Consider the following 112,022-nt stretch of genomic DNA (forward strand, 5'->3'; position numbering starts at 1 on the left):
CCGATTGCCCGTCTGCATCGTGCCCTGGCGCAGTTCATGATCAACCTGCACGTCACCGAGCATGGCTACGAAGAAGCCTACACGCCTTACCTGGTCCAGGCCCCGGCCCTGCAAGGCACCGGCCAGTTGCCGAAGTTCGAGGAAGATCTGTTCAAGATCAGCCGCGACGGCGAGGCCGACCTTTACCTGATCCCGACCGCCGAAGTGTCGCTGACCAACATCGTCGCTGGTGAGATCGTCGACGCCAAGCAACTGCCGATCAAGTTCGTTGCCCACACGCCGTGCTTCCGCAGTGAAGCCGGGGCGTCGGGCCGTGACACCCGTGGCATGATCCGCCAGCACCAGTTCGACAAAGTCGAGATGGTGCAGGTCGTCGAGCCTTCGAAGTCCATGGAGGCGCTGGAAAGCCTGACCGCCAACGCGGAGAAGGTCCTGCAACTGCTGGAGCTGCCGTATCGCACCCTGGCGCTGTGTACCGGTGACATGGGCTTCAGTGCGGTCAAGACCTACGACCTGGAAGTCTGGATCCCGAGCCAGGACAAGTACCGCGAGATTTCCTCGTGCTCCAACTGCGGCGACTTCCAGGCCCGCCGCATGCAAGCGCGTTTCCGCAACCCGGAAACCGGCAAGCCGGAACTGGTCCACACCCTCAATGGCTCCGGCCTGGCGGTGGGTCGCACCCTGGTGGCCGTGCTGGAAAACTACCAGCAGGCTGACGGTTCGATCCGCGTGCCTGAAGTGTTGAAGCCCTACATGGGCGGCATCGAGGTCATCGGCTAAATGGACTATTTGCCACTGTTCCACAACCTGCGCGGCAGCCGCGTGCTGGTGGTCGGCGGCGGGGAGATTGCCTTGCGCAAGTCCCGCCTGCTGGCCGATGCCGGCGCGTTACTGCGGGTGGTCGCACCGGACATCGAACCGCAGTTGCGGGAACTGGTCAGTGGCAGCGGCGGTGAATGCATCTTGCGTGGTTACGTTGAAGCGGACCTGGACGGCTGCGCTTTGGTCATCGCCGCCACCGACGACGAACCGCTCAATGCCCAGGTTTCGGCAGACGCTCATAAGCGTTGCGTACCGGTCAACGTGGTGGACGCGCCGGCCCTGTGCAGCGTGATCTTCCCAGCGATTGTCGACCGCTCACCCCTGGTGATCGCGGTGTCCAGCGGCGGCGACGCGCCGGTGCTGGCGCGCCTGATCCGGGCCAAGCTGGAAACCTGGATTCCGTCGACCTACGGGCAACTGGCCGGGCTGGCGGCGCGTTTTCGCAGCCAGGTCAAAGGCTTGTTTCCCGATGTGCAGCAACGTCGGGCGTTCTGGGAAGACGTTTTCCAGGGTCCCATCGCCGACCGTCAGTTGGCCGGGCAGGGTGCCGAAGCCGAGCGCCTGTTGCGGGAAAAGATCAATGGCCAGGCGCCTAACGCGTCGGGAGAAGTCTATCTGGTGGGGGCGGGGCCGGGTGATCCGGACCTGCTGACCTTCCGTGCCTTGCGCTTGATGCAGCAGGCCGACGTGGTGCTGTATGACCGCTTGGTGGCGCCGGCAATCCTGGAGCTGTGCCGGCGCGACGCCGAGCGCATCTACGTCGGCAAGCGCCGCTCCGAACACGCCGTGCCCCAGGAGCAGATCAACCAGCAATTGGTGGACCTGGCCCTACAGGGCAAGCGCGTGGTGCGGTTGAAGGGCGGTGATCCGTTCATTTTCGGTCGTGGTGGTGAAGAGATTGAAGAACTGGCGGCCCACGGCATCCCGTTCCAGGTGGTTCCGGGCATCACCGCCGCCAGTGGCTGTGCGGCGTACGCCGGGATCCCACTGACCCATCGTGACTACGCTCAGTCGGTGCGGTTCATCACCGGCCATCTCAAGGACGGCACCAGCGACTTGCCGTGGGCTGACCTGGTGTCCCCGGGCCAGACGCTGGTGTTCTACATGGGTTTGGTCGGCTTGCCGATGATCTGCAACGAGCTGATCAAGCACGGCCGTGCGGCGGATACGCCAGCGGCGTTGATCCAGCAGGGCACGACGTCCAACCAGCGGGTCTTTACTGGCACTTTGGCGGACTTGCCACGGCTGGTGGCCGAGCACGAAGTGCATGCGCCGACCCTGGTGATCGTTGGGGAAGTGGTGCAGCTGCGCGAGAAACTGGCGTGGTTTGAAGGGGCTCAGGGGCAGGTCTGAAGACCGAGTTTGCCCCAATCGCGAGCAAGCTCGCTCTCACAGTGGACCCTGTTTGAATACAGTCCTGTGTGGGAGCGAGCTTGCTCGCGATGAGGCCCTCAAATACAGCGAAAACTCAGGATCAATCCCTAGTCCTACGCCAAATCCCTTTCCCACTCAACCGTTGCCGATCATGGGCCCCGGTGAAATCCTGCTTCGGCCCCTTGGGCACGATCCCATTGGGGTTGATGGTCTTGTGGCTGCCGTAGTAATGGCCCTGGATGTGGGTGAAATCCACCGTCTCGGCAATGCCTGGCCACTGGTACAACTCCCGCAGCCAGTTCGACAGGTTTGGATAATCGGCGATGCGCCGCAGGTTGCATTTGAAGTGGCCGAAGTACACCGCGTCGAAGCGGATGAGCGTGGTGAACAGGCGGATATCGGCCTCGGTCAGGTATTCGCCAGCCAGGTAGCGGCGGGTTGCCAGTAACGCCTCCAGCCAATCCAGTTCGGCAAATAGCCGGTCGAAGGCTTCTTCATACGCCGCTTGGGTCGTGGCGAATCCGGCACGATAGACGCCGTTGTTCACCGCCGGGTAGATCCGCTCGTTCAAGGCGTCGATCTCGTGGCGCAAGGGCTCGGGATACAGGTCCAGGTCGTTGCCGGTCAAGCCGTCGAAGGCGCTGTTGAACATGCGGATGATTTCCGCCGATTCGTTGTTGACGATGCGCTGTTGGCGTTTGTCCCACAGCGCCGGCACGGTGACGCGGCCGGTGTAGTGCGCTGTGTCGGCGGTGTAGCGCTGGTGCAGGAAGCTCAAGTTGTCGAGTTTGTCGCCAGTGGAGCCGTGGGCCCTGTCGAAGGTCCAGCCGTTTTCCAGCATCAGGTAGCTGACCACCGAGACGTCGATCAGGTCTTCCAGGCCCTTGAGCTTGCGCAAGATCAACGTGCGGTGCGCCCAGGGACAGGCCAGGGAGACATACAAATGGTAGCGCCCGGCCTCGGCGGCAAAGCCGCTCTCACCGGAAGGGCCCGCGCTGCCGTCGGCGGTCACCCAGTGACGGCGTTGCGCCTGTTCGCGCTGGAAGGTGCCGTCCTTGCTTTCATACCACTGATCCTGCCAGCGGCCTTCGACTAACAAACCCATCTCGATCTCCTTGCCAATAAACGTTGGAGACGAGTCTATTCCGATAGGTTCGAACTAAAAGCGCAAAGGTTGCGGGCTAATGATCGATTAAATCGAACGATCCCGGGCATCCCAATACTGCCGGGCTTTGTCGAACGCTTCTTCGCGAGCCAGGCCCAGGCCGCGCAAGGCCAGGGCCATGGTCGCGATCAGCGCCAGTTGCGGGTAGCTGTCTTCGACGTCACCGCGCCAGATCGCCTTCAAGTGCTCGGGATCGAGGTTTTCCGGTTTGACGTGGCGCTGCTCGGCCAGTCGCGGCCATTCTTCGTCCCAACTGGCGCCACCCGTTGTGCCGTACAAATGGCTGTCGGCGTCCGGGTTGATCTCGATCTCGCCGCCGTCACCCTTGATGACGATGGCGGTATCACCGAGCAAGCCGCTGGCATCGCGATGCACCGCCTGATAGCCCGGGTGGAAGATGCTTTGCAAGCCGCAACGGGCGGCCAACGGGTTGAGGATGCGTGCCAAGGAGTGGATCGGCGAGCGCAGGCCCAGGGTATTGCGCAGGTCGATCATCCGCTGCATTTGCGGCGCCCAGTCCACCAGCGGCATGAAGGCCAGGCCGCCGTTGTCCAGCGCACTGCCGACCTGTTGCCAATCCCGGCACAGCGGGATCTGCAACAAGCCCAGCAATTGTTCGGTGTAGAGCCGACCTGCCGTGTGAGCGCCACCGCCGTGCATGAAAATCCGCACGCCGTTCTGCCCAAGGCACTTGGCCGCCAGCAGGTACCACGGCAAATGACGCTTCTTGCCGGCATAGGTCGGCCAGTCGAGGTCCACCGTCAGCGCCGGGACCACCAGGCGTTCACGCAGGGCCTCGGTGAAACCGGCCATCTCCTCGGCACTTTCTTCCTTGTGTCGCAGCAGCATCAGGAAGGCGCCCAGTTGGGTGTCCTCGACCTTTTCGTCGAGCACCAGGCCCATGGCTTCGCGGGCTTCTTCGCGGGTCAGGTTGCGGGCGCCGCGCTTGCCTTTGCCAAGGATGCGCACGAACTGGGCGAACGGGTGTTCGGCCGGGGTCTCAAGGGTCAGCGAAGGAAAGTCGGTCATAAGCAATTCGTCGGTTTGGGCAGGCCCGCCAGCTTGGCGGCGAGTTTGGCGGGAGTGCCTTTGAACAATCGGTTCAGGTGCAGGCTGTTGCCTTTGTCCGCGCCCAGTTTCAGTGCCGTGTACTTGATCAGCGGCCGGGTTGCGGGGGAGAGCTGGAATTGGTCATAGAAGCCGCGCAGCAGTTCGAGGATCTCCCAGTGTTCGGGGCCCAGCTCGATGTCTTCGGCGGTTGCCAGGGCCGTGGCGACCTCGGCCGACCAGTCGTCAAGGTCGGCCAGGTAGCCGTCCTTGTCCAGCGCGATGGCGCGGTCGCCCACGTTCAGCGTCTTCATAACCAGGTGTTGACCTTGTCGTGCTCGATCGACAGCTCGACGAAACCTGAGTAGTTGATGGCTTCGGCCCAGTCTGGCGTATCCAGGGCGCGGGCCTGGAGGTCTTCGGCGAGCACGAACAGGTTTACGCCAGCGGCCTGCAGCACTTCAAACGGTGGGCTGCCCGGTTGCAACGCGTACGTCGCGTCACCGCACAGCAGCAGCGCATCCTGATTGCCCAATAGCCGCAGGCAACTGGCGAGGCGGTTATCGCCGAAGGGCGAATGAGACAACACATGCAAAGTCGACATCAGAGGGTGATCACCTGGTCGTAACGGTCAATGAGCGCGGCGATTTGCGGTCCGGTCAGTGTTTTCACCTCGCCCAGCGCCAGGGTGTCAGTGGCGATACCACGTTCGGCGGCGCTGTCGGCGCAGAGGAACAGGTCCTCGACGCCGAACATCGGCAACGCCTGCAGGTTGGCACTCAGGTCCTTTTGCTGGACAGCCTTGGCGTTTTGGCCGGCCGTGAGCTGGAACACCCCGTCGTCGAGAAACAGCAGGCCGATGGGCAGGTCGAACGCACCGCCGGCCAGGACGATGTCCAGCGCTTCACGGGCGCCGGGGCCGGACCATGGGGCCTGGCGGCTGATGAGCAATAAAGACTTGGCCATCACGCGCCTCCAAAACAGATCAAGCGGTCGGCGTCCTGGATCGCATCGTGCAACTGGCCCAGCCCGGACAAGGCCCAGGGCGCTTCGACACTGGCCGCCGAACGCTGGTAGCGCTGGGCTTCTTCTTCGTTCAATACCCCACGGCGCAATGCCGCCGCGATGCAGACCACGCCGTCGAGCCGGTTGTCGCTGACAAACGCGCTCCACTGCTGGGGCAGGTCCTGCTCGTCCTGGGGCGTGACGACACTGGCGCAGGCGTTATAGACGCCGTCCTGATAGAAAAACAACCGCACGATCTCATGCCCGCCCGCCAGCGCCGCCTGGGCAAACAGCAAGGCACGGCGCGAGGAGGGCGCATGGGCGGCGGAAAATAGCGCGATGGCGAACTTCATGACAGACCCGATCAGCAAAACTGCGGCCATGATAATGCTTTATGGGCGGTGGGGCGATTGGCAGGGAAGGGGGCGAGACCTGTTTGGTTCAAGGGCATTTAAAGAATGCTCCTGCTCGATTGCGTTGTAGGAGCTGCCGAGCGAAGCGAGGCTGCGATCTTTCCGAATGCAATTGAGTCTCAAGCGAAAGATCAAAAGATCGCAGCCTCGCTTCGCTCGACAGCTCCTACAGGCCACAGGGAAAGTGCTCAGCTTTGGCTTTTGAGGCCGTGCAGCTCGCAATACTCCGCCCAGTCCATCCCCGCCATCTCCGCCACTTCCTTGTGCACTTCCAGGCGCTGGGCCTGGTAGTCCTGGGGCGAGGCGGCGGTCAGTTGCAGGGTCAGTTCCCAGGCAAACAGGCCCAGGCGCTCGGCCTCGGCTTCGAAGGCTTCATGCAACCGCTCGGCGCGGTACTGCGCGGCGGTCTCGCCCTTGGCCTGGGCCAGCAGCGGGTTGAGGTGGTCCAACTCGACGCGCAGCTCGGGGCGTTCATCGAGAAATTTTTCCAGGGCTCGTTCGTGTTGCTGTTCGGTTGCCGCCATGGTCACTCCTTGGGGGATGCAGACTGCTTCTTGCTGGCCTTGGCCGCAGCCGCCAGGCATTCGAGGGCGAACTGTTCGGTGTAGGTCATCTGGATCGGCGTGGTTTCGCCCTTGACGGTGCGTTCGCCGTCGAGGATGTAGCGAATCCGCTTGTCGGTGACGCCGATGCGCTTGGCGATCCAGGACGGTGTCTGGCCGATCTGGCTGATCAGTTTGTCGGCGTATTCGGCGGTGGGTTTGTAGAATTCGGCGTTGGGGGTCATGGGGCGTTCCGCGTGGCTGGTGGCAATGGCGCGACAGGGTGCGCGAATCGCAGGCCGATGTCCCGTGTAAATTTCAGTAAAGCAGCACGAAGGCCTGGGCCGCAGTGCTACAGTCCGTTTTTTTTCTTGATGAGTGAACGCAATGCGAATGTTGACCGTGGCCCTGGCCGCAACCTTGCTGGCCGGCTGCGCGGGTTCGGCGATGAACGAGGCCCGGACCCAGGCCCCTTACAAGACCCTGACCTCGGACAAACCCGAGCAGGTCGTGGCCCAGTGCGTGCAGTTTTCCTGGCAGGACGAAGCGGTGTTCGGTGTCGATGCTGGCGCCTACCTGCAACCGGGCAAGAAGGGTGGCTCGACGGTCTACACCCGCTCTGCCGAAGTGTTTGTCGATTTGCATGCCGGTGCCACGGGCACCGAGTTGAGTTATTACGCCAAGCATGACGACTTCGTGGCCAAGCGCCGGTTGGCGGCGCTAGCGACCTGTCTTTGAGCCGATAGACCGAGGTGCCTGCCATCGCGAGCAGGCTCGCTCCCACACAGGTCCGGCGCGGCCGAAAAAGGGTCAACCACCGCAAGTCCCCTGTGGGAGCGAGCTTGCTCGCGATGGCGGTGGGGCAGGCGACAGAAATGTTCACTGTTAAATGGCTATCGCGAGCAAGCTCCCACACAGGTCCGGCGTGGCCGAAAAAGGGTCAACCACCGCAAGTCCCCTGTGGGAGCGAGCTTGCTCGCGATGGCGGTGGGGCAGGCGACAGAAATGTTCACTGTTAGATGACTATCGCGAGCAAGCTCCCACACAGATCCGGCGTGGCCGAAAAAGGGTCAACCACCGCAAGTCCCCTGTGGGAGCGAGCTTGCTCGCGATGGCGGTGGGGCAGGCGACAGAAATGTTGACTATTAGATGACTATCGCGAGCAAGCTCCCACACAGATCCGGCGTGGCCGAAAAAGGGTCAACCACCGCAAGTCCCCTGTGGGAGCGAGCTTGCTCGCGATGGCGGTGGGGCAGGCGACAGAAATGTTGACTGTTAGATGGCTATCGCGAGCAAGCTCGCTCCCACGGGGGGTGGGGTTTAGTCAGCCGGAGCCAGGCGCTTCTGGAAGAAGAAGTGCTGGTGGCCTGGTGGGTAGTCGTCGATCTGGCCGATTTCCGTGAAGCCGTGTTTCCTATAGAACGCCGGCGCCTGGAAGTCGAAGGTGTCCAGCCAGATGCCCACGCAGTTTTTCTCCCGGGCCAGCTCTTCGGCCATCCTTACCAACGTCGAGCCTGTGCCTTGGCCCCGGGCCTGTTCCGGCACTACCAGCAGCTCGATGTAAAACCAGCGGAAAAATACGCGCCCGTAGAGCCCGCCGACTATTTCGTTGCTGTGTTCATCGCGCACCAGCCACGCCACCAGTTCAGGCACCGTTCCGCCGGTCTTGGCCGTGTTATAGGCCCGTAGCGGAGCGAGAATGGCCTGGCGTTCTTCGTCGGTGGGCGTGTCCGTGCGTTCGATTCGCAGTGTCATCGGCGATGTCCTTATTCAGTAAAAAATCAACCGCACGAGCCTATCGCAAAGGGGACGTTGCCGTAACCCAGCCGACGGCTGACAGGCGCATTCCGCAAACCGGGCCATACTGCCTAATGCTCTTGAAGCGATCCCCGATCCTTAGAACAAGAAGAGACCGACTCATGAAGTTCGAATCCTTAGCCCGGACCCTCATCGCTACGTCATTGACCCTCGGATGTTTATCGGCGTACGCCGCCTCCCAGGCGCCAGTGGCTGCCGAGAACGGTATGGTGGTCACCGCCCAGCACCTGGCGACTCATGTGGGTGTTGACGTGCTCAAGAATGGCGGCAACGCCGTGGATGCGGCGGTGGCGGTGGGATACGCCCTGGCGGTGGTGTATCCGGCGGCGGGTAATCTGGGCGGCGGGGGGTTCATGACCCTGCAAATGGCGGACGGCCGCAAGACATTCCTGGATTTTCGCGAAAAAGCCCCCCTGGCCGCCACCGCCAACATGTACCTGGACAAGGACGGCAACGTCGTTCCCGACCTCAGCACCCGCGGACACCTGGCGGTGGGCGTACCCGGCACCGTGTCCGGCATGGAATTGGCGCTGGCCAAGTACGGCAGCAAGCCCCGGGCGGAACTGATCGCCCCGGCCATCGAGTTCGCCGAGCAAGGCTTCACCCTGGAGCAGGGCGATGTCGATTTGCTGGAAACCGCCACCGATGTGTTCAAGAAGGACATGCGCGACTCTGGGGCGATCTTCCTGCACAACGGCGAGCCCATGCAGGTCGGCCAGAAACTGGTACAAAAAGACCTCGCCAAGACCCTGCGGGAAATCTCCGCCAAGGGCGCCGACGGCTTCTACAAAGGCTGGGTCGCCGATGCCCTGGTCACCTCCAGCCAGGCCAACAAAGGCATCATCACCCAGGCCGACCTGGACAAGTACAAGACCCGCGAGCTGGCCCCGGTGGAGTGCGACTACCGCGGCTACCACATCATCTCGGCGCCGCCGCCCAGTTCCGGCGGGGTGGTGCTGTGCCAGATCATGAACATCCTCGATGGCTATCCGATGAAGGACCTGGGGTTCCATTCGGCCCAGGGCATGCACTACCAGATCGAAGCCATGCGCCACGCCTACGTGGACCGCAACAGCTATCTGGGTGACCCGGACTTCGTGAAGAATCCCATCGACCATCTGCTGGATAAAAACTACGCCGCCAAACTGCGCGCCGCCATTGAGCCGCAAAAGGCCGGCGACTCGCAGAAGATCAAGCCCGGCGTGGCGCCCCATGAGGGCAGCAACACCACCCATTACTCCATCGTCGACCAGTGGGGCAACGCCGTTTCGGTCACCTACACCCTCAACGACTGGTTCGGTGCCGGCGTCATGGCGAGCAAGACTGGGGTGATACTCAACGACGAGATGGACGACTTCACCGCCAAGGTCGGCGTGCCCAACATGTATGGCCTGGTGCAGGGCGAGGCCAACGCCATCGCGCCGGGCAAGGCGCCGCTGTCATCCATGAGCCCGACCATCGTCACCAAGGACGGCAAGACGGTCATGGTGGTGGGCACCCCGGGCGGCAGCCGGATCATCACCGCGACGTTGCTGACGATCCTTAATGTGATCGACTACGGCATGAACCTCCAGGAGGCTGTTGATGCGCCGCGTTTCCACCAGCAGTGGATGCCGGAGCAAACCAACCTGGAGACCTTTGCGGCCAGCCCGGATACCCAGAAGCTGCTGGAGAGCTGGGGGCACAAGTTTGCCGGCCCGCAGGACCCCAACCACATTGCCGCGATCCTGGTCGGTGCGCCGTCATTGGGTGGCAAACCGGTCGGCAAGAACCGCTTCTATGGTGCCAACGACCCCCGTCGCAACACGGGGTTGTCGCTGGGTTATTAATCCGCTGTTGGCGCTGGCGAAGGCTGCGATCTTTCGGGCCGGCGATCGTAGCCTCGCTTCGCTCGACAGCGCCTGCATGGCTTAAGCGTCCAATACCGTTGCGAAGAGGAAAATATGAACACCGCATTGCTGATCATCGATGTCCAGGATGCGCTGTGCTCAGGCGAAGAGGAGTGCTTCGACAGCCAACGCATCATCCGGACCATCAACAACCTGGCGGCCAAAACCCGGGCCCTGGGCTTGACGGTGATCCTGATCCAGCACGAAGAGTTGGAAGGTTCGCTGACGTATGGTTCTGCCGCTTGGCAACTGGCCGACGACCTGTTGACCGCTGCCGATGACCTGCGGGTGCGCAAGACCACCCCCGATGCCTTCTACCAGACCGACCTGCAACCGTTGTTGCAGGCCCGTGGGATCGACCGCCTGGTGATCTGCGGGCTGCAAACCGACTGTTGCGTCAACGCCACCGTGCGCCAGGCCCATGCTCTGGGGTACGACGTGGTTTTGGCGGCCGATGCCCACTCCACGGTGGACAACGGCAGCATGGCGGCCGAGCAGATCATCGCCAATCACAACAATCGGCTGGGGCGGCTGAGCAGTGCGGTATCGCGGATCGACGTGGTGCCGGCTGCTGACATCCGCCTCTGACCCGAAACCCATGAAACGTCACGTCAGTCCTGTGGCGAGGGGAATATCTATGGTGAGAAGAATTACCTGTGGCGAGGGGATAAATCCCCTCGCCACAGGTAAATGCCCTCACTATGAATGAACACCCTCACTACGAATAAATCCGCTCACTAGAGGGAAAAAACGGGTGACGACAACGGACCCTCTGATCGCCACGGCAGCGCGAGCATTGGCAGCGGGGGATCCCGTGGCGGCGCTCAATCGCGTCGCGCTGCGCACCGATGCCCCGGCCCTCGCGCTTCGTGGCATTGCCATGGCGCAGTTGGGGGATCTGGCCAAGGCCAGTGCGCTGATGCGTCGGGCGGGTGCGGCCTTCGGGCCCAGGGAGGCCATGGCGCGAGCGCGCTGTGTGATCGCCGAAGGCGAGATCGCCCTGGCGTCCCGTGACCTGGCGTGGCCGATGAGGCGCCTCGACGCCGCGCGGGCGGTGCTCGAGACCCACGGCGATCGGGCCAACGTAGGACATGCCCGCACGATTGAAATCCGCCGCCTGTTGTTGATCGGTCGACTCGAGGAGGCCGAGCGCAAACTTGTCGAATTGGACCTTGCCTGCTTGCCCCTTGCATCACGGGCGGCTTGCGAATTAGTGGTCGCGGGGATCGCCATGCGGCGGTTGCAAACGCAGGTCGCTCGCGCTGCGCTCGAACGGGCCGGGCAAGCCGCACGGCAGGCGGGAATCGGTGCGCTGACCGCCGAGATTGAAAACGCCTGGCGATTGCTGCGCACCCCCGCGGCGCGCCTGATCGCCCGAGGCGAGGAACACTTGCTTGTGCTGGAAGAGGTGCAAGCCCTGTTGGCCGGGACGGCGTTGGTGGTGGACGCGTGCCGCCATGGGGTCAGTGGCGCTGGGGTCCAGGTCAACCTTGCCCGGCGCCCGGTGTTGTTCGCCCTGGCACGAGGACTGGCGCAAGTCTGGCCCGGCGATGTGTCGAGGGAAACGCTCATGGTCCAGGCCTTTGGGTTGAAACTCACCGATGATTCCCACCGCGCCCGGCTGCGGGTCGAGATGGGCCGGTTGCGGGCCATGCTTCGCCCCTTGGCGGAGGTGAAGGCCACCCCGCGCGGTTTTACCTTGATGCCGCGGCATGCCGACGAGGTCGTGGTGCTGGCGCGAGCCGTCGAGGAGCCCTACGGGGCGGTGCTGGCGCTGTTGGCCGACGGCGAAGCCTGGTCCAGCTCGGCCCTGGCGCTGGCTTTGGACATCAGTCAGCGCAGCGTACAGCGCGCCTTGGAAACGCTGGCCGCCGCCGGTAAGGCGCAGTCCTTCGGGCGCACCAGGGCCCGGCGCTGGATGGCGCCACCCATGCCTGGATTCGCGACGGTATTGTTACTCACGGCGCTGCCATCCGATGGCTAGGATGCACTCGAACCCCACCGATGAGGCGAGTGAGATGAAACGTTCAGAAGCACAGATACTGCGTGAATACGGCCCGTTCCCGGGCGTCGATTGCGTGCACGGCGTGAGCCATGACGGTGAGCGCGTCTGGTTCGCGTCAGGCGACAAGCTGCACGCACTCGATCCCGCCAGCGGCCAGGCTGTGCAATCGTTCGATGTCCCGGCGAATGCGGGCACGGCGTTCGACGGCGAGCATCTTTTCCAGATCGCTGGCGACAGCATCCGCAAGATCGATCCGCGCACCGGCCAGGTCCTGGCGACGATTCCAGCCCCCAACAGCGGTGACGATTCAGGCCTGGCGTGGGCCGAAGGATCGCTCTGGGTCGGTCAGTACAAGGCGCGCAAGATCCTGCAGATCGACCCCGTCGACGGAAGTGTCTTGCGCACCATCGAGTCCAACCGCTTCGTCACGGGCGTGACCTGGGTCGATGGAGAACTTTGGCATGGCACTTGGGAGGATGACGAGAGTGACCTGCGACGTATCGATTCGCAGACGGGGCAAGTGCTGGAAAGCGTGACGATGCCGCCGGGCATAGGGGTGTCGGGGCTGGAGTCCGATGGCGCGGACCAGTTTTTCTGTGGTGGCGGTGGCAGTGGCAAGGTGAGAGCGGTGCGTCGGCCGGCGTGAGCACTGGTCGAACTCCGCTTCTGAGCCACTGCTGTTGTGGCGAGGGGGTAAATCCCCTCGCCACGGATCACGGTGCGCCTAGCACCATTGTCCAGTACACCCCCGCATCGCTGCGCGAATCGCTGGCCGAAGCTGCGCCCATTTGAGTGAACATCGGGTTCATCAGGTTAGCGCAGTGCCCAGGGCTGGCCAGCCAGTCTTGCATGGCTTGGCTTGGCGAACGTTGGCCGGCGGCGATGTTCTCGCCCAATTTACGTCCTTGAAAGCCGGCGCTCTTGGCCCGATCGGAGGTGGAGCGACCGTCCGGGTCGCGATGGGCAAAATAATTGTCGCGGGCCATCGACCGGCTGTGGCCTTGGGCGGCGGTTCCCAACGCGGCGTTCCAGCTCAGGGGCCGAGCCGCCGCGAAGCGCTGGCGCCCGCACATCCGCGACTTGGCCCTGGCGGCGTTGACTTGGGCCAGCAGTGCCTTGTCCGCCGCACCTTCATCGCCCATCCGCGTGCCGCCCATGGGCTGCGCCAGCACCACGCGCCATTCATCGCCGACTCGATTGACGCCGATGTCGGCGTACTGGTTGTCCAGCAGCGCTGCGCAATGTTCATCGGCCAGCGTGTCAAAAGCTTCTTCGGCGTCCCGCGCGTCGGTCAGGCGGATGCTGCGCACGGCCCGGGCTTGATAGCCGGCGTCTTTCAAGGTATCCCGCAGGCCACCGCGAAAGCCGATCGGCAAGCCCAGGCTCGAACGCAGCACCAGTGGCTGGGTGGCCCGCACCGTGCGCCATTCACAGCGGCGCGATTGGCTACGGAAGTCGTTGATGGCCTCCACCAGTTGCCTTTCGCCGCGGGCATGGGCAGGGCTGGCGAACAAGGGAAACAGGGCAAGCAGGCACAGCGAAACGAAACGGCAAGAGCGAACAGGGTGGCGCATGGGGCGAACGGCTCAAGAAGGGGAGTTGCCATGGCGCCAGGCTTGGCGCCGATCAGCTGGAAAGTCCGTCGCTGCAGGTCAACGAGGTTTTCACGGCTGGGCTAGGACTGTGGGTTTGGAAACAAGTTTCAGGAAGGCGAAGACTATCTGTGGGCTGGCACAACACTCTTGTGGCGAGGGGATTTAGCGAAACGTCGCCACAAGAGTGGTCAATCAGTTCAATTCGCCGTTTCAGCCACAGGCGCCTTGACCCGTTCAACCTTGCGATAGGTCAGCAACACGATCCCGGCCACCACAATCGCGCCGCCCATGACCTGGCCCGGGTTGAGCATCTGGTCCAGCACCAGCCAGCCAATCAGCAGCGTGGCCAGCGGTTCGATGTTCATCACCGGGGCGTTGCGTGGCATGTCCAGGCGGGGCACGGAAATGAACAGCACGATGAAGCCGGTGCCATAGAGCACCACCAGGGTCGCCAGGGCAAGCCAGCCGGTGCTGCTGGCCGGCAGGTCGAAACCGCCGGGGAGGGCGCCGGTCAGGCCGGCGAGGTTGACGCTGCTAAAGACGATGAAAATCGTCAGCAGGCTGCGTACCGAGCCGCGCACTTGGGACAACTTGTGATCGGTGATCCACAGTGCACAGGCAAAGACGCATGCGGCGCAGAAGGCCAGGCCCACCCCAAGTAGCCATTGCGGGCCGACGTCCTGCCCGGACGATAACCGTGCCGGCACTTCCAGCACGAATACCAGGCCCACCAGGATCATGCCCATCAACGCGGCAGTACGCGCCGTCGGGCGGGGGCCGCCCAGCGCCCAGGTCAGCAAGGCCAGCAAGATCGGAAACACGTTGCCCACCAATAGCGCCAACGCTACCGGCACCCGCGCCACGGCGGAGTACAGGCACAGGCTTTGGGCGCCGATCAACAGCCCCAGGGTCAATTGCCAGCGCCACGCACCGGACGGCAGGCGCAGGCTCTGTCGCTGCCAGAGCACCATCGCAGCCAACACCAGCAGCGTCCCGCCCGAGCGCAGCAGGATCGCCAGTAGCACGCCGGCACCGTCATCGAATGCGGCCCGTGCGGCGACATGGTTGCCAGCGAAGGCGCAGCCCATGCACAGCAGGACGAGCACCGCGAGGTGGCGGGGTAACGGCGTGGGGTTGTCAGGTGCAGCGATGGGGCGAGTCATGGCAGGGGTCTCGAAGGGCTGCCAAGGCAAAAGGCCCCGGATCAGCTATTTTTAGTTATAGGTTGTCGTACAACATAAAGGTTTTTACCCCATAGGGTGGCAAGAGACAAGGTCCGTAGCCCGCACGGCTTGTTATACCGGCGGGGCGACCTTGCAAGACTGCGCACATTGCCCAGCGCTTTGCTGTACAACAGCCTGGCCGCTGTGTGGTTTACAGCATTGCCCTTCTAGCGGAACCACTCATGCGCCTGGCTGATTTCATTCTCGACAATATCGAGCCGATTCTTCAGGCGTGGGAAGACTTCGCCAAAACCATCACTCCCGCCTCCATTGGCATGGATTCCGTGGCCCTGCGCGACCATGCCGAGCAAATGCTGCGCACCATCGCCGCTGACCTGCGCACCTCGCAAACGCGCAAGGAACAGATTGCCAAATCCCACGGGGAGGCGCCGGTGACGGATGCCGAAACCGCTGCTGAAACCCATGCGGTCATCCGCCAGTCTTCGGGTTTTACCGTGGAGCAAATGGTTTCCGAATACCGGGCCCTGCGCACCAGCGTGCTGCTGCTCTGGATGCCGCATACCCAGCTGGATCACAAACAGGTCATGGATGATCTGATTCGATTCAACGAGGCCATGGACCAGGCCTTGGCCGAGTCCGTCGTCAGTTACTCGGGGGCAGTGGATGCGTCGCGCAACATCTTTCTCGGGATTCTCGGGCATGACTTGCGCAGCCCCTTGGGCGCGATCCTGCTGAGTTCCGAAGTGCTGCTGCGGGCGGGGGACCTGCCCGCCAAAGCCACCAAGATCACTTCGCGCATCTACACCAGCGTCAAGCGGGCCAACAAAATCGTCGGCGATCTGCTGGATTTCACCCGTACCCAACTCGGCTCGGGCATTCCAGTGCAGCGCTTCAACGGCGATCTGGTGGCCGCCTGTGAAGGCATGGTGGAGGAGGCGCGGGCCTATCACCCGGAAAGCGAAATCCTCTTTGAAACGACTGGGGCCCTGGAGGTTTTTTTTGATCCGGCGCGCATGGAGCAGGTATTCGCCAACCTGATCGGCAATGCCGTCCAGCATGGCGCCGCAGGCAAGCCGGTGACCGTTTCGTTGAGCGTTGAAAAAGACATGGCCGTGGTCGCGATCAACAACCAGGGCACGCCTATCGAGAAAGGTGCCATTGCCAGTATTTTCAACCCGATGATCCGGCACCTGCGTAGCGGTGAGCAGTACGGCTCCACGGCCGGGCTCGGACTGGGCCTGCACATCGCCCTGGCAATCGTATCGGCCCACAAGGGCACCATCGAGGTCCATTCGACGGCGCGAGTCGGCACGACCTTTACCGTTCGTATACCGCTGCATCCGGACTGATCGATTGTCCGGACGAGTGGGTTTGTACACTTGTACGATGTCTTATCACGGAGTAAAACTGTCGTCCCGTCCAATAATAATTAACGGAGACGCACGATGGATGCTTCGCAATCTGCAACCGCCGCCAATCAGGGCCGCCGGGTTTTCCTGAAACAGTCGCTGGTGGTCTCGGCCGCCGCCGCCGCCCTTGGCAACCTGCCGGGGCTCGCCCAGGCCGAGCCCTTGAGCCAGCGTTACCCGGACCCGCTGATCAATATCCTTGACCCCAGCTTCATGGACTTGCGCCTCTTCAACGCCAGCGTGGAGAAACTCGCCACCGGCCTGCGTTGGGCGGAAGGACCGGTGTGGGTCGGTGACGGTCGTTACCTGCTGGTCAGTGACATTCCCAACAACCGCATCGTGCGCTGGGATGAAATTACCGGTGGCCTGTCGGTGTACCGCGAGAATGCCAATTTCTCCAATGGCATGTGCCGCGATCGCCAGGGCCGGCTGCTGGTGTGCGAAGGCTCCACCACTTCCAGCGAGGGCCGGCGCATCACCCGCACCGAGCACAACGGCAGCATCACGGTGCTGGCGGACAGTTTTGAGGGCAAGCCTTTCAACTCGCCCAATGACATCGTTTGCAAGCGCGACGGTTCGGTCTGGTTCACCGACCCACCGTTCCAGACCGGCAACAACTATGAGGGGCACAAAGTCACGCCTGTCCAGCCCCATGCGGTGTATCGAATCGACGGCGAAACCGGCAAGGTCAGCCGGGTGATCGACGACCTGGCGGGGCCGAACGGGCTGTGTTTTTCTCCGGACGAGAAAACCCTCTATGTGGTCGAAGGCCGCGCCAAGCCCAACCGCTTGATCTGGGCAATCGCGGTCAAGGACGACGGCACGCTAGGCGAGCGGCGCAAGCACATTGAAGGCCTGGATTACGCGGCGATCGACGGGATCAAATGCGATGAAAGCGGCAACCTGTGGTGCGGGTGGGGCGGCAATGGCGACCCCAAGGCCGACCTGGAAAAGCTCGACGGCGTGCGGGTGTTCAACCCCGAAGGCAAGGCCATCGGGCACATCTCCCTGCCGGAGCGCTGCCCCAACATCTGCTTCGGCGGCCGGGAAGGCAATCGGTTGTTCATGGCTGGCAGCCACTCGCTGTATTCGCTGTTCGTGAATACCCGAGGGGCGACGTTTGCCTGAGTGAACGGTTCTGCTGTGGTGAGGAGTTGTTCCTGCTGGGCTCTGTAGGAGCTGGCGAAGCCTGCGATCTTTTGATCTTGATCTTTCACTTGAGATTCAAGTGTCTGGGGAAAGATCGCAGCCTCGTTGCACTCGACAGCTCCTACACAGCTCCTACAGGGCGCGCCAGCGGGAGCAATCGCTGGCCACGGATGTTCTGTGTTTTCTGATGGGGTCAGGACTGTCCGCAACCCCACAGCTCCACCGTCGGTTGACGTGATGTCGGTGGCCCCAGCCAATGGCTCATCGGCTGGCAACCGCCATCGAAACACAATTGATAGTCGCCGGCCTGCGGCGTACGGCCCAGTTTCAGCAGCTGCAGGGGCGGCATCTGGCGTTGATAGTGCCAACTGCCATTCTCCAGCCGGGCGTTATCGGGAATCTCCATGCCTGCACCATTGCCCTTGACCCTGGCCTCGCCCAGGACCAGGCCCTGTTCGCTGACGCGATAGTCTTCCTCCCAGCGGATTTTCTCGACGGTGTGGTTCCACGCCAGGGTGAAATCGGCAACGGCAAGCTGGGCCCAGACCACGCCGGACAGGCCCAGGCACAGCCCAATCATGCCAGGGCCCGCCCGGCCCGTCGCGAGCGCCAGACATGTTGGAAGATCAGCAGCCCACCTAACACGAAGCCGATCTCATCGGTCAGGGGCAGTGCAACCACCAGCAACGCGCCGGCGGCAAAGCACAGCAGGCGTTCCCAAACCGGCATTTTCCGTTGCAGGTAACCGGTGGATGCCATCCCCCAGAGCCCGACAGCCAGCAACGTCTTGATCAGCATGTACGCCGTCATCCATAGGTTGTCGCCCTGGAGCATCAGCGCCGGGTTATAGACGGTCATGAACGGGATGATGAAGCCGGCGAGGGCAATGCGCACCGCCCAGAAGCTGATCTTCAGGCCACTTTCCCGGGCAATGGGCGCGGCGGCGAAACAGGCCAGCGCCACTGGAGGCGTAAGGTCGGCCAGAATGCCGAAATAGAACACGAACATGTGCGACACGATCAGCGGCACGCCCAGTTCCAGCAGGGCCGGGGCGGCGATCGAGCTGGTGATGATGTAGTTGGGAATGGTCGGGATGCCCATGCCCAGCACCAGGCAGGTGAGCATGGTGAGGATCAGCGACAGCAGCAGGTTGTCCCTGCCGATGGCGAGGATGTAGCCGGCAAAAGTGGAAGCCACGCCGGTCAACGAAACCACCGCGATGATGCTGCCCACCAAGGCGCAGGCGATCCCCACTGGAACGGCATGACGCGCGCCATCTACCAACGCATGCAGGCAGATGACGAGGGTTTCCCGTGTGCCTTGCATGAACCAGCAGGCCACCACCAACACCCCGACCACGGCAAAGACGACTCCGATGCCCAACCGGAAAAACCCCACGCAGAGCAGCCCCAAGGCGATCCAGAAGGCACAGCGCAACGCGTAGCTCGAGACCTTGAGAATGATCGCCGAACCAAGAATCACGATGGCCGTCAACGCCAGGCCGACCATGCCGGAAAACAGCGGTGTACGCCCGGAGAACAGCAGGTAGACCAACACCCCAAGGGGGATCAGCAGATACCAGCTTTGCTTGACCGCGCCCCAGGCGCTGGGGCATTGGTCCTTGGGCAGGCCCTTGAGATCGGAGCGCTTGGCCTCCAGGTGAACCATCCAGAACACTGAGGCGAAGTACAGGCAGGCGGGGATCAGCGCCGCCTTGGCGATTTCAACGAACGGCACATTGATGGTTTCGGCCATGATGAAGGCCACGGCGCCCATCACCGGCGGCATGATCTGGCTGCCCATGCTGGAGGTGGCTTCCACACCGCCGGCAAACGCCGCCTTGTAGCCGAAGCGCTTCATCAGCGGGATAGTGAATTGCCCGGTGGTGACCACGTTGGCGATGCCCGAGCCGGTGATGGTGCCCATCAACGCCGATGACACCACCGACACCTTGGCCGGCCCACCCAGCTTGTGGCCGAACAGGCCCATGGCGAAGTCGGTGAACAGCTTGATCATGCCGGCCTTTTCCAGGAAGGCGCCGAACAGGATGAACAGGAAGATATACGTGGCCGACACGTAGGTTGGCGTGCCGTACAGCCCTTCGGTGCCGAACGACAGTTGGTTGATGATTTGATCGACGCCATAACCGCGATGGGCCAGGTCGCCGGGCAAATATTCACCGAACAGGCCATAGGCCAGGAACAGGCCGCAAATGATTGGCAGGGCGATGCCCATCACCCGCCGCGCGGCTTCGAAGACCAGCACGATCAGGACCACACCGACGATCATGTCGGCGGTGGTCAGGTCGCCAGAACGCTGGATCAGGTCGGCTTCGAAGACCCATTGATAAAGGGCCGTCGCCACGGCCCCCAGGCTCAATACCCAAGCCAACGGTTGCAAGGGGCGTTGCTTGCCATAGGCCGGGTAGCTGAGAAACACCACCCACAGCAGGAAGCCGACATGCACCGCCCGCAGCACGATGCTGGAGACCGGAGAAAACGCGGCGGTGACGATCTGAAACACGGAAAACAGCAAGGCCACGTAGAACAATGTCTTGGGCCAGTTTCGCGGGTCCGTGGCGATGCCGTGCTGGTCTTCACTCATGAGGTGCCTGCCTTCTGTTCACATTCAAGGGGTGCAAATACGAGGTCAACGACGTCGAGCGCTGTTGACCTGCATCGGGCTACAGCGCCCCCACTTCCTTGTAGTAGCGCTCAGCACCGGGGTGGAGCGCGATCGGCAGGTTCTTCGCAGCGTTTTTCAGGTTGATGTCCTTGGCTGCGGCATGGGAGGTGCCCAGGCGAGTGAGGTTCTCGAACAGCAACTTGGTCATTTGGTAGGCGACCTCATCCGGGACATCCTCGCGGGTGACCAGGATGTTGGTGATGGCCACGGTCGGTACGGCTTCGGTTTGGCCGTCGTAGGTATTGGCCGGAATCATTGCTCCCTGGTACGCCGGGTTGCCGATTTTCTCCACCACATCGGTGGGGACCGATACGTAGTTCAGCGCCATGGTCGAGGCCAGGTCACGAATGGCTGCCATTCCAAGCCCCGAGGATTGAAGCGTGGCGTCCAGTTGGCGGTTCTTGATCAAGTCCACCGATTCGGCGAATGGCAGGTACTGGACCTTCATGTCCTGGTAGGTCAGCCCCGCAGCCTTGAAGATCGCCCGGGCATTGAGTTCGGTGCCCGATTTCGCCGCGCCAACGGAAACGGTCTTGCCCTTGAGGTCCGCCAGGGTCTTGATGCCGGACTCCTGGCTGGCGACGATCTGGATGTAGTTGGGGTAGGCGCCGGCGATGGCGCGCAGCTTGGTCAATGGTGCCTTGAAGCCAGCGTCTTCCACGCCGTTCTTGGCGTCCGCCACCGAATCGCCCAAGGCCAGGGCCAGCTCCCCGCGTCCGGCTTGCAACAGATTCAGGTTTTCCACCGAGGCCTTGGTGGCCTGCACCGACGTCTTGGCGTCCTGGATGCCGGTGCTGTAGATCTGTGAAAGCCCGACCCCGATAGGGTAATAAACCCCGCTGGTGCCCCCGGTCAGGATATTGATGTACACCGGGGCTGCCTGGGCTGCGGTCGTCACTGCCAGGGCGGCTGCGGCGGCCAGGAGGGTGAAGCGCTTGTTGACTCGCATGGGAACTCTCCGTCTTGTTATGGCTTTATGCAGAGTTCTTCCACTGTAGTCGAAACATGGGTGATGGCGAGTAAAGCCGTGGTCAGGAGGTTTTGTGGCGAGGGGATAAATCCCCTCGCCACAGGTGCCTTGTTATGCCAGGGGAGCGGTACTGCCACGCACCGTCAGCTCGAACGGCAACACCACATGCCGTTCGGCAATCGGCTGCTTCTCGATCACGGCGATCAGCATCTCCACCGCTTTTTGCCCAAATATTTCGGCAGGCTGGGAAATGGTGGTTAGGGGCGGGTCGCAGTAGGCGGCGAACGGGATGTCGTCAAACCCCACCAGGGAAATATCCTCCGGCACTCGCAGGCCCATTTGCTTGATGCGCCTGAGCGCACCGATGGCCATCTCGTCGTTTTCACAAAACAGCGCGCTGGGGCGGTCGGCCCGTTCCAGCATCGCGCCAGCGCCGTCATCGCCGGCCTTCAAGGTGAAGTCGCCATGACAGATCAGGCTGGGGTCGACGGCGATGCCGGCCTGGTGCAGGGCATCCTGATAGCCAGCTACACGGTCGAGGGTCAGGGGACTGCTGCGCGGTCCCTTGATGATGCCGATGCGGCGGTGGCCGAGGCCGATCAGGTGCTCGGTCATGGCTTTGGCGGCGGCCCGGTTGTCGAGGCTGATGGTCGGGTAGGGCGCATGCTTGACCACTTCGCAGGCGTTGACCAGCGGCAGGCTTTCGGCACCTGTGGGCATCGATTCGAAAGGATCGCTGGCGCGCAGCTGGATCACCCCGTCGGCCTGGTGGGCGTAGACCAGGGCGGCGAATTCCCGCTCGATCTGCGCCCGGCCCTGGGTGTCGCACAGCAGCAATCGATAGCCCGCTGCCTGCGCAGCCTGCTGCGCCCCACTGATGACCCGGGCGAAAAACGTGTTGGCGATGGTTGGCACCAGGATCACCAGGTTGCCGGTGCGGCGGGAGCGAAATTGCACCGCCATCAGGTTGGGCCGATAGCCGGCCTGTTCCACCGCCGCGTTGACCTTGTCCCGCGTCTGGGGGAGCACCCGTTCGGGCGATTTCAGCGTTCTGGACACCGTGGCCACCGAAACACCGGCCAGCCGGGCCACTTCACGAATGTTGGACAAAATCACCTCGGGGGGGCAGGGGCTACGGTGGGGGAGCTTACCGCAGGTTGAGCGCCTCACACATGTTCATGCGTGACCTCATGGGGTTTGACACGCAGGCAAACTGAGCCTAGATTTCCGCCATGATGTAACCGGTTACATCACCATCCAGACAGGAAGGCAATCGCGATGAATCCTGTAGCACCGAAAATAAGAATGGGCTTCGTCGGCGGTGGAGAGGGCGCTTTCATCGGCCAGGCCCACCGTCAGGCCGCGGGCCTGGACGGCGGTTACGAACTGGTGTGCGGCGCGTTCAGCCGCGACCCTCACAACACTCGGCAGACCGGGGCGGCCCTGGGCCTGGCTGCGTCCCGTTGCTACCACGACTGGCAGCACATGCTCGACACCGAAGCGCTGCTGCCGCTTGATCAGCGCATGGAACTGCTGGTGATCGTCACGCCCAATCACCTCCATGCACCCATTGCCAGCCAGGCCTTGAAAGCCGGTTTCCACGTGTTCAGCGAGAAACCCGCCGCGCTGGACCTCAACGAGTTGCTGGCCCTCAGGGACGTGCTGCAAGGCAGCCGTTGCCTCTACGGCCTGGCCCACACCTACCTGGGCTATCCCATGGTATGGCAGGCCCGGGAGATGGTGCGCTCGGGCGTGATCGGCCAGGTGCGCAAAGTGCTGGTCGAGTACCCCCAAGGCTGGCTCAGCCAGGATGTCGCGGCCCAAGGCAACAAACAGGCCGAGTGGCGCGACGACCCCTTGCAGTCCGGCCTGGGCGGTTGCATCGGCGATATTGGCACCCATGCGTTTTCCCTGGCCGAGTTCGTCGCGGACCAACCCATCCAGCAGCTATGCGCCGCATTGGGCACGCATGTCCCGGGGCGGCAATTGGATGATGACGTTGCGATGCTGTTCAAGATGGCGGGCGGCGCCAGTGGTGCGTTGATCGCAAGCCAGGTCTGCACCGGCGAAGAGAACCCGTTGAAGATTCGCGTCTACGGCGACAAGGGCGCTTTGGAGTGGCGCCAGGAAGAACCGGCGAGCCTGATCCATCGCGCCTTTGACCAGCCCCTGCGCATTTTGCGTAGCGGTGTCGGCCAGCCGTGGCTGTGCGCGGCGGCCACCCGGCGCATGCGCCTGCCGGCCGGGCATCCCGAGGGCTACCTGGAAGCCATGGCCAACCTCTACGGCGATTTCGCCCACGCCATTCGCAGCCATGGCGAAGGCCCTGACGCCCCAGGCGTTCCTGGCATCGAGACCGGCTTGCGGGGCATGGCGTTCATCGAGGCCGCCATCCTCAACCACCGTGGCGACGCGAAATGGACCACCGTGCAAACCGGAGCATCCCTATTGTGAATACCCCCGACCAAACACCGAGCGGCCTGCGCGGCCCAGGCATTTTCCTGGCGCAGTTCATGTCCGCCGAAGCCCCGTTCGACACCTTGGCCAACATCGCCCGGTGGGCTGCTTCACAAGGCTACAAAGCCATTCAACTGCCGACATCGGGCACCCAATACATCGACTTGGCCCGGGCCGCCGAGAGCCAGGATTATTGCGATGAACTCAAGGCCACCTGTGCCCAGGCTGGCGTTGAGATCAGCGAGTTATCGACGCACCTGCAAGGCCAGTTGGTGGCGGTGCACCCGGCGTTCGACGCGCTGTTCGACGACTTCGCCCCAGCCCATCTGCGCGGCCAGCCCCAGGCGCGGACCGAGTGGGCGATCGAGCAACTCAAGCTGGCTGCCCGCGCCAGCCAGCGGTTGGGGCTCAAGGCCCATGCGACGTTTTCCGGCGCGCTGCTGTGGCCGTATCTCTACCCCTGGCCCCAGCGCCCGGCGGGCCTGGTGGAGCAAGGTTTCGCCGAACTGGCCCGACGCTGGTTGCCGATTCTCGACTGCTTCGACGCGGCCGGCGTGGACCTGTGCTACGAAATCCACCCCGGTGAAGACCTCCACGACGGCGCCTCGTTCGAGCGCTTCCTGCAGGCGGTCGATCACCACCCACGGGCGGCGATCCTCTACGACCCCAGCCATTTGCTGCTGCAACAGATGGACTACCTGGGTTTCATCGACCGCTACCACGCGCGCATCCGCATGTTCCACGTCAAGGACGCCGAGTTCCGTCCCGATGCCCGCTCCGGTGTGTACGGCGGCTACCAGGGCTGGGTCGATCGCCCCGGGCGGTTCCGCTCGCTGGGGGATGGGCAGATCGATTTCAAATCGATCTTCAGCAAGCTGACCCAATACGATTTCAGCGGTTGGGCGGTTCTGGAATGGGAATGTTGCTTGAAGGATTCGCAACAGGGCGCCGCAGAAGGGGCGGCGTTCATCCAGCGACACATGATCAGCAAGACCGGCAAGGCGTTCGACGATTTCGCCAGCGTGACGGCGGATGAGGTTTCCAATCGGCGGTTGCTGGGGTTGTTGAGGTAACCGGCCCAACCCAAAACGCTGTGGCGAGCAAACCCATTGTGGGAGCAAGGCTCGCCCGCGATGAACGAAAACGCGGTTCAACGGTTAGACCGTGGCGCGGCCATCGCGGGCAAGCCTTGCTCCCACAGTGGAGGTCAATCCCTTTGCCACAAAAGCGATGCGTTTTTTCTTTTTCACAAGAACAACAATAAAACGGTGACTGTCATGACCACGATGAACGCACGCCTGAGCGTGATGATGTTCCTGCAGTTCTTTATCTGGGGTGGCTGGTTCGTCACCCTCGGCACTTTTCTGTCCAGCACCCTGGGCGCCAGTGGCGGGCAGATCGGCATGGCGTTTTCCACGCAGTCGTGGGGCGCGATCATTGCGCCGTTCGTCATCGGCCTGATCGCTGACCGCTACTTCAACGCCGAACGCATCCTCGCGGTGCTGCACCTGCTCGGCGCGGTGTTGCTGTATCAGCTGTATTCGGCGGCGGATTTCAGCGTGTTCTACCCGTATGTGCTGGTGTACATGGTGGTCTATATGCCGACGCTGGCCCTGGTCAATTCCGTGGCGTTCCGGCAGATGCGCGATCCGGCGCTGGAGTTCTCGCGCATCCGGGTGTGGGGCACCGTTGGCTGGATCGTCGCCGGCGTGGTGATCAGCTTCGTATTCGCCTGGGATTCGCGTGAAGCGATCTCGGCAGGCGGCTTGCGCAATACGTTCCTGATGGCGGCCGTTGCTTCCCTGGTGCTGGGGCTCTACAGCTTCACGCTGCCGGCCACGGCGCCGCTCAAGGAACAGGCGAGCGCGGGTGGCGTCAAGCAATTGCTGGGGCTGGACGCGTTGGGGCTGTTGAATGATCGCAGCTACCTGGTGTTCTTCATCGCCTCGATCCTGATTTGCATTCCCTTGGCCTTTTATTACCAGAATGCCAACCCGTTCCTGGCCGAAACCGGCATGACCAACCCGACCGCGAAGATGGCCATCGGGCAAGTCTCGGAAGTGTTGTTCATGCTGCTGTTGCCGCTGTTCATCCAGCGCTTCGGCATCAAGCTGGCGCTGCTGGTGGGCATGTTGGCGTGGGCGCTGCGCTACCTGTTGTTCGCCTACGGCAATAACGGTGACCTGGCGTTCATGCTGTTCACCGGTATTGCCCTGCACGGCATCTGCTACGACTTCTTTTTTGTCTCGGGGCAGATCTACACCGACGCCAAGGCACCGGAGCGCTTTCGCAGTTCGGCCCAGGGCCTGATTACTCTGGCGACCTATGGTGTGGGGATGCTGATTGGCTTCTGGGTGGCGGGGCAGGTGACCGATCGCTTTGTCGTGGCTGGCGGTCATGACTGGCAGAGCATCTGGCTGTTCCCGGCCGGTTTCGCGCTGCTGGTGTTCGTCTGCTTCCTGTTTACCTTCCGCGGCCAGCAGGCGCTCGCCGCGCCGTCAAAGGCCTGAAGCAGGGCTGGGCGTCAGTCATTTGTGGCTGACGTCCAGTTTGGTGTAGGTCACTTTCCCGCCTTCGTTGGAATAGCCGACGTTGTCCAGGGTGTAGACGCCGGCCTTGAAATAGAAGTTGTAGCCATACCAGGACGGGTCCAGTTTCACTGGCTTGCCAAGGTTATTGATCAGCACCGTCAGGCTGCCCTGTTTGTCCATCTGCAAGGAGTAGGTGAAGACCTTGTTCAGTGGCATGTTTGGCACGCTGAAGATCACCGGGCTCTTCAGGTCCTTGGGTTTGACTCGATACTCCACGTCAATGTTGCCGGTGCCCTTGGCGTAGCGGTACACCAGCTTCAACAAAGGCGCGGGGGCGTCCTTGGCGTGGATCTGTGCCACCACCACACGACCCTCGGAAGGCACCTGGTTCACTGACAGCGTGCCCTTGAGGCTGTTGACGCCACTGTTGTAACGCCAGTTGCGCAACTGGCCGTCTTTCGAGGTTTCCCGTAGCTCAGAACGGGGGTATTCGCTTTTGCCCGTGTGAGAACCTGTCACCGGTGCCCAGAACACGATTTTGTCGCCCGTGTTGGTGAAGTACGGGTTGCGCAGCGTTGGAACGGCCTTGGTCGCAACGGTCAGGGCCGGGGTTTGTATAGGCAGGGTGAGGTTCCAGACAGTCAGGTCGATCATGGTTGTTAGCTCTGGCTGGCTGATGCTCGTAGGCGTTCAGCCGGGGTATGCGAGGGCCGTCCATGGCGCTGTTTTCAGCTTATCGACGGGGGAGGGTTCTGCTGGAGGCGCATCTGACGGATGGCTCTGCTTTGAGCCTCGCAGCCGGTTTCGCTGGCTGCGCAGGATAATGTCAATTTGACGCTGATCGGTTAGAGTACGCGCCGCCCGAGAGATGGATCCCGGGCGTTTTCTCATGGAGTATTCAATGAATCACATCAGCAAAGTTGTCGCCTGCGCACTGTTTGGCCTGGCCCTGGCGGGTTGCACCGGCACCCCGATGAAAACCCAGCAATACGACAGCAGCCAATACACCGTTGTCGGCCACAGCGAAGCAAAAGCCACCGGCCTGCTGCTGTTTGGCGTTATCCCGATTCGCCAGAACAACCGTTTCGTGCGTGCCCAGGACGCAGCGATCAAGGCCAAGGGCGGCGACGCCATGATCAACACCCAAGTCCAGGAAAACTGGTTCTGGGCCTGGGTCCTGACCGGCTACACCACCTCGGTGTCCGGTGATGTGGTTAAGCTGAAAAGCGTTCAGTAAACGTGCTTTAAGGTAGGTGAGCCAATCTGTTTTGAAGGCGTTCACCTGTGGCGAGGGAGCTTGCTCCCGCTGGGGCGCGTAGCGGCCCCGTTTTTTGCGGTCGCTGCGCAACCGAGCGGGAGCAAGCTCCCTCGCCACAAAAGCACATCCCCACGTCCCTATCTATCAACGTCCGCCCACCACCATATGACTGAACGGCTCTACATACGCCTGCAACGTCACCAGCCCGCCCACCAGAATCGCCAGCACCACCGAGTGGAAGAACACGTAGCGCAGAATTTCCCCTTCATGGCCGTACCAACGGGTGGCGGTGGAGGCGACCACGATCGACTGGGCATCGACCATCTTGCCCATGACCCCGCCGGAACTGTTGGCCGCAGCCATCAATACCGGGCTTAGGCCCAACTGCTCGGATGTGACTCGTTGCAAGCCGCCAAACAACACGTTGGACGCGGTGTCCGAGCCGGTCAGCGCGACACCGAGCCAGCCCAGCAGGGTGCCGAACATGGGGTAGAAAATGCCCGTGGCAGCAAAAGCCAGGCCCATCGTTGCGTCCAGGCCTGAATATCGCGTGAGAAATCCCAGGGCCAACATCGCCACGATGGTGATCAGCGAGTAGCGCACCACCCAGAGCGTTCGCAGGTACTGGTGCAGCAGTTGCGGGACGGAATAGCCCATCAGCAAGCCACCGAGAACTGCCGCCAGGAAGATGCCGCTGCCGGTGGCGGTGAACCAGTTGAATTTGTAGATCGCTTCCTCGGTTTTAGGCTGGGGCACCACGGGCGGGACTTTTTCGATCTGCTGGTGGAGGGTGCCGAACGTCACCAGGGGCGAGAAGATCGGGTTGGCCTCGCGCATCGGCTTGCCTTGTGGGTCGAGCTTGGCCGATTGGGTCTGCGGGTCTAGCGCCGGGCGGGTATCGAACAGGTTCTTGAACCCTTGGGTGCCCCAGGCGAACACGAATACCGTGAGGATGATCCACGGCATCCAGGCCCGCAGCACAGCCGGTCGCGCATCACTGGAAAAGGTGCCGCTGACCTGCGTTTTTTCATCTTCGCTGGCGTCGATTTTCGAATCATCGACCCGTCCCGATAACGCTGCGGATGTGTGTACCGTGGCCGGTTTCCAGACCTTTAGAAAACCGGTGAGGCAGGCCATGGAAATCAGCGCGGCGATCACATCCACCAGCATTGGCCCGTGGTAGTTCGACACCAGGAACTGCGGGATGGCGAAGCTGACACCGGCCACCAGAATCGCCGGCCAGATTTCCAGCATCTTGCGCCACCCGGCGAAGGCCCAGATCAACCAGAACGGCACCAGCACCGAGAAAAATGGCAGTTGTCGACCGACCATCATCGACAACTCCATTTCATCCAGCCCCGTGACTTTGGCCAAGGTAATGATGGGTGTGCCCAGGGCGCCGAAGGCCACGGGCGCCGTGTTGGCGATCAGCGCCAGGCCCGAGGCGGCCAGGGGGGAAAACCCCAGCCCGATCAGGATCGCCCCGGTCACCGCCACTGGCGTGCCGAAACCTGCCGCCCCCTCGAAGAACGCACCGAAGCAAAAGGCGATCAGCAGCAATTGCAGGCGTCGGTCGTCGGTGATGCGCGCCAGGGAATCCTGCAGCACCTTGAACGAGCCGTTCTCGGTGGTCAGCCGGTGCAGGAAAATGATGTTCAGGACAATCCAGCCAATGGGCAGCAAGCCGTTTGCCGCACCAAAAAGTGCCGCAGCCCCGGCCATGTCCGCAGGCATGCCGAAGGCGAAAATCGCGATCAGCAAGGCCGAGGCCAGGGCCATCAATGCCGCCAAGTGTGCCTTGACATGAAAGAACGCCAGGGACGCCAGCATCACTACCACCGGAACCGCCGCCAGGAGCGTCGACAGCACCGCATTACCGAAGGGATCGTAGACTTGTTGCCAGACCATGCTCCACCTCTGCTTTTTATTGTTGGAAGTGCAGGCCCCAGTGGGGGTTGGCAGAGAAGTATAGGCGGGGATTAGCTAGGAGATTGGGACCTTATGACCCTGGTAACTAAGTGTGGGAGCGAGCTTGCTCGCGATAGCGGTGTGTCAGTTGCGTGGTGATTGACTGAAGCACCGCTATCGCGAGCAAGCTCGCTCCCACATTTTGACCGTGTTCCTGCTCAGGGGGATGCGCTATGTCGGCTGGCGTGCTTCGACGTTATCCAGCGCGCGGTTCGCCAACAATCCGCTCAACTCGATCAGTTGCTGGATGCCCAGGGCAATGTGGCGCCTTGAGCCTTCCAGGTCGAAGGCCAGGTCACTGACCATGGCATTGGCCGAGGCTAGCGTTTCGCTGAGGTTGGCAAGCAGGGTTTCGGTATCCACGCCTTTGGCGACGGTGAACAGTTGGCCGGGATCGGCCTCGGGTTTGCTGGGTTCGGGTTTGAGGTAGTGGTCGAGGATGCGGTCGGCGGCTTTGTCGAATGCTTTTGAGTCGGAATCGAGGTCTGGCGGGTTGGGGGTTGGTTTGAACATAGATGAAGCTCCAGATAAGAAATTGGAGCCATCACTCTCGCTACCAAACGAAGGGCGGTGGCCATACGAAGGTTGGTAGACCGGTTACCTGGCAACCCGGCGCGTCCGAGAACGCCCTGCGCATGACCACCATAAAACGGAGGACGTAGAAGTCCCTCGCATCAGGGTGCACTTGCGCCAGGAAACCGGGCTACCAAACCCGATCGCTGATTCGTCAGCGACCCGGAAACGATAGAGCCCGACCCCAAGGCGCACAAGCCGGCGGATTCTGGCGCAGTTGTAGGCAACGGCGCAAGACAACGTAGCCCGATCCCGAACGATCCTACATCTGGATAAACACAGGCCTGTTTGGGCTGGAAATAGGGTTAAGAACATACCTAGTGGCGAGGGGATTTATCCCCTCGCCACAAAGGAGTCGTGTCTGTTGGGACGTGGCCCGCTCAGCCCTTCGCCGCCATCGCCGTCACTTCCACCTTCATCCCCTCCACCGCCAACGCCGCCACGCCCACGGCGGCGCGAACCGGCCAGGGCTTGGCGAAGAAGCGTTTGTAGACTTCGTTGAACGCGGCGCGGTCGGCCATGTCGGTCAGGTAGATGGTCAGGTGCAAGACCCGGTCCATGGAACTGCCGGCGCGCTCCAGGGCGGTCTTGAGGGCTTGCAACGTGCATTCGCTCTGCAGGGTGATGTCGCCCAGTTCCAGGCTGCCGTCGGGGCGGGTGGGGATTTGCGTGGAAACCAGCAGGCCACCGAAGCCGGCGACGTCGGAGGAAATGGAGTCCGCATCCGGATCCGGAGTGAACGTGATGTCTTGGTTTGCCATGGCGGCCTCGTTGTTCGAAAAGGGTAAGGAACCGGTCGCTTTAAAAGCGTCTGGCTCGCCAGTTTAGCGTCCATCGTGGAGCCTTTCGTGAATTCCTTCCATGATGCGGTGTGACGAAAGCGGTGGGTCAGTTAATGGGGATGTTGGCTGTACGTCCGCCATCGCGAGCAAGCTCGCTCCCACACTTTTCCGGGGCGCTCACCCGTGATCTGGTCACACCACAAATCCCTATGGGGGCGCTCACAAGTGATCTGGCCACACCACAAATCCCTGTGGGAGCGAGCTTGCTCGCGATGGCGGCGGGTCAACTTGCATCAATGCTGGCTGTGTCGACGCCTTCGCGAACCCGTTCGCGTCTACTCCGGTCGGCATTGATGAAGTCGACAAAAGCCCTCAACGGCGAGGGCACGTAGCGGCGGCCGGGGTAGTAGAGGAACGGGCCGGTAAAACGCTGCCACCAGGGTTCGAGGACCGGCTCGAGGGCGCCGCTGTCCAGATAGGGCCGCAGCCAGTCCTCGAACAGGTAGACGATGCCCAGCCCATCTACCGCGGCTTGCACCGACAGGTCCACCGCACCGCCGATCCGCACGATCAACGGGCCGCTCGGGTCGACGCTCACGGTTTCGCCGTCACGTTCATATTCCCAGAGTGGCATGGCGCCGCTGGCGAATTTGCCCCGCAGGCAGGCGTGCTGGAGCAGGTCCCGGGGGTGTTTGGGGCGACCCCTGGCGTCGAGGTACGCGGGTGAGGCGGCGGTCGCGAAGCGTTGAAAGCGCGGGCCGATGGGGAGGGCGATCATGTCCTGCTCAAGGCGTTCGTCGTAGCGGATGCCAGCGCCACAACCAGCGGCCAGGACGTCAACGAAGCTCTCTTCGGCGATGACTTCCAGGCGGATGTCCGGGTAGCTTCTCAGGAACGGCGTGATGATCGCCGGCAACACCAGCCTGGCGGCGCTGACGGGCACGTTCAAGCGGAGTGTGCCCGAAGGGCGGTCGCGAAAGTCGTTGACCACATCCAGCGCGGACTCGACTTCGCCCAGGGCCGGGACGATGCGTTCCATCAACCGGGCACCGGCCTCGGTCGGTACTACGCTGCGAGTGGTGCGGTTGAGCAGGCGCACGCCGAGCCGATTTTCCATTCGGCGTACGGCATCGCTGAGGCTCGACGCGGACTTGCCGCTCAGCCGCGCGCCTTCACGAAACCCCCTCGCATTGACCACGGCCACAAAGGCCAGCAAGTCTTGAATATCCGTCGCCATTGTTCTCTCCGTCGTACAGCCCGTGCTGATTGCACCTGATTATCAAGGCAATGGTCAACGCCTATAGTCGGCCCACTCACATTGATTCGAGGGCACGAGATGAACATTGCAGGCAAGGCGGGCAGTTTTTTACTGGGCGAGCGTACGGTCAATCGCATGGGCTATGGCGCGATGCAACTGGCGGGGCCCCAGGTCTTCGGGCCGCCCAAAGATCCGGCGGCCGCCGTCGCCGTGCTGCGCGAAGCATTGACGAGCGGGGTCAACCACATCGACACCGCGGACTTCTACGGACCTCATGTCACCAACCAACTGATCCGCGAAGCGCTGCACCCTTATGCCCAGGACCTGGTCATTGTGACCAAGGTTGGCGCCGTGCGCGGTGCCGATGCGTCCTGGAACCCGGCCCACAGCCCCGCCGAGTTGACCCGGGCGGTCCACGACAATCTGCGCAACCTGGGCGTGGATATATTGGATGTAGTCAACCTGCGGGTGTGGGGCGACCTGCATTCGCCCACGGAGGCTTCCATCGAAGAATCGTTCACGACACTGGCCGAGTTGCAGCGCCAGGGCCTCATCCGGCATCTGGGCCTGAGTAACGTCACGGCCGCGCAGGTCAAGCAGGCCCAGGGCATTGCCCAGGTGGTCTGCGTACAGAACCACTACAACCTGACCCATCGCGACGACGAACAGCTCATCGCCGACCTGGGCCGGCAGGGTATTGCCTATGTGCCGTTCTTTCCCCTGGGCGGCTTCACACCGCTGCAATCGGAGACTCTTTCCAGCGTAGCGACACGCCTGCAGGCATCGCCGTTATGCGTGGCCCTGGCGTGGTTGCTGCAACGTGCGCCGAATATCCTGCTGATTCCCGGCACATCGTCGCCAGCGCACCTGCGGGAAAATCTCACGGCAAGTGAGCTGACGATACCGCCGCAGATGCTGGCTGAGTTGGACGGATTGGTCTAGACAGGCTGGCGGACGCACTGCCTAGCTGTGGTTTTCCTCCGTTTCGTTTCGATGATGTTCCGGCCAGTTGTCGACAGGACGGGCACGGTCTTCGTTGAACATGTCCGTGAGCAGCGCATTGGCACGCCGGTAGGCATCGTGGCGGAACTTGAGGTCCGCTTCCGGCTGGGCGACGATTTCCTCCAGCATTTTGAGGTTCAGCCGGCGGAACTGATCCGCCCGCTCGCGCGCCTCGTAAGCGCCGACGCCCATGTGTTCCAGCGCGCTGCGACCCAATGACAGCGCGCCCTCGAAGGTTTCCCGCTCGGCCGCTTCCACACCCATCTGCCGCAGGGTAATAAGATGCCCCATGTCCCGCGCCCGCACGATCAGTTGCAGCGCGGGGAAGTGCTCCTGGGCCAGTTGGGTCAGCGTCAGGTTGTCTTCCGGATTGTCGATCGCATTGATCAACACCACCGCTTGAGCCGCACCCGCCGCGTGCAGCAAGTCGAGGCGGGTCGCATCGCCATAAAAGACTTTCACGCCGAACTTGCGCAGCGTCTCGATGTTGTCGGGGTCGTGATCCAAGACCACCACCTCGACACCGCAGGACATCAGCAAGCGTCCGGCGATCTGCCCGAAACGGCCGAACCCGGCGATGATCACCCGCGGATTCTGCTGGTCGACGAGGTCGGATTCGCGTTTGTTTTTCTTGGCGACGGACTCGAACCGATCCAGCAATACGATCAGCAAGGGCGTCAGGCACATGGACAAGGCCACCGCCAGGGTCAGGCTCTTGCCCCATTGATCGGTCAAGATGCCGGCCACGGTCGCCGCCCCAAACACCACGAAGGCGAATTCGCTGCCCTGGCCCAGCAACACCGCCTGCCAGGAGCGCTGACCGGCGGGGACGTTGAGGAACCGGCCCGCCAGCTTGATCACCAGCAGCTTGATCAGAATGAAACCCAAGGTCAGGGTGATGACTTTCAGCGGTGCGTTGATCAGGGTGCCGAAATCGATCGACATGCCTACACCGATGAAGAACAGACCCAACAGCAGGCCTTTGAACGGTTCAATGTCGCTTTCCAGCGCATGTCGGTATTCAGAGCTGGCGAGCAACAACCCGGCCAGGAACGCGCCCATGGCCATCGACAACCCGGCTTCCTCCAGCAGAAAGCCGAAGCCGAACACCAGGAAAAGCGCGACGGCACTGAAAATCTCCCGCAAGCCCGAGCGTGCGGCGAAGCGCAGCAGCGGCCGTGTCACGTAGCGTCCCAACAGCACGACGATGGCGACGGCGGCGACGATTTTGCCTATCGATAGCAACAGCGCTGTGCCCGAGGGGGTGTCGCCGTGGGCCGATAACAAGGGGATCATCGCCACCAGCGGAATGGCTGCGATGTCTTGGAACAGCAGCACGGCAAAGCTGCTGCGGCCCACGGCGGTGGCGGTCAGGTTGCGTTCGCTCATGGCCTGCATGGCGATGGCCGTGGAGGACAGGCTCAGGGTCAGGCCGACCAGCAGCGCTGCCGTCCAGCTCAGGCCCAGGGCCGTGCAGAACAAGCCAATGGCGGCGCCACAGGCGAGCATCTGCAGGGCGCCGCCACCGAACACCATCTTGCGCAGGGCCCAGAGCCGTTTGGGGTCGAGCTCAAGGCCGATGATAAACAGCATCAGGACCACGCCGATTTCAGCGAATTCCAGAATGGCCTTTACATCGGTAATCAGCTTCAGCCCCCATGGGCCGATGACGCACCCGGCCAGCAGATAACCCAATACCGGGCCCAGGCCAAGCCGAACGGCAATCGGCACGATCAGCGTCGCCGAGGCCAGGTAGATCAGCATTTCAATCAGGCTGTGAGTCTCCATATCAATCTTCCTTCCAGGAGGCCAGGCGGGCGCCGTAGTGTTCGATTTGTGCGTGTTGGGCGTCAGGGTCGGCGGCATAGGCGCCATGTACGACCACCGGTTCCAGCCAGCGCATGCCGCAATAGATAGTCGTGGCGTGGAGGGGCTGGGCCAGCGCCGCAAAATCGGGGTAGTTGCCGATCTGGAAATGGGCTTGGTCGCCGCCGGTGGTGACGGCCCACAGCAGGGTCTTGTCCTTGAGCGCCGTGGCGCCTTTGCCATAGGCCCAGCCGTGGGTGAAGACCTTATCGATCCACAGTTTCAGCAGGGGCGGAGTGCTGTACCAGTACATCGGGTGCTGGAGGACGACAAGCTCTGCTTGTTCCACCGCACGCTGTTCCGCCCCGACGTCGATATCGAAGTTGGGGTAGAGCTCGTAGAGCGAACGTATGACCACGTCCGGGTTGTTCGACACTCGCTTGAGCATTAACTGGTTGACCCGCGATTTGTCGGGGTAGGGGTGCGCATAAATGATAAGAATCATCGGTGAATTCCTTGGTTTGGCTCCGTCGATTCTTGTCTGTCGTGAGCGCGAGCGATGGCATTGGGCCGAGCGATACAAACAAGAGCGCCTTTGCGGGGTAGGGTCGAGGCCGCAAAGGCCGCACATCCTACCGAGGAAGGCGCTGATTGTTTAGAGCGGATCGATACATCAGGCACTTCAGCCGAGCGGCAGCGAGACCCTGGCCTCCAACCCGCCACCCTGTCGGCTCCTCAGGGTCAGCGTGCCGCCATGCTCCAGCACCGTCGCCCGGGCCGCCGACAGGCCCAGCCCGACGCCGCCGGTGTGCTTGTTGCGAGAGCCTTCGATGCGAAAGAACGGCGTGAAGACCTGCTCAAGGTATTGGGCGGCGATGCCAGGTCCGCGATCCAGAATGCAAATGTCCACGCGATGGGCGTCGGCCTCGAGTCGAACCGTCGGCGCGCCGCCATATTTGATCGCGTTATCGATCAGGTTGACCAGGGCGCGCTTGATACCGATGGGGCGGCCGACATACACCAAGCGCTGGGCGCCTTCGAATGCGACCTCGGTGCCGGCGTCCTTGAGGTCGTCGACGATGGTGTGCAGCAGTTCGGCCAGGTCGAAGGCAGTGGCATGTTCAAGCCGGGCGTCGTCGCGGAAAAACTCCAGGGCGGAGTTGATCATCGCCTGCATTTCATCGACGTCCCGGAACAGCCGGGATTGCTGCTCGGCATCCTCGATGAACTCGCCACGCAGGCGCATGCGGGTCAAGGGCGTGCGCAGGTCGTGGGAGATGGCGGCGAGCATCTGGGTGCGGTCCTCGATGAAGTGTTTTAGCTGGGACTGCATGGCATTGAAGGCGAGGATCGCCTGACGGATTTCATGGGGGCCGACGACGGGGATAGGTGGTGCTTTGTGATCCACGCCGAAGCGCCTGGCGCCTTCGGCAAAGCGTTGCAAGGGCGCCGCAAGGTGTCGCGTGGCGATCAGCGCGACGATAATCGTCGACACCAGGATCAGCGCCAGCATGATCAGGTTGCGCTTCCATTCCTCCAATCCCCAATTGCGCGCAGGCAGGGAAAACATGACCCACGAGTGGTCGGTCAATTCGATCATTGCGGCGTAGCGTGCGCCGGGCTGGCCGGCGGGCCAATCGCTCGGCTCATAGCCCTCGATCCTCGCATCGGGCCGGCCCAACTGTTGGCGCAAGCGCAGTGCGCCATCGCTGTATTCGGGGTCGTCGATCACTGGCAGCTTGGCTTCTTCATGGCGTTGGAGCCATTGCGTGTTGAAGATCGGGTCACTGGCCGTCCAGGCAATGGTGGGCCGCTGTTCGGGCGTTGCCGAATCGATGATGCGGGTGATGGCGGCGATCTTTTCAATCAGGCCGGTTTCCATCAGGGGCGGGCGGGCCCAGGCATCAGTCAGTTGGCTGAACAGCGCGTTCAGGGCCAGCAACGTGAGCATGGCAACCAGGGTGGTCAGGGCAATCCACCGGGCCAGCGTATCCCATGGTCGTCGAGTGTATTTCATCGCTTCACCACATGGGGGCTGAAGAGGTAGCCGCTGTTGCGCACGGTGCGGATCATCGACGCGCCGGTGATGTCGGTCTCCAACTTGCGCCGCAAGCGGCTGACCTGGACATCGATGCTGCGGTCGAACGCCTCGAAGGTTTCGCCTCGCGCAAGGTCCAGCAATTGCTGGCGGGTCAGCACTCGGCGCGGGTGTTCGGCAAACACCAGCAGCAGTTCGAACTCTCCGGCGGACAGCGGGATCATGACCTTGTCCGGTGAGCGCAGTTCGCGCCGGGTGACGTCCAGTTGCCAGTGCTCGAACTCCAGGATGGGCCGGGATGAGTCGCTCAGCGTGTCCCTGGCTTCACCGGTGCGCCGCAGCACGGCGCGCACCCGAGCCAACAGTTCCCGGGCGTCGAACGGCTTGGTCAGGTAATCGTCCGCCCCCAGCTCCAGGCCGACGACGCGGTCACTCAATTCGCCCATGGCGGTGAGCATGATGATGCCCACCGTGTGCTCGGCCCGCAGTCGTTGACAGAGCATCAGCCCGTTGTCGCCCGGCAGCATGACGTCGAGGATGATGAGGTCCGGCACCCGCCGTTCCACCGCCTGCCACAAGGCGTTGCCGTCGGCGGCCACATCCACGCTATAGCCGTGTTGTTCGAGGAACTTGCGCAAGAGGGCGAGGACTTCGAGGTCATCGTCCACCAGTAATAAATGGCTCACGGTGGGCACGCAGGGTAATGAATACAGGAGGCGATACTAGGATCAATCCAGGGCCTGCGTCATATATTTCAATCCGGCAATAAAGTTGCCGGTGGGCAATATTCTGGAAATCTGCGGGCAAAAAAACGGCGGCAGGATGGGCCTCGATGTCGGTCAGTTAAACCATCAACCAACACCGCCCCCTGTGGCGAGGGAGCTTGCTCCCGCTTGAGTGCGAAGCGCTCACCGCTTTTTTTGGGCCGCTTCGCGCCCCAGCGGGAGCAAGCTCCCTCGCCACAGAGGTTTGGTGTTTGGCTTGTGATCGGCATAGGCAGCATCCCATTCCTCGTCGAGATTGCCCTGTATGCCGATCACCAAGCCTGCTCCGTTGTTCGTTCGCTCCACCGTCGTGGTTGTATTGGCAGCACTCGCCAGCGGTTGCTCCAGCACGCCCGCTGCTAAACCAGGCGCGTGTGAAAGCGCGAGCTATACCGTTCACGATCCCGCAGAGCCGATCAACCGCGGCATCTTCGCGCTCAACCGGACCGTGGATGACTACGCGCTGGCCCCGGTTGCCCGTGGTTATCGCAAGCTACCGGAGATGTTCCAGGCCGGCGTCCACAACTTCGTGGCGAACTTCGGTGAGCCGAAGGTGTTCATCAACGACTTGCTGCAAGGCAATGCCCAGCGCTCGGTCAACACACTGGGGCGGTTCGTCATCAACACCACCGCGGGCATCGTCGGGCTGATCGACGTGTCGGGCAAGCTGGGTATCGAGCGCCACAAGGCCGATTTCGGCCAGACCTTCGGCGTCTGGAACGTCGCACCCGGACCGATCGTGGAACTGCCGTTGCTGGGCAGCGCCAACCTGAGGGACGCGACGGGCAAAGTGCTGGGTTTCGCCGTCGACCCGTTCGGTGACAACAGCAGCACCGTCGATACCCTGGGCACCCTCAACACCATCAGCGGCGTTGTCGATGGCCGCGCCGAAGCATTGCCGCTGACAGACGAGTTGCAGGCCAAAGCGGATTACTACGCGGCGCTTCGCGATGCCACGGCGCAGCGGCGCGCCGATTTTGTCGCGCAAGGGAAGTTGGGGGCTGTCATGCAGGATGGCGTGCAGTGCCCGAATGGAGGCGCTGCCAATGAGTAACCAGGCGTTGGTCTTGCAGCGGCGAATAAAACAGCTCGGCCAGGATGCGTTGCATTGCCGTGAAGTTGAACTGCGGTTGACCGAGGACGGCCGTCATGTGCTGCTCAGTCGCTACCTCGAGTTGTACTGCCACGAGAAGGCCAGCGAGTGTTCGGTGCGGCATTACCGGGTGTCGCTGGCGAGCATGATTCGCTGGATGGTCGATAACGCAGACCAGAGGGGTACCTAGTCGGTTTCTTCAGTACTGCAGGTCGTAGAGCACCGGGTAATGATCACTGCGCAACGCCTGTCCCCGAAAAATACGCAGTACTTCATCGTGCCCCTGCACTTTGAGTCCATCGGCATTGCGAATCAGCTGGCGATCATGCAGCAAGGACTTCTTGATTTGCACTGCGGCTTCACAGTATCCACGCGCCACGACGCCCTCATGGACGTAGGCGTAGTCCAACTGTGAGGGGATGGCGAAATTACCGTAGCCCAGGTCTCCGCCCAAGAGGCTCGAGACGTATTGATCGATCGGTGTATAGGAGCGACTCACCTCGTCCAGCTTCTTGTAGTCCTTTTTGGCCTGGGTTTCGGTGGAGCGGATGGTGACGTGCGTGAAGCCGCTGCCTTCGGGGAACACCGCGTTCATCCTGGTTGCACCCCGGTAGGCGGAGATGCTCTTGGGGGCTGAGCTATAGGGGGTGTTGAGGTCGCCGCCGAAAAATACCAGGCGTTGAAAATCGCCTTCATGGATAGAACCGAGTTCCTGCATGTCCCCCAGTATCTGCGGCCAGGCGTTTCTTGAGGCATTGGCATGGCAGAAGGCGAATGTGTTGCCTGCATCGTCGGTCAGTAGCAACGTGGCGCGCCTGGCTTCTGGGCCCAACGGCCAAATGTGGCGTTCCTTGAATTCGTTGGCCCGGTCCGTGCGCACGAAAACCATGGAACCCAGCGTGGTGCTTTTGCGCGCGCCACCGTCCTGGTCGAGGGATGACTTGAGGATATAGTGCTGGCTCAGGTCATTGACCAGCCGATCATTGGGGTTGCCGGTGCTGCCTACTTCAAACAGGGCGACAATGTCCGGGTTGTCCTGTTGCAGGACCAGTTTGAGCGTGGCCAGTTTTTCCTGGTAGGCATCGCTCATCTTGCCGCCGGCCTGGTTGTTCAGGTGCTGGGTATTCCAGATCAGTATTTTGCATTTGGCCACGGCGTTCGCTCCATGAATGCTGCGCGAAGCAGTATAGATCAAAGGGGAGCGTTAGCCGGCGGGGCCTTGAAAAGCGCTTCGGCCCGACCGGTTGGCGGGTTTTTTCCAGCTTCCAGGCAGGCTGCTAGACTTTATCGTCCAGTCCCTTTCGGAGAACCGGAATGAATAATAAAAACAGGATTTGTCTCTGGTACGACGGCACCGCCCAGGAAGCGGCAGAGTTCTACGCAAGAACCTTTCCCGACAGTGCGGTGAGCGCTATCCATCATGCCCCGGGCGATTATCCGTCGGGCAAGCAGGGCGACGTGATCACCGTGGAATTCACGGTGATCGGCATCCCTTGCGTCGGCCTCAACGGCGGGTCGGCGTTCAAGCACAGCGAGGCTTTTTCATTTCAGATCGCAACTGAAGACCAGGCCGAAACAGACCGTTTGTGGAACGCGATTATCGACAACGGCGGAGAGGCAAGCGTCTGTGGTTGGTGCAAGGACAAGTGGGGGCTGTCGTGGCAGATCAGCCCCCGTGTGTTGCTCGAAGCGGTCGCCAGTGCCGACAAAGCCGCCGCCAAGCGTGCCTTCGAGACCATGATGACGATGACCAAGATCGACATTGCCGCGATTGAAGCGGCGGTGAAAGGCTAGCTGGCGAATCACTGCCATTGCCCTGTGGGAGCGCGCCTTGCTCGCGAAGACGGTGGGTCAGTCAATTTCAATGCTGGCTGATCCGGCGCTATCGCGAGCAGGCTCGCTCCCACATGGGTGGGTGATGACTTCGATTTTTCGACCAGCGCAGATCCTCCTGTGGGAGCGCGCTTGAAGACGGTGGGTCAGTCAATTTCAATGCTGGCTGATCCGGCGCCATCGCGAGCAGGCTCGCTCCCACATGGGTGGGTGATGACTTCGATTTTTCGACCAGCGCAGATCCTTCTGTGGGAGCGCGCTTGAAGACGGTGCGTCAGTCAACTTCAATGCTGGCTGATCCGGTGCCATCGCGAGCAGGCTCGCTCCCACAGGGTTATGCGGCGGGTCGATATTTTGTGGCTGCCGAAGATCCAGTGTGGGAGCGAGCTTGCTCGCGATGACGGCAGCACAGCCAACATCGATGCAAGCTGACCTACAGCGGGGTTCCAGGCAACCTGGCAATCACCTTGATCTCGAACTGAAACCCATACAGCCACGTCACGCCCACCGCCGTCAGCGTTGGATGCGGCGCGTTGCCCCAGAACTCGGGCACGACGCTCCAGACCCGCTCGAAGTTCGACTCGGGATCGACCATGAAGACCGTAACGTCCACCACATCGTCAAAGCTGCAATCGGCCGCGGCGAGTATCGCCTTCAGGTTGTTGAAGGCCAGTCGAACCTGAGCTTGCAGGTCAGGCTCGGGCGAGCCTTCTTCGGTGCTACCCACCTGTCCCGAAACGAACAGAAAACCATTGGAACGAATCGCCGGCGAATAGCGATTGCGCTCATAAAGCGCCTGGCGTCCGGGCGGAAAAACTACATCACGCTGTGTCATGAATACCTCCATCAAAGAGTGGCTTGCAAACGATGAACTCACTCTAGGGGCTTGTGTCCGCGCGATAAACGAGCAACCTTGGCGATCACTGTTTGTAGAATCCAAACAATCGGATCGACACCCGAGGCACAAATGGATCGTTTTGATGCGATGCAAGCGTTCGTTCGAGTGGTGGAGGCAGGCAGCTTCACCAAGGCGGCGGAAACCCTGCACATGAGCAAGACCACCGTGACCCAACTGGTGCAGCAGCTCGAGGCACGGTTGCGGGTCAAGTTGCTCAACCGCACCACGCGTAAAGTCAACGTCACCGCCGACGGCGCGGTTTATTACGAGCGGGTGATCCGGCTGCTGGCCGACATGGACGATGCCGAGACCAGCGTGTCCGGCGCCCAGGCGCTACCTCGCGGGCGACTGCGTGTGGACGTGCCGAGCCCACTGGCGGCGATGATCCTGATACCGGCCTTGCCGGCGTTCTACGCGCGATACCCGGACATCCAGATCGACATGGGCGTCAGTGATCGCATTGTCGACATGCTCGATGAAAACGTCGATTGCGTGGTGCGCGGCGGTGAGTTGAGGGATCAGTCGCTGGTCGCCCGGCGCGTCGGTGATCTCGCCCTCGGCGTTTTCGCCGCCCCGAGTTACCTGGCACGGTTTGGCCTGCCCGCGCATCCGCGAGAACTGGAAGATTCGCACCACCGCACCGTGGGTTTCCTGTGGGCACGCACCGGCAAATTCTTGCCCTACGCCATGCGCCGTGACGGTGAGCTGCTTCACGTCAAAGGCCGCTACGCGCTGGCCATCGACGACGGCAACGCCTACCTCGCGGCCGGTTTGGCAGGGCTGGGCGTGCTCTGGCTGCCCAAGTACATGTCCAGGCCTCATCAAGCGCAGGGTGGGTTAGTGCCGCTGTTCGAAGACTGGCACCTGGAGCCGATGCCGCTTTATCTGGCCTATCCTCCGAACCGGCACATCAGCGCCAAGCTGCGGGTGTTCATCGATTGGGTCGTGGAACTGATGGCGCAACATGCGCCTATCATTGATCGACACGTATCGTGAAACCCGACTGTCCAGTTCTAGAGGAGCCCTCCATGGACCGATTCACCGGCGGTTGCCTATGCGGCAATGTTCGTATCCAGGCCTCGGGCCGTCCGTATCGCGTTGGCCTCTGTCACTGCCTCGATTGTCGCAAGCATCACGGCGCGCTCTTCTACGCTGCCGCCGTGTTCCCCCAGGATGCCGTGACGATCGAAGGTGAAACACGGGACTATGCCGGACGCTTTTTCTGTCCGCGCTGTGGCTCGTCGCTGTTCGCCCGCTCGGCTGACGAAATAGAAGTGCACCTGGGGACCCTGGACGCCCCCGATCAACTGATGCCCACCTACGAAAGCTGGACCGTGCGCCGCGAGTCATGGCTGCCGGCGTTTCCGTTCACCCGACACTACGTACATGATCGCGAGGGTACGGGCCGGGCCGAGGAGTAGGGCGGTCATTCGAAACCGACAATCGCCTTGATCTCCAGATACTCCTCGAACCCGTGAACCCCATACTCACGGCCATTGCCTGAGCGCTTGTAGCCGCCGAACGGCGCCATGGGATTCCACGCCGGGTAGTTCAACAGCACTTGTCCTGCGCGGATACGCGACGCGACGGCGCGCGCAAGCTCAAGGTCCTGGCCCTGGACATGCGCGCCGAGCCCATAGACGGTGTCATTGGCGATGGCGACGGCTTCATCCACCGTGTCATAGGGAATGATGCACAGCACCGGGCCGAAGATTTCTTCCTGGGCGATGCGCATGCTGCTGTCGACCTGCGAGAAGACCGTAGGGCGGGTGTAGAAGCCTTGTTCAAAACCCTCCGGGCGCCCAGGGCCGCCGCACACAAGCTTGGCCCCTTCATGCAAGCCGACTTCGATCATGGTTTGCACCCGATTGAACTGGGCCTCGTTGGCGATGGGGCCGAGTACGGTTTCTTCCGATCGTGGGTCGCCGACGATGATCGCGTTGGCAGTCGCGGCAGCCAGCGCTTCGACTTCCGCCGAGCGATTTCGTGGCACGATCATTCGGGTCGGCGCGCTGCACGACTGGCCGACATTGCGGAACGCCGACATCACGCCAGGTGGCACGGCTTTGGCGAAGTCAGCGTCCGGCAGCAACACGTTCGGGGATTTGCCGCCCAGTTCCTGGGTGACGCGTTTTACCGTTGGCGCGGCGGCCTGGGCCACCAGTGCGCCGGCGCGGTTCGAGCCGGTGATGGAGATCAGGTCGATGTCGGGGTGCGCCGCCATGGCTGCGCCGACCTCGGCACCGCTGCCGTTCACCAGGTTGAAGACGCCGGCAGGCAGGCCGGCGTCATGCACCAATTGTGCGAAGAGAAGGGCACTGAGGGGCGACAGTTCGCTGGGTTTCAACACCACCGTGCAACCGGCGGCAATCGCCGGGGCGACTTTGGCGGTGATTTGGTACAGCGGCCAGTTCCACGGCGTAATGAGGCCGCAGACGCCGATGGGTTCGCGTTGAATGGCCGTGCCCTGCTCAAGCTTCCGGAAGTTGTAAGTGGACAGCACATCGCGGGCCACCCGAACGTGTTCGGCGGCCAGCGGCACTTGCATGGCCCGTGCGAAGCCGATGGCCGCGCCCATTTCCAGCGAGAGCACCTGGGCCAGTTCTTCCTTGCGCTCAAGCATCAGCCCATGGATCTTTCCAAGGATCGCCACGCGTGTATCCACCGAAGTGGCGGACCAGCCGGGAAACGCTGCGCGAGCTGCCGCGACCGCGCGGTCAACGTCCTCGCTTGAGCCGCGAGCGACCTCGGCAATGACTTGCTCGGTCGCGGGATTGATCACCGGCAGCGTGGCCGGGTATGCCGCAGACTGCCAGTCACCATTGATATAGAACTGCTGGGACGTAGGCGGGTTGTTCAAAAATGGGGTGGTCATCCAACGGGCTCCCATAGAGCGGTGATAGCACTGCCGGCGACAGATCCTGAGGCCGTTTTCTTCTCGATAAACTAACAAAGCGGCCCGGATGGGATATGCCGTTCTCAAGCCTGGCAAAGAAGAATCTGCTGTATCTGCCGGGCTAACTGGGCAAAAAAAATGGCGGCGCCCGTCCGGGGCAAAAAAGCGCGCCCGGTCGCTTGCGTCAAATGAGTCGGCCGGTGCCAGGTGTGCTCACCTGAGGCATTGTCAGGGCTGTCGGTTCGGTAAACCTGCGGATATCAAAAGGGCTGATCAGGGTGCCGGTGTTGCCGGTGCTGATCAGCTCGGCCATGACGTCGCCGACGCCCGGGCCGAGCTGGAAGCCATGCCCGCAGAAACCAAAGGCATAGAACAACCCCTTGACCTTGCCGCTTGGGCCCATGATCGGCAGTGAGTCTGGCGTATAGCTTTCGATGCCGCTCCACACCCGGATAATGTTCAGGTTCGCCACCCCAGGCAGCAGGCGGCTCATCTGCTGCATCTGGTTGAGCAGGCTCTCGGGCTTGAAGTAGGCACGACGGTTGATCATGTCCGGTTTGCAACGGTTGCCGCCGCCGATGATGAGGTTGCCCCGGGGGATCTGCCGGAAATAAATCACCTCTTCCTTTATCTTGGTGAACACGCCGATCACCGTCGGCAAGGCATAGGGTACCGGTTCGGTGACCGACATCTGCGGGCCATTGGCTTGCAATGGCACGGCTTCGTCAAATTGTTCGGACAGCTTTGCCCCCCACGCCCCTGCCGTGATCAGCAGTTGTTCTGCAATGAACAATTGGCCATCGGTGGTGGCCACGTGGAATTCGTCGTTCACCTTTTGTACTGCGGCGACTTCCGTTCGCTCGCACACACTTGCCCCGGCCCGTGTCGCCGCGCGGGCAAATGCCGGTGCGGCCAAGCGCGGGTTGGCGTGGCCGTCGTGAGGGGCATACGAGCCACCTTTGACCTGCGGGCCGAGGAATGGGAAACGCGCATGCAAAGCCTTGCCGGTGATGATCTGCAAGTCCAGCTCGCGGGCTTCGGGGGCGGCGGCGTAGGCTTCAAGTTCGGCGATTTCGTCTTCGCGATAACAGACGCGCATATGGCCGCTGGGGATGAACTCCAGGTCATCGCCAATCAACTCGGGGAGCCGTTTCCACAACCCGTACGAGCGATTGGACAGTTCCAGTTGGCCGAGGAATCGCCCCTGGCGTCGCACGTTGCCGAAATTCACCCCACTGGCATATTGGCCGATCAGGTCGCGTTCCAGCAGGGTCACCGAGTGCCCACGCTGGCGCAGGAAAAACGCCGACGCCGAGCCCATGATGCCGCCGCCTATAATCAGTACATCGCTTTTTTGTGGCTTCATGATATTCCCTCGAACATCCTCGATAGCGGTTCAATTGCAGCAAGGTCAGGCCCAACCTCCGTGGCGAGGGAGCTTGCTCCCGCTGGGGCGCGCAGCGGCCCCAAAAGCGGTGAGCGCTTCGCGCTCAAGCGGGAGCAAGCTCCCTCGCCACGGGTTCATCTCATGCCGTTGGGTAGGGGGGCGCACATGCCAGCGCTTCGATTTCGATCAGGTACCCATGGTGCAAGGCCGGCACGGGCACCACCGCGCGCGCAGGTCGGTGTGCGCCCAGATAGCGGGCGTAGATCCGGTCGAACGCTGGCCAGTGTTCAATGCCGGCGACATAGACCGTCACTTTCAGCAGGTCGCTCGGACGACGACCCGCGGCGCCAAGAATCGCCATCAGGTTATCCAGGGCGATGGCGGCTTGTACCTCGAACGGTTGGTCGACACTGTGGCCGCCATCGGCACGTACCGGCAGTTGCCCGGACACGTACAAGACGCCTTCGTGCGAGACCGCCTGGGAGTAATGTCCACCCGCAGCGGCCGCCCGGGTGGTCTGGATCAACTCGATTTCACCAGCCATGCAGACGACTCCAGGTGTGCACCTGGCCGAAGACATCGCAGGCGTGGTAATCAGGGAATTGCGCACCGGTGGCGCAGGCGTGGTTGGGCAGGATGCGCAGGCGACTGCCGATGGGAAAACGCTCGGTGATAGCGACGTCCCCAGGGCTGGAAAGGGTGACGATGCCGTGCTCCTGGTTGGCGCTGGTGAGCAGCGCGCCCTCGATCCAGGCGCCGGCTTCGCTGCACACTTGTCCATAGCCGAAATCCCGCTGCTGGCGCTGTGTCCCCCGGTCCCGGCTCATGGCCATCCAGCCGGCATCGGTGATGATCCAGCCTTTGTCCGGCTGATGCCCGATGACGGTGGTCAGTACGCTCAGCGCCAATTCATCTGCCTGGCAAACACCGATGTTGTGCATCACTAGGTCGAAGAACACATAGACGCCGGCGCGGACCTCGGTCACGCCTTCCAGGCTCACCGCCGACAATGCCGTGGGTGTCGAGCCGATGCTGACTTGCGGGCAGGCCAGCCCGGCTGCGCGGATGCGTTGGGCGGCGCTGACGCAGAGGTGGCGTTCTTGTTCGGCCAAGGCTTGCAGCGCTTGGGGCGTATCGAGCTCGTAGCTGGACCCGGCGTGGGTCATGACGCCGCACAGCTGCATGCCGCCTTCGCTGAGTCGCCGCGCGATGTCGACCAGTGCATCGTCTTCAACGCGCACGCCGGAGCGATGACCGTCGCAATCGATCTCGATCCAGACCTCGAAACGTTCGTCGTGCTGCCTGCCGAAATCGACGATGGCCTGCGTCGCCGCCAGGCTGTCGGTCAAGATGCTCAAGCGACAGCCCTTGCGCCGCAGCGTCAGGGCCTGGGCCAGTTTGCCGGGCGCCATGGACACGGCATAAAAGATGTCGTGGATGCCTTCGGCGAAGCAATGCTCGGCTTCCTTGAGGGTGGACACGGTGATTGCCCTGGCGCCTGCTGCGATCTGCGCTTGAACCACCGGCAGGCATTTGCTGGTTTTGATATGTGGGCGCAGACGCACTCCCAAGGCGTCCATGCGGTGTTGCATGCGCTGGATATTGCGCTGCATTCGCGGCACATCGATGAGCGCGACCGGGGTATCGAGGGAAGCAATTGAGACGGGCATGAGCGAGGCTCGCAGGTGAAAGACAGGCTCGACTCTACTCAGTCATCGTAAAGTCGTGGTTCAATGCGATGTCATCAATCATTAAGTTAAACTGAATGATCAGCTTCGAAGACCTGCGCATGGCCGTGGCGCTGGCACACTGCGAATCGTTGAGCGCTGCTGCCCGGGCCCTCAATGTCTCGCCACCGGCGTTGTCCATGCGCTTGCGCAAACTGGAGACGCTGCTGGGGCTGACGTTGGCCAACCGCGACGCCCGACGGCTGAGCCTGACCGCCGACGGCGAGCGTTTCTCGCGTCAGAGCGCGCTGTTGCTGGAACAACTGGAGGCGCTTCCCGAGTCGTTCAAGCAGCAAGACGATCAACTGGCTGGCACCCTCAGGTTGGCAGCGCCGTTCGGCTATGGCCGCCAACGCCTCGCGCCGCTGCTGGCCCGTTTTGCCAGGTTGCATCCGCAGCTCTGCCTGCACCTGGATCTACGGGAAACGCCCTGGCCTGACCGTCATGACAGCGATGCGGTGATTCACATCGGTCACCTGAGCGACAGTCAGTGGGTCGCTCGCCTCCTCACGCACAATGACCGTTGGCTGTGCGCGAGCCCTGCTTACCTGGAGCAGAACGGCACACCGCGAGTGCCGGAGCAACTCGCCGAGCATCGCTGCATCTGTATTCGTGAAAACGATGAAGATGTCACCCTGTGGCACCTGCGCAATGCGCACGGGCGCAGGACCCTGCGGATCAACCCTGCCATGTTGAGCAACGATGGCGGCGTGGCCCGACGCTGGGCCGAACAGGGCCTGGGGTTGGTGCTGCGTTCGCAATGGGATGTCAGCGAAGCCATCGCCGACGGCAGGCTGGTGCGGGTGCTCGCCGATTGGCAATTCGACAGCGCCCCGATCAACCTGCTGGTACCCTCGCGCAAACTGCGCAGCGCGCGGGTACAGGCGTTGGTGAGTTTTCTTGAGGCCGAACTGAAGGCCTGAATAGGGCACTGTTCCTACCGACCCACCGCTTTCGCGAGCAGGCTCGCTCCCACAGTGGATCGGCGGCGTTCCTTGATCCTGTGCCCACCACCATCCCCTGTGGGAGCGAGCCTGCTCGCGATGGCGCCGGCCCATTAAACACAATGGCAAGCAGGTCCACTGCTTTCGCGAGCAAGCTCGCTCCCACAGGGATTTATGCTGGCCTGGAACTCACTGACCGCCACAAATCCCCTGTGGGAGCGAGCTTGCTCGCGATGGTGGCAGCCCATTCGACAAAGATGCCGAAGCTGCCCACCCAAGGCGTAGATTCTGCCGCAAACGACCTGGCGCAGGCCGGTTTGGCGCACCATAACGGCTCTCAAACCCACAGAAACACGGGCACGACGCCCACGCCTGGAGCATCCCGCAAAGTCTGCTGAGCGAGCCCCGCAAAACGGTGGTTTGTACCAAGCGGCCGGTATTTTTAACGATTTATCCACGGTCTCATGGTGTTGTAATGAAAACGTGATGCAGCGTTGCACCGATGCCTCACGAAGGGCGCCATCGTTCGCCTCGTCGAGCCTTCAACAACAATCCAGGACCGCACTCATGAGCTTTCTTCGACCCAAGTACATCACCTTCGACTGCTACGGCACGTTGACCAATTTCCAGATGGGCACCATGACCCGCGAGCTGTTCGCCGACCGTGTCGATGCTGGGCAGATGGACCAGTTCGTCAAGGATTTCTCCGCTTATCGCCTGGACCAGGTGATGGGTGACTGGCGGCCCTATGATGAAATCATCAAGACCTCCCTGATGCGGGTCTGCAAGCGTTGGGGCGTTGAATATCGTGGCGAAGGCCAGCTCTATTACGACGCCGTGCCAACCTGGGGCCCCCATGCCGATGTACCGGCGGGCTTGTCGAAAATCGCCGACAAGATCCCCCTGGTGATTTTTTCCAACGCGATGGACGAGCAGATCATGTCCAACGTCGACAAGCTTGGCGCACCTTTCCATAAAGTCTTCACGGCCCAACAGGCCCAGGCCTACAAGCCGCGCCTGGCCGCTTTCGAATTCATGCTCGATAACCTTGGCTGCGGACCGGAAGACGTCCTGCATGTGTCGTCGAGCTTCCGCTACGACCTGATGTCGGCCCACGACATGAAGATCAAGCACAAAGCCTTCGTCGCCCGCGGTCATGAACAACCGGCCAACGCTGCCTTTGGCTACCACCAGATCCCGGACATCGGCGCATTGCCCGCTCTGGTCGGGCTCTGAGTCTCGACGCACGTTTGAAGGCGAAAGGGGTTAGACATGGGCAGTGAGTCCTATTGGCTCGACACCGCACCAGCGTTCGCCGGTGCTCAGCTCGGCGGATTGCCCGGGCAGGTCGATGTCGCCATCGTCGGTGGCGGCTTCACCGGTCTGGCGGCGGCGCGGGCCCTGGCCTTGAAGGGGGCCAGCGTGGCGGTGCTGGAAGCGGGCAGGGTGATTGGCGAGGCGTCTGGGCGCAACGGCGGGCATTGCAGTACCGGCGTGGCCCAGGATTACGCGGCACTCACCGCCAGCCTCGGCGCCGACAAGGCTCGGGCGTATTACCAAGCCTATGAAAGCGCCGTGCAGAGCGTCGTCACGCTGGTGGAGCAAGAACGGATTGCTTGCGACCTCAAGCGCAACGGCAAGCTCAAGCTGGCCGCCAAGCCGATGCACTACGAAGGGTTGGCGCGCACCTGCGAATTGATCCGCAAGGAAGTCGATGCCGAGGTCGAGTTGCTGTCGGCCCAGGAGACGCGGGCGGAAGTCAATTCAGCGCAGTTTCACGGTGGCCTGTTGCAGCGCAATGGTGTGCAGATGCACATCGGGCGTTTCGGCGTCGGCCTGGCCGAAGCGGCCGCCCGTCACGGTGCGTTGATCTTCCAGGGCGTGGCGGTGCAGGACTGGAAGGCCAGTGCCGGCGGTTATCGAGTCAATACCAGCAAGGGGACGCTGCAGGCCTCGCAAATATTGTTGGCGACCGGCACCTGCCAGCAGGGCGGCCTGGGCTGGTATCGGCGGCGGATCGTACCGGTGGGCAGTTTCGTGATCGCCACCGAGGTGCTGTCGCCCGCGCTGATCGACAGCCTGCTGCCGGCCCGGCGTTCTTATGTCACCAGCCGCATGATCGGTAACTACTTTCGCCTGACGCCGGACAACCGCCTGCTGTTTGGCGGTCGGGCACGGTTTGCCATGTCCGACAGCGTGTCCGACGCCAAGAGCGGCAAGGTGCTGCAAGCCGCCATGGTGCAGATGTTCCCGCAGTTGGCGAACACCCGGATCGACTATTGCTGGGGCGGCCTGGTGGACATGACCTCCGACCGCCTGCCCCGGGCCGGCCAGCATGGCGGGGTTTATCACTCCATGGGCTACAGCGGCCACGGTGTGCAGATGTCGGTGCACATGGGGCAGGTCATGGCCGAGGTCATGGCCGGCAAGGTCGAGGCCAACCCTTGGCGCGAACTGGACTGGCCGGCCATTCCCGGGCACTTCGGCAAGCCCTGGTTCCTGCCGCTGGTCGGCGCGTATTACCGCCTGCAGGACTATTTGCACTGAGTCTCATGGCGTCGCTTGGCGTTGCAACCACAGTGCGTTTACGCACGTAACGAGCCCTATCATTTTCCGAAAGGTAGAACTGACATGAGTGACACTAAAAACGGCATCAAAGACCAGTTGATCACCGGTACAGAAAGTCTGCGTGTTTTCGAAGGGCTCAACCGCGGCATGTCGCGCCGCCATGCATTGCAGATGCTCGGGCTGGCGGGCGTGGCCGCAGCCGGTGCCGGTAGCCTGTTCGGCGCCGCCGGCAAGTTGCTTGCCGATGAGCAGGCAACCCCCGGCAAAGGCAAGCCCGGCGGGCGTATCCGTGTCGCCGGTATCTCCAGTTCCACCGCCGATACCCTGGACCCGGCCAAAGGCTCATCGTCCACGGACTACGTGCGCCACTACATGTTCTACAACGGCCTGACGCGTTTCGACAGCCACATGGTGCCGCAACTGGAACTGGCCGAACGCATCGACACCACCGACGCCACGCTCTGGGTGATTACCCTGCGCAAGGAGGTGACCTTCCACAACGGCAAGGGTCTCACCGCCGCGGATGTGGTGTTTTCCCTGTTGCGGCACAAGGACCCGATCACCGGTTCCAAGGTCTTGCCGCTGGCCGAGCAGTTTGCCGAGGTCAAGGCCACCGGTACCCATGAAGTGCAGATACGCCTGAGCGGCCCGAATGCCGAGCTGCCATCGATCCTGGCCGTCTCCCACCTGTTGATCGTCCCTGAGGGCACCACCGACTTCAACCAGGGCATCGGCACCGGCCCGTTCAAGGTCAAGGAGTTCAAGCCGGGGGTGCGTTCCATCGGTGCGCGCAACACCAACTACTGGAAGCCTGGCCTGCCGTACCTGGACGAAATCGAATTCATCGGCATCGCCGACGAGCCGTCACGGGTCAATGCATTGCTGTCGGGCGACGTGCAGATCATCAACGAGGTCAACCCGCGCTCGACCACGCGCATCAAGGACAGCACCACCCATCGCGTGGTGGACTCGCCGTCGGGTAACTACACCGACCTGATCATTCGCCAGGACCAGATGCCCGGCCAGAGCCCGGAGTTCACCGAGGCGATGAAACTGCTGCTGGATCGCGAACAGGTCAAGTCGGCGATCTTCCGTGGTTTCGCCAGGGTCGGTAACGATCACCCGATTGCGCCTGGCTCACGCTTCTACAACGCCGACCTGCCGCAACGGGCCTACGATCCGGAAAAGGCCCGTTTCCTGCTGAAGAAGGCCGGCATGGAGAGCATCAGCATGCCGCTGATGTGCTCGCCAGCCGCCACCGGTTCGGTCGACGTTGCGGTGCTGTTGCAGCAATCGGCCAAGGAGGCCGGGCTCAAACTCGACGTCAATCGGCTGCCGAGCGACGGCTACTGGTCCAACCACTGGGCCAAGCACCCATTGAGCTTCGGCAATATCAACCCGCGGCCTAACGCCGACATGTTGTTCTCGCAGTTCTTCCAGTCCACGGCGCCGTGGAACGAATCCGGCTGGAAAAACCCGCAGTTCGACCAGTTGCTGATCCAGGCTCGCGGTGAAACCGATGAGGCCAAGCGCGGGCAGATGTATGCCGACATGCAGACCCTGGTGCATGACCACAGCGGCATCGGCATCCCGGTGTTCATCAGCAACATCGATGGCGTCGACCAACGCGTCAAAGGTTATGGCACCAACCCGCTGGGCGGTTTCATGGGCTATATGTTCGCCGAGCAAGTCTGGCTTGACGCTTGATGCGTGTTGTCTGGCGGCGTGACATGGCACAAGGGGTAGGGCGATGAATAGCAACACACTTTGGTTGATCGGCCGGCGCCTGGGCGCCGCGGTCGTGACCCTGTTGATCGTATCGATGGTGGTGTTCGCCATTACGGCGGTGTTGCCGGGAGACGCGGCGCAACAGTCCCTTGGACAATTCGCCACGCCTGAGCAAGTGGCGGCCCTGCGGGTGAAGATGGGCCTGGACCAACCGGGTGTGTTGCGCTACCTGCACTGGTTGATGAGCCTGCTCAGCGGTGACATGGGCATGTCGATTTCCAACGCCACGCCGGTCAGCGAGTTAATGGCCGGCCGTGTCCCCAATACCCTGATGCTGGCGACGGCCACGGCGCTGGTGTCGGTGCCGGTGGCGCTGGTCTTGGGCATTGGCTCGGCGATGGGGCGAGGGGGGCGCATCGACGGCTTCCTGAGCTTCTTCACCCTGACGATGGTGGCGGTGCCGGAGTTCCTGGTCGCCACCCTGGCGGTGCTGATTTTCGCGGTGAACCTGGGCTGGCTTTCGGCGCTGTCCTATTCCAGCGAGATCACCTCGCCGCTGCAATTCATGCGCACCTATGCCTTGCCGGTGATGACCCTGTGCTGCGTCATCGTCGCGCAAATGGCGCGCATGACCCGGGCGGCGGTGATCGATCAACTCGACAGCCCCTACGTGGAAATGGCCCGCCTCAAAGGCGTGAGTCCGGTGCGTGTGGTGCTGCGCCATGCCTTGCCCAATGCCATCGGGCCGATCGCCAATGCCATCGCCTTGAGCCTGTCCTACCTGCTGGGCGGGGTGGTGATCGTCGAGACGATTTTCAACTATCCCGGCATCGCCAGCCTGATGGTCGATGCCGTGACCAACCGCGACATGGCGTTGGTCCAGGCCTGCACCATGCTGTTTTGTACGGCGTACCTGGCGTTGGTGCTGGTGGCTGACCTGTGCGCGATCCTGTCCAATCCGAGGCTGAGAAACCAATGAACAATCTCATTGTGAAATCCCCGCCTGCGGCGCCCGAACTGGCCTTGGGCAAGGTGTCGCGCAAAACGCCCTGGCTCGGCCTGATTGGCGCCGCGATGTGTGTGATCTGGTTGCTGGTGGCTATCTTCGGGCCATGGCTGGCACCCCATCCCGTAGGGGAAGTGGTCTCCGACAACGTCTTTGACACCCTCAGCGCCACTTATCCGCTGGGCACCGATTATTTGGGCCGCGACATGCTCAGCCGCATTCTCGTAGGCGCGCGCTTCACGGTGGGCTTGGCGTTGGTGGCGGCAGTCCTGGCCAGTGGGCTGGGCACCAGTTGCGCTCTGCTGTCGGTGGTTTCGCCGAAGTGGCTGGACGAGCTGATCAGCCGACTGATGGACGCCTTTATTTCGATCCCGAGCAAGATGCTGGCGCTGATCATGGTCTCGGCGTTCGGCTCGTCGGTGACCTTGCTGATCTGCACGGCGGTACTCAGTTTCACCCCGGGGGCGTTTCGTATCGCCCGCAGCATGGCGGTGAACATCGAGGCGCTGGAATACGTGCAGGTGGCCCGTACCCGTGGCGAACGTCGGCTGTACATCGCCTGTGTGGAAATCCTTCCCAACATCCTCAATCCGGTGCTGACCGATCTGGGCCTGCGCTTCGGCTTCATCGTCCTGCTGCTCAGCGGCATGAGCTTCCTCGGCCTGGGCGTGCAGCCGCCGGATGCCGACCTGGGGTCGCTGGTGCGGGAAAACATCGGCGGCCTCAACCAGGGCGCGCCGGCCATCGTGATTCCAGCTCTGGCCATCGGCACCCTGACCATTGGCGTCAATCTGTTTATCGACCGCTTGTCTTCGCGGCGTAACCGACGTACGGGAGGCCATTGAGATGAGCCAATTGATCCGAGTCGAGAACTTGCGCGTGGTCGCCTGTGGCGAGCGCAGCGAGGTGGAAATCGTCAAGGGCGTGAGTTTCTCCCTGGAAAAAGGTGAAGTGCTGGCGCTGATCGGCGAGTCTGGTTCGGGCAAGACCACCATCGCCCTGGCGCTGCTCGGTTATGCCCGGCGCGGTTGTCGCCTGGCCGGAGGCGTGGTGCAGATTGGCGAGCACGACATGCTCGCCTTGAGTGAGCGCGAGCTGCAAGGCCTGCGCGGCAACCGGGTGTCGTACATCGCCCAAAGCGCCGCGGCGGCGTTCAACCCGGCCAAGAAACTCATCGACCAAGTGGTGGAAGGGGCGTTGATCCATGGCCTGGGCAGCCGGGCCGTGCTCGAAGCCAAGGCCATCGAACTGTTCCGTGACCTGGCGTTGCCGAATCCCGAGCGCATCGGCCAGCGCTATCCCCATCAAGTGTCCGGCGGGCAACTGCAACGGGTGATGGCGGCCATGGCGTTGATCAGCGATCCGCTGCTGGTGGTGCTCGATGAGCCGACCACGGCCCTCGATGTGACGACCCAGATCGACGTACTGCGCGCCTTCAAGCGGGTGGTGCGCGAGCGTGGCGCGACGGCGGTCTACGTGTCCCACGACCTGGCCGTCGTGGCGCAGATGGCCGACCAGATCGTGGTGCTCAACGGCGGGCAGATTTTCGAACAGAGCGCCACCGCGCCACTGCTCAAGGGCCCGGCTCATGCCTACACCCGCAGCCTGCTGGCGGCGGCACGGCCAGACACGACGATTCGCCCGCCGTGCGGTGTGGCCGCAGACACGCCGCTGCTGACCATCAAGGGCTTGACCGCTGGCTACGGCAACAAGAACCAGCACGGCATGCCGGCGATCCGGGTGCTCGAAGACATCGACCTGACCGTGCGCAGGGGCGAGGCCATCGGTGTGATCGGAGAGTCCGGCTCGGGCAAGTCCACCTTGGCGCGGGTGGTGGCGGGGTTGTTGACCCCGGCCCTGGGCGGGCTGACGTTTGACGGTCAGCCCCTGGGTGGCAGTCTGGCCGAACGCACGGACGAACAGTTCCGGCGCATTCAAATGGTGTTCCAGAATGCCGACACCGCGCTCAACCCGATGCACAGCATCAGCACTATCCTGAGCCGGCCGTTGAAGATGTATTTCGGCCTCAAGGGCGCGGCGCTGCGTGAGCGTATCGGCGAGTTGCTCGACCTGGTGCGTCTGCCAAGGGACATGGCCGAGCGCCGCCCGAGCGAACTCTCCGGCGGACAGAAACAGCGGGTCAACCTGGCCCGGGCGCTGGCGGCCAAGCCGGACCTGATCCTGTGCGATGAAGTGACCTCGGCGCTGGACACGGTGGTCGGCGCGGCGATCCTTGAACTGCTGCGCGACCTGCGCCAGCAACTGGGGGTGTCCTACCTGTTCATCAGCCATGACATCTCCACGGTGCGGGCGTTGTGCGACGACATCGTGGTGATGTACAGCGGCCACAAGGTCCAGGCGGGCACCCGGCAATCGTTCGCCCAGGCGCCGTTCCATCCCTACACCGACCTGCTGATCCACTCGGTACCGGAGATGCGTCAGGGGTGGCTGGAAAGCTGTGGCGCCACCACCTGCGGCACGCTGCCGGCGTTGGGCGCGCGCGCCGAGGTGCCGCAGCTGTGCACCTTCCTCAATCGCTGCCCGGTGCGGGTCGACGGCCTCTGCAACCACACCGCGCCGCCCCGACGGATCATCGACGGCGGCAGCGAGGTGCTCTGTCATCACGACAGTGCCGAGCTGCTCAAGCGCCAACAGGATTCAAACAGCATGATCGTGGGAGCCTACGCATGAACGCGCGTTTCGTGAGGTTGGCCGAACAGGGCCGGCCCATCGTCAAATTGAAAGTGGATGGCGTCCCGATCGAGGCGTTGCAGGGCGACACCTTGATGGTCGCATTGCTGACCCACGGCCCGGCGTTGCGCCAGTCGGAATTCGATCCGGGCAGCCGGGCCGGTTTCTGCCTGATGGGCGCCTGCCAGGATTGCTGGGTCTGGACCCGTAGCGGCGAACGCCTGCGGGCCTGCTCCAATGAAGTACGCGAAGGACTGGACATCATCACTCAACAACCGGAGGCGATATGGCCACTGCGCGGCTGAACACGCATCGAGTCGTCATCGTCGGCGCCGGACCGGCCGGCATCCGTTGTGCCCAGACCTTGGTGGCGGCGGGCTTCAAGCCGATCCTGATCGACGAAAACCGTCGCGATGGCGGGCAGATCTATCGGCGCCAGCCCGACGGGTTCACCCGCAGCTACGCCACGCTCTACGGCACCGAAGCGGACAAGGCCCGTGACCTTCACGAAAGCTTCGACCGCCTGCGTCCACAGATCGACTATCGCCCCGATACGCTGGTATGGAACCTGACGCCCGGACAACTGTGCTGCGTCAGCCAGGGCCAGCACACGACGGTGGATTACGACGCGCTGATCCTGTGCACCGGCGCCACCGACCGCTTGATGCCCATTGAGGGCTGGCAGTTGGGCGGTACCTACAGCCTCGGCGGCGCGCAGATCGCCTTGAAGGCCCAGGCAGTTTCCATTGGCCACCGGGTGGTGTTCATGGGCAGCGGGCCGTTGCTGTACCTCGTTGCCAGTCAATACGTAAAAGCCGGGGCCAATGTTGCGGCGGTGCTGGACACTTCGCCGTTGAGCCAGCGCATCAAAGCCCTGCCCAAACTCATGGCGCGCCCGGGCTTGCTGTTCACCGGCATGAAACTGTTGGCGCAGTTGTATCGGGCGAAGATTGCTGTGCACCTGGGTATTTCGCCGCTGCAAATTCTGGGAGAGGCGAGCAGCGGCGTCAGCGGCGTGCGGATCCGTACCACGAGCGGGGAAACCTTGACGGTGGCGTGCGACGCGGTAGCACTGGGTTATCACTTGCGCCCGGAAACCCAACTGGCTGACCTGGCGGGCTGTCGCCTGCGTTTTGACGAGGCCTCCAGCCAATGGCTGCTGGACACGGACGAAGAGGGCCGAACCTCGGTCAGCGGCGTCTACGCCGCCGGTGACGGCTCGAAGATCCGTGGCGCCGATGCCGCCGAGCACGCCGGTTGCCTGGTCGCCCTGGCGTTGTTGAGCGATCTGCAGCAGCCGGTGGACGCCGCACTCGTCGCCGAACAGCGCCAGGCGCTCAAGGTGATGGACGCGTTTCGCCTCGGCCTGGCCCAGGCGTTTCCCTGGCCGGCGGCACAGGCCAAGGCCTTGCCGGACGAGGCCATCGTTTGCCGCTGCGAGATGATCAGCGCCGGCGAGCTGCGCCGTACCGTCAGCGAAAAGGGCGCCTGTGAAGTCAACCGGGCCAAGGCGTTCAGCCGGGTCGGCATGGGCCGCTGCCAGGGTCGCTATTGTTCCCAGGCCGGGGCCGAAGTGATTGCAGCCGCAGCGGGTGTCCAGGTGCAGGAGGTGGGGCGCCAGCGCGGTCAGGCGCCGGTCAAACCGCTTTCGATGCTCACTCGGGAGGTGACGCCATGACGGTCAATAATAAAGCCGACGTGGTGATTGTCGGCGGCGGCCTGATGGGCTCGGCGGCAGCGTTTTTCCTGCGCCAACGGGGGCAGTCGGTGATCCTGCTGGAGCGTGACCAGATCGGGCAGTACGCCAGCGGCGTGAACTTCGGCAACGTGCGGCGCCAGGGGCGTTTTCTCGGGCAACTGGAACTGGCGAACCGGTCCTGGGCACTGTGGAAACGCCTGCCGGAACTGATCGACGACGACCTGGAGTTCATCGCCAGCGGGCATATGCGCGTGTGTTATCGCGAGGATGAAATACCCGAGCTCGAGGCTTACGCAGCGGCTCCGGAAGCGGCGGAGTTGGACTTGCAGATCTATCGCGGCAGCGAGCTGCATGCGCGTTTTCCGTTTCTCGGCAAGGACGTCAAGGGCGGTTCCTATGCGCCGCACGACGGTCACGCCAACCCGCGCCTGGCGGCCCCGGCGTTCGCCCGGGCGGCACGGCGGCTCGGTGCGCGCATCGAGGAGCGCACCGAGGTGGCCGAGGTACAGAAGCTTGGTGACGGGTTCAGCATCAGCACCACCGACGGTCGCCAGTTCAGCGCTGCCCAACTGTTGATTACCGCGGGCGCTTGGGGCCAGAAGCTCTCGGCGCAATTCGACGAGCCGGTGCCGCTGGAGACCAACGGCCCGCAAATGGCCGTTACCGAGCCGGTGCCTTATGCCTTGCCGACGGTGATCGGTGTGTACACCAAGATTCCCGAAGAGGTGATCTATTTCCGCCAGATTCCCCGAGGCAATATCGTCATCGGCGGCGGCTATCGCAGCAAGCCGGACATGCTCAACCGCCGGGCCTATGTCGAGCCGCGCAGCATCCTCAACCAGTTGGACCAGATGCGCCGCCTGCTGCCGGGTGTCGGCAATCTCAACATCATTCGCGTGTGGAGCGGCATCGAAGGCTACCTACCCGATTCGCTGCCGGTGATGGGGCCCAGTGGCAACGTCGATGGCTTGTACTATGCGTTCGGCTTCAGCGGCCATGGCTTCCAGCTCGGTCCGGGCGTTGGCGATGTCATGGCTGAACTGATCAGCACCGGCAGCACTCGAACGTTCATCGAGCCGTTCTCCATCCGCCGGTTCGCCCTTTGTGCCGAGCAACGGAGCAAGGCCTCATGAAACCCCGCGTGTTAGCCATTTTCGAACGCCTGTTGGCGTTTGAAACGGTCTCTTCAGAATCGAACCTGGCCCTGATCGAGTACGTGCGCGAGCTGTTGCTGGGCAAGGGTATCGAGTCGCTGATCGTCAAGGATGAGAGCGGCAAGAAGGCCAACCTGTTCGCCAGCACCGGCCCGAGTGAGTTGCCCGGGGTCCTGCTGTCTGGGCACACCGACGTGGTGCCGGCGGCAGGGCAGGCCTGGAGCGTTCCGGCGTTCCAGGCGACAGTGCGCGATGGACGCGTCTACGGGCGTGGCAGTTGTGACATGAAAGGTTTCATTGCGCTGGCCATCGACGCCATGCTCGATGCCGCCGACCATTCGTTGAACCGGCCATTGCAACTGGCGCTTTCCCACGACGAGGAGATCGGTTGCGTGGGGGTGCGGCGCCTGCTCGACGTGCTGCACCTGGCGCCGGTGCGACCGTTTTTGTGCGTGATCGGCGAGCCGACCAACATGCAGTTCGTGCTTGGCCACAAGGGCAAGGGTTCCTATCGCACCTACTGTCGCGGCCTGGAAGCGCACTCATCGCTGGCACCGCGCTCGGTCAATGCGATTCACGTGGCCTGCGATTTCATCGCCGCGTTGCGCCAGAGCCAGCAGCAACTGCAGGAGCAGGGCGCCCAGGACGCGGATTACGACGTGCCCTACAGCACCGTGCATGTCGGGCAGATTGTCGGCGGCAAGGCACTGAACATCGTGCCGAACCTGTGCACCCTGGATTTCGAAGTGCGCAATTTGCCGGACGACGACCTGGACCTGTTCCTGGAGCAACTGCGCGAGCGCGCCGAGGTGATCGTGCGTGAAGCCAAGAAACTCTCCAGCGTCGCGGACATCGAGATCGAAACCCTCAACGTCTATCCGGGCCTCGACACCCATCCGAGTGTCGAAGCCGTGCGCTTCCTGAAAAACTTTGCCACCCCGGACACCGGCACCGCCAAGGTCTCCTTCGGCACCGAAGGCGGCCTGTTCAAGCAGCGCCTGGATGTACCCGTGGTGGTCTGCGGCCCAGGCTCCATCGAACAGGCGCACAAGCCCGATGAGTTCATCGAGATCAGCCAGATGGACGCGGGGGAGCGGTTTCTGGAAGGGTTGCTGGGGTCTTTGAAAATCTAAGCCATACACAGAAGAAATGTGGGAGGTACGCCTGTGGGAGCAAAGCTTGCTCGCGATGAGCGATGGCACGGTCTTGACCAGTGTCGCCGGATCCACCGCAATCGCGAGCAAGCTTTGCTCCCACAGGCTTCGGTGTTTGGCCTGGTGCCCCGGTAGAGCCTGCTGCTTCCCCGCAAATTTCAGCATCCAACACTGCCCAAACCCCGCTTTCAGCATCCTGCCCCGCGGCATCTCCCTAGACTGGAGCTACCTCGGAACAGGACGCGACCATGCTCAAGAATCGATTGAAAGACCCCAGCCTGTTGGCAGAACTCGCTTACGTCGACGGTCAGTGGATCAGTGCCGACAACGCCGCCACCCTCGACGTCATTGACCCGGCCACCGGCCAGTTGCTGGCCCGTGTACCGGCGATGCAAGGCGTGGAAACCCGGCGTGCCATCGAGGCCGCCGAGCGGGCCTGGCCCGCGTGGCGCGCGCGTCCGGCGGCGGAGCGGGCAGCGCTGTTGGAGCGCTGGTATCAAGCCATGATGGACAACCTGGACGACCTCGCGCTGATCATGACCTGTGAACAGGGCAAGCCGTTGAACGAAGCCAAAGGCGAGATCCGCTACGGGGCCGGTTTCGCCAAATGGTTTGCCGAAGAGGCCCGGCGGGTCTATGGCGAGACGATCCCGGCGCCCAGCGGCGACCGGCGCCTGCTCACGCTCAAGCAACCGGTGGGCGTCTGCGCCGCCATCACGCCGTGGAATTTTCCCAACGCGATGATCACCCGCAAATGCGCCCCCGCCCTGGCGGCGGGTTGCCCGGTCATCGTCAAACCCTCCGACCTGACGCCTTTGTCGGCCCTGGCCCTGGCGGTGCTGGCCGAGCGGGTCGGGATTCCGGCCGGGGTGTTCAATGTCCTGACGGGTATGCCTGCCGGTATCGGCGAAGAACTGACCGGTAACCCGACGGTGCGCAAGATTTCCTTTACCGGTTCTACGGCGGTCGGGCGCTTGCTGATGCGCCAGAGCGCCGAGCACATCAAGCGCTTGAGTCTGGAGCTGGGCGGAAACGCGCCGTTCATCGTGTTTGACGATGCGGACCTGGAACAGGCAGTGGCCGGCATCATGCTCAGCAAGTTTCGCAACGCCGGCCAGACCTGCGTCTGCGCCAACCGCATCCTGGTGCAGGACGGCATCTACGAACGCTTCGCCGCGCGGCTGGTGGAGGAGGTGGGCAAGCTCAAGGTCGGCAATGGGCTGGAGGCTGACGTGATGATCGGCCCGCTGATCAACCTCGCAGCGGTGAACAAAGTCGCCCGGCACATCGACGATGCGTTGAGCCAGGGCGCGCACCTGCTCTGTGGTGGTGTTCCCGAGGGCGACAGTCAGTTCGTCCAGCCAACGGTACTGGGCGAGGCCCACGCCGGGATGTTGCTGGCCAACGAAGAAACCTTCGGCCCGGTGGCTCCGTTGATGCGCTTTACTACTGAAGAGGAGGCCCTGGCCCTGGCCAATGCCACGCCTTATGGCCTGGGGGCTTACTACTTCACCCAAGACCTGCGCCGCTCATGGCGTTTCGGCGAGGCGCTGGAGTTCGGCATGGTCGGGCTCAATACCGGACTCATTTCCATGGAAGTCGCGCCCTTCGGCGGCATCAAGCAGTCGGGCCTGGGCCGCGAAGGCAGCAAGTACGGTCTGGACGAATACCTTGAAGTCAAGGCCTTCCATATCGGTGGGCTGTGATGCGAACTCCATTTGAACCGACACCAGGGAGCCACGATTGATGAGCAAACCATTTCGAATCGCTGCCATTGCCGGCGATGGCATCGGCAAGGAAGTGTTGCCTGAGGGGCTGCGGGTACTGGAGCAAGCCGCGAAAAAGTGGCAGTTGGCGCTGGACATCGAAGTGCTCGATTGGGCCCATTGCGATTACTACCTGGAGCACGGGCAGATGATGCCCGCCGACTGGTTCGAACAGCTCAAGGGTTTCGACGCGATCTACTTCGGTGCCGTGGGTTGGCCGGACAAGGTGCCGGATCATGTTTCCCTGTGGGGCTCGTTGCTCAAGTTCCGCCGCGACTTCGACCAGTACGTGAACATCCGCCCGGTGCGGCTGTTTCCGGGGGTGCCGTGTCCGTTGGCCGGGCGCAAGGCGGGGGACATCGACTTCGTGGTGATCCGCGAGAACACCGAGGGCGAATACTCGTCGGTCGGCGGCAAAATGTTCGAAGGCACCGAGCATGAGTTCGTGCTTCAGGAGTCGGTGTTCACCCGGCGCGGGGTCGACCGCATTCTGAAGTTCGCTTTCGACCTGGCCCAGACTCGGCCGCGCAAACGCCTGACCGCAGCAACCAAGTCCAATGGCATCTCCATCAGCATGCCGTATTGGGACGAGCGCACGGCCTTGATGGCCGAGCAGTACCCGGAGGTGAAGTGGGACAAGCAACACATCGACATCCTGTGCGCGCGTTTCGTCTTGCAGCCCGACAGGTTTGATGTGGTGGTGGCGTCGAACCTGTTCGGCGACATCCTCTCCGACCTGGGCCCCGCCTGCGCCGGCACCATCGGTATCGCCCCGTCGGCCAACCTGGATCCGCAGCGACGCTACCCCTCGCTGTTCGAACCGGTGCATGGCTCGGCACCCGATATCTATGGGCAGAACATCGCCAACCCGATCGCGATGATCTGGTCCGGCGCCTTGATGCTCGATTTCCTGGGTAACGGCGATGAACGCTACCGCGCGGCCCACGATGGGATTCTCAAGGCCATCGAACAAGTCATCGCCGAAGGCCCCATCACCCCCGACCTGGGTGGACAAGGCTCGACCCAGGATGTTGGCCAGGCCATCGCTGCCGCGCTCTGAGGCGTGATCCCACCTGCGATACTTTTTGCCCGCTCACACTGCGGGCTTTTTTTTGCTGATCCGCCGCCACCCGCCAAAACTCCTTGTGGGAGCGAGCTTGCTCGCGAAAGCGGTAGGTCAGTTTGCGATGGTGTTGGATGTGCCGCCGTCATCGCGAGCAAGCTCGCTCCCACACTGGGGTCTCGGTTGGCCGCAGATTTCACATCCACCACAAATCCCTTGTGGGAGCGAGCTTGCTCGCGATAGCGGTAGGTCAGCTTGCGATGGTGTTGGATGTGCCGCCGTCATCGCGAGCAAGCTCGCTCCCACACTGGGTTCTCGGTTGGCCGCAGATTTCACATCCACCACAAATCCCCTGTGGGAGCAAAGCTTGCTCGCGATGGCGGCGGTACTGTTGCGCTGCGGATTACTTGACGACGTACACCTTGCGCACATAAACGCTGCTTCTCCAGGCACACGGTGCATTCAGCGGGACGAATACGGTATCGCCGGTGTTGACCGTCAAGTCGCTGCCATCGGCTGCCTGCAAGGTGACGCTGCCTTCGAGCAGGTGCATCAGCTCATGCAATTTGTGCGGTCGTGACTTGCGGGTGTAGGGCGTCGAGTCCCAGATACCGATGCGCAGGTTGCTCGCTTGCTCGACAAACAGATTGTGCGAGCGACATTGCGGCGGTGGGCTGAGCAGGATCTCGTCGTCAGGTGCCGCGGAAGGCGAGAGCTGGGTGTGGGCGGGGAGAGCCGTCAAACCGGGAAGGTGCGCGTCGATGCGCTGGGTATCGGCACAAAAAGCCCAGAGCGAGCCGGGTTGCGCCTCGACCTCAAGCACCGTCCCCCGACCGATCACCGCGCTTTCACCTGGCTTGAGCTGCAGCGTCTGTTCCTGGCTGCGCAGCGTCACTGCGCCGGCATGCACCACGATCGTCTCACTGAAGGGGTATTCATCGACGCTGAACAGTCCGCTCGCCCGGACCACGCCGGCAGCCATGCCATCCTCCCCGGCATAGGCGATGAGGCGGTCGAACGGATCCTTGGCGCCCAGCGAGCCCGCTGTGAACGGGGTTGAGGCAAGGCGGCCATCGGCGTGTGCCAACAGCACTGCAGTGGGTTCGAGCATGAAGATGATTCTCCAGGGAGCGTTGAGGGGGAGTGTGGGGTTTTCAGCCAATGGCCTGGGTCACCGGCGCAAATTGCCGAACCGCACCGGTCGCCTGCGGGGGCGTGCCCCGGGCCATTTGGGCGACGGTGTCGACCTGCTTGAGCCCGGCCTCTTCCAGCCAAGGGGCCAGGCCACTGTTTGAAGGAATGTCGATGCGAACGAATGCGTCCGGCACGTGGGCCAGCAGCACGGCGATCAAGTGCTGGGCCTGTTCCAGGTTCTGGGCGATGACCGGGCCAATGCAGCGGCCACGGCCGAAGGGGCGCAGCAGGGCGAAGGCGCACAAGTGACCGCCGCGCTCGATACCCACTGAATGTTCAACGACCTCGAACAGGTCATTGAGCACAACGCTCCGCTCCAGCCCGCTCCCGGCATTGGCCAGTTTGATCAGCTCGGCGTGATCGGCTTCGCCCAGCTCGCGGCAGCGCTCGCCGGCGGCCAGTTCCAGTGGGGCCGGCACCCGCGCTTGCCCTTGGTGCTGCTGGATATGCCCAAAATCAACGAACCCCTGGCTGGCATACAGCGGGGCACCGGCCAGCGTCGCATTGAGGATGGCGGTTCGCGAGCCGCACGCTTCGATCGCCAGTTCCATCAGTTTGCGACCGATTCCCTGGCCCTGATACTCATCGTCGACAATCACCAGGCCAATGGTGGCGTAGTTCCCCTGGGCGCAGGTGAACGCCGTTCCAATCAAACGGCCCTGGTCTTCCACCACAAAACCCTGGGCGACGCGCTGCAACATCGCCCAGTCTTCCAGGCGATGGGGCCATTTCAACTGCACGGACAAGGCATGGGCCGCAGGCACGTCGGCGGCGGTCATGGCGCGATAGAAGTAAGTGGGGCGTTGCGAAATGGACATGGCTGATCACCATTGAAAGGGGCTCTTGATCGGACGATTTTATCCGCTGACAGCGTGTGTATCTCACCTGCAACGAGGCCTGGCAAGGGGTGCCAATTGATTCGGTATGTTCCTTCAGCTACGGCTTTTACGACCACATTTCTTGCTCAAATCAGCTGCCCGGCCAGCAGTAAATACCGGGCCGGATCTCAGGCTTGGGCCGACGCGAAAGCGTGATAGATAAACATGCAGGTGCTGCAAGAGTGACCTTTTAGTGGCTGTCAGCTTTTTTTGAAAGCAGACAGCAGGTCCGTCAGTCCGGGCATGGTCGGTCCGGATTCATTAGAGATAAGTCCTGTCTCCGAGCGGCTGAACAGCGACTGGAGGATTATTTTTCTCGATTCCTCGTCTACTTGCGTGTCTTTGCTCAATGTCAGATACAAGTGAGTAAGCTGCTCTCGTTCTTCTGCATCACGTTGAAGGTGGAATGCGCTGAAGATCAGCTTTGAGAGTGTTTTGACGGTAAAGGCCAACGTTGAGATAAGGGTTATGAAAATGAGCGCGCCCTCGATCTGATTGAGGGCAATCGGTGTGCGGTCACCACTCAGCCATAGATTGAAGGATGTCCATAGGCCGATGACGGAGAAAAACAAGGTAACGCTGAGTACGCCTGTCCAGATATAACCACGTGTCTGGTGTTCACTGGCTTTTTTTGCCCAATAGGTCGCGGGACCTTCCAGCCGAAGCTTCTCTTTATAAGTTGACTCTAGCGTCTCAAGGCGCGTTGCCCAGGCCTCCTCTTCCTGCTTTTGCCATTGGGCAAATTGGTTCATTTCTTTTCTTGCTGTTTTTACGAGCCTGTATTTGATCTTGAAGAAATTTGAGTGAATCCCACGTAACACCGCCGCTTCTGAAGTGGAGCGCTGTGCGAAAGAGTTTTGCAGGGGAAGTTTGAATTCATACGCGGCCAGGTATCCGCTGAAGTCGTTAAATGAGCTTGGATTATCACTCTTGCCTAGAAAAATTGCATCGTAGAAACCTCCGGCAATGGCCGGTTCGTTCGAATAAATTTCCAGCCATTTGATCGTGGCGGGTGAGTTGCTATAAATCCAGACGTTCGAAAGTTCCTCTTCTGGCGCTTCTTCGTCGAGAAAGTATTGCTCTTCCAGGGCGATGTGATATTCAAAGATCTCCACGCAGGCCGCTATATTCGCCAGGGCCTGATGAATATTCGATGTGTCGTGTTTTTTGAGGCTTTCGAGTTTTGGCTTCCAAAAGCTCACTTCATTCTGCATGAAGTCATTTCTGTCGGTGAGATTTTCAAAGTCGAAAATTTCACCGCTTAATGCCTTGAGTTCGGCTTTTGTCATTTTTTGTCTAATAAGGTAGCGTTGAATGAATGAACGTGCAGGTCATCTGGGTCAATAGAACCTAAGCACAGGAGAATCAATGAAAGGTAGAAATAGCCAAACAAAAAAATCCAGGTGGCGGCGACGATGCTTTTACTGTCTGAAAATATACTACCAACCCTGGATGCTACATTTCCGTGCGCGTTATTGTTTCTGGTGGCGTAGAGAAGGAAAAACACGAGAAATTCTAGTCTCTGGGTTTCTGAATAGAGGGCTGGGGCTTTTACGGTGGGCTTGCCGAGGTCATCGAATTGGTCGATGGCAGGTATCTTGATGAGTATTGTTTTTATTTCTTTTCCAAGCGCATGGGTGATTTTTCGAGATTTTTCGCTTTCGACTATTCCGAAGTTTATATCCGTCTTGTCCGGATTTTCGGTAATCGTGCATAGGGCGGAAAAGGCCTCGCCGTAGGTCCAGTAGAAATGATTGAACATTGCTTTGAACTTGGTTTTAAACGATTTGTATGATGATGGAATATGAATTTTTCTGATGGTGTCTGCTTTTTTTCCGGTTACGTTTGCTTTTTTTATGACGAACTCATTGTGTTTTTCGATAGCCATACCCTTCAGGATGTAAGACGCGACGAAATGCAGTGTCTTGTCAGGTAGGCGGTGGGCGAAATCCAATATTATTTCTTGAGGGGTGCTGAAATCAGGATCCTGCGAGGAGTCAGTCGGCAATGTGATTTGGGACTGCATGATCTTGTTGATTTCAATCAGAGATTGTTCAATGGCTTTCGAGTCTCCCAAGCTTTCCGCATTGGTAGGTGACTTCATATAGAGATCGTTGTAGCAACTGTTGGTAGCCGTCCACAGATAGGTAAATGCCATGTCTGGTCTTCGCGGCAGGCAGGAATAACTGTCAACCAACGCAGTGGCCGCTACATAGGGGATTTTATTTGGGGCAAGCGCCCAGCCAACTGGATTCAGGTATTTGAATGGAGTGAACCAGGCGAGTGCAGGGTGATCGGCGGGTAGCAGTTTTTCCTCATGAGCTTCGGCGGTGTAGGCAGTCACAAGCTTATGAAGCTTATCCAGTCGTTGTGTCCTTACGTTCTGCTTCATGCATGCTGGTCCTTCAGATAGTTGAAGGCCAAATGCTATCACCTGGTAAGCGTCATGGCTGCTGTTTTATAAAAAGCCAACAGCACGACACCACATGATGAGGTGTGATGGGGAACATGCTATTCGAGCGATCAATAACTGCGCTCACGATCAACCAGGCCCAGCATCGATTCACCCCGTTGATGCCGGCGGATGTTCTCCAGCAACACGCCAAATGCGCTCTCGGGTTGGGTCATCGCCGCGATGTGCGGTGTCAGCAGGATCTGCGGATGTTGCCAGAACGGATGCTCCGGTGGCGCCGGTTCCTGCTCCAGCACGTCCAGCACCGCAGCGCTGAGCTGGCCGTCGGCAAGGGCTTCCAGCAGGTCCGCTTCCACCAAGTGCCCACCCCGGCCCATGTTGACCAACGCCGCGCCCTTGGGCAGGTGTTGGAACAGCTGGCGGTTGAGGATACCTCGGGTCTGCTCGGTCAACGGCAGGACGCACAGGACAATGTCGCACTGGCCGAGGAAGGCCGGCAGTTGTTCGGTGCCGGCAAAACACTCCACCCCATCGATGCGGTGCTCGCTGCGGGCCCAGCCCGACAAGGCAAAGCCAAAGGTCTTCAAGGTGGCGAGTATCTGCTGTGCCTGCAAGCCCAGGCCCATGACGCCCACCCGGCGTTGCCTGGCGGGCACCAGTCGGTGCGCTTGCCAGCACCGTTCTGCCTGTTGCTGGCGATAGCGCAACATGTCCCGGTGCAGGCTGAGCACGGCGAAACTGGCGTACTCGCACATGCCCTGGCTGATGCCCGGGTCGAGCAAACGCACCACCGGCAGCGTTGTCGGCAAACGACCGAGGTCGAGTTGATCCACGCCGGCCGACAAGGCGAACAGCACCTGCAAATTCGGCAACAGCGTTTCGAGGTCGTCCGGGGCCTGCCAGGCCGCCAGGTACTGGATATCCCGCGGGTCGCCGATGTCTGGCCAGGCACGCCATTCAATGTCCGGCGCGTGTTCGGCGAACAGGCGCCGCCAGTGTTCGCCGCGTACCGGGTCAGCTTTATAGAGCAGGGCCATGGGTCACTTCTCGCCTGAAATCAAGGAGCCCCTAGCATGCCTCAACGCCAGAGCAGGATCTGTCGAAAGGGCCGGCATAGAAGCATTACGCTGCGTTGCAAGGTGCCTCCTGCGGCAGATTCCATGGGGCTGGAATGCCTCTGGAGGATTCTGCTGTTTGCCGGGGTGTAAACAGTCGATCCGAATTTCTCAACGACCAAGTTCGGCTTAGACAATCGCGTCGAACGCTTAACCTGTGAACACACCGCAGCCGCTTCCTGGGTGCGAGGCTCACGATGGGAAATGCCAATGAACAGTAAAGTCGAAGAAACCCCAAGTTTGCTCCGTCAGCGTGATCAATTCGTGCCACGTGGCCTGGTCACCGCGCACCCGCTGGTGATCGATCGGGCCCAGGGCTCTGAGTTATGGGACGTGGACGGCAAGCGCTACCTGGACTTCGTCGGCGGCATCGGTGTGTTGAACATCGGCCACAATCACCCCAAGGTCGTTGCGGCCGTGCAGGCCCAGTTGCAGAAGATCTCTCATGCCTGCTTCCAGGTCGTGGCCTACAAACCCTATCTGGACCTGGCCCGTCGCTTGTGCGAAATGATCGGCGGCCAGCAGGCCTATAAAGCGGCATTTTTCACCTCGGGTGCCGAAGCGGTGGAAAACGCCGTGAAGATCGCCCGGGCCCACACCAATCGCTCGGCCGTGATTGCCTTTCGCGGCGGCTTTCATGGCCGGACCTTGCTCGGCACCACGCTGACGGGCATGAGCCAGCCGTATAAGCAGAACTTCGGTCCGTTCGCCCCGGAGGTCTTCCACACGCCGTATCCGAATGCTTATCGCGGCGTCACCAGCGCGATGGCGCTCCAGGCACTGGACGAGCTGCTGGCCACCCAAGTGGCACCTGAGCGGGTCGCTGCCATCATCATCGAGCCGGTGCAGGGCGATGGCGGTTTCCTGTCGGCCCCCGCCGAGTTTTTGCAGGGCCTGCGTGCATTGACGCAAAAGCATGGCATTGTGTTGATTCTCGATGAAATCCAGACCGGTTTCGGTCGTACCGGTAAATGGTTCGGTTTCCAGCACGCCGGCATCCAGCCGGACCTGGTCACGGTCGCCAAGAGCCTGGCCGGTGGCTTGCCGCTGTCGGGCGTGGTCGGCAAGGCCGAGATCATGGACGCACCGCTGCCCGGTGGCCTGGGCGGCACCTACGGTGGTAATGCGCTGTCGTGTGCGGCGGCGCTGGCGGTGATCGAGGCCTACGAGCAAGAACAGCTGCTGGCCCGTGGTGAAGTCCTGGGTGAGCGCTTGCGCAAGGGCCTGCTGCATCTGCAAACCCGTTACCCGCAGATCGGCGACGTGCGCGGCAGCGGTTTCATGCTGGCGATCGAACTGATCAAGCATGACGAGGCACGCACCCCGGACGCCGACCTGAACCAACGCCTGATCGACGAAGCCCGGGCCGGTGGTTTGCTGGTGATCAAGTGCGGGGTCTACCGCAACGTCTTGCGCTTCCTGGCGCCGCTGGTGACCAGCGAAGCGCAGATCGACGAAGCGTTGCAGATTCTCGACGGCGCCTTGGCACGCGTTCTGGGCTGATGCCCGCGTTCATGACGTTTGCCGGGGCAAGCGTCAGTGGTGGTTAATGGAGCGTTGATCGATGGGACATCATCGGAGGCTTTACAGATGAGGCTGACTGAATATCGGGCGTTGTTGATCGACTGCGATGAGGTCCTGGTGGATCGGGACTCCGGCGTCTGGACGGCGTTGCAACCGTTGCTGGAAAACCATGGCGAGCCGTTGGACAAAGCACAGGTGCTCGCCGATTTTGACGAAGTGCTACAAGCCTTGTACCCGCGTTTCGGTGAATTGGGCTTCAGCGGCTTGCTCTGTTTCGCCCACCGTCAATTGGCCGAGCGCTGGAAGCTCAAGGTCAGTTGGGAGGAGGGCATGAGCTTCGCCCGTTCGGCGGCCGGTTGGACGCTGTTCGAGGATGCGCCGGGTGCGATGCTTTACCTGCGCAAGTTCTACCGCCTGTTGGTGCTCGGTGACCGTGATGCCGAGGATCGGGGGGTGTTGTGCGAGCGTTTGGGCATCGAGCCGGAGGATTTCATTTCGCTGGCGAGCGACCCGTTGCAGGACCGTGAGTGGCTGGCGGCCAACAAGCTTGAGGCCGAGGCTATTCTTCAGATAACCCGTCCCGGCACCCGCCCACGGCCGGTTGGGGCTGTCTGCCTGATCTGCCGTAACGCTGATAGGTCTGCCGCGCCGTGCGCGGCGGACTACTGCATCAACAGCATGGCTGATCTGGTGGCTCAGCATCAGCTGTCCTTACGACGCTGATTTTGTTAGAAGATTGTCTTACAAATGGCCGGCAAGAGGTATGCGATGGAAGGTTTAGCGAAACTGGACCGGATCGACATCAGCATTTTGGTAGAGCTTCAAAAAGATGGCCGCATGACCAACGTCAGCCTGGCCGATGCCGTGGGCTTGTCCGCCAGCCCGTGCCTGCAACGGGTCAAGCGACTGGAATCATTGGGGTACATCTCCAGCTACAAGGCCCATCTGAACCTGGCCAAGATTACCGATTCGGTGACGGTCTTCACCGAAGTCACCTTGAGCGACCACAAGCGTGAGGACTTCGCCAAGTTCGAATCCAACATCCGCCTGGTGGATGAAGTGCTCGAATGCCACCTGATCAGCGGCGGCTACGACTACCTGGTGCGCTTCATGACCCGCAGCATCCAGGACTATCAGGACGTGATGGAAAGCCTGTTGGACAAGAACATCGGCATCTCCAAGTACTTCAGCTACATCGTCATCAAGTCACCGGTGCGCAAGGACGAGATTCCGTTGCGCAAGTTGTTGCGACACTGAATCCAAAACCACCGAGAACAACTGTGGGAGCGGGTTTGCTCGCGAAGGCGTCGACAGATCCAGCATTGAGACAAGCTGACCACCGCCATCGCGAGCAAGCTCGCTCCCACAATGGATCCCTGGTGTACGCAGCCCCTGGGTCCACCCCCACCCCCTGTGGGAGCGAGCTTGCTCGCGAAGGCGGAGTATCAGCGACATCAATGCTGGCTGACACTCCGCTATCGCGAGCAGGCTCGCTCCCACTGGGGCAGGGGCTTGCTTTATTCCTGGAGGAACTTCAGCAGATCCTGGTTCAGCCGATCCTTGTGCGTCTCGGTCAAGCCGTGCGGTGCGCCAGGGTAGACGATCAGCCGAGCACCCTTGATCAGCGCCGCCGAGGCCCGGCCTGAAGCGTCGATAGGCACGATCTGATCGTCATCGCCATGGATCACCAGCGTCGGCACGTCGAATTTCTTCAAGTCGCCGCGGAAGTCGGTAGCCGAGAATGCCGCGATCGAGTCATAGGTATTCTTGCTGCCACCCTGCATGCCCTGCGCCCAGAACGACTGGATCAGCCCTTGGGATGGCTTGGCGCCCTTGCGGTTGTAGCCGTAGAACGGGCCCGAGGCAATATCCAGGTACAGCTGTGAACGGTTCTCCAGGGAGGCCTTGCGCAAGCCATCGAACACTTCGATAGGCAAGCCACCGGGGTTGGTGTCGGTCTTGAGCATCAATGGCGGAACAGAGGACACCAGTACGGCTTTCTTCACTCGAGCGGTGCCGTGACGGCCGATATAACGCGCCACTTCACCGCCCCCTGTCGAGAAGCCCACCAGGGTGACATTCTTCAGGTCCAGCGTTTCAATCACCGCGGCCAGGTCGTCGGCGTAGTGATCCATGTCGTTGCCTTCCCAAGGCTGGCTGGAGCGACCGTGACCGCGACGATCGTGAGCCACCACGCGATAACCCTTCGAGGCGAGGAACATCATCTGGCCTTCCCAGCTGTCGGAGTCCAGCGGCCAGCCGTGGCTGAAGGTCACGACCTGACCATCGCGCGGGCCCCAGTCCTTGTAATACAGCTGGACGCCATCCTTGGTGGTGATGTAACTGGCGGACTGGACCACGCTGCCGACAGCAGACGCGCTGGCAGCGGCCTGGAGAGGCGACGCGGCTTCGGCGTTGAGGGTGGCCAATGCCAGGGTCGCGGCAGCTAGGGTGCGGTTGAATGTGTTCATCGTTTCTCTCTCCATAAGGTCGGTTTAGTCTGCGGCGATCGTTGTCGTTCGCGTTGGTGGGCAGATTAGAGAGGGAGGCCGAGGACGAGAACGGCGCGGGTATCGATAGCAACTATGGGAAAATCGGATAGCTGCGCTTCGCTTCGGTTACGAGGTGAATATTCGCGGCGAGGGTGCTTGCTTGCGTTGCGTGGCGAAGCCACCCCCCAAACGCTCACACGGATGAAAGCGGCAATGTCTTCAGGCCATTGGGGGTTTGAATGTGCGCAAGCAGATAGGGTGCCGAAGACGCTTGCAGGGCGTGAAGATGAACCGGGCCAGAAAAGTTCATGGCCGTCAGGATCGCTTGAATTTTTTCCGGATCCGTATGAAAGACATCCAGTGCCAATAACGAGCAGCCCTTGTCCTGGAGCATGTCCGCAGGATGAGGGCCATGCGCCCATTGAATGAGGGTGGGGACTGATCCGGCCATAGGCAGGTTTCCATCCGCCGGTATGGTTATTTGCCAATTCAATGTTCCTCTCGTCATCGGTTCAACCTCCCCGACCATGGCGGGGCAAGCATCACGAGCGGTATGGATATCATCGGTGCGTGCAACCCAGGTCGCCAGGTGTGGCGGCGAGTCGGGGGCCAATCGATCAAGGCCGAACCAGCGGGGCCGGTCCGGACGTATGGCGCACGGGTCCACGGCAATCACTTCGAGGTAAAGCCCCGGGCCAAGGTGGAGCAGCCTGTTATGGGTGCCCATGCGTGAATGGGCGCCACCCGGTTGAAGGTCGACGCCCAGTGCGCCAGTCACGAAGGCGCAACCGGTATCGAGGTCCGTTGCCACGATGACGAGGTGATCAAGAGTGGTTTTCATGTGTTCATCCATCCGTGGGTTGGGAAGTATCTGGCGCCATCAACCAAAAGAAGGCATCGGCCCTAGCGAGTGCAAGATCCACATGACCGTCGCCACCGCTGCCAGCACCGCGACCACAATGCCGATCAGCACCCATTTCAGGACTTTCTGCCCTGTCGACGGCCGAGACCCTGGCGTGTGTGCCTCTACCGGGTGCTGAATTTCCCCGGCGCATCGCGGGCAAGCAGCAGTGTCGTAAGGGAGGAGGGACCCGCAATGCTCACAGTTTGTCATGTCGTCACTTCGAGGCTCAGAGGGCTGGTAAAAGGGGACCGAAAGCGTGTGGTGTCGATCGCTTAATATTTGTAGACGATGCCCAGCCTGCCCATGATCTCCAGGGCGTTGATCAGGCCCAGGCCGTTCATGGGCAGGCAGGCGAAGGCCTGGTATTCATCGAAGTGCGTACCGATGGCCAACAACTTCAAGTCATGGGCCTCCAGCTGGGCGTTGAAATACTGCAGGAGCGCGCGCTCCCAATCGTTGGCGCGGTTGATGGCATCGATGGCTTTACGCTCCGGCGCAGGGATCTCAATGCCTGACTGTCGCAGCGGGGCGAGGGCATTGACGGCATCGACCCCGCAGGACGCCCACTCCTTCCATTCGAACCCCGTCAACTGATTGGCCTCGGTAAGCGCTGACTCGACCTGCGTCCAAGCCCAATCCCACTGCCCGGTAGGCGTCGGGATCTCCTGAATGAGTGCCTGAGCGCGCGGCTCGTCGAACAGGCAATCAAACAGATCGGCCAGGGTCTCGGCCAAATCGGGCTGCGGCCCTTGCCCCTGGGTGTCCAGGTCGTGGCTCAAGCGCTGCCACAGACTGCCCAGCTCGGCCCAGTCTTCGTCGTCCATGTCGTCATCGATCACCTGGGCCTTATGGCCGCGCAGGTAGTTATCCAGCCGCGTCTTGCGCACGCGTACGCTGCTTTCGGCGAGGTGGACGTCATAGCTGCGGTAATCCAGGTAGTTGGTCTGGAAAACGATGCGGTCAGTAAACACCTCATGGGCAAGGCTTTCCTGCGCATCGAAATACGCCGCGCCTTCGAGGTCGCCGTGGGCGGTGATGATGCGTTGAAACGACAGTGGGTCGATTGGATTCATGTGGGCTGGGTCACAGGGAGGAGGGCGAAAGGGAAGCACCGCGCACGCTGGCCGATATCCGGATCGCGCTGATCGTACACCAAGGCCTGGGGGTTGCTAAGGGGCGCAATGTCGACTGCGTCAACTGTCTGGGGCGTGTTTGGGTCTATGCTTACCTTGCCCTCTTGAATCGGCCCACCTATGTACGAACACCGAACAATCCGCAGGGACCACATGTGAGACATTCGACACCGGCTGCAGCGCTGCTCTGCCTATTGCTCGGCACGCTTGATGCCAGGGCCGAGGAGTATCAGGTCGTCACCGAAGAGTGGGCACCGTACAACTACCAGGAAAACAATCAGCTCACCGGCATGACCACCGAGATCGTCCGGGCCGTCATGGCGCTCACCGGAAATGACTTCGAGGTGCTGTTGCAGCCGAGTATGCGAGCCACCCAGGTACTGAAGACGCGCCCCAAGACCATCATGTACTCCCTGTTCCGCACGCCGGAGCGTGAGCCGTTATACAAATGGGTCGGACCGATCGTGGAAGAGTCCATTCACCCCTATCAATTGGCCAGTACACCGCCGGTGAACTCCCTGGAACAACTGTTGCACGCCCCGCAGATCACCACCCGCCACGCCGGCCTGGTGCCCCAGATGCTGCAGTCGCTGGGCTTCAACAACCTGGACAAAAGTGCCACCGAGAGCAAGCTGCTCTACCGCATGCTGCTTGCCGGACGCACCGGCATCATCGTCGGCGACACCGACGCGGGCGTGGCTTATTACAGCCGTCAGTTGAACATCGCGCCAGGCACATTGCGACGGATCCCTATCGAGCTGTACCGCTCATCGTTGTACATCGCCTTCAGCCCTGACAGCGAAGATGAAGTGGTGGCGGCGTGGGCCCGTGCGTTGGAGCAGTTGCGGCGCTCTGGGGAGTTGGAGCGGATTCAGCGGCGGTATGAAGGGGCGGTTGGGCAATGACCGCGCCGAACCGGCGAAAGCCGGTTCCGCAAACGTTTTTGCGCATCAGGCTGCTGGACGTCGACGGCAGAGCAATCAGGTATTAATACGGCTTTCTACCGCTCATTTTGGTTATCATTCCTGAGTGACAAAAATATGTACCAAAGCTCTGGAAATTAGAGGGAAATAGACCAATGCCTAAGGCGGTTTTCGTCAGTAGAACTATTTTATTTGGCGACTGTGATCCGGCAGGAGTGGTTTACACACCGCGATTTTCATATTTTTCAGTAGAGGCTATCTATATAGCACTCGATGAATGGCTGGGCACGCCCGGGCTCAGAACACTCATGGGCTTTGAGATATTGCCGCCCGTACGCGCCATGTCAATGGAGTTTCTGATGCCTTTGACGTGGGATGATAAGTTGTCTATCAAAGTCAGCGTGGCGAAGTTGGGCGTTCATTCGTTCACGTTTTTGGTCGAAGGGTTCATGGTTAATGGGCCCTTGTCTTTTGTGGCGAATGTCACTCATGTATGTGTCTCGTCGGAAACCAAAGAAGTTGTAGCCGTTCCCGCGCAGCTGAGAGCGCTTCTTTCATAATCCGCTGCAAAGACGTTCGTCCGGACATGAGAAGTCGGGGTCAGGCCACGGTATAAAACGGACCCATTCATGTATGAGTTTTATCCTCTACCGTCTTCAAGTAGGCCGCAGGTACCGACTCCACAAGCCAAACGCCATTGTCCGCCTGAAAGAACCGAACCCCTGCCTGTTTCATACCCTGTACATCAACAGCGAGTAGAACAGGTTGTCCATAGCGCTTGCCGACGGCCATTGCCGTTTCGGGACTTTCAGTCAGATGGACATGGTGCCGATTGCCTGGGATCAAGCCCTGCACCTCGATGGAGGCCATGAAGCGGCTGGCGGTTCCATGATAGAGCTGGGCAGGTGGCGTTTTTTCGACGTGTTGCACCTGGACCTGCCCGGTGCTGTGCCCTTGTGCGGCTCGGATGCGTTGGCCATCTTCAGAGAGCGTAAAACGCTTCTTTTCGTTGGTCTCGACCACCTCGTGCAGCATCTGGCAGTCGAAGGTATGGCCATGTTGGTGGGCGTTCGAAATCAGATTATCAATGTCGGCCCAACCGTCGCGGTCCAGGACGAGCCCGATGGATTCGGGGGCGTGGCGTAGTACGTAGCTGAGGAGCTTGCTGATGTCGTCGCGTTGTTTCTTGTTCAAGGAAAGGTCCGTTTTCGTTGGTTGATTGCAAATAGTACTGTGCTTGGCGGTATGGAGGCACTCAAACGAACGTTACCCAATCGCGGCAGACTTTCTACTGCGCTTGATAGTACTGCGCTCTACGCCTGGCTTCTTCCCGCTCCATTTCCTCATAATGCTTGCGTTCTTCCCGCTCCCTCTGTTGCTGGCGCTCGCGGTGTTTCCTGTCTTCGGCTCGATCCATTTCGCGCTGGTGTTCCCAGTGGCGCCTGTTTGCCTCTCGATAGTCCTGGTTTCGATCACCGGCAAATGCGCCCGCTGAGGTGAAGCCAATCCAAATGAGTGCAAAAATGGCAGCCATTTTCATGTGATCGTCTCTTTCACGCAGATGCGTGCAGGTGGTGCCGTTTGCGGCTTCCGATAGACCATAAGGATGGTCGCAAGTGCATTGCTTTTGGCTGAAAAGGGGGCGTTCCAAAGTACGCCCCCTGTTTTTTCTAGAAACTGTACTTGGCCGTCAGCATCATATTGCGTGGATTGCCATAGGCATCACCGCCATAGCTCACGGAATTGGCGATGGTCGAGTAGTACCGGCGGTCGAAGATGTTGTTGGCGTTGACCTGCACGTCCAGGTTCTGGCTGACCTGGTAGCCGGCCATCAGGTCCGTGATGGCGTAGCTGCCCTGTTCGAGGCGGTATTGGCTGCCATCAGCCAGCGGGATGTCGTTGTACAGGCGGCTTTGCCAGGAGACGTTGCCGCCCACGCGCATTTTTTCCAGCGGGCCCTGGAAGTGGTAGCGGGTGGTCAGCTTGAACAGATGCTCCGGGGTGTCGGTGTCGAACTGTTTGTTTACGTTCTGTGGGTTGGCGGCGTCCTTGAGGGTGTGGGTGCGCGCGTAGGTATAGCCACCGCCGACTTGCCAGTTTTCGGTCAACGCACCTTGCAGTTCGAAGTCGATACCCTGGCTGCGAATTTCGCCGGAGGCTTCATAGCAGGTCGCCTGTGGGCAGTTTGCCGTAAACAGCTGCACGGCGCGGTTTTCCTGGTCGACGCGGAACAGCGCCACGCTCGCATTCAGCGCGCCACCAAAATATTCGCCCTTGATGCCAACCTCGTAGTTCTTGCCGACGATCGGCTTGACCGGGCTACCAGAAGTATCTTTGGAGCTCTGCGGTGTGAATATGTCGCTGTAGCTGACGTAGACCGAATGATGGTCGTCCAGGTCGTAGATCAAGCCGGCGTAACGGGTGAGGTTACGGGTGACCTTGTAGTCGCCATCGCCATCCCGGTTATCGTAGTCGTACCAGTCCAGGCGCCCGCCGAGGATCAACTTCAACGGGTCGGCCAGGCTCAGGCGTGTCGTGAGGTAGACGCCATCCTGCGTGGTCACTTCGCGCTGGTTGTTGGTGTGGACGAAGTCCGGTTTACCCGCATTGAGCGGCCAGTTGGTGTCGTACGGGCTGTAGTTGTGGGTGGTCAGGTCGTAGATGCGTTTGCTGGCGCCCACCACCAGTTCATGGCTACGTCCGAATGCCTCGAAGGGCCCACTGGCAAAGGCGTCTACGCCGGCCTGGTTTTCATCGACGTCGGCCTGGTAAACCGTGCGGGCCAGTGTGTTGTTGACCCAGCGCGATTGATAAGAGCCGGAGAACAACGCGTTCTGTTCGGCGTAGTTGGCGTTGACCTGAAGGTTCCAGTCATTGGCCAGGCGATGACGGACTTCGGCGAATACGGTGTTGATCTCCTGATCCTTGTTCTCCCAATCCGTCCCCGGATTGTAGGAACGCGGCAGGTCCAGGTGATGGCCGTCCTGGCCGATCATCGAAGAGCCCCAGAAGTAATTGGTCTTGTCCTTCTGATGGGAAAACCCCAGGGTCAAGATGGTGTCTTCGCTCAGGTCCGCTTCGGTGACCGCATAGAACAGGCCATGATCCTCCTCGACATTGTCGATGAAGCTGTTGGCGTCCTGGTAAGAGGTCACGACCCGGCCGCGCAGCGTGCCGCTGTCGTTGAGCGGGCTGGAGGCATCGACTTCGCCACGGTAGTCGTCCCAGCTGCCGGCGGCCCCGGTCAGGGTGACTTTCTGCTCGGCCAATGGCCGCTTGCGGATCAGGTTGATGGCCGCCGAAGGGTTGCCTGCACCCGTCACCAGGCCGGTGGCACCGCGCACCACCTCGACCCGGTCGAACATCGCCAAGTTAGGCTGGGCGCCAACGTTAACGCCGTCGTAGCCACTCGGGATGCCGTCATACATCAAGTTGTCGATTTCAAAACCGCGTGCCTTGTAGGTCTGCCGGCCAGGGCCAGAGGAAAAGTCCAGGAACAAACCGGGCGTCGCCTTGACCACATCGTTGATGTCGGTCATCACCTGGTCATCCATGCGCTGGCGCGTAATGACGGTGACGGCTTGTGGGGTTTCACGCATCGTCAGCGGGAGTTTGGTCGCCGTCGACATCGCGCCGGTGGTGTAGGACTCGGTGCCTTCGGTAGTACTCCCCAGTTGGCCACTGCCGGTGACCTCGGTTGCGTCTAGTTCCAGGGTGGCGGGTGGAGTGGTGCTGTTGTCATCGGCGTAGGCGGGGACGAGTGTGGCCATGCAGATGGCCATGGCTAGAAGATTACGGGCAGGAGTGAAGTGACGCGGCGGGGTGGTGCGAGTCGACATGAGCAGGTCCTGAATTACTAATGCTTGTGATAGTGATTCGTATTAAGTATTGCAGGATTTGTTTGTGGGATAAAGCTTGCTGGGGGTGGGGGCGCTGATGCGTGGAGAGTAGGGCTTCAATGCCCAGTCGGGCCGAGGGCTCTGCTTTGTCGAGAGTTTCCTATGACTGCCCCCTGAGTCGTTTGAACGAAGCGCTGCTTGATTTTTTAGCCGGCAGGTAATATTTTCAATGCACGGCAGCCAACCATCAAGTACGTGAGCGCTTGCATCCGGTCTTAGAAAAAACAGCATATTCATTAATGCTGACTTTGTAATTGCTCACATTTTAAGTCGGCGTGGAGATGAATATGTTTAACTCTGTCATCGTTTCTGAAATCCCTTTTTATACATCCGTTCAGGATGCACGAAAGGCGAATTCGGTAAATTTGAACCATCTCAAGGAATCATTAGCATACGGACTTGGTTTTAAAACCTTGGCTGCGCACGCTGCTCATTTTGACGCTTTATCAAAAGGTGAACATGGCATAGCCAAGGTCGCGTTGTTTTCCAAGTCGCGCACAATGTCTAGGCTTATGGAGCTTGGATATACTAAAGATAAGTGTGACGTGATGGCTGAGGTCGTGGAAAGTTCTTACCAAGAAGCCCTTTCGGAGCAATTTTTCTTTGTTCCTTTTAAGCCCGATAACGGTCCATATGATCCATTCCGCGCAGATGCGTTTGATCGGACAAGAGTTTGGCTTCATGGTGGTAGCCGCGACGATATCTGTAATAAGGACTATCTAGAAGCGCTTTCTGATGAGTCAATGTCTAATGCTGCTATAGAGTGGCTCCATTCTAAAATATCCAGCTTTGCTTTCCCTGCCATTCTTGACAGAAGGAACTATCAAGGCGGCATCATTGTCAGGTTGCGCGACTTGAATATAGAGAGCTATCCACTTGCTGGTTGGAGCAAACTTAGTCGTGCAGATATTTTGGAGTATGGCTCAAGTGCTGATACTTTTCTTTGTGCACCGATGAAATAAAGAAGTATCCGGCTGGCCTTGCAAGGCCAGCCGGATACTTCGTGAATTAGATGGGGTAACGGCGTGAGCCTGACCAAGGCTATCCAAGATATCGGCAGCGCTCGTGCGTTGATAGGTCAGCGAATATCTGCGGTTCTCCGAAAAAAGAAGATGCTCAGATTTATTTATGAATAGATTCGTCATCTTTTCACTGTCCTCCTCAATGCCGACTAACAGCCCCCCTCACACCATCGTCACACCGCCGCAGCCGCAATCGCCCTGGAGCGCCAGGCAAAAGCCAACACCATCAGCAGCCCCAGACCCGCCATTGCGGCTCCGGCCAGGGAAATCGCCGGATAACCCAACCCGGCATTGATCACCGCACCGCCGAGCGCCGCTCCAATCGCGTTACCGAGGTTGAAGGCGCCGATGTTCACTGCCGAGGCCAGGTTGGGCGCGTCCTTGGCCGCTTCCATGACGCGCATCTGTAGCGGTGGCACCAGGGCGAAGCTGGCGATACCCCATATCAGGATGGCAACGGCGGCCGGCAGCGGCCAACGCATCAGTACGGTGAACGCCAGCAAGACCAGAATAAGCACGCTCAGTGAAACGATCAGGGTGCGGTCTATCGAGCGGTCAGCCGCCTTGCCGCCCCACATGTTGCCCAGCGTCAACCCCACACCGAACAGCACCAGCATGGCAGTGATGTACGCGGTGGACGCATGGGTCTCGCTGCTGAGGATCGGCGCGATATAGGTGAAGACGGTAAACATGGCACCCGAGCCGACGACGGTCAGGGCCAATGCCCCCAGCACCCGGCCACGACCCAATACCCGAATTTCGGCCAGTACACCGACGCTTTGCGGCGCAGGCAGGTTGGGCAGGGCGAACCACAACGCGGCCATGGTCACCACGCCGAGGCCGGTAATACCCCAGAAAGCCGTGCGCCAGCCGAACAGTTCGCCAAACCAGGCGGCCAGCGGTACACCGCCGATGGTCGCCAGGGTCAGGCCCATGAACATGGCCGCGACCGCCCCGGCACGCTTTTGAGGGGCGACCACGCTGGCGGCGACGATGGAACCAACGCCAAAGAACGCCCCGTGGTTCAGTGAGGTCACCACCCTGGCGACCATGAGGCTGTAGTAATCGGTAGCCAAGGCTGACATCAGATTACCCAGGGTGAAAATCGCCATGAGCCCGATCAGCAGATAGCGCCGGGGAATCCTGCCGGTGGTCAGGGTCATCAGCGGCGCGCCAAGCAGAACGCCCAAGGCGTAAGCACTGACCAACAGACCCGCAGCGGGAATGGAAACGCCCAGATCCGCAGCGATGCCCGGCAACATGCCCATGGGGGCGAACTCGGTAACGCCGATGCCGAAGGCACCAATGGCGAGTGCGACAAGTGGTGGATTGATACGCATGGAAGGCTCCTCATCTATGCCGCGAATGCTACGATCCAATCTTTTCAGGCGGTAGATAGCATTTTTGGTAATCACCTTTGCCTAGGGAGCACAAATGGACTTCAACGGCAGGTCAGGTGAGATGAGCGTGTTCGCCACCGTGGCGCAGGAAGGTAGCCTGTCGGCTGCCGCGCGTGCATTGGGGCTGACACCCTCGGCGGTCAGTCGGATCATCGCGCGTACCGAACAACGTCTTGGCACCCGCCTGCTGCTGCGCACCACCCGAGCGATCACCTTCACCGCCGAGGGCGAGGCGTTCCTTCGCGGTGCCCGGCGTATCCTGGCCGACATGGCCGAGGTCGAAGAAGCCATCGCCGACCAGGGCGTACCCAGGGGCCGCTTGCGCGTCAGCGCCGCCCTTGGTCATGGGCGGCTGGCCATCGTTCCCTTGGTGGCAGCGTTCAGCGCCCGTTACCCGAACATCGTCGTCGACCTCACCCTCGGCGACGAAGTGGTCGACATCCTCGGTGGCCAGGCCGACGTGGCGGTACGCTTTGGTCATCTGCCCGACAGCCCGCTGACCGCGCGCAGGATCGGCGACACCGGCCAGGTAGTGGTGGCCTCGCCCGACTATCTGCAGCGCCACGGCATCCCCCAGGAACCGGAAGACCTGCTACGGCACAACTGCCTACGCTTCAACTTCCGGCGTGCCGAACCCAACTGGCCGTTCATCCGCGACGGACGAGCGTTTTCCCTGAAGGTCAGCGGCAATATCGAATGCAGCAGTGGTGAAGCGCTGGCACAACTGGCGCGAGTAGGGGCCGGCATTGCGCGTATCGGTGGGTTCAGCGTGAGCGAGGACCTGCAGCGCGGCGATTTGATACCGCTGCTGGAAGAATGGAACCCCGACGATCGGGAACCGATTCATGCGGTGTTTGTAGGGGGGCGGCAATGCCGGCGCGGGTGCGGTTGTTTGTGGATTTTTTGGTGGAGCGGCATCGGATGTGAGGGGGGCAGTTGATACTTCTGGGGGATGTTGTTTGCGTTGAGCGGGTAGTGACCGACATATGGCTATTTGTGAGGGGGCGATTTCGGTCAATTGCTGCCTTTCACCACGGGCAGCATTCGGCCAAAAGCGGACAGTCTCACTGGGACTGGGCTGGCCCGCTGAAAGCGCGTCCCGGCGAGCGTGCTTGAATGCCTTGCTATGTATTCCTTCGCCGAGTAAGCGGGAAGACAAATGGCTTTTCTTGAGTTAAATTTATTTCGTTTAGCTTGTATTTAAACCTAATATCACTGCAACTAAATCGTCGAATTAGATTTCTCACTTCAATATCACTTAGTTCGTAGTCCCAGGACTTAATTATAGAGCCACCTCTAACTTTATCGAAACCATATTTTTGCCCCAGAGCTACGGTGATAGTATTTTCAATTTCTGTAACCCACAGACAATCGCCAATTGATCTAAAGGCCGCATGTAAATGAGTTGCTTTTCTCTTCCCCGTGAGGCCGCTCTCCATATATTGGAAAGCGCCCTTTTTCTTTAATGTAGAGTAAGGGCTTTTCCTACCATGACTTCGCAGCCTTGATCTCAACCCCTTAGCTGTGCCCACGTACCATGAGTTCAGTTCAAGCTTCAAAATATAAATATACCAATTTCTAATTTCTTCACTCATTTTTCGGAATCAAATTGTGCATAACGATTAAGCTAATTCGGCTGAGACACTACTCGATTCGCACTGAGCGTGTCTATTGCACGTGGGTTACGCCGCACGGCAGGAATATGTTTGCTGAGGTAGAAGCGTCTCATGCAGGTGTCTACCGGGGCGAGAGGTAGCCCAAAAACGTCCGCTCTTGGCCGTAAGCGGCCTCTCAGCAACGACCGCTCTCGGCCAATTGCGGTCATTCGCGAGCGGCCACCATTGGCTGACTTTTGTCCGATGATGGTGGCTAAAGCTAACTTAGCTAGCCCCTCAGCGTGTCTACCGAACTGGGGCGGCTCCAGAGCCCAAGTACGGGTTACGCAATCAATGGAGATTTGAAAAATGTTTTGTAGCCGCTCTCTTGAAACCAAGCGCTTTCCGCCAGAGCTTCATACATGGGTGCTCTCCAAGCATTCGTCCTTTTGCTTCTTTCTACAGTTGCATATCGTACAAGATGTTGTTTTCGATCCTTGAGCGTGCCGATGTCATCTAATATGTCGACCATATTAGACAGCTCGGCCGCAGCCTCAATTCCAAATCTACGTGCAAGATTTAAGTCGTTGAAATGGTTTTCCGCACGCAACTTCAACTCTTCAGGCCAATCTGCGGGAGGAGAAGCATAGTAGCGAATATTTGGTGGAGTTGTTTGTATGAGCTCTGCAAACACCCAAGGCTCAATTTCGAGCTTAGAGCTTTCAAAATAAAGGTGTGGTTGTTGGCTGGATTCGGTGACTGCGGAAGCGCCCTTGCTCTTGTTGCAGTCTGAACATGCGGGAATTAAGTTGCTAGGAAAAACGGAATAAGTCGGATATCTCGATTTAGAAAGGAAATGGTCTAGTGTGCTCGCTTGCCCGAAGCCGCACAACGGACATTTTTCCAATGGTGCAGAGATAATAAGCTTGTCATAATATTTGCGCGCATTTTTTCCTTTTTGTAATAATTGATTTGAGTATAGGGAAATAAGCTCTTTTTTGGTAAGACCAGCTACTACATGCTGTTCTGGCTTGGCTCGAGAACTCAGCGGCAATGTATAAAGTTCGTATTTTTCTGCTTTTTCTGTGTATGTCGAGAAAAGATTAATGATTGCGCTGCGTGCCGCTTTAAATTTTGAAACTAAGGCAGGGTCATCGATACTATCTACGCAAGCATCAAATACTTCAACAGGGTCAATGGCTGGAATGATTAACCTTTTCAAGGCTCGCTCCGACTTGCTACCATTTTCCGCAAAATCGCCTGCGCTTCAAATCCAAGTTGCTCTTGGCAATCATTTAAAATACTTTCGAATGTCCCACCACGATTGACCGCGGCTTGTAAAACTTCATGATATCCAGACTTAGACACTTCCAGTCCAAATATTTCGCGGGTGAGAATGCCTGCGTTCTCTCCGAAGGTTTCTCTCTCGGGGCGGTCTGCTCTACCTTCTGCACGCAGTCTTGTAAGCTTCCATACGCACGATCTTGGAACCTCTTGGACTACCACAGGAGAATGAGTTGCGATAATTGCAACTCCGTTTCTATCCTGCAGTAAATCGGAGACGGATCTTGTAAAAGCAGATAGCAGCAGAGGATGCAAATGGCTTTCTGGCTCGTCCATTAGTACAAGGGTTTTTTCCTCCACGGTATCAACTAGTTTGGTAAGTGTAAGAAGAACAATGGAGTGGCCTGAACTCATCCTGCTGAAAAGGAGACGCGCTTTTACAATTGCCTCCTCGGGAGAAAGTTCAATTAGACGCCCTAGGTTCATATCTTCAAAATTTTTATCTGATTCCAGCCTTTTTATTGCAATCAGCCATCTCTGTCGCTTAGTTGGTTGACTGAGGCAGGAATCTAGACTGCTAATAAAGTCTGAAGTTAATTCTTCGGTTGTTTTCGGAGGGCGCTTGCCAGAATCTCCTGCTGAGGATTGCATGCCCACATAAAAATAGGCTACTCCTTTATTTCGGTCAGGTTGATCCGCAGGAAAAAGGAAAGGGTCGAAAGCGCTAAAAGAAACTGAAACAACGCTGCTGAAATAATCCGACGGCATGGGTGCAACCCAAAACGGAAGCATTGTTAAAAACTGACCACGGTGATCCCTGCCAGTAGTATTGCTCAGGATGGTCTCGACCATATCATTGAGTATAGTTGTTTTGCCTACACCATTTCTACCAATGAGTACATGTATGTTGGTGGAAGGGAGGGACTGGGGTATCACTTCAAAAGACAGAGTTACTCCAGCTCTTCTTTCATCTCCATCGGATTTGTAGGTAAAGTCAAAACTTGTTAGTTCGGGCATTCCCGCCAAAACGCGTTTAAACTGATCTCGTATGACAGACCAGCTTACATTTCGCATTAATGAGTCTCGGAATACTTGCTCATCTTCCACTTCGCTGAGAAGTTTCGGGTTGGCGATCACATCGTTGAGCGCGTGCAATACAGTCGAGGCTGAATCTTGGGATAATTCGCTTTGTACTTTCTTATAAAACTCTACGTCTTGTCCTAATGAAAAAAAACCTTCCTCTAAACTGGGAAGCTTTTCAGATAGCTTTTCTGACGTCCAGCCGTGCTGCTGATTTTTGTAGCCAATTTTGATGGTGCCAAGATCAGTTTTTTTCCCACTCGGATCAAAATACACAGCAGTAAAGCTGGTTTTGAAAGAATAGTCATCCCAGTTGCTTTCATTCAGTATCACTGTATTTCGAAACTCGGAAGGCGCCAAACCTGGCTTCTTCACCACTTGAATTGAGAATTCCACATTTCCTCCTTGGCGAAATCTCTCTTTGGTCTGGGAAGGTAACGCCCCGCGAATCTTAATGCAATCCCGATGGTGGCAATACGCTTTCACGACGTTCCATTCAGAACCTTTTTACTCGTGACTAGTTTTCAAAATGTTCCTCAGGAGCAACCAATCGTCCTAGCTGCCTCGGTGTGGGAGGCAGCTTTTGGCCGACTGCTGCCGTTGCCGACCGACGGCTTTCGACCCATAGCAGACTCTCATAGGTACAACGATGCGGCCCTTCTCGCACGGAGAAATTGCCAATCGCAAAGTGTCGTGCAAAAGCATCACTTCTGATTGGACAAAATCTCAAACCAATACTAGCCTTGCGCCATGTCACATTAACCTTAGAGTATCAGGCAGATTTTAAACTGCGAAAATTTAGTTTCCACGCGCGAGCAATTACAATTGAATACATAAGGCGATATTGAGATGATCAAGCAATTAATAATTACGGCAATCGGAGCTTCCTTGTCGGCTTGCCAACTACCAAATAGGACTGATGTGGTTCCGGATCTACCCTCAAACTTCAGTGCGAGAACAATAATAGAGTCTAATAATGGTCTGTTGTCAGAGGGGCTAAATAAAGTCCCAGGTTCCATATGTTTAGCGGACGAGGAAACCGGACTATGCAAAACTGAAAACCTGTTACCAAATCAATGCTTGGCCAAGGGTACCGCCGTACAAGTAAAAGCAGTAACTGACCCGTCACCAGCATATCATTCAATAATAACCAAAAACTACAACCTTAGCTTTACGACTCCTTTCATATCGGCCCCATCAAGTGCCGATTATATTGATGAAGTTAAAGCATCTATATCGGCTACTGCCTCTATTAGCACCGCTGGAACGGACGACGGGAACGGCTTTCCTGGAATAGACGGCATCAAGGCTTGTATTTTAAAAAATTTCGGCCCTGGAAATTATAAAAAAGTCATTTGGATTCAGTCTGCAAATATCATTTCTGTAACCACCTCAAGATACTCGAAAGTATCAAATGGCTCTGATGTTAAAGGTACTGGTTTCGGCTTCAATGGCTCAACCTACAACAGTAGTTCGGTGGGTGCGCAGACGATATGGATTGGGATTTTCGGTAACTCAATTTACAATATCGGCGTAGTAAATAAGTCTGTGCTTGATAGCTCGAAAACATCTATAATCAGTTCCGACGATAAAACCACCATCATTGAAACTCCCTCGGCCCCTACTGCACCGCCACCTCCTGCCACTGTACCTATTCTAACTCCTGCAGCCGAGTTCGCTCCATCCTAAAGCTAGACGGCACAGAGAATAGTATAGTCTTCGATGAAGAGCACTATATCGCCGGCAAGTCGAACAGTTGGTGAGATTTTTTATAAAATATCCCGTCGGGCTTGTTCCAACGGGTTTTTATTTTAAGTTCAAACGATGATTAGTTGCTGGACTAACGGTTGTGAATGTCTGCACTTGGCCGTTTTCTGCCTGTCGTAAAGGGTAGAAATCGACCCGCTGCTGCCATTCACTCATCCCTGAGCCTGTCTCATGCCATCCGCAATATTTCTGCGTAGTTGCCTTCCATTGGAGGGTTCAGGTGTTTTTCAAATACGCAGCATAGGTTCCATAGGGCCCTTTGCTCAGCTTGGTCTTCAATTGCCAAAGTATCGGTATCACTGAAACGACGGGCAAAGTCAAACAGCACTACCGCTTCGTCCAGTGAAAGGGAAATGGAAATGGTTATGTCGAGTGGTGAGGGCATCAATAAACTGCCTTAACTGCGTTATGGATTGATGAGTAGTCTGTGGGCGTGCGTGAATCGCGCTACCCCGATGTCCACTTCTGGCCGCTTTCTGCGGGCTGGGACCTTTAAACTAGATGGTCAGATCTGATGCACGCTGCGGATACCTTCCCTGGAAAAGGGGACAGATTATTTGCCTGAAAATAGTTCCGTCCCCTTATTCCGTCCTCTTATTCCATTCGCGATTAACCCCGGCACCTTTGGCGGCTTAAAGTTTTCTCGACTTCGGCCAAAGCGTGAATAAGACTTTCCGTATCATCGGCTTTCATACATTCAGCCAAGTAAGCTGCTATAGCTTCCGGGGTATCGAGAAAGCGCGAAGCCTCATAACGAGTCGTACTCGTAGTGTTGAGGTTTAGGACCGGCATATCCTCAGGGTTGAACTTATCGTTCATGTCATTTACCTCTCCGGGTATCAAGGATCGCTGCGACTCTCTTTATACCTCGCTTTTAATCTGTTTTATCAGCTTCCGCTGACCGATCTGAATGCAGAAAAGGGCGCTTTTATACGCCCTAAGCTCCATCAGCTTTCGACCTGCGCCTGAAGCCGCCGACCAATCACCTCCAGCAAATCACACCCATCGCGTAACGGAATAACCAGAAGCTGTGCAAAGTCCGAAAGCACCACCGTATCGCTGGTGATTTCAGAGCGAAACGCAATGTTCTCCAGTACCTGGGTCACCACGCGGATGCGGTAATCAGCGGTCGCATGCAGGACGTCCAGCGGGGCTTGAGTATCAATGAGGAGGGAAGCGGGAGTGCAGTCGATGCCGGTGATGGGGACATATCTTTCCATGTTCAAAACTCCGATCTAATGAGGTTTTAACCACTCAATCGTCGCCAAACAATTAGGTGGCAGTTGTACGCAGGTTGGCGAACCGGGATCGGAACCGGCAGACCTGAAGGCCTCCCACGCACAACTGCCGTAACGGGCAGCCGTGCAAGTGTGCCAAAGCCTCTGCAAAAAACGCAGTACTTTTGCACTCGATCCTCAGGTCGCCAAACCTGATCACCATATTCGGCGATGGGAACGACTATAAATTTCACCAAGTTGGACGGGCAAGACACCTGCTTCCGAGAGCCTTGTAGGAATCAAGACAGTTTTTTGCCAGAGATAACCGGGCAGACAGAGGGGCAGTCAAACCTGATCGACACTGGACAGCTGCCCAACGGGAATTTACCGTCGCGACCGGCCTGGAGTCATCGAGCCAGATACTTGATTAATAAAGGAGAAGGGGCATGGAGAAATGGACGCTGCACTAGCTGGAAGCCTCGGGGAGTCTTGCCGAGCTTCGTCGCGAGCTGGTTGATGAGTTTGAGGCCGCCTATGAAGCCATTGCTCGCCTGATGCCCCCACCGCGACTCGATGTCCTGATTTAGAGGCTACCGGGCGAAACCATTCCGGAAATGGGCCTGGTAGGACGGGCGTATCGCAGTTCCATGTTCACCATGACCCTTGATCCCGACAATCCGAATTTCTTTTCCAGCCTACGCACCCGGCGCACTGCGTCGACATGTTGTTCATGAGGTTCACCATTGTCTGCGCATGGGCGGTCCTGGCTATGGCTGGACGCTAGGCGAGGCGTTGGTCAGCGAAGGGCTTGCCGGTCAGTTTGTTCGGCATGTGCTCGGTACTGATCCGGAGCCTTGGGAGCATGCCATCGCATCTGCCGATCTTCTACGCTCACCGGTTGGGCTGCAGATTCTCGAATCCAGGTATTACGATCACAACGAGTGGTTCTTTGGTTTTGGCGACAAACCCAAATGGCTCGGTTACTCGTTGGGTTATCAAATGGTCGGACGTTGGCTTACGTCGAGGGGCGAAACTGATATTCCGACCTGGGTCAACGCACCTGCAGCAGACATCATGGCCAACGCACTGGAGGAAGGTTTGGTATTGGCTGAGTCCTGAACGCTTGCCGCAACTTTTCAATCACCTGGCTGATAGAGGGCCCTTGGATCGCTGGCGGCGTGGAGCTTTCACCAAACTCTCGCCAGATGAACAACGTCAGCTCCGCGCCATCAGTCAATGTCTGGGCGTTCTCTTGAGTGCCGAAGGTCTCCAGCAGCCTGTACCGCGCATCTTTCCAGAACAGTTCCTCGACCCAGTCGTACACTGGGATGAAATGGAAGTGGATGGGGTAGCGGGGATCGTGGCCGAATCGGCTGATGTAAAGCCATTTTGGGTTCAGCTGTGTTTCTAGAACGCTCTGGATGTTTGCCATCAGGCTACCCAGCTCTGCGAGTGCAGGTTCGGGCAGTTGCGCCAGTGAATTTACGTGATGCTTGGACCCGAGCATGAGGTAGCCGGGCAGGGCGGATGCCCGGTGGTGGTTGACTATCCAGTGGGTGGTTTCATGGAGGATGAAGTGTGGTGCTATTTCCAAGGCTGACTCCCTGTCGTCATGCGGTTAGGGCCATTCCTTCAACTATGTAACATTTTCAACCTGTGCGCTTACAGGTGCGGCTTACCTTGGACCTGTACACACCTCGGTCTACCAGCCGATTACCTACAACCATCTTGGGACTGCTGCGCAGTCCAGCGGGGATAAATCCCCTCGCCACAGGAGGGAACACCGTCCTACAGACAGCCGCCCGCTTTAGGATAAATCACAGAACGCTCTGACAACTTTTTAGGGTTGGCCTTCGGAAGTACCGGCCTTACGATCTGGATTGTCTCAGTGCTCAGCGTGGCATCCGGTGCGCTCAGCTTGGTTTTTATCGTGAGGACAGATCGATGCCTGAAACCCCATACGCCAAGGTCTTGGAGCTCGCCGCCAATGTTTTCGGCAGCCAGCAGTTGGCTGAGGACTGGTTGAGAAAACTCTGCCTGTACCTGGACGGTCAGGTGCCATTGGAACTGATCGATAACGCGCAGGGTTTCAAGTTAGTAGAGGATTACCTGACCCGGGTTGAGCTTGGGGTTTATCAATGAATCCTTTGTTCTGCTGCGCCGTTTTTAGGGCTGCTGCGCAGCCCAGCGGGAGCAAGCTCCCTCGCCACAGGTTGCGTTATGCCTAGAACTTTTTCCATCCACGTCCATCGGTCGTGCGGTAGGTTCCCCCTGTGGTGGCGGGCCCTTGAAAACGAGCTCAGGTGGAGCGTCGAGCAGTGCGGTTTTTAGCGGTTACCTGGACACGCTGCCACACTATTTCTTAACCGGGTAATCCTGTCCCCACACCCGTACGGTATTGACTGGCTCGCTCATGCCTTCAAACACGAACTTCTGGCGCACGGCGGTCTTCGCTGGAATGGTGACCTCGTCCGGGTTGTCCAGGCCGGTGAGGCGGTTGGCGTAGCCTGCTTGGTCGATGGCCAGCAGCACGCCGGTCTGGCCGAGGTTGATCAGGCGCAGTTGGGTGTCGGTGCTGTTCTTGAAGCCGAGGGTGACGCTGACGCTTTCGTCGCTGGGCTCCAGCTTCAGCACTTCGATGGCGATGCGGTCTTTCATTTGCTCGCCGGAGGCAACGATTGCGGCGCCGTCGGTGCCTTGCACTGATTCGCGGCCATCGAGCACGCCTTCACTGACGCCGCCCAACAGGTTCTTGCCGGCGGTAATGAAGGTCGAGACGGCGGACTTGGTGGAGTCCTTGATGAGGCTGCCGTCCGCCGGCTCGCCTTCGGCAAAGCACAGCGAGCTGAGCAGGAGGCTAGAGATGAAGAGGGTGGAGCGTGACGGCAGAAAAGTCATACCTGGATCCTTTAGGGTGGCCTGCGACATCGCCTGTCAGAGGGGCGAGCGGCAATGATAGCCGTGATCGAGGACGGTTAGCGATTTCCCTCCTGGAGTTTTTCCGGTCTTGCGCCGTTCCTGGTTGCGGCCAGGCTCAGGTTGATTGCGTTGAGCGAGTCCTGTGCTGTTCGTCTGATCCGTATTTTGCTGCCTCAGGTGCCCCTGTAACGAGCCCAGGCCGCACCCCAGAATAGCCACTCGGCTAGCCTATCGGACGGCCCGTGTACTGCAATTTTTTGGTTCAGGAGTGCTCATGACGAAGATGGCGATTTTTTTAGGCGGGTTTTTGGCACTGACCCTTTTGATCGGCGTACTGGCGACGATTTCGCCGGTATAGACACATGCTGCTGAAGCACCTGTGGTGACAAGTCCACTGTGGGAGCGAGCTTGCTCGCGATAGCGGTGGTTCAGCTTGCATCCATGTTTAATGTGCCACCGTCATCGCGAGCAAGCTCGCTCCCACATGGGGGCTGGTGTGGTTTTGATTACTACTGTGGCGAGGGAGCTTGCTCCCGCTGGGGCGCGAAGCGGCCCTAAAGCTCATATCCCGGTTGATGAGCAGGTGACAGGCAAGCCACCTTGGGGCTGCTGCGCAGCCCAGCGGGAGCGAGCTCCCTCGCCACAGGGTTGTGATCTGTCCTTGTTACTTGTGCAAGATCACCTGCGCAATCTCCTGCAACCCCATCACCCGTTGTGCGGCGTTGAGTTTGATCGCTTCCTTGGGCATGCCGAAGACCACGCAGCTGGCTTCGTCCTGGGCCACGGTGCTGCTGCCGGCGTCGAGCATTTCCTTCAGGCCTCGGGCGCCGTCGTCGCCCATGCCGGTCATGATGATGCCGGTGGCGTTGCGGCCGGCGAACTTGGCCACGGAGCGGAACAGTACATCCACCGAAGGACGGTGGCGGTTGACCAGCGGGCCGTCCACCACCTGCACGTGATAGAACGCGCCGCTGCGGGTCACCATCATGTGCTTGCCGCCGGGCGCGATGAGCGCCAGGCCCGGGTGGATGCGGTCGTTGTTGCGGGCTTCGCGTACTTCGATCTGGCACAGGCTGTTGAGCCTGGCGGCGAACGAGGCGGTGAATTTTTCCGGCATGTGCTGGACGATGACGATGCCCGGGCACACCCGCGGCAGGGCGGTGAGCACCGCTTCCAGGGCCTGGGTGCCGCCGGTAGAGGTGCCGAGGGCGACGATGCGTTCGGTGGTCTGCGCCATGGCATGGCCGTTGGCGGCAGGCAGCATGGCGTCGGCGGTGAGTTTGGTGGCCGGCGTCAGTGCGGTCTGGGCGGGGCGCTTGCCCAGGTTGCGTACGTTGACCTGGGCGGCGGCGCGGATCGCCGACACCAGTTCCGGCGCCGACTCCAACAGAAAGTTTTTCAGGCCGGTGGTGGGCTTGGTGATGATTTCCACCGCGCCGGCGGCCATCGCCTGCAAGGTGGTTTCCGCGCCCCGGGGCGTCAGGGACGAGCAGATCACCACCGGTGTCGGGCGCTCGCTCATGATTTTCTTCAGGAAAGTGATGCCGTCCATGCGCGGCATTTCTACGTCCAACACGATCACGTCGGGCCATTCCTTGGCCAATTTGTCCATGGCGAAAATCGGGTCGGACGCCGCGCCCATGACGTGGATGTCCGGTGTGTCGCTGAGGATCGCCAGCAACACCTGGCGAACCACCGCAGAGTCATCCACCAGCAATACATTGATCTTTTTTGACATGGTTAATGCCGGGTCCTTATCGGTTGGTGCCTGACCCATACATCGCCGCTGCAAAGGTCGAAGATGATGCTGCGGTGGCCGGTGCTGCCCATGTCCTGGGCAATCAGGTCGAGGCGATAGAGGGCGGCCATTTCCAGCGCGGCGTTGACGTTGAGCCGCGCCACATCGCCGTAAGGCACATGGCGCTGCAGCTCGGGGAACATCTCGCCACCGCCGAACAGCTTGAGTTGGTAGTCCTCGGGTTCGGTGCGATGGGCCCGGGCCTGGCGGATGAACAGTTCGATGGCTTCGTCGGCGTACATGCCGTTCAGTGCGGTGGAACAGCGCACGCGACTGGGCAGCATGAAGTGGCACATGGCGCCGATCCTGCGCTGCGGATGCCACAGCGTGATCGCCACGCAAGAGCCGAGGATCGTGCGCAGGCGGGTTGGGCAGGTGGCGAAGCGAAACTCCCCCGGCGCCAGGTACACCTCGGCCACGTCCCTGATCGCGGCGTTCATGGTTTGCGGTAAATCGAAGGCGACACCAGTTTCAACGCATCGGACACGCCGTTGAGGCTTTCCGAATGGCTCACGATGAAATAGCCGCCGGGCTTGAGCCGGGGGAGCAAGCGGGCGACCACTCGGCTTTTGGTGGGTTGGTCGAAATAGATCATGACATTGCGCAGGAAAATCACGTCGAACTCCCCCAGCTCCGGCAAGGTGTCGTTGAGGTTGACCTGGATAAAATGGACTCGGTTGCGCAACGTCCGGTCGATGAGGAACGTGCCTTGCTGGCTGCCAGTGCCCTTGAGGCAATACTTCACCAGCAGCGGATGGGGCAGGTTGCTGGCGCGCTCCATGGGGTAGTGCCCTGAGCGGGCCTTGGCCAGCACCTGGCTGCTGATGTCCGAACCGATGACCTCCCAAGGCGTGGTGCCCAGCCCCTCGGCCAGGGTCATGGCCAGGCTGTAGGGTTCTTCGCCCGATGAGCTCGCCGCGCTCCACAGGCGAAAGGTCTTGCCCGGTGTTGCATGGGGTAGCACCTGCTGGCGCAGGAAATCGAAATGCTTGGGTTCGCGAAAAAAATAGGTCTCGTTGGTGGTGAGCAGGTCCAGCGCCACCTGCAACTCATCGGTGCGCTGGCCGTTCATGATCAGCTTGAAATACTCACCGTAGCTGTCCAGCTCATAGTGCTTGAGGCGCTTGAACAAACGCCCGGCCACCAAGGCTTTCTTGGCTTCGGACAGGCTGATGCCAGCGGCCTGGTACAGCCAGGACTGGAACTGGCCGAACTCCCGGTCAGTGAGCGCCTGCGTGTTCAGGGTGCGTTCCTTGCAAGTATCGGCGTTCACTGGGCATCCACTTCCAGCGCGTTCGGGCTGGCTTCTGCGAGTAGGGACATTTCGTCGATGGACAGCACCCGGTCCACCTCCAGCACGATGACGAACTTGCCATCGACCTTGGCCATGCCACTGATGAAGTCGGCACGGATCTTCGCGCCGAAGCTCGGTGGTGGCTCGATCTGCGAGGCCGGGATTTCCAGCACCGCCGACACCGTGTCCACCAACAGGCCAATGTCCTGGGCCTGGCCGTCGGTGCTGGCCGCCTCGATGATCACCACGCAGCTGCGGCGGCTGATCGCCGAATTCGGCCGGCCGAAACGGGCCGACAGGTCCACCACCGGCACGACCGCGCCACGCAGGTTGATCACCCCGCGCACGAAGGCCGGCATCATCGGCACCACGGTCAGGTTGCCGTATTCGATGATTTCCTTGATGCACAGAATGCCAATGGCGAACATCTCCGTGCCGAGCATAAACGTCAGGTATTGCGCTTCTTCCTCGACCGCGAGGGCGGTTTGACGTGTGGTCGCGATGGCGCCCATTGCTTTTTCTCCTTTAAGCAAGCCAGTGGAACCGGGCCATCAGAACCGAGTGAATTCCGATTCGTCCGGGGCGCTGGCCATGTTGTAGGCAAACGCTTTGGGCATGATCGGTGCCGGTGCCCGGGCCGGTTTACGGCCGGAGGAACCTGGGGTGTTATCGACCCTGGCAACTTGCACGGCAGACTTGGGCGGCGTGTCCAGGGTAAAGAAACTCATGGCCTGTTGCAGTTGCTCGGCCTGGCTGCTCATTTCCTCGGCGGTGGCGGCCAGTTCTTCGCTGCTGGAAGCGTTCTGCTGGGTCACTTGGTTGAGCTGGGTCATGGCCGTGTTGATCTGCGCAACGCCCGCTGCCTGCTCTTCGGAGGCGGCGCTGATTTCCTGCACCAGGTCCGAGGTTTTGTTGATCGAAGGGACCATCTCGTTGAGCAGGTTCCCGGCCTTTTCCGCCATATCGACACTGCTGGACGACAGCTCACCGATTTCCTGGGCCGCCACCTGGCTGCGTTCGGCCAGTTTGCGCACTTCGGCGGCGACCACCGCGAAGCCTTTGCCATGTTCACCGGCGCGGGCGGCTTCGATGGCGGCGTTGAGCGCCAGCAGGTTGGTCTGGTAGGCGATGTCGTCGATGATGCTGATGCGTTGGGCGATTTTTTTCATCGCCACCACGGTCTGCTGCACCGAATCGCCGCCGTCGGTGGCTTCCTTGGCGGCCTTGCTGGCCATGCCGTCGGTGACCTTGGCGTTCTCGGTGTTCTGGTTGATGCTGGCGCTCATCTGCTCGATGGACGCACTGGTTTCCTCGACACTGGCCGCCTGTTCGCTGGTGGCTTGGCTCATCGATTGCGCGGTGGCGCTGACTTGTTCGGAGGCGCTGGCCAGGTTGTCCGCGGCGTTACGCACTTCACCGATGATGTGCGAGAGTTTGCCGACCATGTTCTGCATGGCGTTGAGCACCATGCCGGTTTCGTCCTTGGAGCCGCTCTCGATTTTTGCGTTCAGATTGCCTTCGGCCAATTGTTCGGCGACGGTGGCGGCCTGTTTCAATGGGCGGGAAATGATCCGGGAAATGAACAGCGCCAGGCCCAGACCTACCAGCAGGGCGGCAACCAGCACGGCAATGATCGACAGGCGCGATTTTTCAAACAGCGCTGCGCCACGCTCGCTGGCGGCGCCGGCGCCGGCGTCATTAAGCTCCACCAGTTTTTGCAGGTCGGCGACCACCAGCTCGAATCGACGCTTGGACTCGCCCCTGAGCAGGGCATGGGCTTGCTCGATCAGGTTTTGCCGGGACAGCGCCAGCAGGTCTTTGCTCACCGCCAGGTAAGCGTTCCAGTCATTGCGGGTGGTTTCGAACAGTTGACGGTCTTCGGCGTTGGAGAGCAGCTTTTCATAGGTATCCAGGCGCGTTTCAAAGGCTTTTCTGGAGTCTTCCGCTTCTTGCTCAGTGGTGGTGCGCTCCTGCTCGGAGTCAGCGGTAATGTGGCGGTTTTCCTTGAGGCGATACTGTGCCCCGAAGAAACGCATGCCCGAGGCGGCACGCATGGACGGCATCCAGTTTTCCCGGATCTCGACCGTGGTGCCGTTTACCTCGCCCAGTTGCATGATCGCGAACACCCCCATGGCAGCGGTCAGGGCCAGCACCACCAGAAATGAAGTGATCAGTTTGGTGGCGATTCTAAGATCGTAGAACCATTTCATTGGGAAGTACCTCTCCTTGGAATTGCTAAAGCGTCAGCGAGCGTTGGCTTGTTGTAATTGAGTTGGGGTGTAGCGGTTTTCCACTTGGGCGATCTGGGTGAGTAGCGCCGGTACGTCGAGAATCAACGCCACGGCGCCACTGCCCAGGATGGTCGAGCCGCTGATGCCGCGAAGGGCACCGAACAGCTTGCCCAGCGGCTTGATCACGGTCTGGAATTCACCCAGCAAGTCATCCACCACCAGCCCGGCCTTGAGTTCGGCGTAGCGCACCACCACCACGTTCTGCCGGCGCGCGGCCGGGCCTTCATGGCTGAAGTGATCGCGCAGGTAAACCAGCGGCAGCACCTCGCCGCGCAGGTCGAGGTAGCCTTGTTCGCGGCTGGCGAGCCCATCGTCTTCGCTCAGCTCGATGCATTCCTGGACCATGTCCAGCGGAATGACGTAGGTCGACTGACCGATGCCCACCAGAAAACCATTGATGATCGCCAAGGTCAGCGGCAGGCGGATGCGCACCACGGTGCCTTTGCCGGGTTGGCTGTCCAGGTCGACGGTGCCACGCAGCAGGGTGATGTTGCGCTTGACCACGTCCATGCCCACGCCGCGTCCCGACAGGTTGGTCACGGCCTGGGCGGTGGAGAAGCCGGGTTCGAAGATCAGGTTGTAGATTTCCTGGTCGGTGGGGCTGGCACCCGGGGGACCAGGCCACGCTCCTGGGCTTTTTCCAGGATCCGGTCGCGGTTCAGGCCGGCACCGTCGTCGGCGATCTCCAGCACGATACTGCCCGAGTCGTGATAGGCGTTGAGGTGCAGGTGCCCCTTGGCCGGTTTGCCGGCCGCCAGGCGTGCCTCGGCGGTTTCAATGCCGTGGTCCATGGCGTTGCGCAGCAGGTGCATGAGCGGGTCGCCGATTTTTTCCACCACGGTCTTGTCCAGCTCGGTCTCCGCACCGCTGATGATCAGGTCGATGTCCTTGCCCAGTTCCTGGCTGACATCGCGCACCACGCGACGGAAGCGGTTGAAGGTTTCGCCGATGGGGATCATGCGCAGGCGCAGGGCACCGTCGAGGATTTCCTCCACCAGTGACGACACCGTCGAGGTGGATTCCTGCAACGGATCGTTGTTGCAGGTGCGGGCCAGCAGGCTGGTACCGGCGCTGGCGATGACCAGTTCGCCCACCAGGTTGATCAGTTCGTCGAGCTTGTCGGCGTTGACCCGCACGTAGGTGCCGTCCTTGGCCTTGCTGTCGCTGCTCACCGTCTGTTTGTCGCTGGCGATCTGGGCGGGCACGCGCGGTGTCTTGCGCTGGTCGGACAACAACTCGCCAGTGGCGATCAACGCGGTGCTTTCCTCGGCCGGTTCCGGTGAGGTGGTCACCAGGCCGGTGTTGGCCGGGGACGCGATGTCATCCAGGGCAACGATCTCGATCACGCAGTCTTCCCGGACGAAGTCGAACACTTCGTTGATCGCGCCGTGGCTGGCGGCCGAGCGAAACTCGATGTCGAAGCCCAGGTAGCAGGACTCGGCGTCCCAGGCGTCGGCGGCGGGCAGGGCGTCGGTCAAGGTGATGAGGTCGACGATTTCACCCAGGGTTTGCAGATAACGCAGGAACGAGAGTGGGTCCATGCCGTTGCGGAACACGTCCTGACCAAAGCGCAGGGAAATGTGCCAGAGGCGCGCTACGCCGGGTTCGCGGGCTTCGATTTCATGGACAGGCGTCGGAGCAGCGGTGGGCGAGGGCGCCTGGTACTCCTGCAGGATCTGGCACAGCTCCACTTCCCGTTGCAGGGCCGGTGGCGGCAGCGTTCCACCCTGGTTGGCGGCCACATTGATCAGTTCCAGCATGTGATCGCTGGACTTGAGCAGCACCGCGATCAGGCCGGCGTCCACCTCGACGCTGCCGTTGCGCAGGCGATCGAGCACGTCTTCGACGATGTGGGTGAAGCTGACGATCGGTTCCAGGCCAAACAGCCCGGCCGAGCCCTTGATCGTGTGCGCCGCCCGGAAGATCGCGCCAATGGCGTCATCGTCGCCGGGGTCGGTTTCCAGTTGCAGCAGCGACTCTTCCATCGCCTGCAACTGTTCCCGTGCCTCGACGATGAAGGTCTGTTGTGCCTGATCGAGATTGATGCTCACGCTCATATCCTTTGTCGTGTCCGACGTATTGCAGTCCTAGGCAACCAGGTTGCACAGGGCAAGTGTCTCCATGACGGCCTTGCTTTGGCCGGTCAGTGTCAGTTGGGTGCCGGCCCTGGCCGCCTCGCGCTGTACCATCAGCAGCAGTTGCAGGCCGGCACCGTCCATCTCGGTGATCTGCGACAGATCCAGGGCCATTCGCGGCGTTGCCCCCAGGTGCGGCAGCCATTGCGCGGCCAGGTCGGCGGCGGTGTAGATCGTCAGCTCGCCGTCGATGTGCACCTGGGCGGTGTCATCGTTTGTTTCGTATTGCAACGGCATCGGAGTCTCCGGCGATCAAGGAAGAATCAGCTTGGATACCGCCGCCAGCATTTGCGCCGGCTGGAACGGCTTGACCACCCAGGCCTTGGCCCCGGCGGCCTGGCCTTCCTGCTTCTTCGATTCCTGGGATTCGGTGGTAAGCATGATGATCGGCGTGAACTTGTAGCTGGCCAGCTTCTTGACCTCCTTGACGAAGGTGATGCCGTCCATGTTGGGCATGTTCACGTCACTGATGATCAGGTGCACTTTCTGGCCATTGAGCTTGCCCAGCGCATCCTTGCCATCGCTGGCTTCGATCACGTCGTAGCCGGCACTTTTCAGCGCGATGCCGACCACCTGCCGAACGCTCGCGGAGTCGTCGACAACCAATACACTTTTAGCCATGAACGGCGCTCCTAAAAGAAGGTTATTTCCTGCGAAACCTGTTGCGCACCCGAGTTGCCGTGGTGATTGCGGCGTTGCTCGTCGGTGGCGTAAGTGGTTTCCATGCGCGCCAACCATTGGCGGGCGTCGATGGAAACAGCCTGTTCGGGCGACTGGCTGGCCTGCTGCATGTGCACATGCAGGTCCTCGATGTTGTCGCGCACGTGGCTGAGGATCTGGCTGACCCGATCCTGGAATTGCAGGCTGACCAGCACCTCGGTGAGTTCATCGCGGATGCCGAAGCTCTCGCGCTGCAGCATGTCGGCCGAGTCGGCCAAGCGGCCGGTGACACTCTTGAAGCGCTCCAGCACCTGCTGGATGCTTTGCTCGGAGGCGCTGACCGAATGGCTGTCCTGGTCCGCGCCGCTGGACGCGGCATGCACCAGTTGGGTGATAGCGGTGTTGATGATGTCGACCTTGGCCGACATCTGCTGGCCGGTCTCGCTGGACTTGCTCGACAGACTGCGCACGGCATCGGCCACCACGGCAAACCCACGCCCGGCCTCGCCGGCACGGGCGGCTTCGATGGCGGCGTTGAGGGCCAGCAGGTTGGTCTGCGCGGCAATCGCCGCGACATCGGCGGCCATGGTCCGCAGCTCGCCGGTATAGGCCGTCAGGTTGCGCACCTGGGCCAGGGTTTCATCGCGGCTGGCCTGGGTGGCTTTCAGGGAATCGATGACCTTGACCAGTTCACTTTCGCTCAGGGCCAGCACCTGCACGGCACCGCTACTGCTGCTGCCGGCCAACTCACCGGCGGCCAGTTGCGAGGCTTGCACGGTCTCTTCCAGACGCGAAGAAATACCGGTGAAGCGGCTGGTCAGCGAGACGATTGCGGTTTCGGTCTGCTGCCGGGAGCTTTCGACCTGCTTGGCCCAGATCGGCATGGCCCCGAGGATGACGTCGTTGAGTTGTTCGCTGGTTTTATGGGTGCGGTGCTCGGTGGCTTGCAGGTCGTGGTGGGCCATGGCGGCGATGGCGTTGTCGAACCGCTGACGTTGCGAACGCGCGCCCCATGCACCAGCGCCGACACCAAAGGCCAGGAGGGCAATGCCCAGAATGATGTTTTGTACACTTGGACCGTTGAGCAGTACGACGCCAACGGCTGCAACGAAAGCGACGAGCACTGTGTGCCAGAGGATGCGAGGTGGTTGCGCGAAGGAATGACCGTGTGGGTACGACGTCATGGTTCGGTCCTTGAACAGAGTTTCTAACAGGTTATGTGCGAATAACTGGTTATCTGCGACCTCTACTCGGACTTTAAGACCGGCTGTCCGATACCGGTATTGCCATAGGCACTGGTCTACACAGTACGTGGCACTGTGCTATTTCAGGTTAGACGCTGTCTGTGAAATGTCGAATGCACCCGACGAAGGTAGAAGCCACATGGCGAGGGTGATGGCGCACCGGCCTTTGTGGCGAGGGAGCTTGCTCCCGCTGGAGCGCGAAGCGGTCCCCAACGTGGCTGGCGCGGTTACATTGTGTGTTCAGGTTTTGGGGCTGCTGTGCAGCCCAGCGGGAGCAAGCTCCCTCGCCACAAGAGCGGTCCGCGCTGATTCTTCTGAAACAGATGATTGGATTGCGCTAAATTACCGGCACCCGGATTTTCGAACCTGCCATCAGAGCTCCCATGCCCACCCAGCCCCTCTGGAAAACCTATCTCCTGTTCCTGGCCCCCATGGTCCTGTCCAACTTCCTGCAGTCCATGTCTGGCACGTTCAACAGCATCTACATCGGCCAGATGCTCGGTACCCAGGCCTTGGCGGCGGTGTCGGGGATGTTTCCCATCGTGTTTTTCTTTATCGCATTGGTGATTGGCCTCGGCGCGGGCGCGGGGGTGTTGATCGGGCAGGCCTACGGCGCCGGAGAAACCGGTACGGTGAAGGCGATTGCCGGTTCGACGTTGTTGTTGGGGGCCATCATCGGCCTGACGGCGGCGGTGCTCGGCAGTGTCTTTGCGCGTCAGGCATTGCAGGGGCTCGGCACGCCGGCCGATGTGCTGGAGGATGCCGTTTCCTATGCCCGGGTCATGATGTGGATCCTGCCGATGTTGCTGGTATTTGTGCTGTTCACCCAACTGCTGCGCGGGGTGAGCGATACGGTGTCACCGATGTTGGCGCTGCTGATCTCCACCAGTGTCGGGCTGCTGCTTACGCCGGCATTGATTCGTGGCTGGTTGGGGTTGCCGCAGATGGGCATCCAGAGCGCGGCACTGGCGGGGCTGGTAGGGACGGCCTCGGCCATGGCCATGCTGGCGTGGCGCTTGAACCGTCGCGAACATGCCCTGGCACCGGACCGGGCGTTGTTCGCGGCGATGCGCCTGGACACGGAGATCCTTGGCAAAGTGCTGCGCATTGGTTTGCCCACAGGGTTGCAGATGGTGGTGATCTCGTTGTCCGAGTTGGTCATCCTGACGCTGGTCAATAGCCATGGTTCCCAGGCCACGGCGGCCTACGGCGCGGTGACGCAGATCGTCAACTACGTGCAGTTTCCGGCGCTGTCGATCGCCATCACCGCTTCGATCCTCGGCGCCCAGGCCATCGGTGCCGGACGCCTGGAGCGCCTGGGGCCGATCCTGCGCACCGGGTTGTTGATCAACCTCTGGCTTACGGGTGGGCTGGTGGTGCTGGGTTATCTGTTGTCCCACTGGCTGCTGGGACTGTTCATCACCGACCCGGCGGCACGGGTCCAGGCCGAACACCTGCTGCACATCATGCTCTGGAGCCTTTTGGTGTTCGGCTTCCAGGCGATCGTCGGCGGCATCATGCGCGCCAGCGGCACGGTGCTGGTGCCGGTCGCCATTTCGATCTTCTGCATCGTCGCCGTGCAAGTGCCGGCGGCGTATCTGCTGGACGCTCACTTCGGGTTGCAAGGGGTGTGGATGGCGTTCCCGGTGGCCTACTTGAGCATGCTGCTATTGCAGGTGCTGTACTACAAGCGGGTGTGGCAGCATCAGTCGATCGAACGCCTCGTGTAGACCCAAGTTTTGACACAACACAAAGCCCCTGTGGGTGAACTGTGGGAGCAAAGCTTGCTCGCGATGACCTCATCACATGCAGCGCCCCTGTTGGCTTTAAAACCGCTATCGCGAGCAAGCTTTGCTCCCACAGACTCAACCACCGAGGATCCGATGCCTGCCAGTCGCCCCACCCACGTTGCCTACCGCGCCTTCCTGTTCGACATGGACGGCACACTGCTCAATTCCATCGCCGCCGCCGAGCGGATCTGGACGCGCTGGGCCCTGCGCCACGGCGTGGATGTGGCGACGTTCCTGCCAACGATCCATGGCGTGCGCGCCATCGACACCATCGCTCGCCAGCACTTGCCGGGAGTGGATGCCCAAGCCGAGGCCGCGCAGATTACCCGCGAGGAAATCGACGATGTTGAAGGGGTGGTGCAAGTGGCCGGTGCGGTTGCGTTTCTGAAAAAACTGCCGCCCCATCAATGGGCGATTGTCACCTCGGCGCCTATGACACTGGCCTTGCGCCGCATGGACGCCGCGGGGATTCCGCGTCCCGGGGTGATGGTGACCGCCGAAGACGTGAGCAACGGCAAACCCAACCCCGCCTGCTATCGCCTGGCCGCCGAACGCTTGCAAGTGGCACCGCAAGAATGCCTGGTCTTTGAAGACGCCGAGGCGGGCATCCTGGCTGGCGAGGCGGCCGAGGCGGATGTGATGGTGGTAACGGCGACCCATACGCACCCGGTGGTTACCCTTCATCCGCAGATCAAGGATTACCTCGGGCTGGGTATTGAAATGGATGAGGCCGGGTTGATGCGGATTCAGTAACCACACAAATCCCTTGTGGGAGCTGAGCTTGCTCGCGATAGCGGTAGGTCAGCTTGCATTCATGTTGAATGTGCCGATGCCATCGCGGGCAAGCCTTGCTCCCACATTGCTCTGTGCCCGCTGCACAAAGGTCAGGTCACCACGCGATAGCACGGCACATACGCCGCGCCGCCGGGCAGTTTCATGCGGTGCTGGGCAACGAAGGCCTGAAGCAGGCGGTCGAGAGGTTCCATGATGGCGGCGTCGCCGTGGATTTCGTACGGGCCGTGTTCTTCGATCAGGCGGATGCCCTTGTCCTTGACGTTACCGGCCACGATCCCCGAGAACGCCCGGCGCAGGTTGGCCGCCAGTTCGTGGGCGGGCAGGTCGCGGCTCAGGCCCAGGCTGGCCATGTTGGCGTGGGTCGGGTCGAACGGGCGCTGGAAGCCCTCGTCGATCTTCAGCAGCCAGTTGAAGTGGAAGGCGTCGTTGCGCTCGCGGCGGAACTGCTTGACCTCCTTGAGCCCCCGGGTCATCTGCCGCGCCACTTCGGCCGGGTCGTCGATGATGATCTGATAATGCTTCTGCGCCGCCTCACCCAGGGTTGCACCGACAAACGCATGCAACTGATCGAGGTACGGCGCGGCGCTTTTCGGCCCGGTGAGAACCACCGGGAACGGCAGGTCCTGGTTGGCCGGGTGCATCAGGATACCCAGCAGGTACAGGAACTCTTCCGCCGTGCCGGCGCCACCCGGGAAAATGATGATGCCGTGGCCGACCCGGACGAAGGCTTCCAGGCGCTTCTCGATGTCCGGCAGGATCACCAGCTCATTGACGATCGGGTTCGGCGCCTCGGCGGCGATGATGCCCGGTTCCGTCAGGCCCAGGTAGCGACCGCCATGGATACGCTGCTTGGCATGGGCAATGGTGGCGCCTTTCATCGGACCTTTCATCACGCCCGGGCCGCAACCGGTGCAGATGTCCAGGCTGCGCAGGCCCAGCTCGTGGCCGACTTTCTTGGTGTATTTGTATTCTTCGGTGTTGATCGAGTGACCGCCCCAGCACACGACGATTTTCGGCTCCACGCCAGGGCGCAAGGTGCGGGCGTTGCGCAGCAGGTGGAAGACGTAGTCGCTGATGCCCTGGGACGAGCTGAGGTCGATGCGCTGGCTGTCCAGCTCGTTCTCGGTGTAGACGATGTCTCGCAGGGCGCTGAACAGCATCTCGCGGGTGCTGGCGATCATTTCGCCATCGACGAACGCATCGGCCGGGGCGTTCAGCAGTTCCAGGCGCACGCCGCGGTCCTGCTGGTGAATGCGGATCTCGAAGTCCTTGTAGGCTTCCAGGATGGTCTTGGCGTTATCAACATGGGCGCCAGTGTTGAGGATGGCCAGGGCGCACTGGCGGAAGAGGGTATAGATACTGCCGGAACCGGCTTCGCTCAGTTGCTGGACTTCGCGCTGGGACAAGGTCTCCAGGCTGCCCTTGGGGCTTACCGAGGCGTTGATTACATGTCTTTGAGTCATTCAGCTTTCCTTGAAAACGATGCCATGCACACAACGACGGCATCTTGAAAAAAAACGTCCACGCAGAAAGATCGCACGATCCTTGCGCTATCGCCATCGGCTTTGAACCGGACCTGGCGAGTCGATTGCGCTACAAAATGAGCCCCAGCATAGCTAAATCGACCGGGCAGGCGATAATGCGTGACTCTTTTGATGCCGTACAAGGAAATTGCACCGCGATGTTCGAGATCAAACCGTGGGATGGCGACACCTATCGCAAGCAGACGCGCCGCAGCACCCTAATCATCGCGGTGGTATTCCTGGCCCTGGCGATGTTGCTGTCCAGCCTGGCCGTGATGCTGCTGGGGACGCCCGGAGGCGATAACTTTCGTTTCAATCTCGGCGGGGTGATTGTCGCGGTGCTGGCGATGGCGGCGCTGATGCGCCTGTATTTCTGGTCGCAGCCGTGGATGGCCGCCGCGGTGTACGGTTGGCAGCTCAAGCGCAGCCTGATGAAAATCACCAACGTGATGCACCAGGTGACAGCCGGCGTGCAGGCCCAGGACCCCACCGCCATGAAGCTGCTGCGTTTCTATCACCTGGGGTTGGCCCAGATGCATCAGCTGGACGCCAACTCCAGCGCCCAGGGCTCCCTGGCCCGAGAGGCCGACGCGCACCTGGCGAAGATGCAGGCACTGGGCCTTGACACTGAACAGTCGCGCCTGGAGGCGGGCTGGATCGGAACGGTGAAGCAGGCCTATCGCGCAGGTTGATCGGTCAGAGGGTGCCGATGCGGTCGAGCTCGGCTTTCAGGGCCTGGGCATCGAGCTGGTCGAAGGGCAGGGCGAAGAAGGCCCGGCAGCGGGCCTCGATGCGGTCCAGCGTGCAGTGGAAAGCCTGGCCGACCTGATCATCGCTGCCTTGGACTTCCGATGGATCCGCCAAGCCCCAATGGCTCTTGACCGCCGGGCCGAAATACACCGGGCAAGCCTCGTTGGCGGCGTTGTCGCACACTGTGATGACGATGTCCGGCGGGCTGCTTTCAAAGGCGTCGTTGCCCTTGCTGCGCAGGCCTTTGATACAGATACCGGCCTCCTGCAAGGTGCTCAGGCTGCGCGGCAGCACCTGACCCTTGGGAAAGCTGCCAGCGCTGACCGCTTCGAACCCGGCCGGGGTCAGATGGTTGAACATCGCTTCGCTGAGGATGCTGCGACAGCTGTTGGCTGTGCACATGAAGAGGACTTTCATCGATCGGCTCCGATAAGCGCAAGGTAGGGCTGCGCCGGAGTATATGCGGATGATCGAATATATGAAATTCCGTATTTATGGCGAGAGGAAGAGCGTTTAGCGCCGGAGCGCAGTTCGTCTGCGCCCCAACGGTTTGGGTGGTTACGATTTTCTGCCGCCGCCTTGGCTGCGTTCGCTGCCTTTGTTACCGGCACCAGTGCTGGCACCTTTTTGCCGGTCGTTGGCAACGTTGCCGCCGGACGCCTGTCCGCCTTTCTTGCCGGCGTCAGATGCTTTTTCACGATCATTTGCGAAGTTGCCTGGGTTTTTGTTTCCGCTACTGGCCATTTCGAGAATCCTCATCTTGGTTGAGCGAGCAACGTGCCTCGCATTAGTTGGGAAAGAAAATGGCCGAGGGAAGTTTAAAAAAAACCGCTCGTTGGCGACGAATGGTCAGGCGCTGGGGTTCACTTCGAGTCCTCGCCGCCGCTGACTTTCCAATGCGTCGCCTCTCCTGGGAAAACCACTTGCTCGACCCGATGGGCAATGCCGAACGCCAGGGAGTTTTCCGCTGGAATCACCCGCTCTTCGGCGCACAGGCATTTGAAGATATCCAGCTGCGTCGCCGCGCCAGCCGTTTCCTTGACGTAGATCTCCACATAGCGCGCCACGTCGTTGTCCAGGCTGGACAGGTACTCGCGCAAGCGTGAGTGGTCCACGGATTTCTGGCCGAAGTACCAGTTCATCGGATGAATCAGGAAACGCGAGTGCGGGGTGGTGGTGCGGTCGCTGGCGGCCAGGTACATGATGATGCCCATCGACTCGATATTGCCGGCGTTCACGGCACGTACCGGTACCGGAAGGGACTTGATGAAGGTGTAGAGGGTGAAGCCGAAGTTGGTACTGCCACCGACCGTGGAGAGATTGAGCATCAGCGAGTCGGCGCCTTTCTCAATGGCCTCCAGGCAGTTATCGCGAAAGCGTTCCGTGGTTCCCTGATCGATCTGGCAGTGGAAATGGACAATGTGTTCGGACATCTGAAACTCCTGTCGACTTCATCCGTTGACGTGCCTGCGCAACGGCGGCGCTGTACAGTTGGGAGTCCAGCGGTCTGCGGATGTTCCTCGTCCAGGGCTCGGGGCCCATGGACGCATCAAGTCGGTTGCTGCTGTTCGCACGCCTGGGCAGCGTCGGTCATGCGCTGTAGAAACAGCGTCAACCCGGCTTCTTCCTCACTGAGGCCTTTGCGTACCCGGGGCTTGGGCAGTTCCCCCAAGGCGCCGAGCAGGAAGCCCTCGACCACCGCAGGATGAATGTAGCACTTGCGACAGACGGTCGGCGTGTTGCCCAGTTGCCGCGCGACGTGCCTGACCATCTCGGCGACGTGCCTCTTGGCCTCGGTCTCGGTTTCCCAACGCAGCGTCCGCAGCCCGGCCAGGGCCGCCGCGCTGCCGGCCCAGGTGCGGTAGTCCTTGGCGGTGAAGTCAGCGCCGGTGAGGGTCTTGAGGTAGGCGTTGATGTCCGAAGAACTGATGGCGTGACGCTCGCCGTGTTCGTCCAGGTACTGGAACAGGTTCTGCCCGGGGATCTCCTGGCAGCGCTTGATGATCCGTGCCAGGCGCCGGTCCTTCACGGTGATCTGGTGTTCGACGCCACTCTTGCCTCGGAACTGGAAGGCGATGGCGCTGCCGTTGACCTCGACATGTTTGGTGCGCAGGGTCGTCAGGCCGTAGGAGCGATTGTCCCGGGCGTATTGGCTGTTGCCGACGCGGATCAGGGTCACATCCAACAGGGTGATGACCGTGGCCATGACTTTGTCGCGGCTGAACCCGGGCGTGGCGAGGATTTCCTCCAGGCGTTTGCGCAAGCGCGGCAGGGCCCGTCCGAATTCCAGCATCCGTGAGTACTTGTCCGCATCGCGTACCTCACGCCAGCGCGCATGGTAGCGGTATTGCTTGCGCCCGCGGGCATCACGGCCGGTGGCCTGGAGATGGCCGCACGGGTCGGTGCAGACCCAGACATCGGTGTAGGCCGGCGGTACCGCCAGGGCATTGATGCGCTGGATCTCGGCCGCGTCGGTGATGCGTTGGCCTTGCGGGTCGAAATAACAGAATTTGCCCCGCCGTTTTTTGCGGGTGATGCCCGGGGCCGTGTCATCGACATAATGCAGGTCGGCCGGCAGTGCATCCGGCGGCAGGGTATCGGGCATGAAAAGAGTCCTTGGCAACGAATCCGGTGGCCTATGCATTCATTGACCGCGGGCTGTTGCCGTCGTGCCACAAACCTGTGGGAGCGAGCTTGTGGGAGCAAGGCTTGCCCGCGATGCAAGCACCTCGGTGTAGCTGATAGACCGAGGCGATGCCATCGCGGGCAAGCCTTGCTCCCACAAGCCTCCACAATGTGATCCACTGGTTTCGGAGCCTACGCCAACACCGCCACCGCCTTGATCTGCGCCCACACCATCTGTCCCGAGTGCAGTTTGAGCTGATCGCGCGAATAGCGAGTGATGCGCGCCAGCAGCGGGGTGCCAGCGGCTTCCAGGCGGATCAGCACATGGGCGGCGTTGTCGGCGGCCTGTTCGCTGACCACGGTGACCGGCAGGCGGTTGAGAATGCTGGTCTGGGCATCGTTCGCCAGGCTGAGGCTGACGTCCCGGGCCTGGACCTTGAAACGCAGCGGCTGGCCGAGGGCCAGGGACGTGTGGGCCACGCGAACGTTCAGTTGGCTGTCGGGCAGATTCAGGGTCAGCAATTGATACGCCGGGTCATAACCACTGACCTTGCCCTCGATCACCACGCCAGCGTCATCCCCCAGGGCCAATGGCAGGTCGAGCCGGGCCAGGGTCTCGCCGATCGGCCCACTGGCCAGCGCGCAGCCGCCCTCGAGCAGAACGATGTGATCGGCCAGGCGCGCCACTTCGTCCTGGGAATGGCTGACATACAGCACCGGAATGTCCAGTTCATCGTGGAGCCGTTGCAGGTACGGCAGGATTTCGTTTTTGCGTCGGGTATCGAGGGCCGCCAGTGGCTCATCCATCAGTAGCAGTTGCGGGCTGGTGAGCAAGGCGCGGGCGATACCGACCCGTTGGCGTTCGCCGCCGGACAGGTTGTGCGGTTGTCGATCGAGCAAGTGCCCTATGCCCAACAGTTCGCTCGCCTGGTCCATGTCCACCCGCCGTTGTGCCGGCGCGATGCGCTTGAGGCCGAACGCCAGGTTGGCCCGCACCGACAGATGGGCGAACAGGCTCGCCTCCTGGAACACATACCCCACCGACCGTTTATGGGGCGGCACGAACACGCCGTGCTCACTGTCTTGCCAGACTTGGCCATTGACCTCGATAAAACCCCGGGCCGGCCGCTCCAATCCGGCGATGCAGCGCAGGCAGGTGGTTTTTCCGGAACCGGAAGGCCCATACAGTGCGGTCACGCCTCGGCCGGGCAGTTGCACATCCAGGTCCAGGGAAAAAGTCCCGTGGTCGAGCTGAAAACGCGCGTGAATCATCGATCAGCTCCAACCGGAACGGGTTCGGCGGCTGGAGTACAGCGCCAGCAACACCAGGAATGAAAACACCAGCATCGCCGCGGCCAGCCAGTGGGCCTGGGCGTATTCCAAGGCTTCGACATGGTCGTAGATCTGCACCGACACCACCCGGGTTTTCTCCGGGATGTTGCCGCCGATCATCAGTACCACGCCGAATTCGCCGACGGTGTGGGCGAAGCCGAGAATCGCTGCGGTGATGAAGCCGGGGCGGGCCAGGGGCAGGATGACGCTGAAAAACGTGTCCCAGGGCCCGGCTCGCAGGGTGGCGGCGACTTCCAGGGGGCGACTGCCAATGGCGGCAAAGGCGTTCTGCAACGGCTGCACCACAAACGGCATGGAATAAATCACCGAGCCGATCACCAGCCCGGTGAAGCTGAAGGTGAGGGTGCCCAACCCGAGGGCTTGGGTGAACTGGCCCATCCAGCCGTTCGGTCCCAACGCCAGCAACAGGTAGAAGCCGATCACCGTGGGCGGCAGCACCAACGGCAACGCGACCACCGCACCCACCGGCCCGCGCAGCCAGGAGCGGGTGCGTGACAGCCACAACGCGATGGGCGTGCCGATGATCAGCAGGATCACCGTGGTCAATGACGCCAGTTTCAGGGTCAGCCAGATGGCGGCATAGTCGGCGCTGGTCAGTGGCATTTAGTGTTGGTAACCGTAGGCTTGGATGATGGCGGCGGCTTTCGGGCCCTTGAGGTAATCCACCAGGGCCACGGCAGCGGGGTTGTCCCGGCCCTTGTTGAGGATCACCGCGTCCTGTTTGATCGGGTCGTGCAGTTCGGCCGGGACGATCCACGCCGAGCCGCCCGTCACTTTGCCGTCCTTGTACACCTGGGACAAGGCCACGAAGCCGAGTTCGGCATTACCGGTGGAGACGAACTGATAGGCCTGGGTAATGTTCTGGCCTTCGACGAGCTTGCTTTTCACCTGTGCGGTCAAGCCCAGCTTGTCCAGCACCTGGGTCGCGGCCAGGCCATAGGGCGCCGCTTTCGGGTTGGCGATGGACAGGTGCTGGAAATCGTTGTGCTTGAGCACCTGGCCTTGGTTGTCGACATAACCGTCCTTGGCCGACCACAGCGCCAGGGTGCCGATCGCGTAGGTGAAGCGCGAGCCCTTGACGGTGTCGCCTTCGCTTTCGAGTTTGGCCGGCGTGGTGTCGTCGGCGGCGAGGAAGACTTCGAATGGCGCGCCGTTCTTGATCTGGGTGTAGAACTGCCCAGTGGCCCCGTAAGCCGCCACCAGTTTGTGCCCGGTGTCTTTTTCAAAATCGGCGGCGATGGCCTGGATCGGCGCGGTGAAATTGGAAGCGACCGCCACCTGCACCTCAGCGGCCTGGACGGCGCCAACGGTGAAGAGTGTGGTCAACAGCAGCGGCGCGAAGCGGGTGAGGGACATGGGTGAGGCTCCGTAGGGTTGGTTTCGCTATATACCGGAATATATAGCGAATGACCGACAAACGGAACGCGGCATTTTGCCTGGGAGTGAGGGTGCAAGGGCTGCCGCCATCGCGAGCAGGCTCGCTCCCACATTGGATCTCGGGTGTTCGCAAGCTCGTTGCCCAGTACCAATCCCCTGTGGGAGCCGTACATTCAGCACTGATGCAAGCTGATCCACCGCTATCGCGAGCAAGCTCGGCTTCCACAGGTCCGGTGGTGTGCCTGGATGAGAACCCCTGTGGGAGCGAGCCTGCTCGCGATGGCGGCCTGAGAGGCGATGACGACCGTCAGGACCGACCACGGCTGTTCAGTTGGGCCAGCGCCTCCTCGCCCAGTTGTCGGGTCAACTCGGCGCTCGACAGCTCGCGGCCCAGGGGGAAGGCCTGGCCGGCCCAGAGGTTGCTGAAGTCTGCTTCATCCTTGGCCCGCAGCGGCATCAACGCGCCGCCGGCCAAGGGAAAAGCCGGCGCCAGCGGGCTCATCGGGCCCACT

At 60.6% G+C, this 112,022-nt stretch carries 109 protein-coding genes and 4 pseudogenes (2 of these 113 only partly in view); 45 read left to right on the top strand and 68 right to left on the bottom strand.

Features of this window, described 5'->3' with window-relative positions; translation table 11 throughout:
- On the top strand, window positions 1–780 hold the 3' portion of the coding sequence (serS, locus tag KI237_RS11645; protein WP_212799920.1) for a serine--tRNA ligase. Its footprint begins 501 nt before the window's first position; the window shows 780 of its 1,281 coding nt (coding positions 502–1,281); its start codon lies off the left edge, out of view; its stop codon occupies window positions 778–780.
- Window positions 781–2,175 carry a siroheme synthase CysG gene (gene cysG, locus KI237_RS11650; RefSeq protein ID WP_212799921.1) on the top strand — a complete coding sequence of 465 codons (1,395 nt, stop codon included), beginning with the start codon at window positions 781–783 and terminating at the stop codon, window positions 2,173–2,175.
- A gap of 121 nt (window positions 2,176–2,296) precedes the next feature.
- Here cysG and KI237_RS11655 read toward each other — a convergent pair whose 3' ends face one another.
- The 8 genes from KI237_RS11655 to KI237_RS11690 all read right to left on the bottom strand — a co-directional run bounded on the left by KI237_RS11655 (window position 2,297) and on the right by KI237_RS11690 (window position 6,613).
- Window positions 2,297–3,301 (bottom strand): glutathione S-transferase family protein, encoded by a 1,005-nt coding sequence (locus KI237_RS11655; protein ID WP_212799922.1) that lies wholly within the window; start codon window positions 3,299–3,301, stop codon window positions 2,297–2,299.
- Between the two features lie 87 nt (window positions 3,302–3,388).
- Window positions 3,389–4,390 (bottom strand): glycosyl transferase family protein, encoded by a 1,002-nt coding sequence (locus KI237_RS11660; RefSeq protein WP_212799923.1) that lies wholly within the window; start codon window positions 4,388–4,390, stop codon window positions 3,389–3,391.
- The gene (locus KI237_RS11665) at window positions 4,387–4,722 is read right to left on the bottom strand and encodes a TusE/DsrC/DsvC family sulfur relay protein (RefSeq protein WP_212799924.1); all 336 of its coding nucleotides are present in this window, start codon (window positions 4,720–4,722) and stop codon (window positions 4,387–4,389) included. The genes KI237_RS11660 and KI237_RS11665 overlap by 4 nt, the downstream gene beginning before the upstream one ends.
- Window positions 4,719–5,012, bottom strand: coding sequence for a sulfurtransferase complex subunit TusB (tusB, locus tag KI237_RS11670; RefSeq protein WP_109755536.1), 294 nt, complete (start codon window positions 5,010–5,012; stop codon window positions 4,719–4,721). Before tusB ends, KI237_RS11665 begins: the two co-directional genes overlap by 4 nt.
- Window positions 5,012–5,374, bottom strand: a complete 363-nt coding sequence (gene tusC / locus KI237_RS11675; RefSeq protein ID WP_212799925.1) for a sulfurtransferase complex subunit TusC — start codon at window positions 5,372–5,374, stop codon at window positions 5,012–5,014. The genes tusB and tusC overlap by 1 nt, the downstream gene beginning before the upstream one ends.
- Window positions 5,374–5,766 (bottom strand): sulfurtransferase complex subunit TusD, encoded by a 393-nt coding sequence (tusD, locus tag KI237_RS11680; protein WP_212800589.1) that lies wholly within the window; start codon window positions 5,764–5,766, stop codon window positions 5,374–5,376. The genes tusC and tusD overlap by 1 nt, the downstream gene beginning before the upstream one ends.
- Before the next feature lie 248 nt (window positions 5,767–6,014).
- Window positions 6,015–6,350, bottom strand: coding sequence for a DUF6388 family protein (locus KI237_RS11685; RefSeq protein ID WP_212799926.1), 336 nt, complete (start codon window positions 6,348–6,350; stop codon window positions 6,015–6,017).
- Window positions 6,351–6,352: 2 nt separating this feature from the next.
- Window positions 6,353–6,613 carry a hypothetical protein gene (locus KI237_RS11690; RefSeq protein WP_014337702.1) on the bottom strand — a complete coding sequence of 87 codons (261 nt, stop codon included), beginning with the start codon at window positions 6,611–6,613 and terminating at the stop codon, window positions 6,353–6,355.
- Between the two features lie 142 nt (window positions 6,614–6,755).
- On the opposite strand from KI237_RS11690, the gene KI237_RS11695 reads away from it, so the two are divergent.
- A complete protein-coding gene (locus tag KI237_RS11695) occupies window positions 6,756–7,106 on the top strand; it encodes a hypothetical protein (protein ID WP_212799927.1) in 351 nt (116 codons plus the stop codon).
- Between the two features lie 582 nt (window positions 7,107–7,688).
- Here KI237_RS11695 and KI237_RS11700 read toward each other — a convergent pair.
- Complete coding sequence (locus KI237_RS11700; protein WP_212799928.1) at window positions 7,689–8,123, bottom strand: GNAT family N-acetyltransferase; 435 nt, start codon at window positions 8,121–8,123, stop codon at window positions 7,689–7,691.
- A 164-nt stretch (window positions 8,124–8,287) separates the two neighbouring features.
- Here KI237_RS11700 and ggt point away from each other — a divergent pair, with 164 nt between their 5' ends.
- The 4 genes from ggt to KI237_RS11720 all read left to right on the top strand — a co-directional run bounded on the left by ggt (window position 8,288) and on the right by KI237_RS11720 (window position 12,726).
- Window positions 8,288–10,015 (top strand): gamma-glutamyltransferase, encoded by a 1,728-nt coding sequence (gene ggt, locus KI237_RS11705; RefSeq protein ID WP_212799929.1) that lies wholly within the window; start codon window positions 8,288–8,290, stop codon window positions 10,013–10,015.
- 114 nt (window positions 10,016–10,129) lie between these two features.
- Window positions 10,130–10,663, top strand: coding sequence for a cysteine hydrolase family protein (locus KI237_RS11710; protein ID WP_212799930.1), 534 nt, complete (start codon window positions 10,130–10,132; stop codon window positions 10,661–10,663).
- 166 nt (window positions 10,664–10,829) lie between these two features.
- Complete coding sequence (locus KI237_RS11715) at window positions 10,830–12,059, top strand: helix-turn-helix domain-containing protein (protein ID WP_212799931.1); 1,230 nt, start codon at window positions 10,830–10,832, stop codon at window positions 12,057–12,059.
- Window positions 12,060–12,093: 34 nt separating this feature from the next.
- Window positions 12,094–12,726, top strand: coding sequence for a Vgb family protein (locus KI237_RS11720; RefSeq protein WP_212799932.1), 633 nt, complete (start codon window positions 12,094–12,096; stop codon window positions 12,724–12,726).
- A 67-nt stretch (window positions 12,727–12,793) separates the two neighbouring features.
- Here KI237_RS11720 and KI237_RS11725 read toward each other — a convergent pair whose 3' ends face one another.
- Window positions 12,794–13,654, bottom strand: a complete 861-nt coding sequence (locus KI237_RS11725; protein ID WP_212799933.1) for a CAP domain-containing protein — start codon at window positions 13,652–13,654, stop codon at window positions 12,794–12,796.
- 218 nt (window positions 13,655–13,872) lie between these two features.
- Window positions 13,873–14,838 (bottom strand): EamA family transporter, encoded by a 966-nt coding sequence (locus tag KI237_RS11730; protein WP_212799934.1) that lies wholly within the window; start codon window positions 14,836–14,838, stop codon window positions 13,873–13,875.
- A gap of 242 nt (window positions 14,839–15,080) precedes the next feature.
- Between KI237_RS11730 and KI237_RS11735 the strand changes: the two genes are divergently transcribed.
- The gene (locus tag KI237_RS11735) at window positions 15,081–16,208 is read left to right on the top strand and encodes a sensor histidine kinase (RefSeq protein WP_212799935.1); all 1,128 of its coding nucleotides are present in this window, start codon (window positions 15,081–15,083) and stop codon (window positions 16,206–16,208) included.
- A 96-nt stretch (window positions 16,209–16,304) separates the two neighbouring features.
- Window positions 16,305–17,396, top strand: coding sequence for an SMP-30/gluconolactonase/LRE family protein (locus KI237_RS11740; RefSeq protein WP_212799936.1), 1,092 nt, complete (start codon window positions 16,305–16,307; stop codon window positions 17,394–17,396).
- A gap of 214 nt (window positions 17,397–17,610) precedes the next feature.
- Here the strand turns inward: KI237_RS11740 and KI237_RS11745 are convergent, their stop codons facing one another.
- From KI237_RS11745 to KI237_RS11760, 4 genes are all read right to left on the bottom strand, one after another.
- A complete protein-coding gene (locus KI237_RS11745) occupies window positions 17,611–17,997 on the bottom strand; it encodes a DUF1850 domain-containing protein (protein WP_212799937.1) in 387 nt (128 codons plus the stop codon).
- Window positions 17,994–20,021, bottom strand: a complete 2,028-nt coding sequence (locus KI237_RS11750) for a TRAP transporter permease (protein ID WP_212799938.1) — start codon at window positions 20,019–20,021, stop codon at window positions 17,994–17,996. Before KI237_RS11750 ends, KI237_RS11745 begins: the two co-directional genes overlap by 4 nt.
- Window positions 20,022–20,100: 79 nt before the next feature.
- Window positions 20,101–21,051, bottom strand: a complete 951-nt coding sequence (locus tag KI237_RS11755; protein ID WP_212799939.1) for a TAXI family TRAP transporter solute-binding subunit — start codon at window positions 21,049–21,051, stop codon at window positions 20,101–20,103.
- A 132-nt stretch (window positions 21,052–21,183) separates the two neighbouring features.
- The gene (locus KI237_RS11760; RefSeq protein WP_212799940.1) at window positions 21,184–22,182 is read right to left on the bottom strand and encodes a LacI family DNA-binding transcriptional regulator; all 999 of its coding nucleotides are present in this window, start codon (window positions 22,180–22,182) and stop codon (window positions 21,184–21,186) included.
- A 168-nt stretch (window positions 22,183–22,350) separates the two neighbouring features.
- Between KI237_RS11760 and KI237_RS11765 the strand changes: the two genes are divergently transcribed.
- From KI237_RS11765 to KI237_RS11775, 3 genes are all read left to right on the top strand, one after another.
- Window positions 22,351–23,526 carry a Gfo/Idh/MocA family protein gene (locus KI237_RS11765; RefSeq protein ID WP_212799941.1) on the top strand — a complete coding sequence of 392 codons (1,176 nt, stop codon included), beginning with the start codon at window positions 22,351–22,353 and terminating at the stop codon, window positions 23,524–23,526.
- Complete coding sequence (locus KI237_RS11770) at window positions 23,490–24,602, top strand: sugar phosphate isomerase/epimerase family protein (RefSeq protein ID WP_212799942.1); 1,113 nt, start codon at window positions 23,490–23,492, stop codon at window positions 24,600–24,602. Before KI237_RS11765 ends, KI237_RS11770 begins: the two co-directional genes overlap by 37 nt.
- A gap of 204 nt (window positions 24,603–24,806) precedes the next feature.
- Complete coding sequence (locus KI237_RS11775; protein WP_212799943.1) at window positions 24,807–26,039, top strand: nucleoside permease; 1,233 nt, start codon at window positions 24,807–24,809, stop codon at window positions 26,037–26,039.
- An 18-nt stretch (window positions 26,040–26,057) separates the two neighbouring features.
- On the opposite strand, the gene KI237_RS11780 is transcribed toward KI237_RS11775, so the two are convergent.
- Window positions 26,058–26,714, bottom strand: coding sequence for a polysaccharide lyase family 7 protein (locus KI237_RS11780; RefSeq protein WP_212799944.1), 657 nt, complete (start codon window positions 26,712–26,714; stop codon window positions 26,058–26,060).
- Window positions 26,715–26,961: 247 nt separating this feature from the next.
- Here KI237_RS11780 and KI237_RS11785 point away from each other — a divergent pair, with 247 nt between their 5' ends.
- On the top strand, window positions 26,962–27,297 hold the full coding sequence (locus KI237_RS11785) for a hypothetical protein (protein ID WP_212799945.1): 336 nt from the start codon (window positions 26,962–26,964) through the stop codon (window positions 27,295–27,297).
- Between the two features lie 165 nt (window positions 27,298–27,462).
- Here KI237_RS11785 and KI237_RS11790 read toward each other — a convergent pair whose 3' ends face one another.
- From KI237_RS11790 to KI237_RS11805, 4 genes are all read right to left on the bottom strand, one after another.
- Window positions 27,463–29,226: an L-lactate permease gene (locus tag KI237_RS11790; RefSeq protein ID WP_212799946.1), complete on the bottom strand. Its 1,764-nt coding sequence runs from the start codon at window positions 29,224–29,226 to the stop codon at window positions 27,463–27,465.
- Between the two features lie 231 nt (window positions 29,227–29,457).
- Entirely contained in the window at window positions 29,458–29,799 is a 342-nt protein-coding gene (locus KI237_RS11795; protein ID WP_212799947.1) for a DUF6124 family protein, read from the bottom strand.
- Window positions 29,800–30,239: 440 nt separating this feature from the next.
- Window positions 30,240–30,620, bottom strand: coding sequence for a RidA family protein (locus KI237_RS11800; protein ID WP_212799948.1), 381 nt, complete (start codon window positions 30,618–30,620; stop codon window positions 30,240–30,242).
- Window positions 30,621–30,924: 304 nt separating this feature from the next.
- Window positions 30,925–31,878, bottom strand: a complete 954-nt coding sequence (locus tag KI237_RS11805) for a LysR family transcriptional regulator (protein ID WP_212799949.1) — start codon at window positions 31,876–31,878, stop codon at window positions 30,925–30,927.
- Window positions 31,879–31,977: 99 nt separating this feature from the next.
- On the opposite strand from KI237_RS11805, the gene KI237_RS11810 reads away from it, so the two are divergent.
- Window positions 31,978–32,841 (top strand): aldo/keto reductase family oxidoreductase, encoded by an 864-nt coding sequence (locus tag KI237_RS11810; RefSeq protein ID WP_212799950.1) that lies wholly within the window; start codon window positions 31,978–31,980, stop codon window positions 32,839–32,841.
- 21 nt (window positions 32,842–32,862) lie between these two features.
- Here KI237_RS11810 and kefC read toward each other — a convergent pair whose 3' ends face one another.
- The 4 genes from kefC to KI237_RS11830 form a co-directional block, all read right to left on the bottom strand.
- On the bottom strand, window positions 32,863–34,689 hold the full coding sequence (gene kefC / locus KI237_RS11815; RefSeq protein WP_212799951.1) for a glutathione-regulated potassium-efflux system protein KefC: 1,827 nt from the start codon (window positions 34,687–34,689) through the stop codon (window positions 32,863–32,865).
- A gap of 1 nt (window position 34,690) precedes the next feature.
- On the bottom strand, window positions 34,691–35,212 hold the full coding sequence (gene kefF, locus KI237_RS11820; protein WP_212799952.1) for a glutathione-regulated potassium-efflux system oxidoreductase KefF: 522 nt from the start codon (window positions 35,210–35,212) through the stop codon (window positions 34,691–34,693).
- A 177-nt stretch (window positions 35,213–35,389) separates the two neighbouring features.
- Complete coding sequence (locus KI237_RS11825) at window positions 35,390–36,724, bottom strand: sensor histidine kinase (RefSeq protein ID WP_212799953.1); 1,335 nt, start codon at window positions 36,722–36,724, stop codon at window positions 35,390–35,392.
- Window positions 36,721–37,431, bottom strand: coding sequence for a response regulator (locus tag KI237_RS11830; RefSeq protein WP_212799954.1), 711 nt, complete (start codon window positions 37,429–37,431; stop codon window positions 36,721–36,723). The genes KI237_RS11825 and KI237_RS11830 overlap by 4 nt, the downstream gene beginning before the upstream one ends.
- A gap of 343 nt (window positions 37,432–37,774) precedes the next feature.
- On the opposite strand from KI237_RS11830, the gene KI237_RS11835 reads away from it, so the two are divergent.
- Window positions 37,775–38,563, top strand: coding sequence for an MlaA family lipoprotein (locus KI237_RS11835; RefSeq protein WP_212799955.1), 789 nt, complete (start codon window positions 37,775–37,777; stop codon window positions 38,561–38,563).
- On the top strand, window positions 38,556–38,792 hold the full coding sequence (locus KI237_RS11840) for a hypothetical protein (protein WP_212799956.1): 237 nt from the start codon (window positions 38,556–38,558) through the stop codon (window positions 38,790–38,792). The genes KI237_RS11835 and KI237_RS11840 overlap by 8 nt, the downstream gene beginning before the upstream one ends.
- Before the next feature lie 9 nt (window positions 38,793–38,801).
- On the opposite strand, the gene KI237_RS11845 is transcribed toward KI237_RS11840, so the two are convergent.
- A complete protein-coding gene (locus tag KI237_RS11845; RefSeq protein ID WP_212799957.1) occupies window positions 38,802–39,755 on the bottom strand; it encodes an endonuclease/exonuclease/phosphatase family protein in 954 nt (317 codons plus the stop codon).
- A 161-nt stretch (window positions 39,756–39,916) separates the two neighbouring features.
- On the opposite strand from KI237_RS11845, the gene KI237_RS11850 reads away from it, so the two are divergent.
- Entirely contained in the window at window positions 39,917–40,396 is a 480-nt protein-coding gene (locus KI237_RS11850) for a VOC family protein (RefSeq protein ID WP_212799958.1), read from the top strand.
- Window positions 40,397–40,868: 472 nt separating this feature from the next.
- Here KI237_RS11850 and KI237_RS11855 read toward each other — a convergent pair whose 3' ends face one another.
- A complete protein-coding gene (locus tag KI237_RS11855; protein WP_212799959.1) occupies window positions 40,869–41,270 on the bottom strand; it encodes a RidA family protein in 402 nt (133 codons plus the stop codon).
- A gap of 132 nt (window positions 41,271–41,402) precedes the next feature.
- On the opposite strand from KI237_RS11855, the gene KI237_RS11860 reads away from it, so the two are divergent.
- Together KI237_RS11860 and KI237_RS11865 are read left to right on the top strand one after the other, a co-directional pair.
- Window positions 41,403–42,329 carry a LysR family transcriptional regulator gene (locus KI237_RS11860; protein ID WP_212799960.1) on the top strand — a complete coding sequence of 309 codons (927 nt, stop codon included), beginning with the start codon at window positions 41,403–41,405 and terminating at the stop codon, window positions 42,327–42,329.
- Between the two features lie 32 nt (window positions 42,330–42,361).
- The gene (locus tag KI237_RS11865) at window positions 42,362–42,754 is read left to right on the top strand and encodes a GFA family protein (protein WP_212799961.1); all 393 of its coding nucleotides are present in this window, start codon (window positions 42,362–42,364) and stop codon (window positions 42,752–42,754) included.
- 5 nt (window positions 42,755–42,759) lie between these two features.
- On the opposite strand, the gene KI237_RS11870 is transcribed toward KI237_RS11865, so the two are convergent.
- The 4 genes from KI237_RS11870 to KI237_RS11885 all read right to left on the bottom strand — a co-directional run bounded on the left by KI237_RS11870 (window position 42,760) and on the right by KI237_RS11885 (window position 47,286).
- Window positions 42,760–44,208, bottom strand: coding sequence for an aldehyde dehydrogenase family protein (locus tag KI237_RS11870; RefSeq protein ID WP_212799962.1), 1,449 nt, complete (start codon window positions 44,206–44,208; stop codon window positions 42,760–42,762).
- Between the two features lie 205 nt (window positions 44,209–44,413).
- Window positions 44,414–45,595 (bottom strand): NAD(P)/FAD-dependent oxidoreductase, encoded by a 1,182-nt coding sequence (locus KI237_RS11875; protein WP_212799963.1) that lies wholly within the window; start codon window positions 45,593–45,595, stop codon window positions 44,414–44,416.
- A 160-nt stretch (window positions 45,596–45,755) separates the two neighbouring features.
- A complete protein-coding gene (locus KI237_RS11880) occupies window positions 45,756–46,160 on the bottom strand; it encodes a RidA family protein (RefSeq protein WP_212799964.1) in 405 nt (134 codons plus the stop codon).
- A complete protein-coding gene (locus KI237_RS11885) occupies window positions 46,150–47,286 on the bottom strand; it encodes a DSD1 family PLP-dependent enzyme (RefSeq protein WP_212799965.1) in 1,137 nt (378 codons plus the stop codon). Before KI237_RS11885 ends, KI237_RS11880 begins: the two co-directional genes overlap by 11 nt.
- A gap of 95 nt (window positions 47,287–47,381) precedes the next feature.
- Here KI237_RS11885 and KI237_RS11890 point away from each other — a divergent pair, with 95 nt between their 5' ends.
- The 13 genes from KI237_RS11890 (at window position 47,382) to KI237_RS11950 (ending at window position 63,113) form a co-directional block, all read left to right on the top strand.
- A complete protein-coding gene (locus KI237_RS11890; protein WP_212799966.1) occupies window positions 47,382–48,266 on the top strand; it encodes a LysR family transcriptional regulator in 885 nt (294 codons plus the stop codon).
- A gap of 588 nt (window positions 48,267–48,854) precedes the next feature.
- Entirely contained in the window at window positions 48,855–49,523 is a 669-nt protein-coding gene (locus KI237_RS11895) for a haloacid dehalogenase type II (protein WP_212799967.1), read from the top strand.
- A gap of 36 nt (window positions 49,524–49,559) precedes the next feature.
- Window positions 49,560–50,834: an NAD(P)/FAD-dependent oxidoreductase gene (locus tag KI237_RS11900; protein WP_212799968.1), complete on the top strand. Its 1,275-nt coding sequence runs from the start codon at window positions 49,560–49,562 to the stop codon at window positions 50,832–50,834.
- Between the two features lie 84 nt (window positions 50,835–50,918).
- On the top strand, window positions 50,919–52,562 hold the full coding sequence (locus KI237_RS11905) for an ABC transporter substrate-binding protein (protein WP_212799969.1): 1,644 nt from the start codon (window positions 50,919–50,921) through the stop codon (window positions 52,560–52,562).
- A gap of 43 nt (window positions 52,563–52,605) precedes the next feature.
- Window positions 52,606–53,562 (top strand): ABC transporter permease, encoded by a 957-nt coding sequence (locus KI237_RS11910; RefSeq protein WP_212799970.1) that lies wholly within the window; start codon window positions 52,606–52,608, stop codon window positions 53,560–53,562.
- The gene (locus KI237_RS11915) at window positions 53,559–54,434 is read left to right on the top strand and encodes an ABC transporter permease (protein ID WP_212799971.1); all 876 of its coding nucleotides are present in this window, start codon (window positions 53,559–53,561) and stop codon (window positions 54,432–54,434) included. Before KI237_RS11910 ends, KI237_RS11915 begins: the two co-directional genes overlap by 4 nt.
- A gap of 1 nt (window position 54,435) precedes the next feature.
- Complete coding sequence (locus tag KI237_RS11920; protein ID WP_212799972.1) at window positions 54,436–56,280, top strand: ABC transporter ATP-binding protein; 1,845 nt, start codon at window positions 54,436–54,438, stop codon at window positions 56,278–56,280.
- Window positions 56,277–56,585 (top strand): (2Fe-2S)-binding protein, encoded by a 309-nt coding sequence (locus KI237_RS11925; RefSeq protein ID WP_109755489.1) that lies wholly within the window; start codon window positions 56,277–56,279, stop codon window positions 56,583–56,585. The genes KI237_RS11920 and KI237_RS11925 overlap by 4 nt, the downstream gene beginning before the upstream one ends.
- On the top strand, window positions 56,567–57,958 hold the full coding sequence (locus KI237_RS11930; RefSeq protein ID WP_212799973.1) for an FAD/NAD(P)-dependent oxidoreductase: 1,392 nt from the start codon (window positions 56,567–56,569) through the stop codon (window positions 57,956–57,958). The genes KI237_RS11925 and KI237_RS11930 overlap by 19 nt, the downstream gene beginning before the upstream one ends.
- Window positions 57,955–59,112, top strand: a complete 1,158-nt coding sequence (locus KI237_RS11935; protein ID WP_212799974.1) for an NAD(P)/FAD-dependent oxidoreductase — start codon at window positions 57,955–57,957, stop codon at window positions 59,110–59,112. The genes KI237_RS11930 and KI237_RS11935 overlap by 4 nt, the downstream gene beginning before the upstream one ends.
- Window positions 59,109–60,266, top strand: coding sequence for an acetylornithine deacetylase (gene argE / locus KI237_RS11940; RefSeq protein ID WP_212799975.1), 1,158 nt, complete (start codon window positions 59,109–59,111; stop codon window positions 60,264–60,266). The genes KI237_RS11935 and argE overlap by 4 nt, the downstream gene beginning before the upstream one ends.
- 269 nt (window positions 60,267–60,535) lie before the next feature.
- A complete protein-coding gene (locus KI237_RS11945) occupies window positions 60,536–61,993 on the top strand; it encodes an NAD-dependent succinate-semialdehyde dehydrogenase (RefSeq protein ID WP_212799976.1) in 1,458 nt (485 codons plus the stop codon).
- A gap of 40 nt (window positions 61,994–62,033) precedes the next feature.
- Window positions 62,034–63,113, top strand: a complete 1,080-nt coding sequence (locus KI237_RS11950; RefSeq protein ID WP_212799977.1) for a tartrate dehydrogenase — start codon at window positions 62,034–62,036, stop codon at window positions 63,111–63,113.
- A gap of 406 nt (window positions 63,114–63,519) precedes the next feature.
- Here the strand turns inward: KI237_RS11950 and KI237_RS11955 are convergent, their stop codons facing one another.
- The 5 genes from KI237_RS11955 to KI237_RS11975 all read right to left on the bottom strand — a co-directional run bounded on the left by KI237_RS11955 (window position 63,520) and on the right by KI237_RS11975 (window position 68,638).
- Complete coding sequence (locus tag KI237_RS11955) at window positions 63,520–64,227, bottom strand: cupin domain-containing protein (RefSeq protein WP_212799978.1); 708 nt, start codon at window positions 64,225–64,227, stop codon at window positions 63,520–63,522.
- A gap of 43 nt (window positions 64,228–64,270) precedes the next feature.
- Window positions 64,271–65,128, bottom strand: a complete 858-nt coding sequence (locus tag KI237_RS11960) for a GNAT family N-acetyltransferase (protein WP_212799979.1) — start codon at window positions 65,126–65,128, stop codon at window positions 64,271–64,273.
- Window positions 65,129–65,388: 260 nt separating this feature from the next.
- On the bottom strand, window positions 65,389–66,477 hold the full coding sequence (locus KI237_RS11965; protein WP_212799980.1) for a DUF6161 domain-containing protein: 1,089 nt from the start codon (window positions 66,475–66,477) through the stop codon (window positions 65,389–65,391).
- Window positions 66,474–67,580, bottom strand: coding sequence for a hypothetical protein (locus tag KI237_RS11970; RefSeq protein ID WP_212799981.1), 1,107 nt, complete (start codon window positions 67,578–67,580; stop codon window positions 66,474–66,476). The genes KI237_RS11965 and KI237_RS11970 overlap by 4 nt, the downstream gene beginning before the upstream one ends.
- Before the next feature lie 131 nt (window positions 67,581–67,711).
- Window positions 67,712–68,638: a 2-hydroxyacid dehydrogenase gene (locus KI237_RS11975; RefSeq protein WP_212799982.1), complete on the bottom strand. Its 927-nt coding sequence runs from the start codon at window positions 68,636–68,638 to the stop codon at window positions 67,712–67,714.
- Window positions 68,639–68,926: 288 nt separating this feature from the next.
- Between KI237_RS11975 and gabT the strand changes: the two genes are divergently transcribed.
- The 3 genes from gabT to KI237_RS11990 all read left to right on the top strand — a co-directional run bounded on the left by gabT (window position 68,927) and on the right by KI237_RS11990 (window position 71,497).
- Entirely contained in the window at window positions 68,927–70,219 is a 1,293-nt protein-coding gene (gene gabT / locus KI237_RS11980) for a 4-aminobutyrate--2-oxoglutarate transaminase (protein WP_212799983.1), read from the top strand.
- Between the two features lie 87 nt (window positions 70,220–70,306).
- Window positions 70,307–70,963 carry an HAD family hydrolase gene (locus KI237_RS11985; RefSeq protein WP_212799984.1) on the top strand — a complete coding sequence of 219 codons (657 nt, stop codon included), beginning with the start codon at window positions 70,307–70,309 and terminating at the stop codon, window positions 70,961–70,963.
- A gap of 45 nt (window positions 70,964–71,008) precedes the next feature.
- Window positions 71,009–71,497: an Lrp/AsnC family transcriptional regulator gene (locus KI237_RS11990; RefSeq protein WP_003203167.1), complete on the top strand. Its 489-nt coding sequence runs from the start codon at window positions 71,009–71,011 to the stop codon at window positions 71,495–71,497.
- Window positions 71,498–71,757: 260 nt separating this feature from the next.
- Here KI237_RS11990 and KI237_RS11995 read toward each other — a convergent pair whose 3' ends face one another.
- The 3 genes from KI237_RS11995 to KI237_RS12005 all read right to left on the bottom strand — a co-directional run bounded on the left by KI237_RS11995 (window position 71,758) and on the right by KI237_RS12005 (window position 74,709).
- Window positions 71,758–72,711 (bottom strand): alpha/beta fold hydrolase, encoded by a 954-nt coding sequence (locus tag KI237_RS11995; RefSeq protein WP_212799985.1) that lies wholly within the window; start codon window positions 72,709–72,711, stop codon window positions 71,758–71,760.
- Between the two features lie 214 nt (window positions 72,712–72,925).
- Window positions 72,926–73,573 (bottom strand): VOC family protein, encoded by a 648-nt coding sequence (locus KI237_RS12000; protein ID WP_212799986.1) that lies wholly within the window; start codon window positions 73,571–73,573, stop codon window positions 72,926–72,928.
- 335 nt (window positions 73,574–73,908) lie between these two features.
- Window positions 73,909–74,709, bottom strand: a complete 801-nt coding sequence (locus KI237_RS12005; protein WP_212799987.1) for a hypothetical protein — start codon at window positions 74,707–74,709, stop codon at window positions 73,909–73,911.
- 215 nt (window positions 74,710–74,924) lie between these two features.
- Between KI237_RS12005 and KI237_RS12010 the strand changes: the two genes are divergently transcribed.
- Together KI237_RS12010 and KI237_RS12015 are read left to right on the top strand one after the other, a co-directional pair.
- Window positions 74,925–75,674, top strand: a complete 750-nt coding sequence (locus KI237_RS12010; RefSeq protein WP_212799988.1) for a substrate-binding periplasmic protein — start codon at window positions 74,925–74,927, stop codon at window positions 75,672–75,674.
- Window positions 75,675–75,847: 173 nt separating this feature from the next.
- A complete protein-coding gene (locus tag KI237_RS12015) occupies window positions 75,848–76,252 on the top strand; it encodes an acyl-CoA thioesterase (RefSeq protein WP_212799989.1) in 405 nt (134 codons plus the stop codon).
- A 67-nt stretch (window positions 76,253–76,319) separates the two neighbouring features.
- Here the strand turns inward: KI237_RS12015 and KI237_RS12020 are convergent, their stop codons facing one another.
- The 3 genes from KI237_RS12020 to KI237_RS12030 all read right to left on the bottom strand — a co-directional run bounded on the left by KI237_RS12020 (window position 76,320) and on the right by KI237_RS12030 (window position 79,531).
- Window positions 76,320–76,886, bottom strand: coding sequence for an RNA 2'-phosphotransferase (locus KI237_RS12020; protein ID WP_212799990.1), 567 nt, complete (start codon window positions 76,884–76,886; stop codon window positions 76,320–76,322).
- A 94-nt stretch (window positions 76,887–76,980) separates the two neighbouring features.
- Complete coding sequence (locus KI237_RS12025; RefSeq protein ID WP_212799991.1) at window positions 76,981–77,232, bottom strand: hypothetical protein; 252 nt, start codon at window positions 77,230–77,232, stop codon at window positions 76,981–76,983.
- A gap of 130 nt (window positions 77,233–77,362) precedes the next feature.
- Window positions 77,363–79,531, bottom strand: coding sequence for a TonB-dependent siderophore receptor (locus tag KI237_RS12030; protein ID WP_212799992.1), 2,169 nt, complete (start codon window positions 79,529–79,531; stop codon window positions 77,363–77,365).
- A gap of 347 nt (window positions 79,532–79,878) precedes the next feature.
- Between KI237_RS12030 and KI237_RS12035 the strand changes: the two genes are divergently transcribed.
- Window positions 79,879–80,553 (top strand): hypothetical protein, encoded by a 675-nt coding sequence (locus tag KI237_RS12035; protein ID WP_212799993.1) that lies wholly within the window; start codon window positions 79,879–79,881, stop codon window positions 80,551–80,553.
- A gap of 233 nt (window positions 80,554–80,786) precedes the next feature.
- Here KI237_RS12035 and KI237_RS12040 read toward each other — a convergent pair whose 3' ends face one another.
- Window positions 80,787–81,953 carry an MFS transporter gene (locus KI237_RS12040; protein WP_212799994.1) on the bottom strand — a complete coding sequence of 389 codons (1,167 nt, stop codon included), beginning with the start codon at window positions 81,951–81,953 and terminating at the stop codon, window positions 80,787–80,789.
- Between the two features lie 94 nt (window positions 81,954–82,047).
- On the opposite strand from KI237_RS12040, the pseudogene KI237_RS12045 reads away from it, so the two are divergent.
- Window positions 82,048–82,940, top strand: a pseudogene (locus tag KI237_RS12045) (LysR family transcriptional regulator).
- 197 nt (window positions 82,941–83,137) lie between these two features.
- Here KI237_RS12045 and KI237_RS12050 read toward each other — a convergent pair.
- From KI237_RS12050 to KI237_RS12060, 3 genes are all read right to left on the bottom strand, one after another.
- Window positions 83,138–83,608: a GIY-YIG nuclease family protein gene (locus KI237_RS12050; RefSeq protein ID WP_212799995.1), complete on the bottom strand. Its 471-nt coding sequence runs from the start codon at window positions 83,606–83,608 to the stop codon at window positions 83,138–83,140.
- 343 nt (window positions 83,609–83,951) lie between these two features.
- Window positions 83,952–84,830, bottom strand: a complete 879-nt coding sequence (locus KI237_RS12055) for an HNH endonuclease (RefSeq protein WP_212799996.1) — start codon at window positions 84,828–84,830, stop codon at window positions 83,952–83,954.
- Window positions 84,827–86,356, bottom strand: coding sequence for an AAA family ATPase (locus KI237_RS12060; RefSeq protein ID WP_212800590.1), 1,530 nt, complete (start codon window positions 86,354–86,356; stop codon window positions 84,827–84,829). The genes KI237_RS12055 and KI237_RS12060 overlap by 4 nt, the downstream gene beginning before the upstream one ends.
- Window positions 86,357–86,821: 465 nt before the next feature.
- Between KI237_RS12060 and KI237_RS12065 the strand changes: the two genes are divergently transcribed.
- Window positions 86,822–87,661 (top strand): hypothetical protein, encoded by an 840-nt coding sequence (locus KI237_RS12065; protein ID WP_212799997.1) that lies wholly within the window; start codon window positions 86,822–86,824, stop codon window positions 87,659–87,661.
- Window positions 87,662–87,908: 247 nt separating this feature from the next.
- Here the strand turns inward: KI237_RS12065 and KI237_RS12070 are convergent, their stop codons facing one another.
- The 3 genes and pseudogenes from KI237_RS12070 to KI237_RS12080 form a co-directional block, all read right to left on the bottom strand.
- The gene (locus tag KI237_RS12070) at window positions 87,909–88,124 is read right to left on the bottom strand and encodes a hypothetical protein (protein WP_212799998.1); all 216 of its coding nucleotides are present in this window, start codon (window positions 88,122–88,124) and stop codon (window positions 87,909–87,911) included.
- 254 nt (window positions 88,125–88,378) lie between these two features.
- Window positions 88,379–88,558 (bottom strand): annotated as a pseudogene (locus KI237_RS12075) (addiction module antidote protein); the annotation flags it as partial.
- Between the two features lie 128 nt (window positions 88,559–88,686).
- The gene (locus KI237_RS12080; RefSeq protein WP_025569626.1) at window positions 88,687–88,959 is read right to left on the bottom strand and encodes a hypothetical protein; all 273 of its coding nucleotides are present in this window, start codon (window positions 88,957–88,959) and stop codon (window positions 88,687–88,689) included.
- 660 nt (window positions 88,960–89,619) lie between these two features.
- Between KI237_RS12080 and KI237_RS12085 the strand changes: the two genes are divergently transcribed.
- Window positions 89,620–90,075 (top strand): DUF2268 domain-containing putative Zn-dependent protease, encoded by a 456-nt coding sequence (locus KI237_RS12085; RefSeq protein ID WP_249410727.1) that lies wholly within the window; start codon window positions 89,620–89,622, stop codon window positions 90,073–90,075.
- Here the strand turns inward: KI237_RS12085 and KI237_RS12090 are convergent.
- Complete coding sequence (locus KI237_RS12090) at window positions 90,029–90,550, bottom strand: HIT family protein (RefSeq protein ID WP_212799999.1); 522 nt, start codon at window positions 90,548–90,550, stop codon at window positions 90,029–90,031. The genes KI237_RS12085 and KI237_RS12090 overlap by 47 nt on opposite strands.
- Window positions 90,551–90,900: 350 nt before the next feature.
- Here KI237_RS12090 and KI237_RS12095 point away from each other — a divergent pair, with 350 nt between their 5' ends.
- Window positions 90,901–91,098 (top strand): MbcA/ParS/Xre antitoxin family protein, encoded by a 198-nt coding sequence (locus KI237_RS12095; RefSeq protein WP_212800000.1) that lies wholly within the window; start codon window positions 90,901–90,903, stop codon window positions 91,096–91,098.
- Window positions 91,099–91,311: 213 nt separating this feature from the next.
- Here the strand turns inward: KI237_RS12095 and KI237_RS12100 are convergent, their stop codons facing one another.
- From KI237_RS12100 to KI237_RS12145, 10 genes and pseudogenes are all read right to left on the bottom strand, one after another.
- Entirely contained in the window at window positions 91,312–91,854 is a 543-nt protein-coding gene (locus tag KI237_RS12100; protein WP_212800001.1) for a hypothetical protein, read from the bottom strand.
- 685 nt (window positions 91,855–92,539) lie between these two features.
- On the bottom strand, window positions 92,540–93,613 hold the full coding sequence (locus KI237_RS12105; protein WP_212800002.1) for a protein-glutamate methylesterase/protein-glutamine glutaminase: 1,074 nt from the start codon (window positions 93,611–93,613) through the stop codon (window positions 92,540–92,542).
- 2 nt (window positions 93,614–93,615) lie between these two features.
- Window positions 93,616–94,113, bottom strand: coding sequence for a chemoreceptor glutamine deamidase CheD (gene cheD, locus KI237_RS12110; RefSeq protein ID WP_212800003.1), 498 nt, complete (start codon window positions 94,111–94,113; stop codon window positions 93,616–93,618).
- Window positions 94,110–94,946, bottom strand: coding sequence for a CheR family methyltransferase (locus KI237_RS12115; protein WP_212800004.1), 837 nt, complete (start codon window positions 94,944–94,946; stop codon window positions 94,110–94,112). The genes cheD and KI237_RS12115 overlap by 4 nt, the downstream gene beginning before the upstream one ends.
- Window positions 94,943–95,479, bottom strand: coding sequence for a chemotaxis protein CheW (locus KI237_RS12120; protein WP_212800005.1), 537 nt, complete (start codon window positions 95,477–95,479; stop codon window positions 94,943–94,945). Before KI237_RS12120 ends, KI237_RS12115 begins: the two co-directional genes overlap by 4 nt.
- Window positions 95,480–95,518: 39 nt before the next feature.
- On the bottom strand, window positions 95,519–97,177 hold the full coding sequence (locus tag KI237_RS12125; protein ID WP_212800006.1) for a methyl-accepting chemotaxis protein: 1,659 nt from the start codon (window positions 97,175–97,177) through the stop codon (window positions 95,519–95,521).
- 33 nt (window positions 97,178–97,210) lie between these two features.
- Window positions 97,211–99,309, bottom strand: a pseudogene (locus tag KI237_RS12130) (chemotaxis protein CheA).
- 36 nt (window positions 99,310–99,345) lie between these two features.
- Complete coding sequence (locus KI237_RS12135) at window positions 99,346–99,630, bottom strand: STAS domain-containing protein (RefSeq protein ID WP_212800007.1); 285 nt, start codon at window positions 99,628–99,630, stop codon at window positions 99,346–99,348.
- A gap of 15 nt (window positions 99,631–99,645) precedes the next feature.
- Window positions 99,646–100,014 (bottom strand): response regulator, encoded by a 369-nt coding sequence (locus KI237_RS12140; RefSeq protein WP_003203044.1) that lies wholly within the window; start codon window positions 100,012–100,014, stop codon window positions 99,646–99,648.
- 11 nt (window positions 100,015–100,025) lie between these two features.
- Window positions 100,026–100,967 (bottom strand): annotated as a pseudogene (locus KI237_RS12145) (methyl-accepting chemotaxis protein); the annotation flags it as partial.
- A 713-nt stretch (window positions 100,968–101,680) separates the two neighbouring features.
- Between KI237_RS12145 and KI237_RS12150 the strand changes: the two are divergent.
- Window positions 101,681–103,027, top strand: coding sequence for an MATE family efflux transporter (locus tag KI237_RS12150; protein ID WP_212800009.1), 1,347 nt, complete (start codon window positions 101,681–101,683; stop codon window positions 103,025–103,027).
- A 153-nt stretch (window positions 103,028–103,180) separates the two neighbouring features.
- Complete coding sequence (locus tag KI237_RS12155) at window positions 103,181–103,840, top strand: HAD-IA family hydrolase (protein ID WP_212800010.1); 660 nt, start codon at window positions 103,181–103,183, stop codon at window positions 103,838–103,840.
- Between the two features lie 131 nt (window positions 103,841–103,971).
- Here the strand turns inward: KI237_RS12155 and ppnN are convergent, their stop codons facing one another.
- The gene (gene ppnN, locus KI237_RS12160) at window positions 103,972–105,345 is read right to left on the bottom strand and encodes a nucleotide 5'-monophosphate nucleosidase PpnN (RefSeq protein ID WP_212800011.1); all 1,374 of its coding nucleotides are present in this window, start codon (window positions 105,343–105,345) and stop codon (window positions 103,972–103,974) included.
- Between the two features lie 218 nt (window positions 105,346–105,563).
- Here ppnN and KI237_RS12165 point away from each other — a divergent pair, with 218 nt between their 5' ends.
- Window positions 105,564–106,097 carry a DUF3087 family protein gene (locus KI237_RS12165; RefSeq protein ID WP_212800012.1) on the top strand — a complete coding sequence of 178 codons (534 nt, stop codon included), beginning with the start codon at window positions 105,564–105,566 and terminating at the stop codon, window positions 106,095–106,097.
- A gap of 4 nt (window positions 106,098–106,101) precedes the next feature.
- On the opposite strand, the gene KI237_RS12170 is transcribed toward KI237_RS12165, so the two are convergent.
- The 8 genes from KI237_RS12170 to KI237_RS12205 form a co-directional block, all read right to left on the bottom strand.
- A complete protein-coding gene (locus tag KI237_RS12170) occupies window positions 106,102–106,572 on the bottom strand; it encodes an arsenate reductase ArsC (protein WP_212800013.1) in 471 nt (156 codons plus the stop codon).
- A 141-nt stretch (window positions 106,573–106,713) separates the two neighbouring features.
- The gene (locus KI237_RS12175) at window positions 106,714–106,899 is read right to left on the bottom strand and encodes a con-10 family general stress protein (RefSeq protein WP_212800014.1); all 186 of its coding nucleotides are present in this window, start codon (window positions 106,897–106,899) and stop codon (window positions 106,714–106,716) included.
- Window positions 106,900–107,018: 119 nt separating this feature from the next.
- Window positions 107,019–107,588, bottom strand: a complete 570-nt coding sequence (locus KI237_RS12180; protein ID WP_212800015.1) for an ATP-dependent Clp protease proteolytic subunit — start codon at window positions 107,586–107,588, stop codon at window positions 107,019–107,021.
- 116 nt (window positions 107,589–107,704) lie between these two features.
- Window positions 107,705–108,760: a DNA topoisomerase IB gene (locus tag KI237_RS12185; RefSeq protein ID WP_212800016.1), complete on the bottom strand. Its 1,056-nt coding sequence runs from the start codon at window positions 108,758–108,760 to the stop codon at window positions 107,705–107,707.
- Between the two features lie 212 nt (window positions 108,761–108,972).
- Entirely contained in the window at window positions 108,973–110,052 is a 1,080-nt protein-coding gene (gene modC / locus KI237_RS12190) for a molybdenum ABC transporter ATP-binding protein (RefSeq protein WP_212800017.1), read from the bottom strand.
- Between the two features lie 3 nt (window positions 110,053–110,055).
- A complete protein-coding gene (modB, locus tag KI237_RS12195) occupies window positions 110,056–110,736 on the bottom strand; it encodes a molybdate ABC transporter permease subunit (RefSeq protein ID WP_212800018.1) in 681 nt (226 codons plus the stop codon).
- Window positions 110,737–111,489: a molybdate ABC transporter substrate-binding protein gene (modA, locus tag KI237_RS12200; protein WP_212800019.1), complete on the bottom strand. Its 753-nt coding sequence runs from the start codon at window positions 111,487–111,489 to the stop codon at window positions 110,737–110,739.
- Between the two features lie 328 nt (window positions 111,490–111,817).
- A protein-coding gene (locus tag KI237_RS12205) for an NAD(P)H-dependent flavin oxidoreductase (RefSeq protein ID WP_212800020.1) crosses the window boundary here: on the bottom strand, window positions 111,818–112,022 show its 3' end. The gene runs 869 nt beyond the window's last position; the window shows 205 of its 1,074 coding nt (coding positions 870–1,074); its start codon lies beyond the right edge, outside the window; the stop codon is at window positions 111,818–111,820.

It is taken from the genome of Pseudomonas sp. St316 (assembly GCF_018325905.1).
Taxonomy (GTDB): domain Bacteria; phylum Pseudomonadota; class Gammaproteobacteria; order Pseudomonadales; family Pseudomonadaceae; genus Aquipseudomonas.

Bases quoted from the DNA above. Each gene is read 5' to 3' on its own strand.
- KI237_RS11900 (WP_212799968.1), top strand. From the start codon at position 49,560: ATGGGCAGTGAGTCCTATTGGCTCGACACCGCACCAGCGTTCGCCGGT.
- KI237_RS11755 (WP_212799939.1), bottom strand. From the start codon at position 21,051: ATGCGAGTCAACAAGCGCTTCACCCTCCTGGCCGCCGCAGCCGCCCTG.
- tusC (WP_212799925.1), bottom strand. From the start codon at position 5,374: ATGGCCAAGTCTTTATTGCTCATCAGCCGCCAGGCCCCATGGTCCGGC.
- modB (WP_212800018.1), bottom strand. From the start codon at position 110,736: ATGCCACTGACCAGCGCCGACTATGCCGCCATCTGGCTGACCCTGAAA.
- KI237_RS11730 (WP_212799934.1), bottom strand. From the start codon at position 14,838: ATGACTCGCCCCATCGCTGCACCTGACAACCCCACGCCGTTACCCCGC.
- KI237_RS11990 (WP_003203167.1), top strand. From the start codon at position 71,009: ATGGAAGGTTTAGCGAAACTGGACCGGATCGACATCAGCATTTTGGTA.
- KI237_RS12030 (WP_212799992.1), bottom strand. From the start codon at position 79,531: ATGTCGACTCGCACCACCCCGCCGCGTCACTTCACTCCTGCCCGTAAT.
- KI237_RS11965 (WP_212799980.1), bottom strand. From the start codon at position 66,477: ATGACAAAAGCCGAACTCAAGGCATTAAGCGGTGAAATTTTCGACTTT.
- KI237_RS11925 (WP_109755489.1), top strand. From the start codon at position 56,277: ATGAACGCGCGTTTCGTGAGGTTGGCCGAACAGGGCCGGCCCATCGTC.
- tusB (WP_109755536.1), bottom strand. From the start codon at position 5,012: ATGTCGACTTTGCATGTGTTGTCTCATTCGCCCTTCGGCGATAACCGC.
- KI237_RS12180 (WP_212800015.1), bottom strand. From the start codon at position 107,588: ATGTCCGAACACATTGTCCATTTCCACTGCCAGATCGATCAGGGAACC.
- KI237_RS11775 (WP_212799943.1), top strand. From the start codon at position 24,807: ATGACCACGATGAACGCACGCCTGAGCGTGATGATGTTCCTGCAGTTC.
- KI237_RS11710 (WP_212799930.1), top strand. From the start codon at position 10,130: ATGAACACCGCATTGCTGATCATCGATGTCCAGGATGCGCTGTGCTCA.
- modA (WP_212800019.1), bottom strand. From the start codon at position 111,489: ATGTCCCTCACCCGCTTCGCGCCGCTGCTGTTGACCACACTCTTCACC.
- KI237_RS11875 (WP_212799963.1), bottom strand. From the start codon at position 45,595: ATGAAGCCACAAAAAAGCGATGTACTGATTATAGGCGGCGGCATCATG.
- KI237_RS12185 (WP_212800016.1), bottom strand. From the start codon at position 108,760: ATGCCCGATACCCTGCCGCCGGATGCACTGCCGGCCGACCTGCATTAT.
- cysG (WP_212799921.1), top strand. From the start codon at position 781: ATGGACTATTTGCCACTGTTCCACAACCTGCGCGGCAGCCGCGTGCTG.
- KI237_RS11765 (WP_212799941.1), top strand. From the start codon at position 22,351: ATGAATCCTGTAGCACCGAAAATAAGAATGGGCTTCGTCGGCGGTGGA.
- KI237_RS12155 (WP_212800010.1), top strand. From the start codon at position 103,181: ATGCCTGCCAGTCGCCCCACCCACGTTGCCTACCGCGCCTTCCTGTTC.
- KI237_RS12120 (WP_212800005.1), bottom strand. From the start codon at position 95,479: ATGGGCGCCATCGCGACCACACGTCAAACCGCCCTCGCGGTCGAGGAA.
- KI237_RS11930 (WP_212799973.1), top strand. From the start codon at position 56,567: ATGGCCACTGCGCGGCTGAACACGCATCGAGTCGTCATCGTCGGCGCC.
- KI237_RS11955 (WP_212799978.1), bottom strand. From the start codon at position 64,227: ATGCTCGAACCCACTGCAGTGCTGTTGGCACACGCCGATGGCCGCCTT.
- KI237_RS12165 (WP_212800012.1), top strand. From the start codon at position 105,564: ATGTTCGAGATCAAACCGTGGGATGGCGACACCTATCGCAAGCAGACG.
- KI237_RS11750 (WP_212799938.1), bottom strand. From the start codon at position 20,021: ATGAGTGAAGACCAGCACGGCATCGCCACGGACCCGCGAAACTGGCCC.
- KI237_RS12050 (WP_212799995.1), bottom strand. From the start codon at position 83,608: ATGAGTGAAGAAATTAGAAATTGGTATATTTATATTTTGAAGCTTGAA.
- KI237_RS11685 (WP_212799926.1), bottom strand. From the start codon at position 6,350: ATGGCGGCAACCGAACAGCAACACGAACGAGCCCTGGAAAAATTTCTC.
- KI237_RS11945 (WP_212799976.1), top strand. From the start codon at position 60,536: ATGCTCAAGAATCGATTGAAAGACCCCAGCCTGTTGGCAGAACTCGCT.
- KI237_RS11780 (WP_212799944.1), bottom strand. From the start codon at position 26,714: ATGATCGACCTGACTGTCTGGAACCTCACCCTGCCTATACAAACCCCG.
- ggt (WP_212799929.1), top strand. From the start codon at position 8,288: ATGAAGTTCGAATCCTTAGCCCGGACCCTCATCGCTACGTCATTGACC.
- gabT (WP_212799983.1), top strand. From the start codon at position 68,927: ATGAACAGTAAAGTCGAAGAAACCCCAAGTTTGCTCCGTCAGCGTGAT.
- KI237_RS12140 (WP_003203044.1), bottom strand. From the start codon at position 100,014: ATGGCTAAAAGTGTATTGGTTGTCGACGACTCCGCGAGCGTTCGGCAG.
- KI237_RS11860 (WP_212799960.1), top strand. From the start codon at position 41,403: ATGGATCGTTTTGATGCGATGCAAGCGTTCGTTCGAGTGGTGGAGGCA.
- KI237_RS11700 (WP_212799928.1), bottom strand. From the start codon at position 8,123: ATGACACTGCGAATCGAACGCACGGACACGCCCACCGACGAAGAACGC.
- KI237_RS11795 (WP_212799947.1), bottom strand. From the start codon at position 29,799: ATGTTCAAACCAACCCCCAACCCGCCAGACCTCGATTCCGACTCAAAA.
- KI237_RS11970 (WP_212799981.1), bottom strand. From the start codon at position 67,580: ATGAAGCAGAACGTAAGGACACAACGACTGGATAAGCTTCATAAGCTT.
- KI237_RS11665 (WP_212799924.1), bottom strand. From the start codon at position 4,722: ATGAAGACGCTGAACGTGGGCGACCGCGCCATCGCGCTGGACAAGGAC.
- KI237_RS12025 (WP_212799991.1), bottom strand. From the start codon at position 77,232: ATGAAAATGGCTGCCATTTTTGCACTCATTTGGATTGGCTTCACCTCA.
- KI237_RS11890 (WP_212799966.1), top strand. From the start codon at position 47,382: ATGATCAGCTTCGAAGACCTGCGCATGGCCGTGGCGCTGGCACACTGC.
- KI237_RS11885 (WP_212799965.1), bottom strand. From the start codon at position 47,286: ATGCCCGTCTCAATTGCTTCCCTCGATACCCCGGTCGCGCTCATCGAT.
- KI237_RS12065 (WP_212799997.1), top strand. From the start codon at position 86,822: ATGATCAAGCAATTAATAATTACGGCAATCGGAGCTTCCTTGTCGGCT.
- KI237_RS11690 (WP_014337702.1), bottom strand. From the start codon at position 6,613: ATGACCCCCAACGCCGAATTCTACAAACCCACCGCCGAATACGCCGAC.
- KI237_RS12170 (WP_212800013.1), bottom strand. From the start codon at position 106,572: ATGAAAGTCCTCTTCATGTGCACAGCCAACAGCTGTCGCAGCATCCTC.
- KI237_RS12100 (WP_212800001.1), bottom strand. From the start codon at position 91,854: ATGACTTTTCTGCCGTCACGCTCCACCCTCTTCATCTCTAGCCTCCTG.
- ppnN (WP_212800011.1), bottom strand. From the start codon at position 105,345: ATGACTCAAAGACATGTAATCAACGCCTCGGTAAGCCCCAAGGGCAGC.
- KI237_RS11790 (WP_212799946.1), bottom strand. From the start codon at position 29,226: ATGGTCTGGCAACAAGTCTACGATCCCTTCGGTAATGCGGTGCTGTCG.
- KI237_RS12175 (WP_212800014.1), bottom strand. From the start codon at position 106,899: ATGGCCAGTAGCGGAAACAAAAACCCAGGCAACTTCGCAAATGATCGT.
- modC (WP_212800017.1), bottom strand. From the start codon at position 110,052: ATGATTCACGCGCGTTTTCAGCTCGACCACGGGACTTTTTCCCTGGAC.
- KI237_RS11905 (WP_212799969.1), top strand. From the start codon at position 50,919: ATGAGTGACACTAAAAACGGCATCAAAGACCAGTTGATCACCGGTACA.
- KI237_RS11855 (WP_212799959.1), bottom strand. From the start codon at position 41,270: ATGACACAGCGTGATGTAGTTTTTCCGCCCGGACGCCAGGCGCTTTAT.
- KI237_RS11910 (WP_212799970.1), top strand. From the start codon at position 52,606: ATGAATAGCAACACACTTTGGTTGATCGGCCGGCGCCTGGGCGCCGCG.
- cheD (WP_212800003.1), bottom strand. From the start codon at position 94,113: ATGAACGCCGCGATCAGGGACGTGGCCGAGGTGTACCTGGCGCCGGGG.
- KI237_RS12070 (WP_212799998.1), bottom strand. From the start codon at position 88,124: ATGCCCTCACCACTCGACATAACCATTTCCATTTCCCTTTCACTGGAC.
- KI237_RS12040 (WP_212799994.1), bottom strand. From the start codon at position 81,953: ATGCGTATCAATCCACCACTTGTCGCACTCGCCATTGGTGCCTTCGGC.
- kefC (WP_212799951.1), bottom strand. From the start codon at position 34,689: ATGGAGACTCACAGCCTGATTGAAATGCTGATCTACCTGGCCTCGGCG.
- KI237_RS11725 (WP_212799933.1), bottom strand. From the start codon at position 13,654: ATGCGCCACCCTGTTCGCTCTTGCCGTTTCGTTTCGCTGTGCCTGCTT.
- KI237_RS11975 (WP_212799982.1), bottom strand. From the start codon at position 68,638: ATGGCCCTGCTCTATAAAGCTGACCCGGTACGCGGCGAACACTGGCGG.
- KI237_RS11720 (WP_212799932.1), top strand. From the start codon at position 12,094: ATGAAACGTTCAGAAGCACAGATACTGCGTGAATACGGCCCGTTCCCG.
- KI237_RS11660 (WP_212799923.1), bottom strand. From the start codon at position 4,390: ATGACCGACTTTCCTTCGCTGACCCTTGAGACCCCGGCCGAACACCCG.
- KI237_RS11960 (WP_212799979.1), bottom strand. From the start codon at position 65,128: ATGTCCATTTCGCAACGCCCCACTTACTTCTATCGCGCCATGACCGCC.
- KI237_RS12015 (WP_212799989.1), top strand. From the start codon at position 75,848: ATGCCTAAGGCGGTTTTCGTCAGTAGAACTATTTTATTTGGCGACTGT.
- KI237_RS12080 (WP_025569626.1), bottom strand. From the start codon at position 88,959: ATGGAAAGATATGTCCCCATCACCGGCATCGACTGCACTCCCGCTTCC.
- KI237_RS11825 (WP_212799953.1), bottom strand. From the start codon at position 36,724: ATGAAATACACTCGACGACCATGGGATACGCTGGCCCGGTGGATTGCC.
- KI237_RS11805 (WP_212799949.1), bottom strand. From the start codon at position 31,878: ATGGCGACGGATATTCAAGACTTGCTGGCCTTTGTGGCCGTGGTCAAT.
- KI237_RS11835 (WP_212799955.1), top strand. From the start codon at position 37,775: ATGCCGATCACCAAGCCTGCTCCGTTGTTCGTTCGCTCCACCGTCGTG.
- KI237_RS11785 (WP_212799945.1), top strand. From the start codon at position 26,962: ATGAATCACATCAGCAAAGTTGTCGCCTGCGCACTGTTTGGCCTGGCC.
- KI237_RS11695 (WP_212799927.1), top strand. From the start codon at position 6,756: ATGCGAATGTTGACCGTGGCCCTGGCCGCAACCTTGCTGGCCGGCTGC.
- KI237_RS11985 (WP_212799984.1), top strand. From the start codon at position 70,307: ATGAGGCTGACTGAATATCGGGCGTTGTTGATCGACTGCGATGAGGTC.
- KI237_RS11810 (WP_212799950.1), top strand. From the start codon at position 31,978: ATGAACATTGCAGGCAAGGCGGGCAGTTTTTTACTGGGCGAGCGTACG.
- KI237_RS12125 (WP_212800006.1), bottom strand. From the start codon at position 97,177: ATGAAATGGTTCTACGATCTTAGAATCGCCACCAAACTGATCACTTCA.
- KI237_RS11865 (WP_212799961.1), top strand. From the start codon at position 42,362: ATGGACCGATTCACCGGCGGTTGCCTATGCGGCAATGTTCGTATCCAG.
- KI237_RS11745 (WP_212799937.1), bottom strand. From the start codon at position 17,997: ATGATTGGGCTGTGCCTGGGCCTGTCCGGCGTGGTCTGGGCCCAGCTT.
- KI237_RS11880 (WP_212799964.1), bottom strand. From the start codon at position 46,160: ATGGCTGGTGAAATCGAGTTGATCCAGACCACCCGGGCGGCCGCTGCG.
- KI237_RS11920 (WP_212799972.1), top strand. From the start codon at position 54,436: ATGAGCCAATTGATCCGAGTCGAGAACTTGCGCGTGGTCGCCTGTGGC.
- KI237_RS11950 (WP_212799977.1), top strand. From the start codon at position 62,034: ATGAGCAAACCATTTCGAATCGCTGCCATTGCCGGCGATGGCATCGGC.
- KI237_RS12150 (WP_212800009.1), top strand. From the start codon at position 101,681: ATGCCCACCCAGCCCCTCTGGAAAACCTATCTCCTGTTCCTGGCCCCC.
- KI237_RS11850 (WP_212799958.1), top strand. From the start codon at position 39,917: ATGAATAATAAAAACAGGATTTGTCTCTGGTACGACGGCACCGCCCAG.
- KI237_RS12000 (WP_212799986.1), bottom strand. From the start codon at position 73,573: ATGAAAACCACTCTTGATCACCTCGTCATCGTGGCAACGGACCTCGAT.
- KI237_RS11935 (WP_212799974.1), top strand. From the start codon at position 57,955: ATGACGGTCAATAATAAAGCCGACGTGGTGATTGTCGGCGGCGGCCTG.
- KI237_RS11915 (WP_212799971.1), top strand. From the start codon at position 53,559: ATGAACAATCTCATTGTGAAATCCCCGCCTGCGGCGCCCGAACTGGCC.
- KI237_RS11870 (WP_212799962.1), bottom strand. From the start codon at position 44,208: ATGACCACCCCATTTTTGAACAACCCGCCTACGTCCCAGCAGTTCTAT.
- KI237_RS12095 (WP_212800000.1), top strand. From the start codon at position 90,901: ATGCCTGAAACCCCATACGCCAAGGTCTTGGAGCTCGCCGCCAATGTT.
- KI237_RS11995 (WP_212799985.1), bottom strand. From the start codon at position 72,711: ATGAACACATTCAACCGCACCCTAGCTGCCGCGACCCTGGCATTGGCC.
- KI237_RS11895 (WP_212799967.1), top strand. From the start codon at position 48,855: ATGAGCTTTCTTCGACCCAAGTACATCACCTTCGACTGCTACGGCACG.
- KI237_RS11840 (WP_212799956.1), top strand. From the start codon at position 38,556: ATGAGTAACCAGGCGTTGGTCTTGCAGCGGCGAATAAAACAGCTCGGC.
- KI237_RS12105 (WP_212800002.1), bottom strand. From the start codon at position 93,613: ATGTCAAAAAAGATCAATGTATTGCTGGTGGATGACTCTGCGGTGGTT.
- argE (WP_212799975.1), top strand. From the start codon at position 59,109: ATGAAACCCCGCGTGTTAGCCATTTTCGAACGCCTGTTGGCGTTTGAA.
- KI237_RS12035 (WP_212799993.1), top strand. From the start codon at position 79,879: ATGTTTAACTCTGTCATCGTTTCTGAAATCCCTTTTTATACATCCGTT.
- KI237_RS11800 (WP_212799948.1), bottom strand. From the start codon at position 30,620: ATGGCAAACCAAGACATCACGTTCACTCCGGATCCGGATGCGGACTCC.
- KI237_RS11655 (WP_212799922.1), bottom strand. From the start codon at position 3,301: ATGGGTTTGTTAGTCGAAGGCCGCTGGCAGGATCAGTGGTATGAAAGC.
- KI237_RS11770 (WP_212799942.1), top strand. From the start codon at position 23,490: ATGGACCACCGTGCAAACCGGAGCATCCCTATTGTGAATACCCCCGAC.
- KI237_RS12005 (WP_212799987.1), bottom strand. From the start codon at position 74,709: ATGAATCCAATCGACCCACTGTCGTTTCAACGCATCATCACCGCCCAC.
- kefF (WP_212799952.1), bottom strand. From the start codon at position 35,212: ATGATTCTTATCATTTATGCGCACCCCTACCCCGACAAATCGCGGGTC.
- tusD (WP_212800589.1), bottom strand. From the start codon at position 5,766: ATGAAGTTCGCCATCGCGCTATTTTCCGCCGCCCATGCGCCCTCCTCG.
- KI237_RS11740 (WP_212799936.1), top strand. From the start codon at position 16,305: ATGGATGCTTCGCAATCTGCAACCGCCGCCAATCAGGGCCGCCGGGTT.
- KI237_RS12135 (WP_212800007.1), bottom strand. From the start codon at position 99,630: ATGCCGTTGCAATACGAAACAAACGATGACACCGCCCAGGTGCACATC.
- KI237_RS11735 (WP_212799935.1), top strand. From the start codon at position 15,081: ATGCGCCTGGCTGATTTCATTCTCGACAATATCGAGCCGATTCTTCAG.